Source organism: Paenibacillus sp. OV219 (assembly GCF_900110075.1).
Taxonomy (GTDB): Bacteria; Bacillota; Bacilli; order Paenibacillales; family Paenibacillaceae; genus Paenibacillus_Z.
Window position 1 is genome coordinate 57,672 of the sequence record NZ_FOCJ01000010.1, and the last position, 115,343, is coordinate 173,014.

General features: G+C 51.1%; 103 protein-coding genes and 2 pseudogenes (2 of these 105 cut by a window edge). 73 read left to right on the top strand and 32 right to left on the bottom strand.

Annotated features, from left to right (window positions below):
• Nucleotides 1–180, top strand: the final stretch of a protein-coding gene (locus BMY11_RS22280; RefSeq protein ID WP_090581515.1) for an ROK family protein. It extends 804 nt beyond the left edge of the window; only the last 180 of its 984 coding nucleotides appear in the window; the start codon falls outside the window, past its left edge; the stop codon is at nt 178–180.
• Nucleotides 181–220: 40 nt separating this feature from the next.
• Nucleotides 221–586 (top strand): MmcQ/YjbR family DNA-binding protein, encoded by a 366-nt coding sequence (locus tag BMY11_RS22285; protein ID WP_256217710.1) that lies wholly within the window; start codon nt 221–223, stop codon nt 584–586.
• Nucleotides 587–618: 32 nt separating this feature from the next.
• On the opposite strand, the gene BMY11_RS22290 is transcribed toward BMY11_RS22285, so the two are convergent.
• The 3 genes from BMY11_RS22290 to BMY11_RS22300 all read right to left on the bottom strand — a co-directional run bounded on the left by BMY11_RS22290 (nt 619) and on the right by BMY11_RS22300 (nt 2,977).
• Nucleotides 619–807, bottom strand: a complete 189-nt coding sequence (locus BMY11_RS22290; protein ID WP_090581517.1) for a pentapeptide repeat-containing protein — start codon at nt 805–807, stop codon at nt 619–621.
• Nucleotides 808–1,013: 206 nt separating this feature from the next.
• Nucleotides 1,014–2,384 (bottom strand): aminoglycoside phosphotransferase family protein, encoded by a 1,371-nt coding sequence (locus tag BMY11_RS22295; protein WP_090581519.1) that lies wholly within the window; start codon nt 2,382–2,384, stop codon nt 1,014–1,016.
• A gap of 104 nt (nt 2,385–2,488) precedes the next feature.
• Nucleotides 2,489–2,977, bottom strand: a complete 489-nt coding sequence (locus BMY11_RS22300; RefSeq protein ID WP_090581521.1) for a hypothetical protein — start codon at nt 2,975–2,977, stop codon at nt 2,489–2,491.
• Between the two features lie 206 nt (nt 2,978–3,183).
• Here BMY11_RS22300 and BMY11_RS28995 point away from each other — a divergent pair, with 206 nt between their 5' ends.
• Complete coding sequence (locus BMY11_RS28995; protein WP_177182772.1) at nt 3,184–3,321, top strand: hypothetical protein; 138 nt, start codon at nt 3,184–3,186, stop codon at nt 3,319–3,321.
• Between the two features lie 120 nt (nt 3,322–3,441).
• Here BMY11_RS28995 and BMY11_RS22305 read toward each other — a convergent pair whose 3' ends face one another.
• Entirely contained in the window at nt 3,442–3,921 is a 480-nt protein-coding gene (locus BMY11_RS22305; protein WP_090581523.1) for a hypothetical protein, read from the bottom strand.
• Nucleotides 3,922–4,169: 248 nt separating this feature from the next.
• On the opposite strand from BMY11_RS22305, the gene BMY11_RS22310 reads away from it, so the two are divergent.
• The 12 genes from BMY11_RS22310 (at nt 4,170) to BMY11_RS22365 (ending at nt 17,295) form a co-directional block, all read left to right on the top strand.
• A complete protein-coding gene (locus BMY11_RS22310; RefSeq protein WP_090581525.1) occupies nt 4,170–4,475 on the top strand; it encodes an ArsR/SmtB family transcription factor in 306 nt (101 codons plus the stop codon).
• 16 nt (nt 4,476–4,491) lie between these two features.
• Entirely contained in the window at nt 4,492–5,547 is a 1,056-nt protein-coding gene (locus BMY11_RS22315) for a cation diffusion facilitator family transporter (RefSeq protein WP_090581527.1), read from the top strand.
• Nucleotides 5,548–5,613: 66 nt separating this feature from the next.
• A complete protein-coding gene (locus BMY11_RS22320; RefSeq protein WP_090581734.1) occupies nt 5,614–5,952 on the top strand; it encodes a hypothetical protein in 339 nt (112 codons plus the stop codon).
• Between the two features lie 128 nt (nt 5,953–6,080).
• Complete coding sequence (locus tag BMY11_RS22325; RefSeq protein WP_090581529.1) at nt 6,081–7,307, top strand: amidohydrolase; 1,227 nt, start codon at nt 6,081–6,083, stop codon at nt 7,305–7,307.
• 16 nt (nt 7,308–7,323) lie between these two features.
• Nucleotides 7,324–7,761 carry a hypothetical protein gene (locus BMY11_RS22330; RefSeq protein WP_090581531.1) on the top strand — a complete coding sequence of 146 codons (438 nt, stop codon included), beginning with the start codon at nt 7,324–7,326 and terminating at the stop codon, nt 7,759–7,761.
• A 101-nt stretch (nt 7,762–7,862) separates the two neighbouring features.
• The gene (locus BMY11_RS22335; RefSeq protein ID WP_090581534.1) at nt 7,863–9,494 is read left to right on the top strand and encodes a putative bifunctional diguanylate cyclase/phosphodiesterase; all 1,632 of its coding nucleotides are present in this window, start codon (nt 7,863–7,865) and stop codon (nt 9,492–9,494) included.
• 22 nt (nt 9,495–9,516) lie between these two features.
• Nucleotides 9,517–10,557, top strand: coding sequence for an NAD-dependent epimerase/dehydratase family protein (locus tag BMY11_RS22340; protein ID WP_090581537.1), 1,041 nt, complete (start codon nt 9,517–9,519; stop codon nt 10,555–10,557).
• Nucleotides 10,558–10,670: 113 nt separating this feature from the next.
• Nucleotides 10,671–11,120, top strand: coding sequence for a GNAT family N-acetyltransferase (locus tag BMY11_RS22345; RefSeq protein WP_090581538.1), 450 nt, complete (start codon nt 10,671–10,673; stop codon nt 11,118–11,120).
• Between the two features lie 1,008 nt (nt 11,121–12,128).
• Nucleotides 12,129–13,655: a response regulator transcription factor gene (locus tag BMY11_RS22350; RefSeq protein WP_090581540.1), complete on the top strand. Its 1,527-nt coding sequence runs from the start codon at nt 12,129–12,131 to the stop codon at nt 13,653–13,655.
• Between the two features lie 93 nt (nt 13,656–13,748).
• Nucleotides 13,749–15,473, top strand: a complete 1,725-nt coding sequence (locus BMY11_RS22355) for an extracellular solute-binding protein (RefSeq protein WP_090581542.1) — start codon at nt 13,749–13,751, stop codon at nt 15,471–15,473.
• A gap of 171 nt (nt 15,474–15,644) precedes the next feature.
• Nucleotides 15,645–16,607 carry a hypothetical protein gene (locus BMY11_RS22360; protein WP_090581544.1) on the top strand — a complete coding sequence of 321 codons (963 nt, stop codon included), beginning with the start codon at nt 15,645–15,647 and terminating at the stop codon, nt 16,605–16,607.
• Complete coding sequence (locus tag BMY11_RS22365; protein ID WP_256217714.1) at nt 16,597–17,295, top strand: sensor histidine kinase; 699 nt, start codon at nt 16,597–16,599, stop codon at nt 17,293–17,295. The genes BMY11_RS22360 and BMY11_RS22365 overlap by 11 nt, the downstream gene beginning before the upstream one ends.
• A 493-nt stretch (nt 17,296–17,788) precedes the next feature.
• On the opposite strand, the gene ald is transcribed toward BMY11_RS22365, so the two are convergent.
• Nucleotides 17,789–18,922, bottom strand: coding sequence for an alanine dehydrogenase (gene ald / locus BMY11_RS22370; protein ID WP_090581548.1), 1,134 nt, complete (start codon nt 18,920–18,922; stop codon nt 17,789–17,791).
• A gap of 171 nt (nt 18,923–19,093) precedes the next feature.
• On the opposite strand from ald, the gene BMY11_RS22375 reads away from it, so the two are divergent.
• Complete coding sequence (locus tag BMY11_RS22375) at nt 19,094–20,749, top strand: PucR family transcriptional regulator (protein WP_090581550.1); 1,656 nt, start codon at nt 19,094–19,096, stop codon at nt 20,747–20,749.
• A gap of 128 nt (nt 20,750–20,877) precedes the next feature.
• Nucleotides 20,878–22,143, top strand: a complete 1,266-nt coding sequence (locus tag BMY11_RS22380; protein ID WP_090581736.1) for an MFS transporter — start codon at nt 20,878–20,880, stop codon at nt 22,141–22,143.
• A gap of 99 nt (nt 22,144–22,242) precedes the next feature.
• Here BMY11_RS22380 and BMY11_RS22385 read toward each other — a convergent pair whose 3' ends face one another.
• On the bottom strand, nt 22,243–22,653 hold the full coding sequence (locus BMY11_RS22385) for a LytTR family transcriptional regulator DNA-binding domain-containing protein (protein WP_090581552.1): 411 nt from the start codon (nt 22,651–22,653) through the stop codon (nt 22,243–22,245).
• A 208-nt stretch (nt 22,654–22,861) separates the two neighbouring features.
• Nucleotides 22,862–23,287: a VOC family protein gene (locus tag BMY11_RS22390; RefSeq protein WP_090581554.1), complete on the bottom strand. Its 426-nt coding sequence runs from the start codon at nt 23,285–23,287 to the stop codon at nt 22,862–22,864.
• A 631-nt stretch (nt 23,288–23,918) separates the two neighbouring features.
• Between BMY11_RS22390 and BMY11_RS22395 the strand changes: the two genes are divergently transcribed.
• The gene (locus BMY11_RS22395; protein ID WP_090581556.1) at nt 23,919–25,088 is read left to right on the top strand and encodes a GntR family transcriptional regulator; all 1,170 of its coding nucleotides are present in this window, start codon (nt 23,919–23,921) and stop codon (nt 25,086–25,088) included.
• Between the two features lie 216 nt (nt 25,089–25,304).
• Nucleotides 25,305–28,388 carry an alpha-mannosidase gene (locus tag BMY11_RS22400; protein WP_090581558.1) on the top strand — a complete coding sequence of 1,028 codons (3,084 nt, stop codon included), beginning with the start codon at nt 25,305–25,307 and terminating at the stop codon, nt 28,386–28,388.
• Nucleotides 28,389–28,484: 96 nt separating this feature from the next.
• Here the strand turns inward: BMY11_RS22400 and BMY11_RS22405 are convergent, their stop codons facing one another.
• Nucleotides 28,485–29,411, bottom strand: coding sequence for an ArsR/SmtB family transcription factor (locus BMY11_RS22405; protein WP_090581738.1), 927 nt, complete (start codon nt 29,409–29,411; stop codon nt 28,485–28,487).
• A gap of 151 nt (nt 29,412–29,562) precedes the next feature.
• On the opposite strand from BMY11_RS22405, the gene BMY11_RS22410 reads away from it, so the two are divergent.
• The 9 genes and pseudogenes from BMY11_RS22410 to BMY11_RS22445 all read left to right on the top strand — a co-directional run bounded on the left by BMY11_RS22410 (nt 29,563) and on the right by BMY11_RS22445 (nt 40,411).
• A complete protein-coding gene (locus BMY11_RS22410; RefSeq protein ID WP_090581561.1) occupies nt 29,563–32,313 on the top strand; it encodes a glycoside hydrolase family 2 protein in 2,751 nt (916 codons plus the stop codon).
• Between the two features lie 710 nt (nt 32,314–33,023).
• On the top strand, nt 33,024–33,983 hold the full coding sequence (locus BMY11_RS22415; RefSeq protein ID WP_090581563.1) for an ABC transporter permease: 960 nt from the start codon (nt 33,024–33,026) through the stop codon (nt 33,981–33,983).
• A 40-nt stretch (nt 33,984–34,023) separates the two neighbouring features.
• Nucleotides 34,024–34,938 carry a carbohydrate ABC transporter permease gene (locus BMY11_RS22420; protein WP_090581564.1) on the top strand — a complete coding sequence of 305 codons (915 nt, stop codon included), beginning with the start codon at nt 34,024–34,026 and terminating at the stop codon, nt 34,936–34,938.
• 63 nt (nt 34,939–35,001) lie between these two features.
• Nucleotides 35,002–36,729 (top strand): type 2 periplasmic-binding domain-containing protein, encoded by a 1,728-nt coding sequence (locus BMY11_RS22425; protein WP_090581567.1) that lies wholly within the window; start codon nt 35,002–35,004, stop codon nt 36,727–36,729.
• Between the two features lie 343 nt (nt 36,730–37,072).
• The gene (locus BMY11_RS22430) at nt 37,073–37,870 is read left to right on the top strand and encodes a P-loop NTPase family protein (protein ID WP_090581569.1); all 798 of its coding nucleotides are present in this window, start codon (nt 37,073–37,075) and stop codon (nt 37,868–37,870) included.
• A gap of 114 nt (nt 37,871–37,984) precedes the next feature.
• Nucleotides 37,985–39,307, top strand: coding sequence for a glycosyl hydrolase family 28 protein (locus BMY11_RS22435; RefSeq protein WP_090581571.1), 1,323 nt, complete (start codon nt 37,985–37,987; stop codon nt 39,305–39,307).
• Nucleotides 39,308–39,536: 229 nt separating this feature from the next.
• Nucleotides 39,537–39,674: pseudogene (locus BMY11_RS29450) on the top strand (YiaA/YiaB family inner membrane protein); the annotation flags it as partial.
• 30 nt (nt 39,675–39,704) lie between these two features.
• Entirely contained in the window at nt 39,705–39,974 is a 270-nt protein-coding gene (locus tag BMY11_RS29455) for a YiaA/YiaB family inner membrane protein (RefSeq protein WP_256217715.1), read from the top strand.
• A 122-nt stretch (nt 39,975–40,096) separates the two neighbouring features.
• Complete coding sequence (locus BMY11_RS22445; RefSeq protein ID WP_090581573.1) at nt 40,097–40,411, top strand: winged helix-turn-helix transcriptional regulator; 315 nt, start codon at nt 40,097–40,099, stop codon at nt 40,409–40,411.
• A gap of 61 nt (nt 40,412–40,472) precedes the next feature.
• On the opposite strand, the gene BMY11_RS22450 is transcribed toward BMY11_RS22445, so the two are convergent.
• Complete coding sequence (locus BMY11_RS22450; protein ID WP_090581575.1) at nt 40,473–41,330, bottom strand: aldo/keto reductase; 858 nt, start codon at nt 41,328–41,330, stop codon at nt 40,473–40,475.
• A gap of 39 nt (nt 41,331–41,369) precedes the next feature.
• A complete protein-coding gene (locus BMY11_RS22455) occupies nt 41,370–42,326 on the bottom strand; it encodes an aldo/keto reductase (protein ID WP_090581577.1) in 957 nt (318 codons plus the stop codon).
• A 486-nt stretch (nt 42,327–42,812) separates the two neighbouring features.
• Between BMY11_RS22455 and BMY11_RS22460 the strand changes: the two genes are divergently transcribed.
• Nucleotides 42,813–45,683 (top strand): S-layer homology domain-containing protein, encoded by a 2,871-nt coding sequence (locus tag BMY11_RS22460; protein ID WP_090581579.1) that lies wholly within the window; start codon nt 42,813–42,815, stop codon nt 45,681–45,683.
• A gap of 92 nt (nt 45,684–45,775) precedes the next feature.
• A complete protein-coding gene (locus BMY11_RS22465; protein WP_256217711.1) occupies nt 45,776–47,272 on the top strand; it encodes an aminoacyl-histidine dipeptidase in 1,497 nt (498 codons plus the stop codon).
• 239 nt (nt 47,273–47,511) lie between these two features.
• Here the strand turns inward: BMY11_RS22465 and melA are convergent, their stop codons facing one another.
• From melA to BMY11_RS22480, 3 genes are read right to left on the bottom strand one after another with little or no spacing between them, the layout of a single operon-like run.
• The gene (melA, locus tag BMY11_RS22470; protein WP_090581581.1) at nt 47,512–48,924 is read right to left on the bottom strand and encodes an alpha-galactosidase; all 1,413 of its coding nucleotides are present in this window, start codon (nt 48,922–48,924) and stop codon (nt 47,512–47,514) included.
• 60 nt (nt 48,925–48,984) lie between these two features.
• Nucleotides 48,985–50,064, bottom strand: a complete 1,080-nt coding sequence (locus BMY11_RS22475) for a Gfo/Idh/MocA family protein (protein WP_090581583.1) — start codon at nt 50,062–50,064, stop codon at nt 48,985–48,987.
• A 5-nt stretch (nt 50,065–50,069) separates the two neighbouring features.
• Complete coding sequence (locus BMY11_RS22480; protein WP_090581586.1) at nt 50,070–51,161, bottom strand: FG-GAP repeat domain-containing protein; 1,092 nt, start codon at nt 51,159–51,161, stop codon at nt 50,070–50,072.
• A gap of 181 nt (nt 51,162–51,342) precedes the next feature.
• Here BMY11_RS22480 and BMY11_RS22485 point away from each other — a divergent pair, with 181 nt between their 5' ends.
• Together BMY11_RS22485 and BMY11_RS22490 are read left to right on the top strand one after the other, a co-directional pair.
• Nucleotides 51,343–52,176: a helix-turn-helix transcriptional regulator gene (locus tag BMY11_RS22485; RefSeq protein ID WP_177182773.1), complete on the top strand. Its 834-nt coding sequence runs from the start codon at nt 51,343–51,345 to the stop codon at nt 52,174–52,176.
• A gap of 70 nt (nt 52,177–52,246) precedes the next feature.
• Nucleotides 52,247–53,122, top strand: coding sequence for a phytanoyl-CoA dioxygenase family protein (locus tag BMY11_RS22490; protein ID WP_177182774.1), 876 nt, complete (start codon nt 52,247–52,249; stop codon nt 53,120–53,122).
• 81 nt (nt 53,123–53,203) lie between these two features.
• Here the strand turns inward: BMY11_RS22490 and ahpF are convergent, their stop codons facing one another.
• The gene (gene ahpF / locus BMY11_RS22495) at nt 53,204–54,736 is read right to left on the bottom strand and encodes an alkyl hydroperoxide reductase subunit F (protein WP_090581592.1); all 1,533 of its coding nucleotides are present in this window, start codon (nt 54,734–54,736) and stop codon (nt 53,204–53,206) included.
• 13 nt (nt 54,737–54,749) lie between these two features.
• A complete protein-coding gene (gene ahpC, locus BMY11_RS22500) occupies nt 54,750–55,313 on the bottom strand; it encodes an alkyl hydroperoxide reductase subunit C (protein WP_090581594.1) in 564 nt (187 codons plus the stop codon).
• A gap of 515 nt (nt 55,314–55,828) precedes the next feature.
• On the opposite strand from ahpC, the gene BMY11_RS22505 reads away from it, so the two are divergent.
• From BMY11_RS22505 to BMY11_RS22545, 9 genes are all read left to right on the top strand, one after another.
• Nucleotides 55,829–56,365, top strand: a complete 537-nt coding sequence (locus tag BMY11_RS22505) for an RNA polymerase sigma factor (protein WP_090581598.1) — start codon at nt 55,829–55,831, stop codon at nt 56,363–56,365.
• Complete coding sequence (locus tag BMY11_RS22510) at nt 56,362–57,570, top strand: hypothetical protein (protein ID WP_090581600.1); 1,209 nt, start codon at nt 56,362–56,364, stop codon at nt 57,568–57,570. The genes BMY11_RS22505 and BMY11_RS22510 overlap by 4 nt, the downstream gene beginning before the upstream one ends.
• A 24-nt stretch (nt 57,571–57,594) precedes the next feature.
• Nucleotides 57,595–58,170, top strand: coding sequence for an HAD-IA family hydrolase (locus BMY11_RS22515; protein ID WP_177182775.1), 576 nt, complete (start codon nt 57,595–57,597; stop codon nt 58,168–58,170).
• A gap of 148 nt (nt 58,171–58,318) precedes the next feature.
• Nucleotides 58,319–60,061 (top strand): ABC transporter ATP-binding protein, encoded by a 1,743-nt coding sequence (locus BMY11_RS22520; protein WP_371262912.1) that lies wholly within the window; start codon nt 58,319–58,321, stop codon nt 60,059–60,061.
• 212 nt (nt 60,062–60,273) lie between these two features.
• The gene (locus BMY11_RS22525) at nt 60,274–61,713 is read left to right on the top strand and encodes a spore germination protein (protein ID WP_090581606.1); all 1,440 of its coding nucleotides are present in this window, start codon (nt 60,274–60,276) and stop codon (nt 61,711–61,713) included.
• Nucleotides 61,710–62,816, top strand: a complete 1,107-nt coding sequence (locus BMY11_RS22530) for a GerAB/ArcD/ProY family transporter (RefSeq protein WP_090581608.1) — start codon at nt 61,710–61,712, stop codon at nt 62,814–62,816. The genes BMY11_RS22525 and BMY11_RS22530 overlap by 4 nt, the downstream gene beginning before the upstream one ends.
• The gene (locus BMY11_RS22535) at nt 62,813–63,910 is read left to right on the top strand and encodes a Ger(x)C family spore germination protein (RefSeq protein ID WP_090581610.1); all 1,098 of its coding nucleotides are present in this window, start codon (nt 62,813–62,815) and stop codon (nt 63,908–63,910) included. Before BMY11_RS22530 ends, BMY11_RS22535 begins: the two co-directional genes overlap by 4 nt.
• Nucleotides 63,911–64,069: 159 nt before the next feature.
• The gene (locus BMY11_RS22540; RefSeq protein WP_090581612.1) at nt 64,070–65,035 is read left to right on the top strand and encodes a hypothetical protein; all 966 of its coding nucleotides are present in this window, start codon (nt 64,070–64,072) and stop codon (nt 65,033–65,035) included.
• Nucleotides 65,036–65,177: 142 nt separating this feature from the next.
• The gene (locus BMY11_RS22545) at nt 65,178–65,924 is read left to right on the top strand and encodes a glycosyltransferase (RefSeq protein WP_090581614.1); all 747 of its coding nucleotides are present in this window, start codon (nt 65,178–65,180) and stop codon (nt 65,922–65,924) included.
• A 287-nt stretch (nt 65,925–66,211) separates the two neighbouring features.
• On the opposite strand, the gene BMY11_RS22550 is transcribed toward BMY11_RS22545, so the two are convergent.
• Both BMY11_RS22550 and BMY11_RS22555 read right to left on the bottom strand, forming a co-directional pair.
• Nucleotides 66,212–67,219 carry an NAD-dependent epimerase/dehydratase family protein gene (locus BMY11_RS22550; RefSeq protein ID WP_090581616.1) on the bottom strand — a complete coding sequence of 336 codons (1,008 nt, stop codon included), beginning with the start codon at nt 67,217–67,219 and terminating at the stop codon, nt 66,212–66,214.
• A gap of 128 nt (nt 67,220–67,347) precedes the next feature.
• Nucleotides 67,348–68,595 (bottom strand): ParB/RepB/Spo0J family partition protein, encoded by a 1,248-nt coding sequence (locus BMY11_RS22555; RefSeq protein ID WP_090581618.1) that lies wholly within the window; start codon nt 68,593–68,595, stop codon nt 67,348–67,350.
• A 224-nt stretch (nt 68,596–68,819) separates the two neighbouring features.
• On the opposite strand from BMY11_RS22555, the gene BMY11_RS22560 reads away from it, so the two are divergent.
• From BMY11_RS22560 to BMY11_RS22590, 7 genes are all read left to right on the top strand, one after another.
• The gene (locus BMY11_RS22560) at nt 68,820–69,653 is read left to right on the top strand and encodes a sugar phosphate isomerase/epimerase family protein (RefSeq protein ID WP_090581620.1); all 834 of its coding nucleotides are present in this window, start codon (nt 68,820–68,822) and stop codon (nt 69,651–69,653) included.
• Between the two features lie 21 nt (nt 69,654–69,674).
• Nucleotides 69,675–70,544, top strand: coding sequence for a VOC family protein (locus tag BMY11_RS22565; RefSeq protein ID WP_090581622.1), 870 nt, complete (start codon nt 69,675–69,677; stop codon nt 70,542–70,544).
• Nucleotides 70,545–70,671: 127 nt separating this feature from the next.
• Nucleotides 70,672–72,420 (top strand): ABC transporter ATP-binding protein, encoded by a 1,749-nt coding sequence (locus BMY11_RS22570; RefSeq protein WP_090581624.1) that lies wholly within the window; start codon nt 70,672–70,674, stop codon nt 72,418–72,420.
• 46 nt (nt 72,421–72,466) lie between these two features.
• The gene (locus tag BMY11_RS22575) at nt 72,467–74,257 is read left to right on the top strand and encodes an ABC transporter ATP-binding protein (protein WP_256217717.1); all 1,791 of its coding nucleotides are present in this window, start codon (nt 72,467–72,469) and stop codon (nt 74,255–74,257) included.
• Between the two features lie 176 nt (nt 74,258–74,433).
• Nucleotides 74,434–75,105, top strand: coding sequence for a TerC family protein (locus tag BMY11_RS22580; RefSeq protein ID WP_177182777.1), 672 nt, complete (start codon nt 74,434–74,436; stop codon nt 75,103–75,105).
• Between the two features lie 255 nt (nt 75,106–75,360).
• Nucleotides 75,361–78,078 (top strand): PxKF domain-containing protein, encoded by a 2,718-nt coding sequence (locus tag BMY11_RS22585; RefSeq protein WP_090581628.1) that lies wholly within the window; start codon nt 75,361–75,363, stop codon nt 78,076–78,078.
• Between the two features lie 306 nt (nt 78,079–78,384).
• Nucleotides 78,385–79,155 carry a class I SAM-dependent methyltransferase gene (locus BMY11_RS22590; protein ID WP_090581630.1) on the top strand — a complete coding sequence of 257 codons (771 nt, stop codon included), beginning with the start codon at nt 78,385–78,387 and terminating at the stop codon, nt 79,153–79,155.
• Nucleotides 79,156–79,218: 63 nt separating this feature from the next.
• On the opposite strand, the gene BMY11_RS22595 is transcribed toward BMY11_RS22590, so the two are convergent.
• A complete protein-coding gene (locus BMY11_RS22595; RefSeq protein WP_090581632.1) occupies nt 79,219–79,596 on the bottom strand; it encodes a hypothetical protein in 378 nt (125 codons plus the stop codon).
• Nucleotides 79,597–79,763: 167 nt separating this feature from the next.
• On the opposite strand from BMY11_RS22595, the gene BMY11_RS22600 reads away from it, so the two are divergent.
• The 3 genes from BMY11_RS22600 to BMY11_RS22610 all read left to right on the top strand — a co-directional run bounded on the left by BMY11_RS22600 (nt 79,764) and on the right by BMY11_RS22610 (nt 81,695).
• Nucleotides 79,764–80,057, top strand: coding sequence for a MazG-like family protein (locus BMY11_RS22600; RefSeq protein ID WP_090581634.1), 294 nt, complete (start codon nt 79,764–79,766; stop codon nt 80,055–80,057).
• Nucleotides 80,058–80,132: 75 nt separating this feature from the next.
• The gene (locus BMY11_RS29750; RefSeq protein WP_090581746.1) at nt 80,133–80,321 is read left to right on the top strand and encodes an S-layer homology domain-containing protein; all 189 of its coding nucleotides are present in this window, start codon (nt 80,133–80,135) and stop codon (nt 80,319–80,321) included.
• Nucleotides 80,322–80,459: 138 nt separating this feature from the next.
• Nucleotides 80,460–81,695, top strand: coding sequence for a hypothetical protein (locus BMY11_RS22610; RefSeq protein ID WP_090581636.1), 1,236 nt, complete (start codon nt 80,460–80,462; stop codon nt 81,693–81,695).
• Nucleotides 81,696–81,775: 80 nt separating this feature from the next.
• Here the strand turns inward: BMY11_RS22610 and BMY11_RS22615 are convergent.
• The 3 genes and pseudogenes from BMY11_RS22615 to BMY11_RS22625 form a co-directional block, all read right to left on the bottom strand.
• A pseudogene (locus BMY11_RS22615) lies at nt 81,776–82,487 on the bottom strand (Stf0 family sulfotransferase).
• A gap of 157 nt (nt 82,488–82,644) precedes the next feature.
• Nucleotides 82,645–82,911, bottom strand: coding sequence for a CD3324 family protein (locus BMY11_RS22620; protein ID WP_090581748.1), 267 nt, complete (start codon nt 82,909–82,911; stop codon nt 82,645–82,647).
• Nucleotides 82,912–83,126: 215 nt separating this feature from the next.
• The gene (locus BMY11_RS22625; RefSeq protein ID WP_090581638.1) at nt 83,127–83,960 is read right to left on the bottom strand and encodes an alpha/beta hydrolase; all 834 of its coding nucleotides are present in this window, start codon (nt 83,958–83,960) and stop codon (nt 83,127–83,129) included.
• Nucleotides 83,961–84,142: 182 nt separating this feature from the next.
• Here BMY11_RS22625 and BMY11_RS22630 point away from each other — a divergent pair, with 182 nt between their 5' ends.
• From BMY11_RS22630 to BMY11_RS22650, 5 genes are all read left to right on the top strand, one after another.
• On the top strand, nt 84,143–85,252 hold the full coding sequence (locus BMY11_RS22630) for a Gfo/Idh/MocA family protein (RefSeq protein WP_090581750.1): 1,110 nt from the start codon (nt 84,143–84,145) through the stop codon (nt 85,250–85,252).
• A 136-nt stretch (nt 85,253–85,388) separates the two neighbouring features.
• The gene (locus tag BMY11_RS22635; protein ID WP_090581641.1) at nt 85,389–86,444 is read left to right on the top strand and encodes an oxidoreductase; all 1,056 of its coding nucleotides are present in this window, start codon (nt 85,389–85,391) and stop codon (nt 86,442–86,444) included.
• Between the two features lie 31 nt (nt 86,445–86,475).
• The gene (locus BMY11_RS22640; protein ID WP_177182778.1) at nt 86,476–87,309 is read left to right on the top strand and encodes a sugar phosphate isomerase/epimerase family protein; all 834 of its coding nucleotides are present in this window, start codon (nt 86,476–86,478) and stop codon (nt 87,307–87,309) included.
• A 178-nt stretch (nt 87,310–87,487) separates the two neighbouring features.
• Nucleotides 87,488–88,237, top strand: coding sequence for a hydroxypyruvate isomerase family protein (locus tag BMY11_RS22645; protein ID WP_090581644.1), 750 nt, complete (start codon nt 87,488–87,490; stop codon nt 88,235–88,237).
• 37 nt (nt 88,238–88,274) lie between these two features.
• Nucleotides 88,275–89,084, top strand: a complete 810-nt coding sequence (locus BMY11_RS22650) for a phytanoyl-CoA dioxygenase family protein (RefSeq protein WP_090581646.1) — start codon at nt 88,275–88,277, stop codon at nt 89,082–89,084.
• 61 nt (nt 89,085–89,145) lie between these two features.
• Here the strand turns inward: BMY11_RS22650 and BMY11_RS22655 are convergent, their stop codons facing one another.
• From BMY11_RS22655 to BMY11_RS22670, 4 genes are all read right to left on the bottom strand, one after another.
• Nucleotides 89,146–89,496 carry a hypothetical protein gene (locus tag BMY11_RS22655; RefSeq protein WP_090581648.1) on the bottom strand — a complete coding sequence of 117 codons (351 nt, stop codon included), beginning with the start codon at nt 89,494–89,496 and terminating at the stop codon, nt 89,146–89,148.
• A gap of 146 nt (nt 89,497–89,642) precedes the next feature.
• Entirely contained in the window at nt 89,643–91,622 is a 1,980-nt protein-coding gene (locus BMY11_RS22660) for a methyl-accepting chemotaxis protein (protein ID WP_090581650.1), read from the bottom strand.
• Nucleotides 91,623–91,833: 211 nt separating this feature from the next.
• Nucleotides 91,834–92,181, bottom strand: coding sequence for a hypothetical protein (locus tag BMY11_RS22665; protein ID WP_090581652.1), 348 nt, complete (start codon nt 92,179–92,181; stop codon nt 91,834–91,836).
• A gap of 482 nt (nt 92,182–92,663) precedes the next feature.
• Nucleotides 92,664–93,323: a GntR family transcriptional regulator gene (locus BMY11_RS22670; RefSeq protein ID WP_090581654.1), complete on the bottom strand. Its 660-nt coding sequence runs from the start codon at nt 93,321–93,323 to the stop codon at nt 92,664–92,666.
• Nucleotides 93,324–93,585: 262 nt separating this feature from the next.
• On the opposite strand from BMY11_RS22670, the gene BMY11_RS22675 reads away from it, so the two are divergent.
• The 8 genes from BMY11_RS22675 to BMY11_RS22710 all read left to right on the top strand — a co-directional run bounded on the left by BMY11_RS22675 (nt 93,586) and on the right by BMY11_RS22710 (nt 100,497).
• Nucleotides 93,586–94,704, top strand: a complete 1,119-nt coding sequence (locus BMY11_RS22675; RefSeq protein ID WP_090581656.1) for a mandelate racemase/muconate lactonizing enzyme family protein — start codon at nt 93,586–93,588, stop codon at nt 94,702–94,704.
• Nucleotides 94,705–94,723: 19 nt separating this feature from the next.
• Nucleotides 94,724–95,500 (top strand): SDR family NAD(P)-dependent oxidoreductase, encoded by a 777-nt coding sequence (locus BMY11_RS22680; protein WP_090581658.1) that lies wholly within the window; start codon nt 94,724–94,726, stop codon nt 95,498–95,500.
• Nucleotides 95,501–95,564: 64 nt separating this feature from the next.
• Nucleotides 95,565–96,614, top strand: coding sequence for a zinc-dependent alcohol dehydrogenase (locus tag BMY11_RS22685; RefSeq protein WP_090581660.1), 1,050 nt, complete (start codon nt 95,565–95,567; stop codon nt 96,612–96,614).
• A 1-nt stretch (nt 96,615) separates the two neighbouring features.
• A complete protein-coding gene (locus tag BMY11_RS22690; protein WP_090581662.1) occupies nt 96,616–96,942 on the top strand; it encodes a cupin domain-containing protein in 327 nt (108 codons plus the stop codon).
• 14 nt (nt 96,943–96,956) lie between these two features.
• The gene (locus BMY11_RS22695; RefSeq protein ID WP_177182779.1) at nt 96,957–97,973 is read left to right on the top strand and encodes a DUF4432 family protein; all 1,017 of its coding nucleotides are present in this window, start codon (nt 96,957–96,959) and stop codon (nt 97,971–97,973) included.
• A gap of 24 nt (nt 97,974–97,997) precedes the next feature.
• Entirely contained in the window at nt 97,998–98,876 is an 879-nt protein-coding gene (locus tag BMY11_RS22700) for a fumarylacetoacetate hydrolase family protein (RefSeq protein ID WP_090581667.1), read from the top strand.
• Nucleotides 98,877–98,970: 94 nt separating this feature from the next.
• Nucleotides 98,971–99,945, top strand: coding sequence for an aldo/keto reductase (locus tag BMY11_RS22705; RefSeq protein ID WP_177182780.1), 975 nt, complete (start codon nt 98,971–98,973; stop codon nt 99,943–99,945).
• A gap of 18 nt (nt 99,946–99,963) precedes the next feature.
• On the top strand, nt 99,964–100,497 hold the full coding sequence (locus BMY11_RS22710) for a GNAT family N-acetyltransferase (protein ID WP_177182781.1): 534 nt from the start codon (nt 99,964–99,966) through the stop codon (nt 100,495–100,497).
• Nucleotides 100,498–100,630: 133 nt separating this feature from the next.
• Here the strand turns inward: BMY11_RS22710 and BMY11_RS29115 are convergent, their stop codons facing one another.
• Both BMY11_RS29115 and BMY11_RS29120 read right to left on the bottom strand, forming a co-directional pair.
• Nucleotides 100,631–101,098 (bottom strand): hypothetical protein, encoded by a 468-nt coding sequence (locus BMY11_RS29115; RefSeq protein WP_218150211.1) that lies wholly within the window; start codon nt 101,096–101,098, stop codon nt 100,631–100,633.
• A 62-nt stretch (nt 101,099–101,160) separates the two neighbouring features.
• A complete protein-coding gene (locus tag BMY11_RS29120) occupies nt 101,161–101,415 on the bottom strand; it encodes a hypothetical protein (protein ID WP_218150212.1) in 255 nt (84 codons plus the stop codon).
• Nucleotides 101,416–101,824: 409 nt separating this feature from the next.
• Here BMY11_RS29120 and BMY11_RS22720 point away from each other — a divergent pair, with 409 nt between their 5' ends.
• Nucleotides 101,825–102,898: a YheC/YheD family endospore coat-associated protein gene (locus tag BMY11_RS22720; protein ID WP_090581673.1), complete on the top strand. Its 1,074-nt coding sequence runs from the start codon at nt 101,825–101,827 to the stop codon at nt 102,896–102,898.
• A 28-nt stretch (nt 102,899–102,926) separates the two neighbouring features.
• Here the strand turns inward: BMY11_RS22720 and BMY11_RS22725 are convergent, their stop codons facing one another.
• Nucleotides 102,927–103,325 (bottom strand): helix-turn-helix domain-containing protein, encoded by a 399-nt coding sequence (locus BMY11_RS22725; protein WP_090581675.1) that lies wholly within the window; start codon nt 103,323–103,325, stop codon nt 102,927–102,929.
• Nucleotides 103,326–103,759: 434 nt separating this feature from the next.
• Complete coding sequence (locus tag BMY11_RS22730; protein WP_090581677.1) at nt 103,760–104,539, bottom strand: phytanoyl-CoA dioxygenase family protein; 780 nt, start codon at nt 104,537–104,539, stop codon at nt 103,760–103,762.
• Nucleotides 104,540–104,669: 130 nt separating this feature from the next.
• On the opposite strand from BMY11_RS22730, the gene BMY11_RS22735 reads away from it, so the two are divergent.
• From BMY11_RS22735 to BMY11_RS22765, 7 genes are all read left to right on the top strand, one after another.
• On the top strand, nt 104,670–105,524 hold the full coding sequence (locus tag BMY11_RS22735) for a helix-turn-helix transcriptional regulator (protein ID WP_090581679.1): 855 nt from the start codon (nt 104,670–104,672) through the stop codon (nt 105,522–105,524).
• 211 nt (nt 105,525–105,735) lie between these two features.
• Nucleotides 105,736–107,451 (top strand): outer membrane protein assembly factor BamB family protein, encoded by a 1,716-nt coding sequence (locus BMY11_RS22740; RefSeq protein ID WP_090581681.1) that lies wholly within the window; start codon nt 105,736–105,738, stop codon nt 107,449–107,451.
• Entirely contained in the window at nt 107,448–107,909 is a 462-nt protein-coding gene (locus tag BMY11_RS22745; RefSeq protein WP_090581683.1) for a hypothetical protein, read from the top strand. Before BMY11_RS22740 ends, BMY11_RS22745 begins: the two co-directional genes overlap by 4 nt.
• A gap of 198 nt (nt 107,910–108,107) precedes the next feature.
• Complete coding sequence (locus tag BMY11_RS22750) at nt 108,108–108,947, top strand: helix-turn-helix transcriptional regulator (RefSeq protein ID WP_177182782.1); 840 nt, start codon at nt 108,108–108,110, stop codon at nt 108,945–108,947.
• Nucleotides 108,948–109,004: 57 nt separating this feature from the next.
• Nucleotides 109,005–111,833: an alpha-L-rhamnosidase-related protein gene (locus tag BMY11_RS22755; protein ID WP_090581686.1), complete on the top strand. Its 2,829-nt coding sequence runs from the start codon at nt 109,005–109,007 to the stop codon at nt 111,831–111,833.
• A 29-nt stretch (nt 111,834–111,862) separates the two neighbouring features.
• Nucleotides 111,863–112,657, top strand: coding sequence for a ChbG/HpnK family deacetylase (locus tag BMY11_RS22760; RefSeq protein ID WP_090581688.1), 795 nt, complete (start codon nt 111,863–111,865; stop codon nt 112,655–112,657).
• Between the two features lie 151 nt (nt 112,658–112,808).
• Entirely contained in the window at nt 112,809–113,183 is a 375-nt protein-coding gene (locus BMY11_RS22765; RefSeq protein WP_090581690.1) for a hypothetical protein, read from the top strand.
• A gap of 169 nt (nt 113,184–113,352) precedes the next feature.
• On the opposite strand, the gene BMY11_RS22770 is transcribed toward BMY11_RS22765, so the two are convergent.
• A complete protein-coding gene (locus tag BMY11_RS22770) occupies nt 113,353–114,027 on the bottom strand; it encodes a PDDEXK family nuclease (RefSeq protein ID WP_090581692.1) in 675 nt (224 codons plus the stop codon).
• A 206-nt stretch (nt 114,028–114,233) separates the two neighbouring features.
• Between BMY11_RS22770 and BMY11_RS29755 the strand changes: the two genes are divergently transcribed.
• Nucleotides 114,234–114,326, top strand: coding sequence for a phytanoyl-CoA dioxygenase family protein (locus BMY11_RS29755; RefSeq protein ID WP_143069327.1), 93 nt, complete (start codon nt 114,234–114,236; stop codon nt 114,324–114,326).
• Between the two features lie 250 nt (nt 114,327–114,576).
• Here BMY11_RS29755 and BMY11_RS22775 read toward each other — a convergent pair whose 3' ends face one another.
• Both BMY11_RS22775 and BMY11_RS22780 read right to left on the bottom strand, forming a co-directional pair.
• Nucleotides 114,577–115,113 carry a chromate efflux transporter ChrA gene (locus BMY11_RS22775; protein WP_090581693.1) on the bottom strand — a complete coding sequence of 179 codons (537 nt, stop codon included), beginning with the start codon at nt 115,111–115,113 and terminating at the stop codon, nt 114,577–114,579.
• Nucleotides 115,110–115,343: the end of a chromate efflux transporter ChrB gene (locus BMY11_RS22780; protein WP_090581695.1), read on the bottom strand. 369 nt of this gene lie beyond the right edge of the window; only the last 234 of its 603 coding nucleotides appear in the window; its start codon lies beyond the right edge, outside the window; the stop codon is at nt 115,110–115,112. The genes BMY11_RS22775 and BMY11_RS22780 overlap by 4 nt, the downstream gene beginning before the upstream one ends.

The following is a 115,343-nucleotide window of genomic DNA, read 5'->3' on the forward strand; positions in this document are numbered from 1 at the left end:
ATCGGCAGTATCTACGCGCGTCAGCAGGAGCTGCTGCAGCCTTGTATGCTGGAGGAGCTGCGCAAGGAGGCGCTGCCTGGCTCGCTGTCCGTCTGTGAAATCGTCCCGGCTGGGCTCGGCGAGCAGGTCGGCGACTATGCCGCGCTGTCGGTCGCAAGGGCGCTTTACTTGAAAGGATAGATGGAGAGGAACATTATTTTGCGGCAGGGAGGCAGCTGAGATGTCACATCCAATTGGCATGCAAACGGCTGAGGGAAAGGAAATGCTGAAGCAGGTGCGCCGCATCTGCGAGGCGCTTCCCGAGGCGACCGAGTTCATCGACGGGCATGGTCACACGTCGTTTAAAGTAAGAGCGAAGACGTTCATTATGATGAGCGACTATGGCATAAATTTCAAGTCCGATCTGGAGACGCAGGAGATTCTTATCCAGGAGGAGCAATTCTATCGGCCTGCCTACATTGGACATCGGGGCTGGATCGGCATTCGCGAGCCGAAGGACTGGGCGGAAATGGCGACGCTGTTGAAGGAAGCCTACTTGCGCGCTGCACCGAAGCGGCTGGTGAAGCAGGTGCTGGAGGCGGAGTAAAATGGCGAGCTGGAAAGAGCAAAGCTGCTTTTTTACACTGGCTGCGGCTGCCACGAGGTACCTCCAAAGCTTGCCTGTAGCAGCGACCGATGGTCGCTGCTTTTTGGTATCTCAACCATGGCTGACCTCTCGCTGTCGACTGCCGCCCGCAGCACCGCACCTCGTAGCTCCGCACCTCGTAGCTCCGCACCTCGTAGCTCCGCAGCCCGAGACTGCGCCATCGCGTATCCGCTCACCTCGCTAACGAATCGTAAACACCTTATTCGCTTCAGAAAGCACCAAAAAAATATAACGAACCCCAGAAGCGTTATTCGTCACTTTTACAGCCGAAAAGGCTGATTTCGTCCGAATAGCGTATCTGTGATTCGTTACATTTCAAAAACCGGCTAATTGCGGCAAATAACGATTCCGGGATTCGTTAGCGTCACTAGTCCGAGTTCGTTTCTCTTGACTGAAGACTGAGCAATGCCCTGCGAAGATAATAGGTTGGTGGACCGAGCTCCCCTCGGGACTTAACCTCGGTGTGATGCAGGATGGATTGGTAGCTAACCGCATGGTAGACCGCGTGCACGACCTCGCAGAGCGACCAGAGCTCCAGCAATCGCGGCATTGGCTCGAAGTCGATCCACATTTCCAAATACGCATTTCGCAGCTGAGTTTGCAGCGTTAAGTCTTTTTCTCCAAAGATAATAAACATATCCATGAAAGGATGAGCGATACTCGCATCCGTCCAATCAATTAACGTAATTGTTCCATCGTTGATTACGGCGTTCCCCATATGTAGATCACCATGGACGAGTGTAGATGGCACCGCATAGGTCGAAATTCGGTTGCACATATCCAGAATGACGGGCAAATTCCGACGAAGATTTTCAAGCTCCTCATGAGCAAACTCAGAAACGACAACCTGATCCTCTAAAAGCGGTTCAACAAGGGGAAGGAGCATCAGAGGCCTTCGGTCCGCGCATCCTAGCTCTATTATTTCCTCTATACGGGTTATCATTTCAAGTTGAATATGACCGAACGTGCGCAGTAGCTCTAATTTATTCTCCACGGTGTCCCGGCTTAATTTGTCTCCGGCGTCAGCAAGGAGCATCCAGCCTTCGGTATGCTCAGAAGCCAGAACAATCGGCACATGAGCTGGCAATACTCCCGCCATGTAAGTCAGAAATATAGGTTCATGAGCGAACAACGGCTGCTTGGCGTTTGTTTTGAAATATACGATTCCGTGTGTGGTTGTAAGCCGGAGCACACAGGAGAGGCTCCACCACTTGACCTGTTCTGGAAGCGCCGTGAGCTGGATACCGAGCGCTCGAAGAGAACTATGAATCCAAGACATTGCAGGCGTATACCATCCGATACGCTCCCAAGGCTGTCGGAATTCCGGGACATTCTCGCTTTTCGCCTCTACTAGATAATCATGAATAACTTCTCTTTGATACGGTTGCAATATGGGTAGTAGATCCCCGGGGCCAATCCACTTTTCATTTTCCTTCAGAGCCCCGAATGAGGAGTCCGTGCTGTCTAATTCGATAAACGCTTCATTCCCGCCACTGTGACCAGATAATCGGATCCATACGTAACGGCATGCTATGATGGACCGTCCGAGAAGCCCGGACATTTCTCGCGTTATGAAGCTAAGTGAGGCTTCTGTTTGCTCGGAAACGATTAATGCCGGTAAGCTCCAATCTTCGCTGTTAGGTTGCTTAACCGCTAGAAGTTGACCGGTGGAGGGATTGCGGTGCAGTCCGTAAATAACGGATTGAGCTTCATTTTCAGGGGAAACGATTATAGTCAACCTCCTAGGAGTAGAATGGTAATCATAGTTTACCAAATTACTCTATGTAAAACGAAACAAAACCAGCTTCGCTGACAGCATTGTCCGCAAAGCTGGTTCATGCCTTAAAATTTAAACATTTTCAGAATCGGCATAATCGATTTGATCATTCCAAAGCCCATATTCATGATTGGAAATGATTTTCCCATCAGTCCCATGATATTCCCCAAACCTCCAAAACCTTTGCCCAATCCACCGAAACCTCCACCGAAACCTCCGCCAAATCCTCCGCCAAATCCGCCTAGTCCACCTAGCGCACTTCCACCACCGATGCCCCCAGCGCTTGGAATCATACCCCCGCCAAGCATCGAGCCGCCTCCAACCATCGACCCTAACATACCCGGTATAAAACTGGACACTTTAACTTTCCCTACACGTTTGTTGGAAATCGTATTTGTCTTCCGCGGAATCTGCTGTCCGGACAGGAACAGCTGCCCATTCTCTGCACCCGTGACATAGCCGACATAGGAGCGCCCGTTCTTTAATTCGATATATACGGGCTGGCCTACCCATTGCTTGGCGCTGTTTCTTGTCATCCTGGATTTTGTAGTCATTGATTATCACCTCTTTTCTACAGGTATTACAATCTATGCAGACAGCAGCAAGCCGTCTGTACGCTCATGCCATGTAATATTCTTTACGTTCCTATGTACAAGCCCGAACCATACGGATTGCTTTTCATAGTAATAGAGTATAAGTCGTAAGGAGGGGATCGAACGTATTGGTTACTCTTTTGAGAAGTTTTCGGGGGAAATTTGTTGTGCTGAAAATGGTTTCCGCGGAAGAAATCGGAGGCCGGATCGTTAAAGTAAACAATGGCATTGTCGTATTAAGGACGATGCTGGGGACGAAAATTTTTATCCCCATTAGTAAAGTTATTGCTGTCATTACGAAATAATTGGAGAGCGAGTGCCGAGAGCATCCCAACAAGGATGCTTCGGCACTTTTTTTCTAGCGCGAGCCGGGCTTAAATGAAAATAGCGGCCCAGTTTCCCTGAACCGCTGATCTGTAGCTAAACTAAGTTGTTCCGGCAGAAGCACTGCCGTTGAACACAGCTGGACCGGACAGGACCAGGCTGAAAGGGCTGTCTACACCGATGAACAGCACGTACCTTATCTGACCTGTTAAGACGTCAGCTGCCGGAGGGAAATCAGCCGCGGTTATACTGATTGGAAAAAAGGATGCAGTCGGCGCGAGATCAAATTGCTCATCCCAGATTGTCACGCCTGTTCCCGCCGTTCCATCTCCGCCGCGTTCCACAAAAAGCGTAACGGTGGCGGGGGAAGGGGATTCCGGCGTCGGAGGAGCAAAATCAATGCTTACCGTACCTACTAGTGACACGCGGACGTTAGACGTATTGAGTGGGTTCGCAGCGACAACCTGAAGGCCGATGTCCCCCACCAACAAAGGTAAAGTGGATAGCGGCTCCGATCCGCCGAAGCCGTTGTTATGAATGGAGATACGCTCGTCAAGAATTTGAATAGCTATAGTAATCACCTCTTTATCGTTTATAGCATTCTATGAAAACATGCAGAAAGTGGGACTAGTCTAGGGCGTAATTAGGCTGCTCAGCAATCGGCTTGACGTGCCATAGCCGACCAACATAGTGGCCTCGGACAAAGCAGATTTTTACATTTTGGAAGAGAAATGGATATTATTCCGCTATTGACACATACTACATCGTGCGTTAATAATCTAAATATGAGCATATGCTCATATTTAGATATAAGGAAGGCGAGGAACCGATGCAAGTAAGTGAACATACGTTTCTGGATAGTGACAAAGTCGAAGCCATATCGCAAATTTTCAAGGCGCTGGCAGACCCGACCCGCCTGAAGATTCTGTACTTATTGTCTCAAGAGGAATGTGCGGTGAACCATATCGTGGAGGTGCTGGATTTGTCGCAATCGGCTGTCTCGCATCAGCTCGGCTTTCTCCGTAATATTCGGCTCGTGAAGAAACGGCGTGAAGGTACGACGGTGTTCTACAGCTGCGACGATGAGCATGTCGTCTCGCTGCTGCACCAAGCGATCAATCACTGTGACCACTAGTTAGGAGGCTACCACGATGCCCGACCATAAGCAGGACGATAATCATGAACACGACCATAAGCACGACCACGACCATGACCATGACCATGATCACAATGATTCGAATCATCAGCATGACCATTCGCATAAGCAGCAAAAGCAGCACAGTCATCACGGCCACCATCACCACCACGGCCACCATCATCACGGTCATGACCACGGCAGGGAAGGCAACAAAGCCGGGCTTGCGATTGCACTGATTATTACTTTCGGCATTATGCTGCTTGAATTTGTCGGCGGCTTCCTGACGAACAGCCTTGCGCTCCTGTCCGACTCCGGCCATATGCTGAGCGATGCCGGCGCGCTTGCGCTCAGCTTGTTAGCGCTATGGCTTGCTGCGAAGCCATCAACCGCTCGAAGAACGTTCGGCAATCATCGCTTCGAAATTCTCGCCGCACTCTTCAACGGCGTTGCACTCTTCGTCATTGCTGCATTCATCGTCGTGGAAGCGATCAAGCGGCTGAACGATCCGCCAACAGTTGCCAGCGGTTCGATGATGATCATCGCAACGATTGGGTTACTAGCCAACCTGGGCAGTGCTTGGGCGCTTATGCGCAAAGGCGATGTGAAGAACAACGTGAACCTGCGCAGCGCCTACTTGCACGTGCTCGGTGATGCCCTTGGCTCCATCGGCGCAATTGTTGCTGGCGCAGTCATGATGGCATTCGGCTGGTACGCCGCCGATCCCATCATCTCCGTTCTTGTGGCGCTGCTTATTCTTAAGAGCGCATGGGGAATTATTACGCATACCCTGCACATTCTGATGGAGGGAACGCCAGCCTCAGTTGATCAGCAAGAGGTGCGAGAAGCGCTGCTTGCCATCGAGGGCGTAACTGACATGCATGACCTTCATATATGGACGATTACGTCAGGCTTCGACGCCCTTAGCTGCCATTTGCAGATTACGGACGGCAAAGACAGCCAGACCGTTCTGCAGTCGGCAATTCATCTGCTCGCGAAGAAATTCCAGATTGAGCATGCGACCATCCAGGTTGAGGCAGCCGGCATTCAGCACGAGAAATTGAAATGCTAAAAGGCTTGATAGGCGACTTCGCTGCATAGACATGTAGTAGAGGAGCGTGAGTATCAAGTGGATAAGATGGTAAAACGGTACTACCAGCTGAAGAAGAAGCAGAAGGAGCTTGAGCAGGAGCTTTCGGAGCTGAGGGGCGAGATTTTGACACACTGTTCTTCGCAAGGCGTATCGGAGCTCGAGACCCCGCGTTATATGGTCAAGATTGTCCATCAAGAGCGCAAGGAATATGACGATGACAAGCTGTATGCAGCGATTCCCGATCTTGAAGTGTGGCGGCTGCTCTCAAAGCCCGATACCTCCAAAATCGCTTCGCTCATCAAGCTAAACGTCATCACCGAAGAGAAAATTAAAGACACATTCTCGGTCAAACAAGTCTCGTTGCTCCAAGTGGAGAAGAAGTGAGCGATGCGAATCATTCATAGCATTAACCTTCCGTCCAGGCGTTTCTCCGCGTCTGGATTTGTTTTTTATGGTAGATTAGAAGAATGACTGGAAATCACTAATGCAAGGAATAAGGGGGAGCTAATGTTATGAAACATACAACGTATTGGCTGGAAAATGTAAGACTTGAGACGGGATTTCAGGTAGAGGACGGGCGCGTAACGGCGACGGAAACTGCAACGGGGAATATCAAGATTGATGGCGGCAAGGTCGCAGCCGTTACATTCGATCCGATTGCAGCGGACGATACGCTGCCGAAGCGGGACGCGAAGGGAGCACTGCTGCTGCCACCGTTCCGGGATGCGCATATTCACCTCGACAAGACGTATTATGGACGCCCTTGGCAGGCAGTGAAGCCGGCTCGCAGTATATTCGACCGGATAGAGGAAGAACGCCAGCTCTTGCCTAAGCTTCTGCCGACGGCAGCGGACAAAGCGAAGGAAATCTTGGAGCTGTTGCTTGGCTTCGGATCTACCTTCGTGCGGGGGCATGTCAATATTGAGCCGACGAGCGGCATGCGCGGGTTGGAAGCGGCGCAGGAGGCGCTTGCGGCTTATGCGGACAAGCTGAGCTATGAGCTTGTTGCATTCCCGCAGCACGGGCTGCTTCTCTCCGATTCGCGCGGCTTAGTGAAGCAAGCGATTGAGCTTGGCGCGACGCATGTCGGTGGGCTCGATCCAATTGCCGTCGACGGAGATATGGAGCGCTCACTCCACGCGATGATGGATATCGCGGTCGAGACCGACGCTGGCGTCGACTTGCATCTGCACGAGCAAGGCGCAGCGGGCTATGCCATTATGAACCGGCTAGCCGATCTGACGCTGGATGCCGGATGGAAGGGCAAAGTAACGGTTAGCCACGCATTCGGCTTCGCAAGCGGCACGCCGGCAGAGGCGGAGCAATTGGCGGAGCGGTTCGAGGAAGCAGGCATTTCGGTCGCTTCGACGGTACCGATAGGCAGAATGGTCATGCCGCTGCCGATGCTGCACAGCAAAGGCGTCAAGGTGGAGCTGGGAACGGACAGCTTGACAGACCACTGGTCACCTTGGGGCAATGGAGACAATCTGGAGAAGGCCGGACGGCTAGCTGAGCTGTACCATATGTCGGATGAGCTGTCATTGACGCGTGCGCTCCGTTTCATCACCGGAGGCGTGCTTCCGCTGAATGATGCCGGAGCGCGCGTATGGCCGGCTGTTGGCGACGACGCATCGGGCGTCCTCGTTCAGGCGAGCTGCTCGGCAGAGGCTGTTGCGCGGAGAGCGCCAAGAATCGCGAGCTTGCATAAGGGCGTTGTGAGCTGGGGGCAGCTGCAATAGCAGAGGGGTGTAGGCAATGTTCAAGCATATCTGTTTGACAGCCGCTGTTCTTGTCATATCTCTGCTGTGTGTCTCTTGCGCGAATGAGGACAAGCAGGAGCTCGTCCTCTCCAAACAAAGCTACGTCCGTTGGCATGAAGCCGATCAGCGGCTGGAGGTTTATGCGGTCGTGGTGAATCAGTCGAAGGCTCCGCTATCGTTCCGCGCGACCGATGTGATGCTCCGTCCAGAGCTGAGAGATGCCACTGGCATAGAGCGGTTGGAATTGACGGCAGACGATAGGCACGGAACGCCGCCATTTACCCTAAATCCGCATGACGAGACCGTGTTTCAGCAGTTCTTTCGCACAAACCAGCCGCTAACCCAGCAGCTCTTGCAGAGCGGTGTCGGAATTGAGCTGAGTACAGACGATAAAGGCTCCCTAATCCCTATCCAATACGGGGAAATTCAATAAAATTCGACGTCCAGCGAGAGGAAATTCGATTGCGTTTGCAGAATGATTACAACAGCTTAGAAAGTAGCAGGTGCAGATGTATAAGGAGCTGAACGTCCAAGATGAATAATAATAGCTTTCATCTGCAAATTGGCCAGATGCTGGATGAAATTTCAGATACCGTTTTCATTATGAAAGTAAACGGTATGGAGCTGACCTACTACTATATGAATCGTGCTGCATCGCTTTTGACGAACATTACAATGGAAGATGCGGCTGGTAAAACCTTTTTTGAACGTTATGAAACTCCGATGGCCGATTATCTGTACAGAAAATACGGTAAGGTGCTAACCGAGCGAACGGTCATTCGTTACGAGGACGGCGTTGTCATGCCGAATGGCACGATGAGCGGCGAGACGGTACTGACGCCTATTTACGACGAATCCGGTGCGATTGCCTATATTTTCTCCGTTACAAGGGACATTACGGATCGCAAGAACTATGAGAATTTGCTTATCCACTATGCCTATCACGATGATTTGTGTCTGCTCTATAATCGCAGATACTTGCTTGAGCAGACCGGAGCCGCTGAGGCGTTGTTTCTGCTGGATCTAGACTGCTTCAAGAACATTAATGATACATTCGGACACGATGCCGGCGATACGGTCCTCATTGAGGCAGCGACTCGCCTGCACGCGGCGTTCGGCCCTGAATATACACTCGTGCGGCTTGGCGGCGATGAGTTCATCGTTGCGGCGAGCAAGCAGGTGAATCCGGAAGAGACAGCAATGCTGATTATGCAGCTGTTCAAGCCGCCTTTTGACGTGAAAGAGCAGCAGTTAAAGCTTAGCGTCAGTGTGGGCGTCGCCACCCGGCAGGATGGAGAAGATATTCCGACACTGCTGAAGCAGGCGGATATTGCGCTCTATAAAGCGAAGGGGGCCGGGCGAAAAGGCTACCATATCTACGAGTCGACCTCCAAATACGATCATGTCGAGAACTTCATTCATGAGCTTGCGCTTGCAAACGCAATTGAACTGCAGGAGTTTGAGCTCTATTATCAGCTGATCTACAGTCCTCGGCAGGAGCGGGTCGTTGGGGCGGAAGCGCTGCTGCGCTGGAACCGGACAGGGATTGGCATCGTATCGCCGGCTGACTTTATACCTGTAACGGAGCAGACCGGCCTTATCGTACCGATCGGCTATTGGGTCATTCAGCAAGCATGCCGCGACTGGCATCGACTTGTTGCACGTTATGGCATCGACTTTAAAGTGTCGGTTAACATTTCGAGCGTGCAGCTGTCGGAGCCGAATTTTGTCGAGCGTGTTATTGAGATCGTGGTGAGTGAAGGAGTCCCTGCGCAAGGCATTGAGCTTGAGTTGACCGAAAGCTCGGTCATTCATCATTATCAACAGGTGGAGCAGATGCTTGAGCAGCTCCGTGCAGTCGGCTTTACGATTGCGCTTGATGACTTCGGCACGGGTTACTCGTCGCTCAGCATGCTGACGCTGCTGCCGATTGATAAGCTGAAGATCGACCGCTCCTTCATCCGCGATATGAATCAGTCGCTTTTCTCAGCAATGCTTGTTATGGCAGAAGCGCTGCACATGAAGGTCATTGCCGAAGGGGTGGAGGATGCAGCGCAGTATCACATGCTCAAAGAGATGAATTGCTGGGGCCTGCAAGGCTACTTGATTAACAAACCGATTGCTCTGGATGACTTATTGCAACACGCTGTTCCGCAAATGCAGTAATTTCAAGGAGGCGCATGCATCCATGACGAAGCGGGTACTCATTATTGGAGGAACGGGCTTGATCAGCACAGCGATCACGAAACAGCTGCTTGCCCGCAGTGATGTAGAAGTGTGGCATTACAATCGGGGCCTTGGAAATCAGGCAGAGGTTAGCGAAGGTGTGCGGACGATCCATGGTGACCGAACAGACTATGCACGGTTCGAGGCTCAAATGGCGGAAGCTGGACCCTTCGACGGTGTCATCGACATGATTGGGTTTAAGGCGGAAGAGGCGGAGAGCGCGGTTCGCGCTTTTCACGGCCGTGTTGGTCATTACATCTACTGCAGCACGGTGGATGTTTATAGTAAGCAAGGCAACGCCTATCCTGTTGCGGAAGATGGAGAGCGTAATGCGAGCCCATCTTTTCCGTATGCGTATAACAAAGTATTGAGCGAAAATATTTTGTTTGCCGCCCATGACGCAGAGCGGTTCCCCGTGACGATAATACGCCCCGCACAGACGTATGGCGGAAGCGGTACTGCGGTGCCGTCCGTAGCCGATGGCAATTATCAGATGAAGCGGCTGCGGGAAGGGCGTCCGATCATTGTTCACGGCGATGGCATGTCCATCTGGGTGGCGTGTCACCGCGACGATGTGGCTCGCGCTTTCGTGAACGCGATTGGCAACGAGGTGGCGCTGGGCAAAGCGTACAATGTGACGGGCGAAGAGTGGATGACGTATGACCGGTACTGGCGGATTGTCGCTCAGGAACTTGGCGTACGCGAGCCGTCTATTGTCCATATCCCGACGGATCTGCTTGGCAAGCTGCTGCCGAAGAGGGCGGAATGGTGCGTGGAGAACTTCCGCTATAACAACATCTATGACAACAGTGCGGCGCGGCGGGATTTGGATTTCCGCTACACGGTAACGTGGGAGGAAGGCATACGGGATGTAATTCGTGTGCTGGATGAGAGCGGGGCTATTGAAGCGGCAGGCGAACGTCCGTGGTATGATGCGCTGCTCACGTCATGGTCGGAGGCAGAATGTCTGATGGAAGTAAAGATGGTTGGCATGGATGACTGAGCCGAACGCAAACCACGCAATCCTAGTACCAACCATACGGTGCCTACGATTCCACACCATGGATGTGGTATAATGATCGCTCATGAAGTCACGAAGCAAAGGTGGTAGTGGGCATGTTGATTGATATACACGCAAGACTGGATGAGGAAGCAATTCAGGAACTTCTCGGCTGGGCTGTGTTTCCCGAGCCTGAGCATTTGGAGCGTGCGATTAGTTTGTACAAGAATGGCGCGACAGGCGAAGGCGGACACAAGCTGCTCGGCTACGAATCCGAGAATGAAGTTATCGGCTTGATCGGCTATCACTACGTGAACAGCGATACGATTGAGATTGACCATATTGCCGTTACGCCTTCCGATCGAAACAAAGGCTACGGCAGAGGGCTCATTCTTGAGCTGCTGGAGCTGGAGAAGCCGAGCGTGCTCATCGCGGAGACAGACGACAGTGCGGTCGACTTCTACCGCAGCAGCCGGTTCACCGTTGAGAGCCTGGGGGAGAAATACCCCGGCACCGAGCGGTATAAATGCACGTACTATGCAGACGATGAAGATGAGGATGCATAGGGGTAGCAGAAGGAAAGGACTTCCCGGCTCACGCTTGGCGTGGGGGGGAGGTCCTTTTTGTCGTTGTTGTTGAGCGTGTGCGATTGCTTGCTTCGCGAGAGAGCGTATATGATCACTCAGCGCGTAAAAAGCACGAATCGGGAGCTGAGAGAACGTATGTGATCTCTCAGCAATGAAAAGCGAAGGCTTACGCTTAAAAGGACCTCCGAGAGAGCGTATATGATCTCTCAGCGTGCCAAAAGCGTGAATCGGGAGCTGAGAGAAGGTATGTGATCTCTCAGCAATGAAAAGCGCAGGATTACGCTTGAAAGGACCTCCGAGAGAGCGTATATGATCTCTCAGCGTGCAAAAAGCATCGGCAGGCGTGGGCTCTGAGAGTCGAATTTTGCGTCTCTCGGAGCAAAACTGCGGCTGTTTTTGGACTGAGAGTAGTGTTTTCCGACTCTCAGAGTTCGCAGCAGCCCCAATTGGCAAACGTGAAGGCGCCATTTGCTCAGCTTCAGTCGAGGCTAAAGTTAGTATGGTTAACTGTTGAGAGATCATATGTGATCTCTCAGCAGCTGTTTAGCATAATTTCATAGCTGAGAGAACCTATATGTTCTCTCAGCAAGAGAATGCGCAGAATCCCGCTCGAAAGGACCTACGAGAGAGTGTATATGATCTCTCACTGTGCGCAAAGCACAAATCGAGAGCTGAGAGAACGTATATGATCTCTCAGCATTTTTTAGCATGAAATGGCAAGGCGCGCAACGCTGTCGCTTGGCGATCTTGCCAATGGCGAGCAGCATCCAAACTATGCCTAGCTGCTAGTTTCTATGAGTTCTGCTTCACAGCTGGAGGAGGGTAACCACATGGTATCTACATCAATCCAGTACCATTTTGACACTCCCTAAAAAGGTGATAATTCCCTTATAGCGAGGTGGGCTTTGCAACGTACAGAAGGGGTGTTATCTTGAAAGCTAAGAAAGTATTGTGCTGAACTCCATACGAAATGAGGGAATTGATAGCATGTACCGGATTCTAATTGTGGATGATGAACGAATTGAACGTGAAGGCATACAACACTTAATCCGCAAGTATAATCTGGAGCTCGACATGGTGACAGCGGAGAACGGCGAGGCTGCACTGGAGATCGTGAAGCAGCAGCCAATTGATATGATCATGACGGACATTAAGATGCCGTTCATGGATGGACTCGAGCTGTCGGAGAAAGTTAGCAGCATGAATCCCGAGATAGAGATGATTATTTACAGCGCTTATAGCGACTTTGAATTCGCCCGCAGAGCGATGCGGACGAATGTATCGAACTACTTGCTCAAGCCGATTCAAATCTCTGAATTTCTCACCACCATGAAGGAAGTCATGGCGAGGTGTGAGGCGAAGTGCACCGCACGCAGCCAAGCGAGCGAGCTGTTGGATGGGTACAATCGCGGGCTTGTGTATGAGCGGGAGAAGCAGCTGATGAATGCACTCAACGGGACTTATGCCGGTGAGGAGCAGGATGCAGAAGGTTCATATATGAACCTCATGCTCGTTGACTGCGGAGGGCGGTATTTTGACAATGCCGAGTTCGTCACCTTGCTCAGGGGACCGATTCGTTATACATACGATTATTTGAATATTAATGAACGCCAGAGTGTCTTCTTCTTAAAGAGCAGCGAACCAATCAACAAGCAGGAGCAGTTGGCGCTGGCAGAGGCAATGATAGCGCAAGCAGCGGACGGTTATCCGGGGCGGATCGGGATCGTTATTGGACGGACGGTTAATGAACTGGAGCAGTTATTTGACGTATTTAATGAAATGGAACAGACGCTCGAGCTGAAGTTTTTTATGGAGGGCAACCCGATTTTATTTACGGACGATGCTTCTCCCTCTACTCAAACCTTGGCTGATGAGAACGAGATTGAGCGGATCCGCAAGCAAGCCAATGAATATATAGACCGTGCTGACGTTCAAGGGGCGCAGTACAGCATCGAGATGCTCTTCTCTACGCTGCGCTCCAGGGGGGATTTTCCCGTGATCTATACGAAATTCATCTGCTCAGAAGTGACGAAGCGGGCCCATGAGCAGGCTGACAAGGAGCGTAGGGAAGACTTTGTGGTCTATCTCGATCAAATCTTTAGTGTCCATTCGTTAACGGAGCTAAAAGATTTAATGATCTCCATCGTTGAGTGTCTCATTCCGGCTCAAACAGAGGCAAAGGAGGAGTCAGCGAGTAAGCTCATTACGAGCGTTGAGCGGCTTATTGAGAAGGATTACAGACAAGACCTGTCGCTGGAGGGCATTGCGGAGCATGTCCATTTGACACCGAGCTATCTCAGTTTTCTGTTCAAGAAGGAAACCGGGAAGAGTCTCGTTCGTTATATTGCCCAGGTACGGATGGTGAAGGCTGTAGAGCTGCTGACAAATACGAATATGAAAATCATTGACATCAGCGAAATGCTCGGGTTCAGCAATTCCTCTTATTTTATACAGATTTTCCGTAATTTCCATGGGGTTAGCCCGGCCAAATACAGGGAGGAAGGCACATCGTAAAAATTTGATGCCCATTCTTAAAAATTTCGCATAGAGGGCGAATGTAATTGCTCGATATAATGAACACGTAACTTTCAAAGGTGAATTTGGGGGATGAACGTGAGGACAAGATGGGTAGGCATAATGCTATGTGCAGCAGTTGCTTTAAGTTTGACAGCATGTGGTTCGAACAATCTTAATCGTATTAATCAAGGGGATGTTGCCGGCATTTCGGCGGCCTCGATGAATTCAAATATCGCTCCCATAGACTCGAATACAGCAGAAGCCATAGACGATGGCCCGTTTAAGAAATATGATCAGCCGATTACGATCTCACTTGGTCGCCAGGGCATTACAGGCAACAATCTGCCTGACGGAGATACGCTCGAGAGCAATCAATATTTGAAATACGTCGAAGATCGGTTGAACGTAAAAGTAAAGTATGACTTCTCGGTTGAAGATCTGGATGCGTATAACCAGAAAGTGAACCTGACGATTGCAAGCGGCGACATCCCGGATATGATGGTTGTCGATGAGCAGCAGTTCAAGCGGCTGACGAAAGCGGGCTTGCTGGCGGATTTGACCAAAGTTTATGAGAAGTACAGCTCCCCGCTTATCAAACAATATTACGCTTCGTACTCCGGCGACCGCGTTCTGAATACAGGTCGCGTGGATGGCAAGCTGTATGCTCTACCGAACACGAATATTGATGGCAGCTATCAGTTGCTGTGGATGCGTAAGGACTGGCTGGACAAGCTTGGCCTGAAGCTGCCGACAACGCTCGAAGATGTGATGACCATTGCGAGGGCGTTTAAGGATCGGGACCCGGACGGCAATGGTGAACCGGACACAGTTGGCTTGCTCGGTGATCAGTCATTGGTATACGATGGCCTGTTCTTCACTTTTGACCCTGTGTTTAACATGTACCACTCCTATCCGAAGAACTGGTTCAAGGATGCGAGCGGCAACATTGTCTACGGCTCTACAACACCGGAGACGAAGCAGGCGCTTGTGCAGCTGAGCCAAATGTATAAAGAAGGATTGATAGATCAACAATTTCTTACCCGCAAGTGGGAAGACAATGTTGGTCTTGTATCCAGCGGCAAAGCAGGCATTCTGTTCGCGCCATGGTTTGCAGGCTGGATGATCTCCGATAGCGTGAAGGCCGATCCGAATGCGGAATGGCTACCGCTGGCTGCACCGCTCGATAGCGACGGTAAGCGCAACGTCGTTCCTTCCGCGCCAGCGGGCACATTCCTGGTTGTCAGCAAGAAGGCTGCGCACCCGGAAGCGGCGCTGAAGCTGCTCAGCGTGGAGTATGAGGGCATCCGCCTCATTGACCCGGCAGCAACTGAACTGTACAAGGGTAAAGGAGTAGGCTGGGCTAACTATCCGCTGAACCTGCAGCTCGACTTCCAGGACGCGATCGCTCGTGACATTCCCGTCTATGAGAAAGTGATTAAGGACGGCGATACGATGAATCTGCCTGAGCGGCTCATTCCACGGGTCAACTCGGTGCTGAAGAATTATAGGGATCCGAAGAAGGACATTACGGCTTTTGCCGATTCCCTCGCTTTCTTCACAGCCGGTGCAGTCATTGGGTCCGATAAAATCACGAAGGTGGAGCCGATCTTCTACGGCAAGACCGAGACGATGGCCAAGCGCGGCGTTTACCTCGACAAGCTTGAGAATGAGACGTTTCTGCGTATCATTACAGGCGCAGCGCCAATCGATGATTTCGATAAGTTCGTATCCACATGGAAGAAAATCGGCGGTGACACGATCGCGAAGGAAATTGACGCTATCGTGAAAACGAGGCGATTCAAGCAGCCGTCATAGATGGAGAAGGGTATCCTTGCGATTTAAGCGAGCGATACCCTTCTTCTGTTTAAGGGAGGTGCTAGATCCTCTATGATGGCTGGTCAATTGCTTAAAAGATCCTATCTTTCTCTAGCGGTTTCTACTATAATGATCCGGTAAAACGAAAGAGTGCTGGGGGCAAAGACATCTATGAGACTAGGCTGGTTAAGCAACCTGAGCATGAGGCGAAAGCTCTTCGTTTCCTACTTGGCTGTAATATTGATACCGCTTACGATACTTGGCGCGTATTCGTTCCAGCAATCGAAGCAACTGCAGGAACAGCAGGCGGAGCTTGTTCTTCAGGACAGCCTGCAGAAGATGGAAGATAGCTTGAATTACAAGCTGCAGCGGTTTAATTCAGCGATTGAGCTTATTGCGTTTAATCCGAATTTTGGCCGCATATTTAACGATGAATATTCCGATTATTTTTCCATGTACACCGACCTCAGTGAGAACGTTGATCCGCTGCTCGACACGACGTTAATCCTTAATCAGGATATTAAACGGATCATGATCTACACGGGCAACAATATTACGCCGCGCAAAAATTCGATTATGCCGATTACGACTGTCGAGCATGAGTTCTGGTATGACGAAGTGATGAATTCGGCGCAGACAAACTGGTATGTGCGGGATGGGCGCATTTTCGGCGTTAGGCGGATCTTTGGTGAATTAAGCGATGATCTGAAAAATATCGTTTACGTGGAGCTGAAGCCGGAATTCTTCACCTCACTAACCGATACGAGCGCGAAAAATTTCTCCATTATCGTTTCGAATACGCAGCAGCAGGTATTATACGCAAACCCGAAGGATGCGCTGCTGCCTGCAGGTGGTAAGGCGAAGGGGGATGAGGTCGTGCTGTCGCAGCCCTTGCGGGAAGCGAACTGGACGATCTCGCTGATCTATTCCTCTAAGGCGTTAACGATTAAGCCTTGGACCATCGTCCGGGCTACGATTGTGATCGAGAGTATCTGCTTCATCGTTCTACTCCTCATGATCTGGTTGCTCTCGCGGGGGTTTGTTAGACGAATTTATACGCTTAATCATAAAATGCGACTCGTGGAGCAAGGGGCGTTTACGACGACGAGTACTAATATTGTTCGTGCGAGATGAGATTGGGGAGCTTGAGCTGCGGTTCAGCAAAATGCTAGCTAGCATCAATATGCTCATTGAGGAAGGCTACAAGAACAAGATCAGTCAGAAAGAGGCTGAGCTGCGTGCGCTGCAATCGCAGATCAACCCGCATTTCCTATACAATGCGCTGTCGGTCATTAACTGGAAGGCGATTGCGGCAGGCTCGGAGGATATTAGCAATGTGGCCGGGCTGCTGTCGACGTTCTACCGTACATCGCTCAACAAAGGCAAAGATATGATGTCGGTCAGGGACGAGCTGCTCAATACGAAGTCCTACGTGGAGATGCAGCTTATTATGCACGATGACAATTTTGACGTTGTTTATCAGATTGATGAAGACGTTCTGGATCACCATATGATAAAGCTGGTGCTGCAGCCAATCGTGGAGAACGCCATTGAGCATGGCATCGACCAGAAGCGGTCGGGCAAAGGAGTTCTGCGAATGAGCGGGACACTCGAAGGTGGAGCTATCGTATTTAGGGTGGAGGACAACGGACCGGGTATGACGCAGGAGCTGGTGGACGAAGTGCTTGTACAGCAGTCCAAAGGCTATGGACTCTTCAATGTGCAGGAGCGCATCCGTGTGCAGTACGGTGGTGGATACGGGATCAGCATTAAGAGTGAGCTTGGCGAGGGAACCTGTGTAACGGTGAAACTACCCAAATAATTGATATATTCCGTAAAAAATTGCTAAATGGAAAATCCGACTCTCAGCGTCTGATCCCCCGCGGGGTAGAAATTCGTCGATAGTAACTGCTGAGAGACCGTATATGATCTCTCAGCTGATGAAAGCGGCGATTCCGGCGCTGAGAGCACATATATGATCTCTCGTGGTCCCGCAGCCGCACTAACGCTTATCTGTTGCGCTTAAATAACAATTTAATGCCCAAAAATATGACGGCGGCTATCATGATTATTGTCAGCGCTTGATAGATGAGATTGCTCCAAACGATGGTCAAAGCAGCATCACTCCTGATATGTTTATGGGGTTAATTGTAAACGTTTTTGATGGTTGTTATTCATTATAACGATTAACCACGCGCCAATACAAAGCCCCCTCGAGAATCTCTCAAGGGGGCTTCGTGTTGGGGTTTAAAAAATGAAGATGAAGGGCTCTTGCTCTGAAATTTGAAATCAGGTTCTGAGACTGATTTTAAACTTTATATGTGAACGGTATGCAGCTCTAGCACTTCGGCCAGAGGGGTATATGCATAACCAAGATCATCAGCTACAGCTTTGTACGTGACTTTTCCTTCTATAATGTTCGTGCCGCTTTGGAGAGCGGCGCTGTCCTTGATCGCACCAATTGCGCCTTTGCGGGCAATTTGCTTTGCGTAAGGCATCGTTGCGTTGGTAAGTCCGATGGTGGACGTCTGCGGCACCGCGCCGGGCATGTTCGCAACGGCGTAATGAATGACGCCATGCTTCACATAAGTTGGATTATCATGCGTCGTAATATGATCGATCGTCGCTACGTTGCCGCCTTGATCGATCGCAACGTCTACGATAACAGCGCCGCGTTTCATCGTTTTCACCATGTCCTCGGATACGAGCACAGGTGCTTTGGCGCCTGGAATAAGGACCGCGCAAATAAGTAGGTCCGCTTCGGCTACGCTTCGTGCGATATTGTGACGGCTCGAAACGAGCGTCTGCACTTGATTGCCGAACAGGTCTTCAAGCTGCCGCAAACGATTCGTGCTTAGGTCGAGAATGGTTACATCCGCACCAAGGCCGACTGCGATTTTCGCTGCATTGGTGCCAACGACACCGCCGCCGATAATCGTAACTTTGCCTCTCGCTACACCCGGGATGCCGGAGAGTAGAATACCGCGTCCGCCTTTGGAGCGTTCGAGCAGCTGTGAGCCGACTTGGGCAGCCATTCGTCCAGCTACCTCGCTCATTGGCGTGAGCAATGGCAGCGTTCCGCCTTCTTTGACGGTTTCATACGCGATTGCGGTTACTTTTGCATCGACCAGCGCCTTCGCTAAAGCCGGTTCTGCAGAAAGGTGCAAATAAGTAAAGAGAATTAAGTCTTCTCGGAAATAACCATATTCACTTGGCAGCGGTTCCTTTACTTTCACGATCATGTCCGCTTGCTGCCATACAGATTCGGCTTCCATCACAATCACGGCGCCGGATTGCGCGTAGTCGGCATCGGTAAATCCGCTCTCTAGGCCGGCGTTCGTCTCGACATAGACGGTATGGCCATCCTGCACGAATTCATACACGCCATAAGGCGTTACTCCGACACGACATTCATTGTTCTTTATTTCCTTCGGTACGCCGATCTTCATGATCTGTCGCTCCTCGACTCGTAATGGGAACCTTGCTTGATAACTCTATTATAAGATCGACAAACAGCTTATTCATCGTACAAAGTATCAAGTCATTTGACGGATTATTTTACAGTTGTGTATAGTTGGACTAGTTGATATAGACATAATGTCTAGTTGGAGGCGGAAAATATGGACACTAATTTGAAGTTTGATATTAGCCAGCTGCTCGCTAGGCCCATATTCCGCTCAGCGAAGCTGGTTGCCGGGCGGGAAGGGATGCATCGCCCCGTGGGCTGGGTGCATGTGCTTGAAATTACGAACGTGGCTCCATATGTGAGTCCGAACGATCTTATATTAACGACGGGACTGTGGCTGAAGCAGAATGAGCAGGACCGATTCGCATACATGAAGCAGCTGATTGATCAGCATGCGGCAGGGCTGTGCATTGAGATGGGCACGTCGGTTGACGCCATTCCGAAAGAAATTGTGGAACTAGCCGACCTGCACCATTTTCCGCTAATCGTGTTTGAACAGCCGGTCCGTTACGTTGAAATTACGCAGGACATTCATGCACTGCTCATTAACAGGCAGCATCAGTTCCTGAAGGAGCTCGAAGTCTATTCCCGCAAACTGCAGCGGCTGACGATTGAGAGCACGGGCATTGCGCAGATTTTGAGAGCTTTTCATGAGCAGACGGGACGGCAGGTGCTGTATTTCTCGTCGCTCGATCACAGCAGTATATTCTATCCTGCATTGACCGCGAAGGCGTCGAGCCCGATATCGAGCTTCCTGCAGCGGCAGATGGATGCCAGAGCGCTGTCGGCCAAAGACGTTTCCGTGCTGACGATGAATACGCAGCAGCTCCTTGTCGTTCAACCGGTCATCTGTTTCGGCCAGACCTTCTCCTACGTAGGCATTCTTCTGCACAACACGCCGGAAATAACGGAATCGCTTACCTTGCTGCTTGATTACACGACGAAGGCCGTCGCTGCTATAACTCTGAGGACAGAGTTTCTGGAAGAGAAGCTATCGCGTGACCATAACGAATTTATTCTCGACATCATGAACAACCGGATCGAGAACGAGGATCAGGCACAGGCGAGAATGGGGCTTCGACAGCTGAGCAAAGGGGAGTACCTGTTCGCCGGCGGAATCATCGAAATCCAGCATACAGCCGACACGGAGCCGATCACGATTGAAGCGGATAAGCAGGACCTGCTAATTCTAGTTAGGCAATTGCTCAAGAAGCATAGGCTGAACAGCTTGGTTATGATGCAAAATAACCGGATCTGCATGCTCTGTTCCAAAGAAGCGCTGCACAAGGATTCGCAGGCGAACCTTCAAGCGACGCTGCAGCGGCTGGTGGAGGAGCTGAGGGAGTCGGCGAATGAGTCGCATGCTTCGTCGCTCAAGCTGTATGCCGGGTTCGGCAAGCTGCGCGCACAAATCTCGGAATCTTCGCGAAGCTACGAGGAAGCGCAGCAAGTTATTGATGTGGCGCGGAATGTGGCGGCGTACGTGGGCTGCATATTCTATGATCAGCTAGGCGTCTATCAGCTGCTCAAAGCAGTGCCGAAGCTATCTTTTCTCACTTCATATGTAGAGGATCATTTAGGCGCGTTAATGGCTTACGACAGGGAGCATCATCTGCAGCTTATTGAGACGCTGGATGTGTATTTGGCCTGCATGGGCTCCAAGCAGGAGACGGCCACGAGGCTAAACATTCATCGGCAGACACTATATAATCGCTTAGATAAGCTGGCGATTCTGCTGGGGGAAGATTTTCTCGAGACGGATAAGAGGCGCTGCCTTGAGATGGCGCTTATGGCGTACAAACTGAAGTGACCTCATACTAGTACTCGGATTTACAGAGGATTTCTCAAGTACGCCATTCAACAATGGTGTCGCTGTGGCGGCCGATGACGGACAAAGCAGCTTTCGCCATGTATACTGAGAGCCTGGGGGTGAAGGGAATGGAGAAAAAGCAGAGCTTGTACTACGGCTGGGTCGTAGTCGGTATTGTTTTCTTATGTTTATTAGTTTCGGCGGCGATAAGCGCGGTGCCAAGCGTGCTGATGCTTCCGCTTGAGAAGGAGTTCGGCTGGGACCGCAGCGCGATATCCGGTGCCGCTTCCATACGAATTCTGCTGTACGGATTAATGGGTCCATTCTCCGCTGCCTTCATGGCACGGTTCGGCATCCGCAAAATAATGGTTATCTCGATGCTTATCTTGATATTCAGCTTATCGTTAACGCCGTTTATGACTACGATTTGGCAGATGACGCTGCTCTGGGGCGTTATGATCGGCATCGGCACGGGATCGCTCGCGAATGCGCTTGGCGTTTCGATTGCGAATCGCTGGTTCGTCAAATATAAAGGGCTCGTCATCGGCATGCTGACGGCGAGCGCCGCAACCGGGCAGCTGCTGTTCTTGCCGCTAATTGCGCGAATTACGGAGGATATCGGCTGGCGGTACGCCATCTACACCGTTATGGGCGTGCTCGTGTTGCTGACGCCGATCGTCGCACTCTGGATGCGCAATCATCCGTATGACGTTGGCGCAGCTGCACTAGGTACGGAAGAGATCGTAAAGCCGGTGCCGCTCGCAGGCAATCTGTTCCTCGCTCCGATTGCCGCCCTTACAGAGGCTGCGCGCAAAGGCACGTTCTGGCTGCTGGCTGGCACATTCTTCTTCTGCGGCTTCTCTACTAACGGCCTGATCGGCACGCACCTCATACCAGCTTGCGGCGATTATGGCATTCCCATCGCAACCGCAGCAGGTTTGCTCTCGCTGATGGGACTGTTCGACCTTGTCGGCACAACGCTGTCCGGTTGGCTGTCCGACCGAGTTGACGGCCGCTGGCTGCTGTTCTGGTACTACGGTCTGCGCGGGCTGTCGCTCATCTACTTGCCGCAGGCACTTGGCACGGGCTATACGCAGCTGACGATATTCGCCGTCTTCTATGGCTTGGACTGGATTGCGACGGTGCCGCCTACGGCGAAGCTCGCATCCGATACGTTTGGTAAGGAGAAGGCCGGCATGATCTTCGGCTGGATCGTCGTGGCGCACCAAGCAGGCGCTTCGTTCGCGGCGTATGAGGCGGGCTTCATGCGCGACTGGCTCGGCAGCTACACGGTGCCATTCGTCACCGCAGGCTTTGCTTGCTTGTTCGCTTCATTGATGGCGCTTCGCATCCGTAGAAGCAAGCTCGGGCAGACGACAGCTGTCGGCGCTTAAGTAGATCGTAGAGTAGGATGGATCACGTAGCCGATGGGCTCCATACGATAACAACAAAAAAAGCCGACCCAATAGGGCCGGCTTTCCTTCTATCAGCTATCAGTTGGTCGATAAACCGCCTGATAGATTGTTCCGGATGGAAGTGGATGCTCCCTCGGAATCTGCATGATTGATGAGCTTCTCCACCGATTTCAGATGCGCGCCGGACACTGGTGCGCTAGGTGAGTCGCTATTAACGGGCCGCTTCACAAAATAGAGCCGCTGCTGCACATCGTCAAAAAACTCGACTTGATCCATCTGCACGACATAACAGCGGTCCACTTTCTTAAACCCTTGTTCAACAAGAAAGCGTTCGTGCTCTTCAAAGGTAGAAATTTGACTATAAAGTCCTTCTCTCGTCTGGTAGTAAACCTCTCCGCGATAGCTGCGCATAAGAAGAACGTCTTCGAGATCAATAAAAATAATATCAAATTCTTTTTTATTGAACCTCTTAACGACCGGGATCTTCATGATACACGCCCTTCTTCAAAATTTCACGATGGAACGACAGCGACTGTGCCGACCAATTCTATGTAAGTTTAATTATAGCTTGTTTTTCCTCTATCTACCATGTGTAGAATAAAGAAAATTTTACAATTTTTATATAAAAACAGCTCTTCCCGCAAAAACTGCGTTCAGAGCTGTTTCTTCGCGGTGACAGCAAGGGGCAGCGCTCCGATTATTTATTCGCGTGCGTGTAGACTTGCCAAGTTACGCCAAACTTATCAGTCAATACAGCGTACGCGGGGCTGAAGAACGTCTCCGTAAGCGGCATATGCACCTGACCGCCTACTGGGAGTGCTTCGTAGATTTGGCGGGAGCGCTCAATATCTGTGGACGAGATGCAGATCGTCACTTGATTGCCGATCGCAAACGGCGTGCCTGGAAAGTTATCGGAGAACATCAGATCGGTTTCGCCGACGCGAACCATCGCGTGTCCGACAAGGCCCTTCGCTTCTTCAGCCAATGGGAATTCCGGATTCTCCGGCATTTCACCGAATGTTTGCAGGAAAAGAACCTCCGCACCCAAAGCTTCTTTATAGAACTCAATCGCTTCCTTCGTATTGCCGTCCATCACCAGATAAGGCTCTAATTTCATCGTCATTGCGATAATCTCTCCTTCGTTATAGTAGGTCACTGTCTTCAGTATTGCCGACAGGATCATCATAATATAACGAACATATGTTTGCAATATGATTTTATTTTTGTGAAGATACCGTCAGTGTTACTGGCGCGGATTGCAGTTTTTCGACAACAACACAGTTCATGCAGCTGTTTAAGCGGCATCTCGGCGCCATGCCTCTTTCAGTATCGAATCATGCAGCGGAAGGAGTGAATTGTACCGTAAATAGATATGAATCCGACTTATCCACTGAGTTATCCCCACTGCTAACAGCCTGCAATATGAAGAAACTTGAACTATTTTCGCGACTGTAAACATATCCACAACTCTAGTTATCCACATATGAATAGCGAGCTAGTTCCATAGAAAGGTACTTCATGCTTGCGTTCTCACCCTAAAGTAGGAGTGCCACTCAGAGACCCCGATTCGACGTGTCGAAAAATTGTCTAATCGTGACGAATTTTGTTTCAGTTTGAGATGAATCTCTGCTACTATTAGAAAAGGTGTCAACGAACTTAAAAAGTTTCTAAAATTTCTATAAACTTTTAAAGCAATCTTGATCTGGATATACTATATTGAATATATATTAACCATAGAATGAGTGGTGTTAATAATGAATGCAATGGACCGAGTACCTCTATATCAGAAGATTCAAGATTATATTCGCAGCCTGATCAACTCGGACGGCCTAAAAGAAGGCGATCGCATTCCGACTGAGAAGGAGCTTATGGAGCGCTTCAATGTCAGTAAAATCACCGTCGTCAATGCACTTACGGGCTTAGCCAATGAAAATGTTATCACGCGCGTGCCAGGAAGAGGGAGCTTCGTAAGTAGTCAAGCAAGCATGATGAATGCTGTGGAGACGAGGCCTGCTGCAAGCAGTGTGGTGGTTCGTCATGAGCCGGTTGCTCGGGCGAGCACGAAGTCTGGAATTATAGGGCTCATCTTGCCTTCGATCTATGATTATTTTGCCGCACGGCTGACCCAAGGTGTGCAGAGAGCACTCATGGAGAAGGGCTATCGGACAGTCATTATGCTTTCGAACAGTGTGCTCTCGGTTGAGAATGAGGCTATTCAGACGCTAATGGATATGGGTGCGGAAGGGATGCTGATCTTCCCGGTTGATGAGGAGCAGTACAATGTCGAGATTCTCGGCATGAAGCTGTCCGGTTATCCATTCATTCTTATTGACCGTTACTTGCCTGGCGTCGAAACACACTACATTGCCGGTGACGGCCGTACGGGAGCAGAGCTTGCAGTCGACCATCTATGGGAGCTGGGTCATCGGGAAATTGCGATTTGCTCCGATTCGCCGATTCAGACCGTGACCGTTCAAGAGCGGATTCAAGGGTACATGGACGCGCTCAAGAAGAAGGGGGCGCTCATTAATCCGGCACATATCATTACGGAGTTCGCGCCGTTCAACGAAGTGAAAGAGGATCACCCGCTGTACCGTTATATCCGCAATCGGATGGCGACGGCTTACATTACGCTGAACAGCAAGCTTGGTATGCACGTGTACCGAATTGCGCGGCAGTGCGGATTATCGGTGCCGGATGACCTATCGCTCGTCAGCTTCGACGATCCGACAGCGATTGCAGAGGATATGAGCATGTTTACGCATGTGAAGCAGTACGAGTACGAAATTGGCTACGAGGCAGCGAACAAGCTGATCGAGGTTATCAACGATAAGCAAGCAGCAGAGCACAAGTACAGCAAAGTGATTGTTAAACCTGAACTTGTCGTACGGCAGTCGACAGGTCCACTGAAACCTGTGAAGTAAGTAGAGTCGGGGCTGAGCAGAGTTCACCCGGGGGCAGATGAAGAAGAAACTTTCCGAAGGGAGAGCTTCTTCTTTTTTTGCACAATAATAATGTTGCGTGTATATTGAATATATATTATATTAAGATTCAAGTTATTGAAAGCGTTTGCCAGCTTAAGCGGACATGGGATGGATGGAATCTTAAACAGTAAATATGCTGCGGAAAAGGGGATTTAGATGCCTTACGAAACCGTTAAATTTGATCAGATGCGGTCCATGCTTGGGAGATTGCAGGAATATATATATCACCCAGTAGCTACATTGACGGCTACAGCTTGGGTAACCAAAGAGCCAGTTCCTTACGCGGAGCGTATGTCGGGACTGTGTCTGGAAGTGGCTGCAGGTGAGCGGTGGGGCGAGCTTTGGGATTGTGCTTGGTTTCATTTTGCCGGTCAGGTGCCGATCGATGCGCGCGGGTCCAAAGTCGTGCTTCTCATTGATGTAAACGGAGAGCTGTGCTTGGTTGATGAGGCGGGTACTCCGGTGCAGGGTCTGACGAACATTAATTCGGAGTTCGATTATTCGCTCGGCCTGCCGGGCAAGCGTGTTGTCCACATTAACGAATCGTCCACTGGGGACGAAACGATTGATCTGTGGGGCGATGCTGGCTGCAACGACTTGTTTGGCCGGTACCGCAGTGGCACGCTCAAGGAAGCGGTTATCGCGATCTGCCGCGAGAACGTCCGCGAGCTCTACTACGACGCGGAAGTGCTGCTGGAAACGGCAGAGAAGCTGCCGCAAGGCTCCGCGCGGAAGGAGAAGATCGCCCGCGCGCTTTATGAAGCGACGCTCATTCTCACGGAGATGACTGATGAGCGCATCGCGAAGGCGAGCGCCTTGCTTGGCGAACAGCTGGCGAAGCGCGGAGGCGATCCGGTGCTAATGATCAGTGCCGTCGGCCATGCACATATTGATTTGGCGTGGCTGTGGCCAATTCGGGAAACGATTCGCAAAGGTGCGCGGACGTTCTCGACTGCGCTGCGGATGATGGAGCGCTATCCGGATTATATCTTCGGGGCGAGCCAGCCACAGCTCTATGAGTGGGTGAAGACGCACTATCCTGCCCTGTATGAACAGGTTAAGGAGCGTGTGAAGGAAGGGCGCTGGGAACCGCAAGGCGCGATGTGGGTGGAATCCGACACGAACGTGCCAGGCGGGGAAGCGCTCGTAAGGCAAGTTCTGTATGGCAAGCGATATTTCTTGCAAGAATTCGGCCAAGAGATGAAGTCGTTGTGGATGCCGGATGTGTTCGGCTACACGGCGAGCTTGCCGCAGATCTTGAGCAAATCCGGCGTCGATTACATGATGACGCAGAAGCTGTCATGGAGCACCTACAACCGTCATCCGCATCACACGTTCATGTGGGAAGGAATCGACGGCTCCAAGGTGCTGACACATATGCCACCGGAGGACACCTACAACAGTCCGGCTGCGCCGCGTTCAATCGTGAAGGCGGAGGCGGAATATCTCGACAAGAATGTATCTGATCACGCACTCATGCTGTTCGGTATCGGCGACGGTGGCGGAGGTCCGGGTGAAGAGCACCTGGAGAGACTGGCGCGGGAAAAGAATCTGCTCGGACTCAGTCCGGTCGTACAGGAGCCTTCCTCGGCATTCTTCGAGAAGCTCGCCGAGAAGCAGGCGAGCTACCAGACATGGCGCGGAGAGCTGTACCTGGAGAAGCATCAAGGAACGCTGACAAGCCAAGCGCGGAACAAGCGTTATAACCGCAAGTTGGAGAAAGCGCTTCGCGAGCTTGAGTTCGCTGCGGTGCTGGCCCGTACTTTATGCGGCATCGCTTATCCGCAGGCAGAGCTGGAGGAAATCTGGAAGGAAGTGCTGTTGTACCAGTTCCATGATATTCTCCCAGGCTCCTCCATTAAGCGGGTGTACGACGAGTCGCTCGAGCGGTACGCGCTGTTGCTGGAACGGGTGGAAGCTATGGTTGCGGAGAAATATGAAGCGATCGCGCAGCAGCGTACAGCTTCACCGGTTGCGGTCGCAGCAGTTGCAGCTACGGCATCGGCTCCAGCAGGGGATGTGCTCACCGTATTTAACTCTTTGCCGTGGGAGCGCGCCGAGTGGATCGAGCGTGTAGATGGAAGCTGGCAGCGTGTTACAGTGCCTGCAATGGGTATCGCATCGGCGGCGGTTTGCAGTGGCGAGACTGAGGCAGCAGCGGAGCAGTCCGCAGCGCCTGCAACGCCAATCGTGTGCACCGATCTTCGCGCGATTGAGAATGAGCTTCTGAAGGTTACCTTTGGCGAGGATGGAGCCATTGTTTCCGTATTTGATAAAGTACACAATCGCGAGGTAATCGCAATTGGCGAGCGTGCCAACTTGCTGCAGGTGTACGACGACAAAGGCGATGCGTGGGACTTCCGCCAAGATTACCGCGAGACCGGCGGCCTGTCGCTCGCGCTAATCGAGTCGTCATCCTTCGAGTCTGGGCCGACTGCAGGAGTGATCCACTGCTATCAGTATGGCGAGTCCGTTCTCATTCAGAAGGTTGTGCTGACCGAGGGCAGCCGACGCATTGATTTCGTAACGACCGTCGATTGGAAGGAAGAGGAGAAGATGCTCCGCACCTCCTTCCCGCTAAACGTTCGTTCGGAACGCGCCGCATGCGAAATCCAGTTCGGTTATTTGAACCGCCAAACCCACCGCAACACAATGTGGGACTACGCCAAGGACGAAATTTGCGCGCATCAATATGTCGACCTGTCCGAGCCAGGCTACGGCGCAGCGCTGCTTAACGATTGCAAATACGGCTACCGCGCTGAGGGCAGTACACTCGATCTGAACCTGCTGCGCAGCCCGAAATATCCGGATCCGGAAGCGGATCAGGCGGAGCATATGTTCACTTACTCGCTCTATCCGCATGCCGGTGATCATGTAGCAGCCGAGGTTTATAAGCAAGGCTATGAACTGAACGTACCTCTCCGAACTGCAAGTGTCGGAGGTTCGCATGTGCAGCAAGCATCGGCGGCGCAATCCTTCTTCCAGTCAGCTCACCCAGGCATCATGATTGAAGCGGTGAAGAAGGCGGAAGACAGTGATGCCATTATCGTTCGTCTATACGAGACAAGCGGCGCATCCGTACAATCGGCGCTTCGCGTCGGCCTGCCGCTCCAAGATGCATGGTTGACTGATTTAATGGAAAACAAGCAGGAGCAGTTGGAAGCTACGGATGGCAGCGTACCACTCACATTCACGCCATTCGAGATCAAGACTGTAATGCTGACCATTTCAGATAAATGAGTCGGTGAGTTCGCTGAATAAAGCAAAAGCGCAAGGAGCGAATAGTCGCTCCTTGCGCTTCTTTGTGCTTCCTTACAAACGCTTATCAGCATTAATCTAATCTGAGTAGCGGATGAACGACAGCAGCAGATCCTGCCTGTGATCGCCGAAGTTTGCGCCGAACAGGTTAAGTCCGCGACAGTTCGCCGCATCCTCGGCGACTTCGAGACGGACGCGGATTGGCTTGTTGTACTGCAGATCAAGCGACGCGATGGTCACCTCGGAGGAGGCTGAACCGTTCACCAGGCTGCCTGAAGCGGTAATGCGCCATTCGGTGAGCTCGCCGTATTCAGTGCCGCTCCACTTGTCGGGTGTCAGCTTGCCTTTACGATCGCCGAGGTCCCCGGGGCTTGTGAAGACGCCGACTAGCTGGTCGTTGATGAACAGCGAGATGTCCGAAGGCCAGTCCATCTGGAAGTGCGGCGCCTCCGAGCAGAGCTCCGCGCTGAACCACAGCTCGTCAATCGTTACGCCAGGTGGCATCGGGTTGGCAAAATAATATTCGAAATAGCCTGCGCCGGAAAACCAGAGCAGCGATGAATCCACTCGTTCCGGCAAATAGAAGGCGCGCGGATCGTCGACGGAACCGACGTAGGAGCCGTCCCGTGTCACAATGCCGCAGGTCGGCTGGGTCATACAGTGGGCATACATGCCGATCGGCATATGGAGCTCTTCCGTGCGGTGCAGTCCCTCACCGAGCTTGACGGGCAACTCGAGCAGGATGGAGCGTCCGGTGACTGAGCATATTTTCTCTCGATTCGCGCCGGTTGTGGACGAGACGAGTTCCACGCTCTCGAGGATTTGTACATTAATGGAGATTGTCGGCTGCGCTACACCGAGCGCTTCCGCAAGCTGGCTGACGCTCATCGGCTTCTCGCCGAGCGCTTCCAGAATGCGTACCCGAACGTCACCAGATAACGCCTTTGCCACGTCGACAATGCGGGAGGAGGGGTATCTAATTGTGTCTTGTTTGATTTCGTTCATTGGCTTCACTTGACCAGCCCTTCAAATCGTTATAGAGGTAGTGTACTCGAAAATCGTTATATTGTAAAAGTATAATATACATATTGATTAAACTATATAGGGGTGCTAAAATGGGGGCAAATCCACTTTTAGGGAAGGTTGTGTACTTGATATGACTGCACAAGCATTAACGTCTGCATTGAAACAAATACCTCGTCCTGAATATCCGCGCCCAGACTGGCAACGCCAGGATTGGCTGAACTTGAACGGTACATGGGAATTCCGTCTTGATACGACGGAAGTTGCAAGCGGTTACGAGACGCCTACGACCCAATTTGACAGTGAAATTATAGTGCCTTTCTCATGGGCAAGCCCACTATCGGGAATTGGCCGCGATGAGCGTGGTACAGGCTGGTATAAGAAGAGTGTTGCTTGGTCGCCTGCTGAGAGCAATTCGCGTGTCTTCCTGCGCTTCGGTGCGGCTGATTACAGCAGCGAGGTTTGGGTTAACGGTACGCATGTCGGCTCGCACATTGGCGGCTACGGCGGCTTCGAGTTCGATGTAACGCATGTGTGGCGCAGTGATGCGGAGAACGCGATTATCGTCAGCGCGACTGATTTTGACCATGGCTATCAGGCACGCGGGAAGCAAGGTTATGGTGAAATCCGCGGCATTTGGCAGCCGGTCTGGCTGGAGGCGCGTCCGCAATCCTATATTCAATCAGCGAAGTTCGCAACGTTCATTAATGGCACAATCGGCGTGAAGGCTGTTGTTGTCGCTCATGAAGCGGGAGAAGCTAGCTTGCAATTCAGCTTCGATGGCGGAACTGTGCAGCATAACTTCGTAGCTGAGCTGGTAGAGGGCGAGAATGAGGTTAGCACTTCTTTTGTCGTAAGCGATCCGCAGCTGTGGAGTCCTGAGACGCCTTATCTCTATGAAGGTTCACTGACGCTCAGTCTTGCGGAGAGTGCGGGTGATGTTGTATCGACGTACTTCGGTATTCGCGAGTTCGGGACGGCGCTATTCGGCGATCGTTCGTACCGCTGGGTTACGCTGAACGGCAAGCCGATATATCTGAACGGTACGCTAGATCAATCGTACCATCAGACTGGTTATTTCACATATCCGACCGATGATGAGATGCAGGACGAGATTTATTTGCTGAAGCGCCTCGGGCTTAACCTGGTTCGGATTCATATTAAACCGGAGGAGCCGCGCAAGTTGTACTGGGCGGATAAGCTGGGTATGCTCGTAATGGAGGATATGCCTTGCTTCTGGGGCAATCCAGATGAGACGGCAAGAGCGAATTATGAGAGCGAAGCGAAGGAAATTATTGAGCGTGATTACAACCATCCGTCGATCTTCTCTTGGGTCATGTTCAATGAAACTTGGGGGCTGAAGACGAATCCGGAGTCACAGGGTCTAACGAATCAATCGCATACGCCAAGTGCCTATTTGCCTGAGACTCAGGAGTGGGTCAGAGGAATTTATCACTGGGCAAAAGAGCTTGACCCGACGCGGATCGTCGAAGACAACTCCCCTTGTAACTTCGACCATGTCGAGACGGATTTGAATACATGGCACTTCTACATTAATGGCTACGAGCAGCTGCGTGAGCATGTGACGGATGTTGTGGGCAAAACCTATCCGGGCTCAAGCTTCAACTGCATTGGCGGTAACGTTCAGGGAGATGCGCCGCTGATGAACAGCGAGTGCGGCAATGTGTGGGGCTTCTCGAACGGTGCTGGCGACAGTGACCTCGCTTGGCATTATTGGTACATGATGAATGAGTTCCGCCGCCATGACAAAATGTGCGGATTTGTCTTTACGGAATTCCGTGATGTAACAAATGAATTTAACGGCTACTACCGTCTGGACGGCTCGGATAAGCAGTTCGGATATGAAGATCTGGTGCCGGGCATGTCACTCTCAGACCTGCATACGCCAGACTACATCGTCATTGACGCTCCTCCTTGCCAAACGGTGCAGGCAGGCGAACAAGTATCGGTGTCACTGCTGGCATCCAGCTATTCCGATGCGTACCATGGTCAACAGCTGACGCTTGCTTGGGAGCTGACGTATGACAACATCGGCGTACGAGTGACGGCTGAGCGCGGATCGGTAGAGCTGGCTTGGAGCGAGTATGGCGTGAAGCCAATTGAGGCACCGATTGTAGTGAATATGCCGAAACAAGATGCGGTTGCTGTACTAGCAGTTCGTCTTGTGGATGCAGCGGGCCGCGTGGTAACGCGCAACTTCACGACCTTCGATGTGCGCAGCGGCGCTGCTCACGGCGTCTATGAAGCGGAAGGTCAGTTCGTGCAAGTGCCTGTTACGGGCTTCGCATCGCACAGCTTCCCGCATCAGTGGAACGCGATACAAGAGGGCAAAACAAACGGTGGCTCGGAAGGCGAGTTTGTGTACGACGTGGAGCTGCCAAGTGTAGAAGAACAAGGTGCGATCCATCATATCGAGATCGCTTTCGAAGCAAGCGCGAAGCGACTGCTTGCCCGTAATATTGAGGGTTCGCGCGACCGTCAGCATGGCATCGACTTCATGCATGGCGCGAATGCGAATGTGGAGTACAACAGCAATACGTACTACATGACCGATGATGAGCAGCATCCATCGCACATCGTTGTGAGCATCGACGGTGAGCAGGTTGGTACGTTCACGCTGCCAGACAATCCGTCCGACAGCCGCGGCGTGCTGTCGTATCAGTATCAAGAGATCTATAACAAGCTCGACGAGGCAGGCTCGTACGGTTACCTGTGCCGCATTACGATGCCAAGCCGTATTGCAGCCAAGCTGAACCGCAGCCGCAGCTTCAAGCTCGCAATCGCAGCGGACCATGGCGGCGTGGCGCTTTACGGCCGCAATGCAGGGCGCTACCCGCTTGATATTTTGGTGCGGGTGAAGTAGTAGGGGTAAGAGTGCAACGGAGGTGCCGCTCAAGGTGCCTCCGTTGATCGGATGCAAGGGCCGTCTCGACAGTAGTTTTAAACTACTGCGAAACGGCTTTTTCTATTTGTTTTGTAACGAACTCCAGCGTTGCTACTCACCGCGTTTGTCGTCTGACATCGCACCCGACCATTGCGTATCCATCCTGTTAGCTGCCTGCTTCGTTTGAAGCAGGCGGCTTTTTTTGTGTAGGCAAGTCCGCCTAAGACTGAGGAATCAAAATTAAGTATTGATAATATATTAAATATAATATATGTATAAAATAGTGTTTGAAGCTGCCGGAACAGTTTGTGAAGGAGAACTCATTGGTGTGCTGGGGATGAAAAAAGAAAACGGAACGACCTTCATTTTTCTACATTTTTCGACGAATACCGCGAACTATAAGGGTCATATCGTAGTTTGGATTTCAAGGGAAGGTCGAGAGAGATACCTTGGTGGCATGTCATATTTTAGTCGATGTACCTGGTAGAAAACAATTTTAATAAAAGTGTTGATTAAATATATTAAACATATTATATTTATATATAAGGTTAATGAAACCGCTTGCAGGATGCTGCTGCATTTGTTTAACGGGCTGCCGCAGTCCTTTTGCTTTTCGCGCATCCATGTCTGTCGGTTCATTAGTTGAAAGCGCTTCGTTTGGCTATACCCTGTAGAAGGTGGGAGGAGTAATGATTGCAAAAGAAGCAAGAGTTGAAGTCATGCCCGAAGTATTGCCGTTAAAGAAGAACAATGCATGGGCCAAGGTATGGAGTTTCAGGTCCATCTACTTATTTATGCTCCCTGCTTTTATCTGGTATGTCGTATTTTGCTACTATCCGATGTACGGTATTTTGATTGCGTTCAAAGATTTCAAATACAACCTAGGGATATTGCACAGCCCGTGGGAAGGCCTGCGGTTTTTCAAACAGTTCCTAGGCGATTCCAGTTTCTATTCGGTGCTCTACAATACGCTATCGATTAGCTTCCTGAAGCTGTTGCTCGGATTCCCGGCGCCTCTCATCCTTGCTTTGATGCTGAATGGCGTTATGCATGGGAAATTAAAAAGGATCTTCCAAACGATTTCCTACCTGCCACACTTTGTATCCTGGGTCGTTGTTGTGACACTGATGCAAAAAATTCTTTCTCCTAACGTGGGACTTGTCAATGACATCCGGGATCATATGGGGCTTGAGCCGATCTTCTTTATGGGCATGCCGTCATTATTTTATCCACTGGTCGTCATTTCGGATATTTGGAAGGGTGTAGGTTGGGGCTCGATTATTTACTTGGCCGCTTTGACCAATATCGATCCACATTTGTATGAAGCTGCGGAAATGGACGGGGCGGGACGGTGGAGCAAGCTGTTTAAGATTACGCTGCCATCTCTGACGCCTACGGTTGGTATCCTGCTGATCTTCTCTCTCAGCGGCGTTCTGAATGCCGGTTTCGACCAAATCTGGCTGATGCAAACGCCTGCTACACTCAGCGTTTCGGAAATTCTAGACACTTATGTCTTGAAAACAGGTATTCAGCAGGGACAATTCGCTTATTCCACTGCCATCGGATTGTTCAAGTCAGTGATCTCTCTGCTTCTCATTGTGGCTGTTAATAAAGTATCCAAAAAAGTGAGCGATGTATCGCTATGGTAATCAGGCATAATTCATTATTTGAACTTAAGGAGGTGCAGGTATGGGTGTGAGAAAACTATCGGCTGCCGATAGAATCTATACCACAGTGAACTATTCGCTGCTGCTCATATTCTGCCTGACGGCACTCTATCCCTTTATCTATTTTCTAGCGCTATCATTCAATGACGGCTATGACGCCATGAAGGGCGGCATCTACTTCTTCCCGAGGGTCAGTACGTTTGAGAACTACTCCAAAGCATTCCATAACCCTCATATTTTGAAATCATTTTGGATTTCCATTTCCCGAACGGTTGTTGTAACCGTAGGTTCAACAATGTTGACGGCTCTGCTGGCCTACGGGCTTTCACGGAAAGGCTTGCCGGGAAGAAAATATATCGTTTTCTTCTTCTTCTTCACTACGCTGTTCAGCGGCGGACTTATCCCGACATTTATTCTGTACCGGGAGCTGCATATTCTGAACACGTACTGGGTGCTCGTCCTGCCGTCGCTGTATAGCTTTTTCAATGCGATTATTATGAAGACCTTCTTCGACGGAATTCCATTAGGCTTATCGGAATCGGCGCGGATCGACGGCGCAAGTGAGTTAAGCGTATTTTGGAGAATTATTCTCCCGCTTTCAATGCCGGTAATGGCTACCATCGCGCTGTTTGTCGGGGTAGGCGTCTGGAACGACTGGTTTACCGGGCAGTTCTTTATTCAAAATCAAGATCTTCAGCCTGCAGCTACATTCCTGAACAAAATGATCAGTGAAGCGTCGTTCCAGTCCATGACGGGCTCAAGCAGCGGCTCAGCCATTCAAAACATGAACCAAAACCAGATGACGCTGCGAGGTGTAACGCCTGAGGCTCTCAGAATGACCTTCGTTATCATAATTACGGCACCGATCATCTGCGTGTATCCATTCCTTCAGAAGTATTTTGTTAAAGGCGTGCTTGTTGGTTCGCTTAAGGAGTAGCCGAGTATAAGAGGCAGTGCCTTTTATATATAAAAAAATTAGCAAAAGAAAGGGGCTTGTCTAATGCGTAAGACCAGATTGAAAAGTTCTCTTAGCTTGACGCTTGCCATTCCGATGATTGCATTGTCTGTAACGGCATGTGGAGGAAACAACAATGATTCGAGTACGAATGCGAACTCGGGAGCCGCTAACTCGACGAACGCGAATTCCACGAACGCGAACTCGGGGACAAACGACTCATCTGCACCTAAAGAGGCCACATTATCCTTCTTAAGTGCCTGGAACGGCGGAGGAGCAGGATTCCCGCAGGATCAGGAAAACAATCCGGTTGCTAAAGCGGTTAGAGAGAAAACCGGCGTAACGTTAAAGCTGGAATCGATCACAACAAGCGAAGTTGAGAAACTGAACACGATCTTCGCTTCGGATACGGTTCCGGATATCGTAAACGCGCCGTACTGGTCGACGACAGGCGGGGAAGGACAAGTCATCAAGAAAGCGGCTTTGGAAGGCCAACTTCTCGATTTAACCCCTTATCTTGATAAATATCCGAACGTGAAGAAACTGATGACGCAAGGCGTAGCGAAGGACTTTGCAGAATTCGATCTGAATAGTCCTGATCTTGAAGGCAAGCAATATGTCATTCCTATGCAGACGCCGGACGGCACTCCAGAGAGTATTCATAACTGGAACTACGGCCTCTACGCTCGCGGAGATATTTTGAAAGCGTTGAATGTGAATGCTGCTGATATCGACACGGAAGAAAAGCTCGCAGATCTGTTAACGAAAATCAAGTCTGGAGATTTCAAAGATATTAGCGGCAAGCCGGTCATTCCTTCCGGTACGATGCACAATGGATGGGACTATAGCCAATTCCTATCCGGCTGGTCTGATTACAACATTTCCGACTTCCGTGAGGAAGATGGCAAGCTTATCCACTGGACGCAATCCAAAGACCAAGAAGCTCGCTTGTTGTATATGAGAAAGCTGATCACAAACGGTCTCTTTGACCCTGAGGCATTCAGCAATACCGATACGACTGCGAATGAGAAGCTCGCTACAGGCAAGCTGGCTGTATTCGGCGCTCAAAGCATGATTGGCGAATTGCAAAAAACGCTTTACAAATCAAATCCAGACATGCAATATGAGCTGCTTGGACCAATGAAGAATAAGAGTGGCAACATTGTAACGCAAGTAGAGAAGCCAGGTCGTTCCGGGTTCCCGGTTATCTTCTTGAGCGCGAAGATCAAAGATCCAGATGCAGCGCTGCGTCTGATTGATTACTTGAACAGCGACGAAGGCCGCCTGCTCGCTTACTGGGGCATCGAAGGCAAAGATTATACGCTAGCAGATAGCAAGCCGCAATGGGTTGCAGATGTGAAGAAGCAATTCGATGATAATCCGGATGTGAAGCGTGACGAAGGTCTCAACTACCTCTCCGGCAGCTTCATGGGCGCTTTCTCCTCTGAAGTCACTTGGCCGATCCCGGATGACCAGAAGACGCAATGGGAGAAACTCGAAGCAAGCTACTCGAAGAGACTTCCGATCCAAATTATCGACAAAGTCAGCGCAACTTACCTGGAAAGAGATTGGCCTAAATACCAAGAGTTCCGCGATAAAACGGCTAGCTTGAACTTCGACGAAGAATTCCGCAAAGCTTGCTACGCGAAATCTGATGCCGAAGCGCTGAAGATTCTGCACGGCATTCAAGACAAGTTTAAATCTGCAGGCGTAGAGGACATGGCTAGCTATGTCGGCGAAAAAGCTGCAGCGCGCGATGATATCGGTTGGTAATACGAGGTTGATTGCAGCATAAGGAATAGTAGAGTAGAGAATAGACCAGACCGCTTGTATTGGCGGCTTGGTCTATTTTGCGTTTCGGGGAGTACTACAGGGACCCCGAGCTAGTGAGCTAAAGGATGGCGAGAGAGCATATACGATCTCTCAGCACCGTAGCCAGAGTAACATTGCCGTTTGGTAGTACCGAAGTGAGGTTAGAAATGGTAATTGCACCTGCTTTACGGAGGATAATAAACAATCCTACTAGAAATGAACAAGGGTGTGAAATTGATATTACCGTCAGAGAAACATACGAGATTTGAGAGGCTAGAGTATCGGCCTATAAGGAGAGTCCTACATGCAAAAGAAATGCAAGTTAATATTGGTCGAAGGCTTGTGCGGTACGGGTAAGTCAACGTTAGCGGAACGGCTGCATCGTTACTTGCTGCATCAAGGTATCTCTTCTTACTTCTATGATGAAGGTGCCGAGGGGCATCCGGTGAGCTTGAATTGGCATGCTTTCTTCCGGGAGGGGGAGTATGCGGAGCTTCTGGGGCGCTATCCGGGCGTGGCTGGCGAGATCCGTTCGCGGGTAATTAGAGATGGCCATCATTATTTGATTCCCTATCGAGAGGTCATTGCATTTAACGAGCCGAAAGTGCTCCGTGCCGAGCTAAAGTCTCGCGAGCTATGCTGGACGGATTCACCGATAGCTTCGTTGTCGGAGTTTACCCAAGCAATCGAGCGACATTGGTTACGATTCGCCGAGCGAGTTAGCGCAACTGACGATATCTACGTGCTGGAAGCGGTGTTCCTTCAGCATCGGATTCATGATCTGCTGAGGCATTATAAAGCTGACGACGAGCAAATCGAGCAGCACATTAGTGGTATCGCCGACAGGATTACCTCGTTGGACCCGATACTAATTTATTTATCTCAGCCGAGTGTGCGGGAGCAGCAGGTTTGGATTTCCACGATACGCTCAAAGCCTCATTTTGCCACGGAAAATAGTATTAGATTCATGGAGAACCGCAAGCGGATTGAATTGAAGCTGCTTGAACAGCTTCCTTTTCCGGCCTATACGATTCATAATGTAAATCGGGATTGGGATGGGGTTTTCAATGACATGCTGGAACACCTCTCATATCCATCGTAAGAATGGCTTATTCACGAGACAACTTTCGGAGTTGCGAGAACAATTTTCACTAACGTGCCGCTCAGTGGGTTCGATAAAATAGAACCATAATCCATACAAGGAGTGTGCAGCATTATGATTCAAGCAACGATCCAATCCAGCTTCCCAACGAAATCCATCAAGCCATCAGACCGCTACCAGGTTCGTATTGGTGGCCAGCCTGTTTTTGTATATCAGTGCCAAGGCGCAGGCTACGCCGTGTTGTCGGCTGAAGGCACAATCGTAATTGAAATCGAGACGAGCGATGCTTTCCAGCAAGCGATTGTACGGCCATTGCGCCACGGCATTGTGCCTGAAAAGGCAGCAGATAATGTACTTCGCTTCGAGGTCGAAGCACCGGCTAAACTGTCTGTTGAGTTTGACGGTGACATCAGGGAGCCGCTCTTTATTTGGATTAATCCGCCGGAGACAGCAGAGCGTCCGGATCCTACTGACAAGGGAGTTCACTATTACAAAGGCGGCGAAGTACATCTTGCTGGCGAAATTCGTTTGCAGGATGGCGAGACGCTTTACATCGAAGAAGGAGCAGTCGTGCATGGCCGAGTGACGGCAGACGGCGCATCGAACATTACGGTTCGTGGCAGAGGGATTCTTGACGGCTCCCTGTGGCGGGAGAATGAAGAGGCGAAGAAGCATGCGATGCTGCTGCCTGCGCGCTGCTCGGGAGTTACCATTGAAGGGATTAGCGTCGTGGATGGACCGACGTGGCATCTCGTACCGACGGCTTGTTCGAATGTGCGGATCGAGAACGTAAACGTGCTTACTTTTGCAGGGACAGGTGATGGTATTGATATCGTCGGCTGTGAGGATGTGACGATAGAGAACGTGTTCGTTCGCTCCAAGGATGACTGCATCGCGATTAAGGCGGTCGATTACTTCCATGAAGCGGGCTGCCGCGATGTGCGCCGTGTGCGGGTGAGCCGCTCGGTGTTCTTCAATGCGGAATGGGGCAATGCGCTCGAAATTGGCTACGAGACAAGCTGCGAGACTATCTCGGACATCGAGTTCAGCGACTGCGACATTATTCACTGCCAGTTCGAAGGGTATGAATCAGGAGGGACTTTCACCATTCATAACGGCGACAGTGCAGTCGTGGAGAACGTGCTGTATAGCAACATTCGCATCGAAGATTCGGAGGAGAAGCTGGTCGATATTAAGATCCAATTTTCTCAGTATTCCCGCGATACGGAGCGTGGTCAGGTTCGCAATATTCGTTTCGAGAATATCGTTATTACGGGCGGGTTGCTCCCGGTCTCCATCATCCGCGGCTATGACGGTGCACATATGATTGACGGTGTTACGTTCTCCGGAATCAGCTATTTGGGCGAACCGCTGAGAAGTGCCAATGCAGCCAAAATGGTAGTCGAGCTCAGCCGAAACGTGAAGTTCGAGCAATAACCACAGTAGGCGTTGTGACTAGGTACTAGGAGAAGATAGTACTTATGCGATTGCAGAGTCGGCCTTACAATAAAGTCATAACGAAGCAGCCGCGAGAGGCTGCAAGGGAGGACTTTAGATGATGACCGATTCGACAACAAATACAAATGCAACTGCAACAGCAACTGGGGCACCGCTTCGCAATAGAATGCAATTTTACCGTCGCCGCAACACACCGACATATACATTCATGGCTTGGTCAGCTTTTGTGCTGGCATGTGGGTTCGAATTTGGAGGGATTTACACGCTCAAGGAGGCTTTGTCCGTTCAAGGCTACTACGCAGTATCAGCCATCCTGCTGATCGTAACCTCGTTCCTGCTTCAGAAGGTGGCGCGGGACAACGATGAAGACAACTTCCTGCAAACATTCAACGCAGGTTACCGCCGCAGAAATACGTCAGCTTTCACATTCCTCTCTTGGGCTGGCTTCGTCCTCGCAATTCTTGCGGAGTATATCGGGGTCTTCAATCTTGAAGAACCGCTGTCGGTAAAAGGTTACTACGCCATCGGTGGCGCGTTTCTGATTGTGTCCTGTCTCGTGCTGCAGAAGACGATTCGCGACAATGAGGAAGATAAGCTGCATAGCGGGGTGGATGCGGTGGAAGAGAGCTTTGAGGTTCGTAACTAATAAAAAAGGCGCGCTAATACGGCGATTTTTCATTGAAAATAGACCTTCGTGCAGGAGATTCTTGACCGAAGTAGAATGAAGATAGATCATTTCCATAAACAATGCATAGGAGGAACCGTATTATGGATCATGCTGAAGTGCATGAATGCTCGATCGAAAAATCACTGCAAATAATAGGCGGCAAATGGTCCTTCCTTGTACTTCGAGAGCTGTTCTTTCATGGAATGAAACGATTTAGCGAGCTCAAGAGTTCAATTAACGGAATCAGTTCTAAATCGCTTACGGAAACACTGCGGCACCTGGAAGAGCATCAAGTCGTGATTCGGGAAGTTTATGCGACCGTCCCGCCTACCGTCGAATATCGGTTAAGTCGTAAAGGCGAGGCATTTAACGGGATATTGCATGAGTTGAAGAAATGGGGAAACGAGTGGGCTTAGCCAACTTCAATGAATAACAAAAGAGGAGCTGTCGTAAACAAGCTCCTCTTGCATATGCGTTTTAGTTCGGAAACTGAACCCCGCCTTGGCCGCGATCGAGCTTGAATTCCCAACGCCATTCCTGTTTTGAAATCGCTCCGATATTACTCCTTACTTCCTCTTCGTTTCGCATCCCGCATATCGCGACAGACACGTCAGGGTTTGAAAGAACGAAGTCCAATGCAATCTGGTGAACGTTAATCTTATCCAATGATTCCGGGGAAATGCGCTTCATGAATCGGTAAAGCGATTGGCTAGTCAACGGCCTCATCACGACGACTCCGACATCATGCTTAGAGGCTTCGGAGATGAGGGGATCGGCTGCTCCCTGATAAAACAGATTGTAACGGACCTGCACGACATCAAATTGTCCGGATTGAACAGCCCAAAGCAGTGTTTGGTCTGGAACTTCGTTCGTAATTCCGATAAAACGTATTTTTCCTTGTTTTTGACACTCTTTCAGGGCGTCCAAAGGGCCATCATTGATCAGTCTTTTGTATTCTTCTTCTCTCAGATACCCACCATGAAATTGCATGACATCAATATAATCGGACTGTAGCCGACTCAAGCTATCATCGACCGAACGAAGCACTTCATCGTAACCTAGATGCGAAGGAACTTTTGTCGCGATATAAGCCTGCTCCCGGCGATCTTTCATGGCTTGACCTATGATTCGTTCACTCAGTCCGTTGCCGTAACCTGGGGCGGTATCGATATAATTAACCCCGTTATCCATAGCCGCGTGAAGTGCGGCAATAACCGTATCCACGTTTTTTTCAGCATCATAGGCGTCTAGATAATTGTCAATCCCCATTGGTGCGCCGCCAAATCCTAGACACGAAACATTGAATTGCGTTCGTCCAAGTCTTCTATATTCCATTTATGTATCACTCCTTCGGAGTTGGTTAATCAGGGCAATTTAATCTTTCCATTTGATCATGGTATGGCTGATCATATTGCTGCCATGTGCTTCAGGGGATATCATCTCAAAGCCTTGCAAAGTTCGCTCTCCATTTTGTATGCGATAATCGACCATCTGAATGGGGAAATTCATGCGGTGAAAGTACAAGGCTTCTTCTCCGCTCATCGGTGTTCCGTCGCAAGCATCCAATGTCAGTCGCGCTTCTTGCATCGTAGATAGACTTACGGAAGTGGCGAAAACGGAAGGCTCCCTGAAGATCCATTTCAGCCAAGGGCGTACCAACTCATCTGGCTTTACACCTGGCCATTTGAAGACAGCCCCTCTGGCAAAAGCGCCTACAGCATAAACCCCAAGCCCGTGCTCGCGGGCAAACTCGACCATAAATTGCTGACGGCGCAAGGAGTAGTTCCAATACGGTGCAATAAAATCAATACGGTCCCAGATTTGATATAAATATTCTTCTGACAATCTGCCGCCGGACAACATACCCCATCCAATTGCATCTGCAAGACCTTCTTCTTTCAGTCTTTGAAATCCATCAAAAACCCAGTCTGGATAGGGCTGTTCAATATTTCCAACAGCAGGCCCTTCAGGCCAGGTATTATGAAAGATCACCATACCTGCTTTTTCACATCCAAGTTCATTGAGTATATACTTGAAATTGGTGACGATATCTTCTGCACTTTTTTCATTCCGATCATGCCATCCGTGCCAAATGACAGGAAGCAGCTTCTTGCTGAGACCTGTTCTCTTCAGTATTTCACTGTAAATCTGTCTCTCAGAGGAAAATGTACAATCAAAATGAGTTAACCCCTGTTCTGCTAAGAAGGAGACAACTTGAGTTGCTTCTTCAATGCTCGGTTTTGGCCTCCCCATAAAATCTATGAATCCATGGCCGCCTAGAACAATTGGCGCAGTTTCAATCGTTGTTAAACCGAGTTTTCTTTTTTGCATGATGTAACCTCCTAAGTTAATCAAACATCCGTACTCTCCTTAATGAAAGAGCAGTTACATTATGCGAAGCTAACTTCTCTTACCCGTGGAACGGCATATCTTTGAAGACTTACATGCCTATTAATGGTTCTACGCCCTATCATAGGGTAAAGGCCCGTTCTTGAGAAGGACGCACTTTTTCTTAACTAAGTTACCTAAAGGTTACAAATAGAAGAAGAAGCCATCGCCAGAATTTCGCCACCTGCGCCGCATGAATCCCGCTTTCTTACTGAATTGTCTCCCCAGACTTCCCCAGCATCGATTGACATCATCTTGGTAGGGGCGGTCCGTGTGATAATACTCGATAAATAGTGCTTCGTGTAGTTCCAAGAAACATCTTCGCTCAAATCCCTGCTACTAGAGTCAGATTTTTCATTGATAGGGAATTTTACCTAGTCTATAATGTTACGTACAAGTTTACATAACATGTGAAGGAGAGTTTCAGTAATGAGAAGTTTGCGTGTGCTTTTAGCCCTATTCGTACTCGTATTTGCAGTTCAACTATTTCCAGATACCAAACAGCTAGTACACGCAGAAGAGAGCACGGGAGCAACAGCGACATTCCCGGACATCAAAGCGCACTGGGCGCAAAGCCAGATTGAGAGATTGGCAGAGATGGCAATTATCAAAGGGTATCCTGATGGCAAGTTCCTCCCGAATCAGAACGTCACCCGCGAGCAGTTTGTGTCCATGCTGGTGAACACGCTGGGCTACTCGGTGGAGGATGCGTCAGCTACTGGCGCTGTTTTCGCAGATGTCGCCGCATCCCGCTGGTCGAGCGGGGCGATTGCAGCCGCTCTTCGTGAAGGCACGCTCGTGAAGAGCGAGTATGGCACGAATTTCAAACCGGCGCAGGCGATTACACGCAACGAAATGGCGATTATGATCGCGCGTGCATTGAAGCTGGATCCGAACGAGAAGGCACTGGATTTCAAGGACAAAACCAGCATCAAGTCGCATCCCGAGCTGGTCGGTGCCATCGTTGAAGCCAAGATCATCACCGGCTTCCCAGATCAGACCTTCCGTCCGGCAGGTACGCTGACGCGTGCGCAGTCCGCTATCGCGCTCATCAATATGCTCGATACGGCACTGAAGTCGCAGGATCCGGATGTGCCGACGCCTTTGGTGCACCGGGATGCCGCGAACGAGGTGACGTACCAATCGGGCGTGACGGAAATTACTGATCCGCAGCAGGTGAAGTCGTTGTCGTCAGACGGCGAGCTCGTACTGGACAATACGGCAGAGATACCTGAAGCAGGCGAGCTTGTTGTCCTGCCGGCGATGGAAGGTTATCCGTTCGGCGTTGCGAAGCGCATTGTTTCCGTTGCAACCGAGAACGGGCAGATCGTTGCGCAGACGGAAGAACCGGAATTCCAGGATGTCATCGATCAGATCGACGTGCAGAAGACGGTGCAGATGCAGCTCGCTAATCTGGATCCTGCTTCCGTTCCAGAAGGCATTACGATCAATAAAATTCCAGAACCTGCTGTGGCGGCTTCGCCAACGATTTCACTAAAAAATAAAACCGAAGGCTTTGAAATTGGAATTAAGGGACTCGAGTTTCAGCCTGAGTTTAAGGACGATTATGCAGGGGAAGTCGATAAGTCGAAGGTCAAAATTGCGCTTTCTGGTAAACTGCTGATCGGCCAGCCTCAAGTGACGCTGGATTACGATTATTCCTTTTGGAAAGGGCTAAAATCGTTTCAACTGGAATATGCGTCAACGGATAAGGTTGAAGTAGAGGTTAGTTTGAAGGGTGAAGCCAGCGCGTCCGCAACATACACGAATAACTCGGATGTGACAAGAGTTTTTGATGCGAAAGCGAGTTTCCTGACTTTCGAGAAAGATATCAGTCTCGCAACCTTCTATGTTCCTGTAGCTGGACCGGTAGGCGTTCAAGCGACGCTGCAGCTGAAAGTAAAGGCAGACGCATCCTTGGGCATTACGGAAACAGTGACGGCAACGTTCACAAGAGATGTTGGACTCGTCAAATCCCATGGTGAGTATCAGCCGATTATGAAGTTTTCGCAAAATATTGAAGCAGTAGGTAAGGGAGCCGGCCAGATTGGAGCAGGCTTAGGACCGGACATGAGTATGGCGGCTTCGATTCTCCAATTCGCGAATGCAGGTCTGAGACTTGGTGCGGGAATTGAAGGGAAAATCGCTGTTTTTGCTGGAGGGAAAGTGACGGTATCGGATGAAGTTAATGCTGCTAACCCTTCTGAGTCCAGTATAGATGCCGACGGCGAACCATTCGCTTGCTATATTTATGGGGTCAATTGGTACTTAAATGCAGGGGCGTTTATTAAGATTCCACATGTGTTGACGCTTGATTTTCCAATCCTTGATCTGAAGAAGCCGATCATTGCGGAAGATACTTGCAAGAAGCCTGATCAGCCGAAAGTCGACGACACGGATAAGACGGACAGCGACGAAAAGCCGGCTGAGCCAACTGACTCTGACAAGCCTGATACAGGCGGTGATACCCCGTCAGGGCAGGCTTCGTTGCAGAAGACAGTCGTCGCCAATCTGGAATGGCAAAACATGCTGCATCTGAACAAAGGCGAGCAAGTAACCCTTACGGCGGTTGATGGCAAATGGAATATTTGGCCGGGCCAAGGGGATACGTTCTGGTGCGACGCAAATGGTTATCCGTTAGCGATTGATCAGACGCTCGCCTCCAAGAGCCGAAGTGAAGTGCCGGATCATCCTTGGGGCGCATTAATCGGCAAGACGAGAACGGCCTCCGGTGCGGAGACGAAGTTCTTTGTCGGCGGGGAAAGCATGACAATAACCGCAAGTGAGGATATGGATTTGTTCCTCGAGATCAGCGATGACCCGGGCTATTTTGCAGATAATCAAGGCTCCATTACCGTTAAATTCGATAAGACGAGTCAGTCGCAGAAGGTGTCTGTCTCAGCATCCCAAGATCCATCTCAAAGCGGCTATACCAACACGGGCATTACACTCGCGAAAGGGCAGACGGTCAACGTTACGGCGACAGGCATTGGATATTACAGTGGATTCGACTCGTACTTTACCGATGCAGACGGTTATCAATTCCTCTCATCCAGCGCGGATAGGCTTAGTCCGAAAATGGATAGTATGGCAATGGTCAGCATAGCGCCAATTGGCACATTGGTAGGCGTTATCCAGATGTCGGACGGTTCACTGAGCGGTCCAATTGTGCTCGGTACGAACCAGACCTTTACTGTACCTGCTGATGGCGTGCTGCTGCTCATGTATAATGATGATCCGGGTTACTATGGCAACAATTATGGCGGGTATGATGTGACGGTAAGTGTCTCCTCTAACTAACATGGAAACTGGATTTTCGCTGCTGGCATGATGTACACTACTTGCGTATAGCAAGTTGAACCTAGAAGGCTGGGTTTTAGGAGGATGCAATTGTGAGTAAAGAACAGGCAAGCAAGGTATATATGGGTGATTGTAAGGTGCTGCAATTCTTCGAGGAATTGTCGAAGATTCCGCGGGGATCGGGCAACGAGAAAGCGATCAGCGATTACGTGGCGCAGTTTGCGAAGGAGCGCGGCTGCACGGCGATTCAGGATGAACGATATAATCTCATTATTAAGAAGCCGGCCGCGAAAGGGTACGAGCAGGCGCCGGCGGTTATTTTTCAAGGCCATTTGGACATGGTTTGTGAGAAAAATAAATCGACGCAGCACGACTTCACCAAGGATCCGATCCGCTTCAAGCTTGACGGGGATATGATCTATGCGCAGGATACGACGCTTGGTGCCGATAACGGCATCGGCGTTGCGTTCTCGATGGCTCTGATGGACTCGGCGGAGATGGCGCATCCGGCGCTGGAGATTTTGCTGACGACGGAAGAAGAGACGAGTATGGCGGGAGCGGAAAATATTGATGCTTCCAAGCTGAGTGGGCAAATGATGATCAACTTTGATTCCGACCGCGAAGGCGTTGTGTTCGTAAGCAGCGCCGGCGGAGCATCGGTGTTCCATATGGTGCCGATTGTATGGAAGAGCGGAGAGGCAACGGACGACCGTTCGGCGTATGCCATTGCGGTGGAAGGCTTGATTGGCGGTCACTCTGGCGACGATATTATCCGCGAGCGTGGCAATGCGAATAAGCTGGTCGGCCGTGTGCTGGACGATCTGCGGCGCCATGTCGCTTTTGACCTGGTGAGCGTTGCCGGTGGCATGAAGGTGAACGCAATTCCGCGCGAGTCCGAGGCGATTGTGCGTCTGACGGCGGAGGAGCTGGCGGCTGCTGAGGCGCGTATTGCAGAATGGAACCAGACTTATAAGGATGAGTTCGAAGCTGCGGACCCAGGCGTGAAAGTGACGATTGCTGCGATTGGGGCGGCTGAAGGTACGGCTGGGACTGCGGCTGTGCCGCGTTGGCTGTCGGAGGAGACGAAGCTGCTTGTAATCCGCTTGCTAGCGCTTATGCCAAACGGCGTGCTCAGCATGAACAAGGCGATCGAGAATCTCGTACGGACGTCGACGAATATCGGTGTGATTTCGATGAAAGAGGACGAAGTTGTGTTCGAGAGCCTTGTGCGCAGCTCGCACCGTTCTCAGCTGGATGCGGTGCTGCAGGGGATGGAGACGCTCGCGGAAGCGGTGGGCGTGACGTTCCGGCATGATCATTATTTTCCGGGCTGGCCATACCGGTCGGATTCGAAGCTTCGCGAGGTGTTCGAAGCGGTATACGCACGCAAGTACGGCAAGCCGCTTCAGGTTAAGGCGATCCATGCGGGACTCGAATGCGGCGTCCTCATTGAGAAAATGCCGCATCTCGACGCCATATCCTACGGTCCGAACATGTACAATTTCCACACGCCGGAGGAGCATCTGTCGATCTCCTCTGTGGAGCGGACGTGGGAGTTCTTGCAGGACGTTATGCGTGAATTGAAATAGGTTGGAGAGCGCGCGGGGGCAATAGGTCCTCGCGCTTTTTTTGTTGTTGTTTTGTTGGTTGGTGGTGTGGCGGTTTGCGGACGGGTGACCGAGGAACTCAGCGCTAAAGGCAGAGGCAATAGCGGCAAATCTGGCCCCGCCTGAAGTCGCCGTTTACCACCTGACAATACAAGAAAAAAGCCCCGCCGCACCGCCAAAAAATGGCGAGCTGCAGCAGGACTGTGAACAACATAAACCGTTTACTTCGCGAGTTCCCCGAACCGCGAATAGACGGCGAGCGCCGGATCGATCGGCACTTCGGCGCGCTGGACGTTCGCCGGGATTTGGATCGTTGGCGTTGGACGAGGGAGTCTGCCCTCGAATTGTGGCAGGTATTCCTGCTGGGCAACGAGCATCTCCGTTACCATGTCGCGGATTTGCTTCAGCGTCAGCACGGAGGACGTGAGCGGGTCGAGCGCGATTGCTTGCACGACCGTCTCAGGGTCGCCCGACTTCGCCGCCAGTACAGTAAGGCGCTGTACGTTAATGTTTGTCATATTGAGTGCCGCGCACTGCGGCGGCAAGTCGCCGTTGATGGTGCGATGCAGGCCATTACGATCTGCAAAGACAAGACCTTCTGCGCAGCAATCTTCCGGCAGGTTTGAGATCATGCCGTTGTTGCGCAGGTTGCCGCTGAACTTGAAGGTGCGGCCTGTTTCGAGCGCTTCGATAATATAAGCGCAGTACTCCACGCTGCGTGGTGGTAGCTCGGCGGATTCATCCGCAAGCACATCTTTCTCCTTGTACTTATCGGCGACATAAGTGCACCACTTGTAGTACGCGCCGCTCTCGCCGCCGAAGGACGGCTCGTCGCAGTAGAGATCGAGCGCTTGCTGGCTGCTGCGGAACCATGGCACGTATTCGGATAGATGTCCGGTCGACTCGGTCATGAAATAGCCGAAGTGGCGGAACACTTCACCGCGGACCTTCTCATTGATGTAGAATTCCGGCTCCTCGAACTTCTCACGCAGAATCGGGTAAAGATCTTGCCCTTTATGCGTCAGCTTCGTGAACCAGCCCATATGGTTAATGCCTGCGGAGACGTAGTCGATCTCATGCTTCGGTACGCCTACATAGCCGGAGATGAGGTCGAGCGTCGTCTGCACACCGTGGCACAGCCCGACATACTTGATCTTCGTCTCGCCAAGCGCCCAGCAGATCATCGCCATCGGATTGACGTAGTTCAGCAGCGTTGCTTCCGGGCATAGCTCTTCCATATCGCGGGCCAAATCGAGAATGATCGGAATGCTGCGCAGCGCACGGAACACGCCGCCTGGTCCGAGCGTATCGCCGATACATTGGTCAACGCCGTAGGAGAGCGGGATTTTGTAGTCCTTCTCAAACAAGTCGACTCCGCCAATCTGGAAGGAAGCGATGACGTAGTTCGCATCGCGCAGCGCTTCGCGGCGGTCTGTCGTGATCGTCACCTTCGACTTCAGTCCGTTGTGGGCAATCACTTTGTCGGCAAAAGCTTTCACCTGCGTCGTCTTCGACGTCGACGGTGCCATCAGGACAAATTCCGTGTCTTCGAGCTCCTTGGTAGCCATAATATCGAGAATTAAAGTTTTGCAAAAAACGATGCTTCCTGCTCCGATAATCGCAATTTTTCGCATAGGTACACGCTCCTTCAATGTTTTTGCGCGTTCTTCGCTCTCCGCGAGCCGCCGCGCTTCCTAAGCCTTTGCCGGCTGCTCCCAATACGTCCGCGACATGAAGTCGATGTACGAGCGGGCGAGGATCAGATCCTCCAGCGCCTCCTTCGACGTACACGGCGCAGGGCGTTCACCCTTCACGGCTGCGATGAAGTTAATCGCTTGATTACGCATTGCGGATACGTTAGGCATGATTGGCTGCACGATCTCCGGCGGCGCGATATCTGGATTGTCCTTGTAGATCGCTAGCTTACCTGATTGCTGGCGAACGAGCGGAGCAGGGAGGTCGACGCGGACGAAGCCTTTTTCGAATGAGACGAGCACTTGTTCATGCCATTCAATGGAGTTCGAGTACGGCGCCATCTCTAGCGTTACGGTAATGCCGCTGTCGCTCTCGCCAACAAGCAGCACGCCTTCGCGGTCACCGAAGGTCAGCTTATAATTCTCGCCGCCGAGGAAGAAGCGAATCGCGTTCACTTGATGAATGTAGTAGTTCACGAAAGTATCCAGCTCGCGCGTCTGCTGCTCGGTATAATCGGACGGCCCTTGCTCCAGCGTCAGAGCAGGGTACGGCTCATTCGCGCTAAGTGGTTTATCCGCTCCAGCAACCCAATCACCCGGAGGCATCGTAACACGAATGCTGCGCAGCTTGCCATAGTCGCCGCTTGCCCGCCAAGCGTCTACTTCCTTCTTGGCGCGTTCCATCGCTGGATCGGAGCGCTTATGGTAGCCAACCATGTGGAGCGTGCCCGTCTCTTCGCTAATGCGGACCAACTCGCGTCCGGCCTCAACCGTTAAGCAAAGCGGCTTCTCCGTGAAGACTGGAATACCTGCTCGCAGAATGTCCGGGATAAGCGCAGGATGGTGGCGATACTGCTGCGGTGCCACAATCGCATCCACATTTGCATTCGCAATCAGCTCCAGATGGTTGTTATATACCTGGGGAATTCCATACCGCGTTGCCACGAGCTTCGCGGATTCCGGACGCACTTCAGCAAGTGCGACGACTTCGCATAGATCCGTGAGCACCGCATAGTTGCTCAGGTGAGCCATCTGCCCCATACCGCCGCCGCCAACAAAACCAATTCGTAATTTGCTCATCGTCACTAACCCTCTCTTTTGCCTAAATTTTCAAATAGATAGAGTCCGTCCTTGCCTGGCGCGACAATGTCTGGATAGCCGTTGCCGGTCAAGTCCTGTACCCAGAAATAAATCCCTGCGCCGGAAGCCTCGCCAGCAGGGCCAAAATCAATGATATGCTTCTTAAACTGGCATCCATCCAGCTTGTAATAGTAGATGCCAATCGGGTCATGAGCTCCCGGATCGCCGTCGTTGTGGGCACGGTACCGCTTGCCCGTAATAAGCTCAAGCTCGCCGTCTTGGTCGAGATCCACGAGCCACAGGTCATGGAACTGGGAGCCACTCATGTCGATTTCGTGCTTCGTCCATGTTCGCGATCCGTCCGCAGCGCGGCCTTGCTCGTACCAGTGCAGCCCGTAATCATGCGCTTGCCCGACGATCATATCCATCAGGCCATCGCCGTTTACGTCATGCCCAAGAATCGGCACGCTTGCGCTGCCGAGCGAGAATTCCGGATGGAATGTCCACAGTCCGCCGGTAAGTGGATCTTCCGGTTGTTCGAGCCATCCGCCGCTTAGAATAACGTCCATGCGCCCGTTGCCGGTCACATCCACGAAGCCCATGCCATGTCCGCTCGCACCTTCGCTGATGACGAATTTCTTGAACTGGCCCGTGCCTTTGCCGTCCGCATCCCGAACGAGTTTATAGAACGCCTGCGGCTCTCCCGGTGTATTCGGAAAAATCTCAGGTACGCCGCAGCCGTCGATATCGTAATAACGAATCGTCTCGATACTACCGCATTTGTCAATGTCGAACGTCTCCCAAGCGGTCGACGCATCGCCCGGATTGCGCCGCCAGCGCAGCGTCTCGCCCCACCAAGCGCCCGTAATAATGTCGAGCCGACCGTCGCCGTCAACATCCATCGGGTAGTCGGAGAAGTCATCATGGTACTCGGAAATTTCCATTACATCGCATATAAAATGTTTGTTCGCATAGTCAGGTCCCTCATACCAGTAAGCGCCGCTCACAATATCCGGAATGCCGTCTCCGTTCACATCGAACACAGCGCAAGCCTCGTATTTCTCCTCGGATAGCTGTCTCTTCTTAAATTGCAGCAATGATTACACGCTCCGATCCGAAACTATTTAATGTTGTACTTACTAGCCTTGCTCAATTATGCTAGGCATAACAAGATGCAAGCGCTCTCCATTAAAGCGTATGTCATGCAGAAGCAAGAGACAATAAGTGAACTTGGGCAAAAAACTATTCATTCTTGCGATGATGAGAGGAGGTCTAGCTTTGGCGGATTCGACATTGTTTCGTGGGCAGCCGATCTATATAGCGGGCGGCTCGTTCGATATGGCAGGGGGTGACAGCCGGTTCAACCTAGAACTGCATAAGCATGACGCGAACAGCGAAATACTGCTGATTGAGGAAGGCGAAGGCGAATTTGAAATTGACGGACGAAGCTATACCGCAGGGGCTGGTTCCATGCTTTTCTACCATCGCGGGATATGGCATAGGGAGCAGTCGACGAAGCATCCTTTTCGCTGCACCTATATCGGGTTTACGGGCTTGCAAATCGGGGAGCTGGAGCGGGATTTCTTCCTCAGCCGGGATCGCTTGCCGATTATCCAGCTGCATGATCAGCTTCCCGTCATCCGCAAGCTGATGCGCGACACGATCGCGGAATCTGACAAGTTTGAGCCAGAGGCGCAGATGATTGCGAGTCACTATCTCGGCATTATTTTCGCCAAGCTGGCTCGTATTGCTCACTATGGCGATGAGGCGCAGCGGTCGCGTTTCCCAGCGAAGGAGGCGGTGTGGAAAGCGAAGCGGATCATTGAGGAGAACTATAGTGCGCCGCTTACGCTGGATACACTCGCGGAGGAGACGTACTTGAATAAGTATCATCTGGCTCATCTATTCAAAGAATTGGTTGGCGTCAGTCCGATTCAGTTCCTCATCTACTGCCGTATTGAGGCGGCAAAGCGGTACTTGCGCACGACGAGTCTTCAGGTGAAGGAGATTGCGGAGATCGTGGGATACCAGAGCGAGCCGTCGTTCTACAATGTGTTTATGAAGGTGAGTGGCGTGACGCCGAGGAAATATCGGGAAGGGACAGTGGACTGACGGCAGGCAAGCGAACATACAGTTGACACGTAAGGAACAGGAAGGACTATATGCTATGGGGGTATCGTTGATGGCATTTCACCGTGCGACGCGTGGGAGTTTATCAGATGAGCAGCTGTTGCAATACAATCGCGATGGCTATTTGGTTCTGGAAGATTTGCTAAATGATGATGATATGGAGTCGCCCCGGCAGGCGATGATGGATGAGGTGTCCACGATTGCCGACGCGCTGTTCGAGCAGGGGCTCATTACAGATAAGCTTACGAACGAACCGCTCAAATATCGGCTGGCGAAGCTGTTCGACGGACTCACAGATCATCACTTCTTGAAGTTCGGGCGCAGCTGGCGAAACCGGACCCCAGGCTACTTTCATCTCCTCAGCAATCCCAAAATCATCGATGCCGTGGAGTCCTTCATCGGAGAGGAGATCTTCGCGAGTCCCGTATACAACACCCGCCCGAAAGTGCCTCGTGTCGCAGCCGGAGCCGTGCCATGGCATCAAGATAAATCGTATTGGCCGGACTCGAATGCCAATCCGGTTATAACGGTGTGGATTTCTTTTGTCGATGCGACTCTCGAAAATGGCTGCCTGCACATCAAGCCCCGCACACAGAACACGAAGCTGCTGGAGTGGCATTCGGAGGCTTACAGCGGAACAAGCTACACAGCGCTGCATGAGCATCAGCTCGGTTCACGCAAGACGGTCGCGCTGCCGGTAAAGGCTGGCACTGCGATTCTGTTCAATGACCGGGTGCTGCACATGTCGACGCCGAACAACTCCGACCATGTTCGGTGGAGTGTCGACCTTCGCTACCAGTCGACGGATCAAGATCCGATGCCGCAGCATGGGACCGGGTTTCTGGCGAAGAGCACGAAGTTTCCAGAGCGTGCCGCGACGCTTGCGGATTGGCTGGCGGGGCGGGCGGAGCATGAGGGACAGGCATAGTATAAGTGGAGATATGCAGTTATGATCCCTATTGCGGCAAAAAGCCGCCTGCAACGATGCAGGCGGCTTGAAGTCTAGTTATTAATGGCGAATGAGATAATCAAAGGCACTTAGCGCTGCGGTTGCGCCCGAGCCCATCGAAATAATGATTTGATTGTACGGGCTGTCCGTGCAATCGCCGCCGGCAAATACGCCTGGCATGCTCGTTGCCCCGCGCTTATCCACGATAATTTCACCGGAGTTCAACCGCGCGATGTCATCGCCAAGCCATTCGGTGTTCGGGACAAGTCCGATCTGGACGAATACGCCTTCTAGCTCGACATGCTTCTCGGCACCCGTTCCGCGTTCCGTATAAGTAATGCCGTTAACTTTGTCCGTTCCTGTAATTTCTTTCGATTGCACGTTCTTAAGCACCGTGACGTTCGGAAGACTGTATAAGCGATCCTGCAGTACCGCGTCTGCCTTCAATTCGGGAGATGATGCCAGGATGGTAACATGGCTGCAGATGCCTGCGAGATCGATAGCAGCCTCGACGCCGGAATTGCCTCCGCCGACAACGGCTACGCGCTTGCCAGCGTATAACGGTCCGTCGCAATGCGGGCAATAAGCGACGCCTTTATTCTTGAACTCTTCTTCGCCCGGAACGCCGATATTGCGCCAGCGAGCGCCTGTAGATAGAATAACGGTCTTGCTCTTCAGCAAGGCGCCATTCTCGAGCTCAACCTCGACGAACTCCCCGTTCTTCTCGAGGCGTGACGCGCGCTGCAGCTTCATCACATCGACGTTATACTCCTTCACATGCTCCTCAAGACTTGCCGCGAGCTTTGGCCCTTCGGTATATTTCACGCCGATGAAGTTCTCGATGCCAACTGTATCGACGACTTGCCCGCCGAAACGGTCCGCTACGATACCTGTGCGAATTCCTTTACGCGCGGAGTAGATAGCGGCACTTGCGCCTGCTGGTCCGCCTCCTACAACGAGCACGTCGTAAGGCTCCTTGTTGAACAATGCGGAGTCGTCCCGTTTCATCCCCATTTTGATCAAAATCTCGTCAATCGTCATGCGGCCGCCGCCGAAAAATTCACCATTCAGAAACACGGACGGAACCGCCATGATGTTGTTACGCTCGACTTCCGCTTTGTATACCGAGCCGTCGATCATCGTATGCGAAATGCCGGGATTAAGGACGCTCATCAGGTTCAGCGCCTGCACGACGTCAGGGCAGTTATGGCAGCTTAAGCTGATGTACGTCTCGAAACGGTATTCGCCTTGGACGTTCTTGATTCGATCGATCACGTCCTGCTCGACTTTAGGGGCTCTGCCGCTGACTTGCAGCAGTGCGAGCACCAAGGACGTAAATTCATGGCCAAGCGGTACGCCTGCGAACACGATACCTGTGTCCTCGCCTGGACGGTTCACGCTAAAGCTCGGTGTTCTTGGCAAATCCGCTTTCTCAATCTTAATCCGGGAAGTCATGCTTGCAAAAGCGTCCGTCAGCTCAAGCATCTGTTGCGACACTTGATCGTCGCCTGCACTGACCTTGATCAGCACGTCGCCTTCCATCAAGCCAAGGTATTGGTTTAATTGTGCCTTAATTTCCTGATCTAATACCATGTCCATTCACCCCTTATATCTTCCCGACGAGATCGAGACCAGGTTTAAGCGTAGAAGCGCCTTCCTGCCATTTGGCAGGGCAAACCTCGCCTGGATTGTTCCGGACGTATTGGGCTGCTTTAATTTTGTTCACGAGCGTGCTAGCATCGCGGCCGATGCCGCCTGCAGTAATTTCAACCGTTTGAACGACGCCGTCTGGATCGATGATGAAGGTGCCGCGGTCAGCTAGTCCTTCTTCTTCAATGAGCACATCGAAATGGCGAGAAATGGTATGTGACGGGTCACCGATCATAATATATTCGATTATCCCGATCGTATCCGAATGGTCGTGCCATGCTTTGTGCGTGAAGTGGGTATCCGTCGAAACGGAATAAACCTCAACGCCAAGCGATTTCAATGCTGCGTATTGATCTTGCAAATCGCCGAGCTCCGTTGGGCAAACGAATGTGAAGTCAGCTGGGTAGAAGCATACAACGCTCCATTGTCCTTTGAAATTCGCTTCTGTTACTTCGATGAAATGGCCGTTTTGGAAAGCTTGCGATTGAAAGGGGAGTACTTCTTTTCCGATGAGTGACATGATGTGTGTGTTCCTCCTGTGGAATGAATATTAATTTATAATTATTATAAATTGATAATAGTTCTCAACGTTAAGTTTGTCAACTCATTTCCGCTTCCAATTGATAACTATTTTCAATTAAGACCGTTAATATGTCAATGTCGGACAAGGATGGAATGTTGAACTTTGGATGTGGGGGGGCGCCGAATCAAATAACTGCAAAAAGCCACTTATTTTGCTGAGTTTGGCCCAATTCCTATGAAATAAGTGCAAAAGTACAGTTATTTAACGCAATTTGCCCTTATGATGCTAAAATTCACAGAAATAAGTGGATATTTGCAGTTATTTTATCACTTTAAGCGCGAAGTAAAGTAAATAAGTGGATATTTACAGTTATACCGCTAGGGGGGCGCATGATCCTCGCGCAACTCGTAAAAGGATTGCCGCCCATGGTAATCCTTAATTATTTTTCTCGAAAAATGGAACTTTCATCCACCCTCAGTTGTCTAACTAGTGGAGAGGAGTGAGCGGCTTACGTGGAAGATGACTATCTCAAACATATAACGAGGCTGGATGATCCGGAGATGGATGGGCTTGTCCGTCGCTATTGGCATGACGTGTGGCAGTACGTTTACTTTCTGACCCGCCGTGAGCATGTGGCTGAAGACATTGCGCAGGAGACGTTCATTCGGGCGTTCCGCGCGATAGACGCATTCCGAGGACAATGCTCGGTGAAGAGCTGGCTGTTCAAGATCGCCCGCAATACTGTGTTCAACTACAGCAAATCCGCCTTCCTTCGCAAAGTGACGCTTATCGGGTTATTCCAGGATACGAGGCGTTCATCGTCTGCGGAGGTAGACTATATGTCCGCCAACTTCACGGATGAGATCTGGTCATTCGTACTTGAGCTTCCCCGAAACGATCGGGAAGTCATTATACTGTATGCGCATTATGAGCTGTCGTATAAGGAACTCGCCGAGCTGCTGGGGATTGCCGAGGGTACCGTGAAATCCCGACTTGCACGCGCTAGAGCAAAGCTTGCAAAGCGAATGAAGGAGGAGCGATTTCAATGACGAAATGGCATTCAGATGAGCCGCATCAAGCGGATCCGTTGCTCGATCGGCTGAAGCAGCGTCCTCAAGACGAGAGTCGAGTCCCTTCGGAGCAGCACATTGCGGACATTCAACGGCTTGCAGCGTCCGAGCGGAATCCAGGCAGACGTAGAAAGCGGCTGTGGCTGGGGTGGTCAGCTGCGGCAGCGGCATGCCTTGTACTGTTGATTGCTTTTGCCTACGTATATGAAATCCCGGGCGGAATCGCGGACTGGCGTTATTCCCGCGCTGCGGGTTACACGGGCACGGTGAGCATCCCGATTGGCAAGACGCCGGAAGATGCGGTTAAGAAGTTCAGGGCCTACACCTCGATGGTGGTCGTTAACCGTGAACCGATCGACGGCGGGATGCTGCTGTTCATTAAGCGTTTCTATCAGCAGGACGGCACCGATCTCGAGATCGAATTTGTCCGCAAAACATGGCTCGGGTGGAAATGGGTCATGGGCGGCATGTACGGCCTAGGCAGTCCTGTGAACTCGAGAGAAGCGTTCAATTACATGAGTATGCCGAAGTTCGAGGGCATTCATGGTCCGTTCCCGATCGTATTCGGGCAGCTGTCGAATTCTTCCATCAAAGCGGTTAATATCACTATTGGCGGCCCGGATGCGGGCAGTTATCCTGCGAAGATCGTCGAGTTCGACGAGGGACAATGGCTATGGTTTGCTGTTCTTCCGCAGACTTCGGCTCCGACGTACGGTATCGAGGCACATAATAGTGAGGGGGCAATCGTCGCCAGCACGACGTTCGATGATCCTCGCGAGATGAACAGTGTACCTATGAAAGCCAACACGGGCGTTCAGGTGAAACCGTTTATATTGACCGATATTTTAAAAGTCGTTCAGGATCAGCAAGTGAAGCTAGTTCCTTACGGAATAACCGGGCATCCGCAGCTGCTGGACCATGTGACCCCTCAAGTTTTTGCTGTTGAAGCGGAGTCGCAAACGGATCAGAGCGATCCCGAGTTTGTTCATATCTATGTTTTCCCGTCGAGGGAAGCACGGGTGAAGGGAGTTCAGCAGTTTAACGATACGATGAAAGTAGCTCAATTCATGACTGTATTCCCCTTCGTGTATGAGAAAGGAAATGCACTCCTCATTTATTGGGCGAAATCGAAAGATAATCCGCTTATGAGGCAAGTCATTGATGCGGCGATGAACGAGCTTTGAGAGTGAATGGAGGGAGTAATAGGAATGAGTAGGCTGCAAGTAGTGCTGGATGCAGGCGGGGTCATTGTTACGAATCTGCCTGAGCTTTGGAAGGAAATCGCGGAACATGCGGACCTTCCCATCCATGAGCTGAAAGAGTGCTTTAACGTGCAACTGCGAAGCAAGCTATGGACCGGCGAGTCTGACGAAGAGGCTTTCTGGCAATGGATGACTTCCTATTATCCGGGTATAACGACTGCGGATGGTCGGGCTATAATGGCTCGGCATCTCCGCGTGCTGCCGGCTTATCATCGTATCCAGGCATGGAGCGAGTTTGCAGACATTCATGTGCTTAGTAATCATCGGCATGAATGGTTAATGCCGCTGCTCGTGCCTATTCAGCCTTACCTGACAAGCGTCACCATTTCGAGTCAGGCTGGGAGCTGTAAACCGTCACTGCCGATTTATAAGCTTGTTCAATCAAAGCTGCGGGCGCAGGATCCCGTCGTGTTCGTGGATGATTCAGAGCGAAACTTAGTTTCCGCGCGCGAACTGGGCTGGAAGACATTGCTGGCGGATGAGCAAGGGGCATGGATGGGAGCGATCGATGTTAGGTTGTAAATGACCGCGCCTGTGAATACGTATCAGATAAGCTGTTACGACTTTGGAATAACCATACTAAATACAGGAGTGATGACAATGAAGACGTATATAATCACCGCGGAAAAGGACAACACACTGCTAAAACGACTAAAGTGGAGGAATGTTTTTGAACCAATTCATGAAGTTTGTAGCGTATTACAAGCCATATAAGAAGGCACTCCTAGCAGATCTCTTCTTCGCCTCGCTGTCTTCTGCTGCGGTGCTTGCATTTCCGCTGCTTGTTAATCAGATTACCAAATACGCAATAAGCGATGGAGGTGTCGCTGCCGATTTAATAGTCCAGATGGCAGGGCTCTTCTTGTTTCTAATGGCTGTCGAGTATGTGAGCAGCTTTTATACGGATTATTTTGGACATGTCATGGGGGCTAGAATTGAATCGGATATGCGGAGTGATCTGTTCGCGCATCTCCAGAAGCTCTCCTTCCGCTACTACGACAACTCGCGTACAGGGCAGCTGATTTCGCGAACGACGAATGATCTATTCGACATCTCTGAGCTCGCACATCATGGCCCTGAGGATATCGCGATCTCATTGGTCAGAATTGTTGGTTCCTTTATTATCTTAATGCATATGAACTTGGTGCTTGCGCTTACGATTTTTGTCATACTGCCCCTCATGATGCTGTTCGCCTATCACTTCAGCATGAAGATGAAGAGAGCACTGAAGAAGAACAAGGAGCGTATCGCAGACATTAATGAGCAGCTCGAGGACAGCCTATCCGGTATTCGAGTCGTACAATCGTTCACGAATGAACCGATTGAGATGAGTAAATTCAGAAGCAGCAACGCCCGGTTTCTAGACAGCCGCAGGAAGGGTTATTTCATCGAGGCATTATTTTTTAATGGATTAACCGGGTTTATTTCATTTATCCACATTGCAGTCGTCGTTGTAGGCGCGTTTCTGATCAGCCATCATAAGCTACAGCTTAATGAGCTTATTACCTTCCTGCTTTACGTCACAACGCTGGTTGACCCTGTGAAACGGCTCATCAATTTCACACAGAATCTGCAAAATGGCATAGCCGGCTTTGAACGCTTCCTGGAAACGATGGCAGTGGAACCGGAGATTAAGGATGCTCCTGATGCGATCGAGTTAAACGAAGTTCATGGGAAAGTGGAGTTCATTTGCGTCAGCTTCCGGTACGAGAGTGACTCGGAAAATTATGTATTAAACCGAATCAATTTGTTGGCTAGTCCAGGTGAGTATGTGGCGCTGGTCGGTTCGTCCGGAGTTGGCAAAACGACGCTGTGCAGCTTGATCCCGCGTTTCTACGAGACGAGCGAAGGTGCGATTCTCATTGACGGCATGGATATTCGGAAGATGAAACTTAAATCCTTGCGCGATAGCATCGGTATTGTGCAGCAGGACGTCTATCTGTTCGCGGGTACGATTAAGGAGAACATCCGATATGGTAAGCCAGAGACAACGGATGAGGAGATTGTCGAGGCTGCCAAGCAAGCCAATGCGCATGAATTTATTATGGGGCTTCCTGGCGGATACGATGCCCACATTGGGCAACGCGGTGTGAAGCTATCAGGCGGGCAACGGCAGCGCATCAGTATTGCGCGGGTTTTCTTGAAGGACCCAGCGATTCTCATTTTCGATGAAGCGACCTCCGCGTTGGATAACGAGAGCGAACGGGTGGTGCAGGAGAGCTTCGAGCGGTTAGCGAAGAACCGCACAACCTTTGTCATTGCGCACCGGTTGTCCACGATTCGAAATGCGCATCGCATCATCGTCCTATCGGAACAAGGAATCGCAGAAGAAGGCACCCATGCCAAGCTGTTGGAACAGGGCGGTTTGTATGCGAAGCTGTACAATATGCAGTTTAGCCAAGTGTTGGCGTAAGAAGAATGAGGCGTGTTTGCCCATAATAACGTTGCTGGGGTCCGTTAGAAAGCGGAAACCCGCGATTTTGGCCGAATAACGACTCCTGAGTCCGTTAGCGCGGGGAGAAGAGGCAGTGAAGGCAGTGACCACAACAGGTCACTGCCTTTTTTACATACTTTTACCACTCCATGGTTAAAGTAAGGACATCTCTAACGGAGGAGGGAATACGTGTGAAATTAAGCGCATCGTTGAATGAGACGGAGAAGTACTTCAAGGAGCTGTTCTCGGAGCAGAGTGACTTTCAAACGAAGAAGCTGAAGATCGGTGAGTCGGAGTATCAGCTGTTTTATTTTAGTACGCTGATTGATTCAGAGCTTGTTCAGAACTATATCCTGAAGCCGCTGCTGTCCCGTCCGCACGACCCCGTCCAAGACGTCGTGTCCATTCTCGACTATAAGGAAAGCGATAACCTGCAAGATGCGGTTCATGCGATCATGTACGGAAATACTGTGCTGCAGCGTGGTGGAGAAGCTAAGCTGTACCTCCTGGGAACGGATCTCAAGAAAGAACGTTCCATCAACATTCCGACCAATGAACGGGTGCTGCGCGGCGCGAATGAAGCCTTCATCGAAAATATCGATACGAATATCAATCTCATGCGCAAGCTCATTAACACAACGGACTTCATCGTCAAAACCTATACAATTGGACGCCTATCGCAGACCAAGGTCGCCTTGATGTACATCAAGTCCGTTGCGGATATGGCTCTGATGGAGGAAGTGGAGCGAAGGATTAAGAGCATTGACATCGACTTCATCGATACGCCCGGAGATATAGATGAGCTAGTCCGTGAGAATAAAAATAGTTTGTTCCCGCAGGTACTGATTACGGAACGCCCTGACCGTGCACGCGCCAATCTGATGGAGGGCAAAGCCGTTATCTCGGCAGCCGGTTCTCCGGATGTGGTCATCCTGCCGGTCTCGTTCTGGTCGTTCTTTCAAAGCGAGGACGACTATCAAATCGGCTGGCTGCTCGGGACGATCTTCCGGCTATTGCGCTTCTTCTGCTTCTTTATTGCTATCGCCCTACCGGCTCTCTACGTGTCAGTCGCTAATTTCAATCCACAGATGCTGCCGATCAATTTCGTCAACACGCTGCAGAGTTCATTGAAATACGTGACATTCCCGCCATTAATCGAGGCGCTCTCAATGATGATCCTGCTTGAAATACTGAGAGAGGCGACGGTTCGGCTTGCGAGCCCCGTTGGCCAAACGATTGGCGTCGTCGGCGGTATCGTGGTTGGTACGGTCGTCGTACAGTCCAATCTGGTCTCCAATACGATGGTGATCACGGCTGCACTAACGGGCTTAGCATCCTTCGTTATGCCGTCATACGAGATGAGCAGCGCCGTTCGCCTGTTAAGTTATCCTGCGCTCCTGCTGTCCGCTTTGTTTGGCTTGTTCGGCCTTACTTTCTTCCTCATGATGCTTTGCACCCATCTTTGCCAAATGAACACGATGGGTCTCTCTTATTATAAGCCTCCTTTCTCCTTGAGCGATGCCAGAGATACTCTGTTTCGCGCACCGACCTGGAGTATGCTGAAGAGACCGAAAGCAACGGCGCCAAACAATCGAACAAGGCAGCGGAATCCAAGGGGTTGGAAACGATGATGAGGGAAGAATCGATCACAGGAAGACAGCTGTTCATACTGATCTTTATGACACAGCTTGGCGTCGAGGTCATGTCCCTGTCACATGCGGAGGCCGATGTTGCCGGACATGATACGTGGCTGGCCGTCGTGCTGAGCTGGTTATGCGCACAAGTCGGCATCATGCTAATCTGGTGGCTCGGCTGCCGCTATCCTTCGCGAAATTACTTTGCTTATGTCTCCAAGATCGTCGGCAGGCCAGTCGGTGCTCTCGTTAACATCATGTATGGATGTTATTACGCGCTATCAGGGTGTCTCTTAATAACGAATTATTCCGATGTCCTGAACCGGTGGCTGTTCGCATACACACCGCGGTGGGTCATATTGCCGATGCTATTCATCGCATGCGGTTATGCGGCAACCTTATCATTGAAGAAAATTTCGTTTCTCGCCCAAACTTACATGGCTCTGCCCTTAATCGGCCTTATGCTGATTGTATTCTGCGGGGTCTACGGGTTTGATGTGAAGAACCTGCTGCCTGTCCTGCCAAGTGGCTGGAATCCGGTTATGAAGGGCGCCTATGCCGCATTTAGTGCCTATGTGGGCTACGATTTGCTGCTTTATGCCTTCCCTTATGTAAAGACCAAGACCAAGAGTAGGAAGAAGCTGCTGCTTATCGTGTCGCTGGCTAACTTCAGTTCGATGCTCTATTACGTTATTAGCTGTCTGATCTGCTCGACCATGTTTAGCTTGAATCAGCTTAGGTTAATACCAGAGCCTATCGTGTTTATATTGAAGTACTATCACATTGAAGTGCTGCAGAGCATAGATATCTTGTTCCTGATATTCTTTGTTTTCATTGTTTCGGACACGGCATATATCTACTTCTTCTTGTCGGCGAAGGCATTCCAGCATCTCCGCAGTCAAGGGATGGGCAAGCAGCAGGTTTGGGTTTGGAGCACGGTATTCTTAGCTTTTATCGGCGCTCTTTTCTTTCAGAAGCGGGCCTCGCTTAGGCAGTTTTCTGAGATGCAGGATAAACTGTCCCTTATTATGGTTGTTGCCCTGCCCGCCATAATGCTTATCATTTCCGGGATCCGTAGTGTAGGGAGGAGCAAAGCATGAAGAAAGGAATTGCTGCACTGCTGATATGCCTGCTGCTGACCGGATGCTGGGATCAGATTAAGCTGAAGGATCAGCTGTTCGTCGATATTGTCGGAGTCGATTACGTAGGTGACAGCAAGAAACTCAAGGTGGGCTATGTCATCTCCTCACTTCGGGAGGCGAGTCAAGGCGGAGGCAAACCATTCAGCTTATACTTTGAAGAACCAGGTGATAGTATTTATGACTCTGTGGGGAAAACAAATGAGTCCATGCCAGGCGTGTTAACGGTTCAGGAGACCAGGCTGTACCTCATCACCCCTAGGTTTGCCAAAGATGAACCGCTTAACTATTTGAGTTCCGCGGGTCAATTCATATCGAATCCGCTCTATGCCCATCTTGCGGTGTACGATGGCGATTTCACGGAGCTGCTGTCAAGGAAGAAAATTAAAGAACAGACCGTTCCCGACTTTATGAACGGATTAATAGATAATGAAATGAAAAGGGGGGATATTCCTACCAATAAGCTGCTTCGGTATATACTTGGGGGAACAGATTTCATTAGCGACTATGCGATCAATCGGCTCGTACCGGATAAAGAAGGGGCTCGTCTTGCTGGGACTGCTCTTTTTCGAGACGGGAAGTACACCGGCATTAATTTGAATAACGCGCAGACCCAGCTAGCCTGTCTGATGGCTGGAGTCCCTGCAAAGATTCAAGTCATCACCAGTCAAACGGAAGGCAAGGTCTATTCGATTCGGGTACGGAGCGCCAAGAACGATTATCGGATAATCCACAGTGATAAAAGCCTTCGTGAGATCGACATCTCGCTTAAGATGAGTGTCAAGTTAATCGAGGATGGACCTGCCGTCAAAAATCATACGAATCCAATGTTGCAGGAGATGGAGAAGGCCATTGCAGCGGATCTTACGAAGAAGGCAGAGAGCATCATCGCAACGCTGCAGAAGGCGAACTGCGATTATTTTCAGCTGGGGCACGAGCTTGCGGCCTACCATCCGAAGCTGTACAAAGGGATGAATTGGCGTGAGGAGTATCCGAAGCTGACGATTAAACCGAAGATTAAGGTTACGATACTGAATACCGGTGTGTTGGACTAACAATAATGGAGCCTGCGGCTGACTTATGCTGCGGGCTTCTTTTTGTTTTGATGGACTATTGCATATCCCGCGGCGGGGATTTTTTTTCTGTATGGAGAGCCACTTGCTAGAGAGATGTGCTAAATTAATAGAAATATTTATGAAAAGGGATGAGCGTGTATGGAGAGAGAGCAAGGTGGTTTGCAGGATCGAAATCAGGAGCGTCAAGAGTTGAACCGTATTTTGCGGGAGCTTGGCCATCAGGAGCTGGTGACGCAGCTGGCGGAGGGTCTATCCGGTGCGGATTTCAATACGCTGATGCTTGAGTTATTCCGCCGGCGTGCGGCAGATAAACAGCCGAGCGAGCTGCTGCGCAGTTATCGGGAGAACCGCTTCGTGAAGCCTGCGGTTGTGGACTCGCTCGCGCTCAAGCAGCTGGAGCTGGATTTGCTCCTAATTGCGCGGGAGCGGGGGTATGCACCCATGCAGCTGTCGCCGGTCGCGCCGCTTGGTTCCTGTTCGGTCGTGGCGCATGCGGACCAGAACAAAGTCATCTCCGCTCTCCGCGGCACCGAAGTCGTCGGCGATATGACCAACCTGCTCGCGCTGCATATTGCCGACGGTGTACAGTCTGGAGCGCTCAACAACCATCCTGATCCGGTCAGGCTGTGCACGACCCATCGCCTTGTGCGGGCACAGAAATTCCCGGATTTACCGGGATATTTATCGCATTTCTCTGCGTACGCAATGGTGACGGCGGGCAGGGACCGCGGCTCGTATACGTTTGAGAAAGAGGCGGTGTGGGAGCACATTGCGATGTACCGGGACATGTTCAGCAAGCAGTTCAGAGGGACTGGCATTGAGGTGCTCATTAGCGGTCGAGGTGGCTATACCGACGGAGAAGGCTTAATTGAGCGGACCGTCCAGCACCTTCACGAACGTGCGCCGGAGCTAGTCGTGACGGTAGTCCCGCCGAAGGACAACGCGTACTATCTCGGCCTGCAGTTTACGATCAAGACTACAATCGACGGACGTGAGCACTTTATTGGCGACGGCGGCTTCGTCGACTGGACCCGGCAGCTGCTTGGCAGCAAGAAAGAGCGCATGCTCATCAGCGCAATTGGGCTGGATCGGCTGTTGATGTAGGAAAGGTTAGGAGGGGAGAACGAGCTGCTATCCGCATCGCTGCCCGTTGTTGCAGATAAATAAGCTCATAGTTCTAAAGTCGTGGTAAAATAGTCATATCATTTATGGCATAATTGACCAATGACTTCAGGGGGACTAACTTATGGGCGTTTCGGCAGCTATGATTGTGAAGGATGGGGAGAGATGCATTGAGCGAGCAATTAGATCCGTTCTTCCGGCTGTGCACGAATTTGTTATCGTCGATACGGGCTCTACGGACCGCACCATAGAGATTATCGAGAAACTAGCTGGTGAAGATGAGAAGATTAAGCTTTCTCATTATGTATGGAGTAATGATTTTTCCGCTGCTCGGAACGAATCACTTTCTAAGGTTTCGCATGATTGGGTTTTTGTCGTCGATGCGGATGATGAATTGCCGGCACAGCATCAGACTCAAATTCGCCAGTACACGGAACAGATGGACCTTGATGGTCAGCAGGCAGCGCTGTACATTGTCTACGATAACACGGTAGGCGGCAAGATAACTTCTTCGTATGATAATGCCTATATTCGTATTTTTCCTTCGCAGTTAAGGTTTAAAGATATGATTCACGAGGTTTTGGACCTCGAGAGCCATTCGATTGCTGTCCGGAAGTCGGACATCCATCTTCTGCATGATGGGTACGACCATAATGTTGTTGATACGTGGGAGAAGCGCAGAAGAAATTTGCACCTGCTGCAGCAAAATTTGAAGAAGGACCAGGACAACGCTCGTCTATGGATGCAGCTCGGTCGAGAAATGAAAGAGCTCGATCCTGTGAAGGCTAAGAGGTATCTGGAAATTGCCGAGTCGAAGACGAATGATCCACGGTTGCTGAAGTGGATCAATGAGTCTCGTCAAGGTCTGTAGGGGGCAGGTTGCTGGGGATGAGAGAGTACATATGGGCACTCGGCACGTTGGCAGGAGCTGAGCGAGCAAATACGTGCTCTCAGCATCAGAAACGCGCGAAATGTTGGCTGAGAGAACACATATGATCTCTCAGCGTCGCGGTCCCGAGTAACCGGCTTGCTGTGGGAGCTGAGAGAGGATAAAGCCTCTCTCACCAGGCGAAGTGGGCGATTAGACAGCGTTTATGGTCTGAGAAGTCAGTTCATCAAAAAAGGGAGGAAGCCGACCACGGCTTCCTCCCTTTCGATTTATGCTTTTGCAGCAGAAGCAAGTGGACCGAACGCACTGCGGTGCGCCTCGATGATTTCGTCTTCCCAAGTCTCGTTGTCGGAGTTCGGGATGCGGCCGCCTTGCTTCATCACTTCGAATACTTCGCGCATGCCTTCTTCTAGCGAGATCGTCGGCACGAATTCAGGCACATCGCGCATCAAGCGCTCCGAGCTGTAATATACGTTATGCGCAAAAATCTCGCTACAAATGCCGAAACGTCCGGCATCAATCGAGTTCAGCGTATCTAGCGATACACCAACAAGCTCGACTTCTCTTCCCAGCAGCTTCATCGCCAGCTTATGCTGCTGTTCCCATGTCGTGAAGCCGCGCGGAACGACGTTGTACGTTTGGCCGATGCAGTGTGCTTTGCCAAGAACGCCGACGAACGCTTTTGCCGCATCGTCAACATGCATGAAAGAGTGGAGCGCTTTGCCATCGCCGCAAATGAGCAGAGGCTTGCCTTTTAGAATACGGTCGATCCACGTGAAATCCCAAGCCACTTGGCGTAGGATGCCGCTTTGCGGACCATATGTAGTCGACGGCTTCAGAATCGTCACAGGGAAGCCTTCGCGGTAGTGCGCTTCCAGCAACAGCTGATCCGCTTCCGCTTTGCCGCGGCCGTAACCGCTGATCGGACGAAGCGGGTGATCCTCCGTCACAGGCATCCAGTCGTAATCGACGCCATACGTACACACGGTGGAGCATTGAACAAAATGCTTCACTCCACGGAAAGCGCGCAAGCTGCTCGCAGCATCTTCCTTGTCGAAGCTGATCATATCGATCGCCGCATCGAACTGCTCTTGCTGCATGGTTGTTTCAAATGTATCGCGATCCTTGCGATCTCCATTGATAACGCGAACACCCGCAGGCAGGTCGCTGGCGCTTTGACCGCGGTTATAACAAGTGACTTCATGGCCCTGAGCCACCAGAAGACGAACAATGCTAGTACTAATGTTGCCGGTACCGCCAAGAATAACAACTCTCATGCGTTAACATCCTCACTCTCTCGCCTAAAGTCTGTAACTAACAGCAAATACAAAAACCTCCTGCTTATCGTAACACAGGAGGCTTCGCGTTTGTTAACCCGAAAGAAGTTCACCAAATTTCACTAAAATTATTCGTTTACGCGTGTCGCAGCGAGGTCTCTGACGGTCTGAAGCTCGGCAGACCGCTGCTCGAGCGTACTCAGAAGCAGGTCTACGTTCGTGATTACAGCCTGCAGTTCCTCTGCTTGCGTGACGCCAGCCAGCAGCTCGGCAGGCGCCGCCGAGAGAGCTGGCAGCGCGCCAAGCAACTGCTGCAGCTCGCCGAGCAAATTCACACCGCTCACACCACTTGCACCGCTCGTACCCACACCGCTCACGCTACTCGCATTGCTCGCACCCACACCGCTCACTCTACTTGCATCGTTCGAACTCGCACTGCCCGCACCCAAGCCACTCAGCGCTGCACCGCTCGCACCCGAGCCGTCTCCACTCAAGCTCGCACTACTTGCACTTGCCTCACTCGCACCGCTCGCCGTGCCGCCTCCTGCCACGCCCGCAGCCGCTTCGCGCTCCGCGGCTTCCGCCGCGAGCCGCGCCTTCTCGGCCTTCGCCGCGGCGGCGCGCTCTGCCTGCTCTGCTTTTAGCTCCGCGGCCCGCTCGCGTTCCGCTTTATTTTGCTGCACGGTTGACCACGTTTGCAGCAGCTCGTACCCGCTCTTGTACAGCAGCTTGTCCTTCGTGCCCGAGGAAATCTCCTTGTCCTTGAACAGCTTCGCGATCTTCTTCACATCACTGACAGGCAGCGCGTCGCGCGCAATAATGAGCGCGAGCGGGTCGCGATGCTCGAACGGCAAATCCTTAATCGGCAGCAGCTGATCCTCGGTCAGCTTGCCCTCGCGGATTTCCGTGCCGCTGACGATCAGCTTCCGCACGGCGTTGCCGAACTTCAGCAGCTCGCACTTGTTCTTAATATAGCTCTCTGGCTTGCCGAGCTTATTCGCGAGATACTTAATCGAGCTGTTGAACTTCGATTCATGCATCAGCTTATGGAACGCTTCCGCTTCCTCAATCGGCGAGAAACCTTCACGCGTCAAGTTCTCCGCGATTTGCTCCAAATAAATTTCCATCTCATCGGTCGCACTCGACACGATGCATGGCATTGACGGCTTGCCGAGCATCTGGCTCGCTTTGTAGCGTCGGTTGCCGTAGATGATTGTATAGCGTCCGCCTGCTGTCGTCCGTACTTTAATCGGCGAGAGCAAGCCGATCTCTTCGATGCTCTTCGCGAGCTCCTGCAGCGCTTCCTCATCGAACTGGTAACGCGGCTGGTCCTCGTCCTCATCAATTAAATGGATTGGGATTTGAATAATATCCATATCATTTCTCCTATCATGACACATCTTTAAGAGTCGCAATCTCTTAATTTATCTGTTTTCGCCTTATATTTGCTAGTCAACCGTATTATATACCAGGATGCTTTTTGTGGAAATAATACCGATGATGTCGCTTTCTTGAAATTGGTAAATGAACTGGAATGTGATACCATAAGGACATTTACTTCGATTATAACGCTTTCATCGATCAGAGGAGGGGCTTATCAATGTCTTATTTGTCCATCAGTACGTGGAGTTTGCATCGCCTGCTCGGCCCGTTGCGCTTTACAGCTTGGAACGCGGAGACGAAGCAGCATGAGCCGCAAGTTACAGAACAGCCTCAGGTGCTAACACTGCTCGAGCTGCCGGCTGAGCTGGCAAGAAGAGGGTACCAGGCTGCAGAGGTATGCCATTTTCATTTTCCATCCGTAGAGCCGGCGTACTTGCAGCAGTTGAAGGAATCATTCCAGTCGGCAGGCATTAAGTTCGATACGCTCCTGCTCGATTACGGCGATCTGACGACTGCGGACGAAGAACGCCGCGAAGCGGACATTCGCTACATGCAGCAGTGGATCGACATCGCGTCGCTTGCAGGCGCGAAGCAAATCCGTATCGTTGCGGGCGAAGCTGCGCCGGATAACATTGATGCGCTTCGTTTATCGGCAGAAGGCCTCACGCGTCTCAGCCAATACTCACAGGAGCAGGGCAAGAACGTTCGCATCATCTCAGAGAACTTCAAGGCGCTCACGTCGACTGGTTCCTCCAGCGTGAAGCTGCTTGAACTCGTGGGCGACAACGCAGACTTCATCACCGACTTCGGCAACTTCAAGCTCCCGAACAAATACGATGAGTTCCCGCTCACGCTACCGAGCAGCGTGTCCGTTCACGCCAAAGCGCAATACGACGATCAAGGCTATCCGGACCAAGATGAATTTATTACATGCTTGAACACCGTCCGTGCCGCCGAGTTTAACGGCGCAATCGTACTCATCTATGACGGACCTGGCGATATGTGGGCCGGACTCGATCGCATTAAAGCCATCGTTGCCGACTATCTATAACATAGTAGGAGGTGGCGGAAAATGTCATCATCATCATCAGCTATTGCCGCAGAGACGCGGATTGGACTTGTGCAATTGCGGGTAAGTAACTTAAAACAGTCGATCCGCTTCTATAGGGAGATCGTCGGTCTTCAGCTCATTGAAGAGAAGCAGGAAGGAATGGCCGCGCTGGGAGTCCCCGGTGCGGCTAAGCCGCTTCTTCAGCTGCGTGAAATTCCTGATGCGGTGCCGCGTCCACGCCGCTCTGGCGCGGGCTTGTATCATTTTGCGCTGCTCGTGCCGGATCGGAAGTCGCTCGGCCTGTCGCTTCGTCACTTGAAGAGCACCGGCATTCACATCGGGCATTCAGATCATCTCGTCAGCGAGGCGCTCTACATCACCGATCCGGATAATAACGGCATCGAAATCTACAGCGACCGTCCGCGCGATACGTGGCAGTGGGATGAACAGGGCCGCGTGCAGATGGGACTCGATCCGATTGACCAAGATGGCTTGCTAGCGGAAGCCGGAGATACTTCTTGGAACGGGCTGCCTGCGGGTACGACTGTCGGGCATATTCATCTGCATGTGACGGAGCTGCCGACGACAGAGCATTTCTACATCGACGTGCTCGGCTTCGATATCGTTGCATCCATGAGTAATTCAGCACTCTTCATCTCGGCAGGGGGCTACCATCATCACATCGGCCTTAATGTATGGGCTGGCGTTGGCGCACCGCTGACACCGGCGAACGCACCGGGCCTTGATTATTACCAAATCGTTCTTCCCTCCGAAGCGGCTCAAATGGCCGTTTTTGCACGTTTGCAGGCTGCAAGCGTTCCGCTTCGCACCGAGGGTGGTACGATTATTACGCATGATCCATCAGGTATCGAGGTTCATTTTGGCATATAGCACTTGTGTGTAATAACACTCTCCATTAGATATCGTTTCTTAAATAACGCGATGCAGGCAGGAAATTGGCCTGCATTCCGTTGTGTGTAAATATGCAAAAACTGGATAATTGAGAGGGGCGATTTAGTTGGGCAGTGGTCGGGGCCTGTTAACGACGTATATCCGGGCAAAATGGTACATCTATGCATCAGGTATTACGTTTACTATCGCAGCGAACTTATTTCAATCGTATTATCCGAAGGTGCTGGGGAGCTTCACAGATGAGCTGCAAAAGGGTGGACTGACGAAAGATACGGTCCTGCATTCGAGTCTCGTGCTGCTCTTGATCGGCGTCGCTTACGGCATTCTTGGCGGCATCGGGCAGTTCCACATTATGTACGTAGGCAGGGTGTTTGAGAAGTTTACACGGCAAAAGCTGTTCAGGCATTTCACAAGGCTTGGCGAGCAGTTCTATTCCAAGAACGGGGTCGGCAAGCTGTTAAGCTATGTGATGAACGATGTCACGACCGTTCGCGAATCCATCTCCATGGGTGTCAACCAGACTGCGAACGCGGTGATGCTGATCGTCTCTGTCATTGTCATGATGCTGATCAGCGACATTCCTTGGTATCTGATTCTGATCTGTATATCGCCGCTGCTCTTCATTCCTTGGATTGTCGTTCGCTTTGGCCCAACAATTCGTAAACGCTCGCTCGCTGTGCAGGAGTCGCTTGGCTCTATGACTGAATCGGCGGAGGAGCAATTCGGCGGTATCCGTGTCACGAAGAAATTTGCCGTCGAAGACATTATGAATGGCAGATTCGGCCGCACCGTTGACCGGATCAAAGACAATCAGCTGAAGCTTGTGCGCGTCTCCTCCTTCTTTCAAGCTCTTATTCCGTTTCTTGGCGCATTATCGCTAGTTGTGACGCTTGCCTTCGGCGGTTATCTGGCACTGTCAGGGCGTCTCTCACTCGGTAACTTCGTTGCGCTGACGCTTTATGTTCGGATGATGGTTAACCCTTTGCAGCAGATCGGCAACGTCATCAATACGATACAGCGCTCCCGGGCGTCGCTTGAGCGGCTGAACGAATTGCTGGCGAAGCAACCGGAAATTATCGAGAAAGAACTTGCGGCGGACGTCGATTGGAACAAAGCCGTACTTACTGTGAATGACCTATCCTTCACATATCCAGAATCACCTGAGGAAGCGCTGAGGCACATTTCGCTTCGCCTCGAACCGGGCAAGACGCTAGGAATCGTAGGAAGAACCGGCTCTGGCAAAACAACGCTCGTAAAGCTGCTGCTGCGCGTCTATGATCCTCCTGCTGGAGCAGTCGAAATCGGCGGCAGCGATTTGCATGATGTTTCGCTCGAAAGCTTGCGCGCTGGCATCGCTTACGTGCCGCAGGACGGCTTCCTGTTCAGCACGACGATCCGCGACAACATTGCGTTCTATCGTCGCAGCGCAGACCTGTCACTCGTGGAGAAGGCAGCACGCGATGCGCAAATTCATGACAGCATTATCGGCTTCCCTGATGGCTTCGAGACGAAGCTTGGCGAGCGCGGCGTAACGCTATCCGGCGGTCAGCGGCAGCGGACGGCGTTAGCGCGGGGGATGATGATGGAAGCACCGATTCTTATTCTCGACGATAGTGTTAGCGCCGTAGACGCTGTCACGGAAACGGTCATCATTGATACGATCCGTCGGCAGCGCGAGGGCAAGACGACCATTATAATTGCGCACCGGATCAGTGCATTGAAGCATGCAGATGAAATCATTGTGCTCGATGAAGGGCGAATTGTGCAGCGCGGCACGCACGAGACACTGCTTGTGCAGGAGGGCATCTACGCGATGCTTCATGCCATTCAGGAGGAGGGAAGCAGCGTTGGCTAAAACAGCGGACTTCAATGCGAGTAACAAAATCGCTTACAAAGGGCTCATGTCCTACGCCAAGCCGCATACGAAGACATTCCTTGCGGTGTTCGGCTGTATCCTGGTCGCGATTGCGGCAGACCTGCTGCAGCCTTACTTAGTGAAAGTGGCCATCGACGATCATTTGATGAAAGGCGATAAGAGCGCGAGCACGCTGCTTCTCATTGCCGGCATCTATTTGCTCTTATCGGTGTGCGGATTTGTCTTTACCTATTTGCAAAATAATTATCTTCAAGAAGCAGGCCAAAGCATCGTTGCAGCGATTCGCAAACAGCTCTTCCGCCATATTTCGAAGCAATCGATGTCGTACTTTGACCGCGTGCCAAGCGGCAGCTTGATTACGCATGTGTCAAGCGATACGGAGTCGCTGAATCAGTTCTTCAGCCAAGTGCTGCTGAGCGTGCTGCGCGACGGACTGACGCTTGTGTTCATTATTGTGCTGATGTTTCAGCTCGATGTTCGGCTAACCTTGTACTGCCTCATTTTGATTCCAATCATTGCACTTAACGCCATTTCATTCCGATCCTACATGCGCACGACCTATCAGATCACCAGGACGAATCTATCGCGGCTCGTCGCGTTCGTAGCTGAGAACTTGTCTGGGATGCGTATCATCCAAGTGTTCCATCAGGAGAAGGAGCAGCAGCGGCAGTTCGATGAGGGTAATCAGCGGTACTTTAAATCAAATATGCGCGAGATTCGCACGAACGTGCTGTTCAACCGTTCCTTCGATATGCTCGGCAATTTGTCGGTCGCCTTCGTCACGTGGCTCGGTGGTAATGCGGTGCTCGGTCATTCGATACCATTCGGCGTATTGTTCGCGTTCATTACGTATATCCGGCAGTTCTTCCAGCCGATCAATAACATTACGCAGCAATGGAATACGCTCCAATCCGCACAGGTATCCATGAACCGGATCTGGTCAATCTTCGAGACGGTCCCAGAGGTGCAGGATGCTGATAAAGCGCGCGATGTCGAAGCAACGCGTGTGAAAGGAAAGATTGATTTTGACGGTGTGAAGTTCGCTTACAGTGATGGGGTTCCGGTCATACACCACCTTGATCTCCATGTGCAGCCTGGTGAGATGATTGGGATTGTCGGTACAACAGGCGCGGGCAAAAGCTCGCTTATCAGCTTGCTATGCCGCTTCTACGATGTAAAGCAAGGAAGCGTCTCGATCGACGGGACGAACGTTCGAGACATTCCGCAGCATACGCTCCACCGGCTGATAGGTCTTGTGCAGCAGGAGCCCTATCTGTACTCAGGCAGCATTATCGACAATGTCCGGATGTTCGATGAGACCATATCCCGTGAGCGTGTTATTGAGGCGTGCAAGATGGTAGGGGCCGATACACTTATTTCCCGGATGAAGGATGGTTACGATACGCTGCTGTCGGAGCGGGGCAGCGGCTTGTCTGCAGGTGAGAGGCAGCTCATCTCGTTTGCGCGGATCATTGTATTCCAGCCGAAAATCCTCATCTTGGACGAAGCGACGGCGAACCTCGATTCCCACTCGGAGCAGCTCATTCAGCGGGCGCTTGCGGTCGTCTCCGAAGGGCGGACGACGCTCGTCATCGCGCACAGGTTGTCTACCATAATGGGCGCCGATCGTATTATTGTGATGCGGCAGGGCGAAATTGTTGAAGAAGGTACTCACCGTGAGCTGCTTGCACTTGGCGGGTATTACGAGGAGCTATACCGGCATTCTCAGGGCGAGCATGAAGAGGTGCCTGCTTCGGAGGCGTTGACTGCTGTGGATATGGCGGCGACTTCCGCGGGCTGCAGCTCACGGCGATAACGTATCGGCAGGGTATTACCCACAGGTTATGCACGTTTTGTGGATGGATTGTGTACAAAGTTGTGGATAAGGCTGAAGCAATTCCCTTTAAGCAGCAGTCTCGTACACATAGACAATCCCATTTGAACTATGCGATAATGGGCTATTACTAAGACTGACTGTTTGAGGTGCAGATAATGGAACTATTCCTATTGCTGGCAGAGATCATGCTGGTCAATATTGTGCTTAGCGGTGATAATGCTGTCGTCATCGCATTGGCAAGCCGAAATTTGCCAGAGGAAAATCGCAAGAAGGCTGTATGGTGGGGAGCGATGGCGGCTGTTGTTCTCCGAATTATTTTGACGGTGGTTGCCGTTTACTTGCTTAAAGTGCCGTTCATTCAGGTTGCAGGCGCATTACTCTTGTTCTGGGTTGCGATTCAACTGCTGAAGGATGACGGCGACAGCAAAAATATTGCAGGCGCGCAGTCCATTTGGAAGGCGATTCGCATTATCGTGACTGCTGACTTCGTTATGAGTCTCGACAATGTGCTTGCGATTGCATCCATTGCGAACAACAACATTTGGCTGATGTCGCTCGGCGTTGCGCTCAGCATTCCCATCATCGTCTGGGGCAGTCAGCTCATTATGGCGCTGCTGCACAAGTTCCCGATTGTCGTCTTCATCGGCGCCGGCATTCTCGGCTACACCGCTGGTGAGATGCTCGAGGATAATGAGACGCTCAAGAAAGTTCTGCATAACGCTGGTGAATGGGTCGACACATTATTCCCATTCATCTGCGGCCTGCTCGTTATGGGCATTGGCTACCTGCTGCAGCGCCGCGAACGTTCGCGCGTGCAGGAGGCTTAAAGAAGAAGGAGGGTTCCCTTGCGAGGGAACCCTTTTTTTTTGCGAGAAACCCGGGAAGCTGGCTGGAGTGCTTCCTAGATTGAAAAAGGTAGTAGATTGTAAAAAAGGTAGTTGATTGTAAAAAAAGGTATTGAAAGCGCTTATAAAATGTTGTATCTTTTGAACATCCAACTAAAACAACATAAAGGCACAAGAAAAAACGGGGGAGGGAAATCAGGAGTGTAAAGGAATTCAAATCTAGAGGGGGAAAATGAAATGATGAAAACAGGTAAAAAATACTTGGCATCGTTAGTTTCAATGACACTTATGCTTTCAATTCTTCCATTCGCCCAGGTTGTCACAGTATCTGCAAGTCCGGTAACACCAACCATTGCCGCAGACTGGATCTTTGATCAAGCTCACAGTACGGAAGATAACGGCGCATTAAAAATTATGGACCAGTCAGGTAACAATAACGACCTGCATATGCAGTTCTTTGTGGATGATAAGATTAAAGCAAATCCTGCAACATTGTCCTCATCGGCGACAAATACAAAAGGCGTCAATGTGACCGCCGGTACGTATGGCTCATTTACAACGAATACAATGCCAGGAACAACAGATGCAGCGGGTAGTTTTAATTTCCAGCCGGTGAATGCAAGAACAGCAAGTGCAACATCAAATGGCAATGTGGTACGTACAGGCGTCGATTTTATAACGGCTTTAGATGCTCCCATTAATCAAAATCAGTTCAAAAACGGCTATACAATGGAATTTATTTATAAACTCGACACCAACTATAGTAAAAGTACATCCAACTCCTCTCCATACAGAGATAAGTGGATGGGTATTATGGGGCGTTTGGGCAACTCCAGCGGTAAAGATAATATGTCCGACGATGGCACATATGGCTCATCTGAGTATCCGATGTTGAGTAAAAACGAACCTTTCAGCGGAACAATGAACGTTTCTGTTTCTGACATTAGAGAGGTTCAATATGGAGTCGCTAATGCGGATAACAATTATTATCCTACTACTAAGACCCAAGCATGGTCGAATCCAATGGAAAAAGGACAATGGCATAACATCGTTATTACGTCTGATAACAGTTCTGTTCGTGTAATCGTTGACGGTGTAGATGCATACAGAGGCTACTACGGTGCAGACGGTGCCGGCATGAAGGGGATGTTTGCCGATCCGAATGACGGACGCTTTTACATCGGTGCTGCCTATTGGATTGATCCGTTAACAGGCGGAGTTATCTCCGATGCTCAACAGGATATTGATGCAATGCTCCGTGGTGAATTGCAGCATATTAGAATTTCGGACGGCGCGTTGGATCCAAGTCAGTGGCTTATTCCCAATCCGCTTACAACCTTAAACCCTGTTGCAGGTACTCCGGGTAGCCATGCAGTTCCTGGTAATAATGATCCTTACTCTCTCGTCAATCCGACAGCTAATAACGATTATGACTACAACGTCGTATTCATACCGGATACGCAGTACAACACTCAGAGCTCCAATTTTATCGTTAATGATTCCATGCAATGGCTTGTTGATCATAAGGATAGCGCAAAGGTCAAAGCAATTGTTAGCTTGGGCGATATTACGCAAAGCAATGATCCGGATGAGTATGTACGCACACATGAAAGCTACGATAGGCTTGCAAATGCCGGAATTCCGACGCTGATAAGCGAAGGAAACCATGATTATGGTGGAAATCCACCTGCCGATTTATTCAAGGCTAGTTATGGACCAACATCGCCTTGGAATGCTCTCGTCAATCCGGGTGGAGTACAAAATGTCATTTATTCACCAAGCGGACAGAGCTCATACACGTTCTTTAATGCTGGAAGCTATAAATATTTGGCAGTTTCCTTGGGATGGTTTGCTACACCGAATCAGAATGCCAATGAGGGCACATGGCTGCAAGATGTTTTGACTGCCAATCCGAACATCCCTACAATTATAGAAACGCACGATATGTGTACCAGTAATAACGGTGTTGCTACACTAAGCACCGCGGGAACTAGCATTTGGAATATTACGAAGGATTTTGATCAGGTATTTATGATGATCGGTGGACACTATACAGGTGCAGCCACAGCAGTATTGCAAAATACAAACGGTAAGGACGTCAAGCTTGTCCTTGCTGACTACCAATCTGCTAATGGCAGCGGCTTCGGCTATCTTAGATTCGCCGAATTTGATGAACTTAATAATGTCATTCATATGCGGACTTTCTCGCCATACGCGGCTTCACTTACAGATGCCGAAAAAGGTAATGTCTATCCGAATTATCTGGAAGACGACGAAGTATCGCCACTTGCCTCCGTTTATGGCAAATTCGTAAACACCGAGGATTGGGCCTTTAATTTTAACGACCGTTTTCCAGTAGCGGTGAAATCAGTTGCCTTTGCAACGAATTCGATCAGTAAACATATTGGGGAAACCTATCAGCTTGCTCCAACCGTGCTTCCTATCACAGCAAAGGACAAGTCATTAATCTATTCATCATCTGCTTCAAGTGTTGCTACGGTGAGCGATACGGGCCTTGTGACAGCAGTTGCCCCAGGAACAGCTACAATTACGGCTACAACTGTGGATGGTAAACTAACAAGTACGTTCACAGTCATTGTTAAATATAATTTTAACGGATTCTTCCAACCGATCGATATGGGAGTAACTGCTGTTAATACGGTTAAAGCCGGTAGTGCAGTTCCAGTAAAATTCAGCTTAAATGGTGACATGGGATTGGATATTTTCGCAACGGGATATCCTAAAGTCGTAGACGCCGAATTAGGACCTAATGTTAACTATGATGAAGTTGAATCAGTTGGTGCTGCAACTAACAGTGGTCTTACTTATGACAATGTAACAAAAACGTACACTTATGTCTGGAAGACAGATAAATCTTGGACTGCAACTGACAAACGATTGGTTATAAAATTAAAAGATGGTACAACATGTACGGCTAACTTCGTATTCAAATAAAAATAGTACTAAAATAATTTTAAAAACATGGGCCAGCACTAACCTGCTGGCTCTTTTTCTTCGTAATCCTGTGCTGAGAGTCGTGAAATCCGACTCTCATAGAATCCAATAGACGGCGCTGCGCTGCGCACGATATAATTGCGTTAATTTACATGGAAGTGAGTGATTCGCATGCAAATTCGTCAAGTTGCTAAATCCGAGAGTAAGAAGGTACGGAAGGGATAATTGCTTCTGAGCTAGCATGAGTAGAGCCGGGCGAGGTAGAGTCCCTTTCGTGGCCACAAACCACTAATGGAGGGAAAGCGAATGTCTTTTAGCTACTATGGTGAACTATGTACAGAGGTTTATGATCATACGAAGAAAGTCGGTCAATCTATCGATGGAGATATCGAGTACTATCGTGAAAGGCTGCGTGACTTCGGAGGCGGGCGCATACTGGAAGCGATGGTTGGATCGGGGCGCGTCATCATTCCGCTGCTTGAAGCGGGATTCCAAGTAGACGGAGTAGATGCTTCATCGGACATGCTGGCATCCTGCCGGCAACGCTGTGATGAGCATGGGCTCTCCCCCGAGCTGTATCAGGCGGAATTGCAGGAGCTTGAGTTGCCGCATCGCTATGATGCGATCATCGTACCAGCAGGCTCGTTCCTGCTGATTGAAGATCGGGAGCAGTCTATTGAAGCGCTGAAGCGGTTCTATAACCATTTGAAGCCGGGCGGCCGATTGCTGCTGGACTTGGAATTGCCTGACGCTAACTTTGAGCAGAGCCATTTTGCCGGAACAGCAGTGTTCCACATGCCCAGTGGCGACCTCATCACCATGGAAGGGAAGCTGATCGAAACGAGCTTCCTTCATCAATACAAAGTGTCGCTGATCAAGTATGAGAAGTGGCGGAATGGCATGTTGATCCAGACAGAGCTGCAGCGCTTTGCTCTGCGGTGGTACGGCGTGCACGAATTCAAGCATGTGTTGGAGAGCTGCGGCTTCACGGATATCGTCGTATCCGCAGACTTCGAGTACGGCAAGGCGCTGACAAACGACAAGCAGCCGTTCACATTCGAGGCAGTACGTCCATAAAGAATAGGGGTATCCCACCACAAGCATCGTAGACAATGCTTGTGGGGATGCCCCTTTTTTGTGTTAAGACAATGGGCTAAGATCCGGAATAAACATAAACTCCGATGGCGAATAACGCTGGTCTTGCACAAGATTGCCGAACTCATCGATACCGAAGACCGATATAATGACGTTGTTCAGGGCAGGCAAAATAACGTCGTACTGAACTTCGTAAGCGACGTTGCCGCTAATGAAGTAAGTCGTGATTTCAGTTTCATTAGGCACGAGCGTGAAGGACTCTGCGTAAGCAGGAACGAAGCTTGATGAGTCAACAGAGGCGAAGACGAGGATGACGACTGTCGCCGTGTCCACCAAGCTTTCATTCTTCATGCTGACGACGATGTTGGACGATGCTGTGCCAAAGTCTCTAGTGTTGGTCACAATTCCAGTAGTAAATGGCATTTTCTGCAACACCTCCTTTCTCTAGTTACCAGTATATGGGAGGAATGAGGGTTGTCCTGTGCAGATGTTACTAGAAATCTATTAAATTTTGCGAGAACCATTATTTGAGCTGCTAAAATGTTATGCTAGTTAACTAATGGAAAGCAAATGGAGAAGAGGGTAGCGCAGTGAATATATCCGAATTGCAGCAATATGTGCATGGATTCAGTGAGGCGAAGGGCTTTGACAAGAGTACAATCGAGCAGCGGATGCTGTTTCTGATGACCGAGGTCGGTGAGCTATCCAAGGAAGTGCTCTCGATATCCTTCCATCCCGAACGGGAGCAGAGCGAGAACCTCGGCTACGAGATGTTCGACATCGTCTGGAACCTGATGGACCTGGCGAACAAGCTCGGCATCGATTTGAATCAAGCATTCGAAGCGAAGATGGCGATTAACGATAAGCGTAGTTGGGAGAAATAAAGTTTCGACGGAACTCTCGTCAGCCCTTTTTCATTGTCCATTACGAATTATTAATACGCATCCGGTCATAGCTCGATTCCATCAGCTGGCGAATCCGTATCGTTCACCGATCAAACAGCAATTTCGACGTGGGCCGCGAAGGACGTTGATGCTGCAGTTTCCCTCGAACTCATTAAAGGACGATCCGCAGACAAGTTCGAGCCGAAGGGCATGACGACGCGTGCCGAAGCCGCGCAAGTCATCTATAGTTTGCTAAAGCTTTAAGCTTGATTAGAGCAGCCAGTGTCGTTCGCGACATTGGCTGTTTTTTATTGCGGGAAAACAGAGAAAAGTTGAAACATTTTCCAAAATAAAGCGTCCAATGGATACAGGAAAAAGAGAACGTTTGAAGGGGTGGCGGCAATGTGGATGAAGTCGCGTAAATGGGCGTTTCTGCTAGGTGTCTGCTTATTCGCAGTATTGTTGATTGCTGGGTTATTACTCACTACAGGTGAGCGATTCACCGCATACGCGCCTGCGAAGCAGACATCCCATGAGATAGCGCCGGTCACCCCAACCCCAATTGAGACAGATACATCGGATACTCCAGCTGTTTCGGAGACGGGGACGGTTTCCGTATTGCATGCTTTCCGAACGGATTCCGTGGAGAAGCAGGTGCTATGGCAGGTCGGAAAACAGACTATTTTCGTGCAAAATGGGCAGCTCATCTATGGTTCGGGCGCGGAGGCAGCTTCTGAACAAACACTCTACACGTGGAACGCTCCTCTCTCCTCACAAGCATGGCTGAATGGGGAGTATTTGCTCATTGGCACGCAGCTCATTAGTGGAGAAGGCAATGGTGACGGGTATCGTGGCTCGTGGCTCATTATTCGTACTTCAGATAACCCAGCCGTATTCGGTGAGCAGAAGATGTTCTTCGGGCCGGACGATCTCCTGTCCACGGGACTCGCAAAGGAGCCAAGTCTCTTCTTCGTGCAATGGCGCAATGCAGAGATGGTTGAAGAGTTCGTGCTTGACCCTTCTCAGAAGCAGTGGAAGAAGGTAGAAGGTGGGGGGATAGACATTTCGTCAGGAGCGGTGTCGCGTACCGCCGCCGAGCCTTATCAGTTGGCCGAACCGAAAGTAATTCAGCTTGCTGGCGAGTCAACGGTCTATGTGTTTACCGAACCATCAGGCATGATTGTCTATTACACAAAGCCTTATTACATGGTAAGACGCTATGATGGCTATCATCTGCTGGACGCGCAGCTTATGCCTTTTCTGGATGGTAGAACGTCGCAAGTTATTGGACTCCTACAAGATCAATCCGGCAAAGAGTGGATGTCGTTCCTGAGTTATGATCCGCGGCAAGCGGACGATTCGTTCCTGCCGGGCGTGAATCGAATGGAGAAGTTTATGCAGAGCGCGTTTGTGGATGAGCATGGCACACGTCTGCGCGTTATTGAAACGATGAGCTCGCCCGGCGACGTCATTCTGTGTCATCCATTTCTGTATCACACGCCGTCGCAGAACCATAGTGGCGTAACTCGCTTTATGTGCAACCGCACTACGCCGCTCAAGGAGCGGATGCGGTTCGACCGCGAGGACGGTACGGCGTATTCGCCGCTGGAGCTGAGCATTAAGCGAGCGATTGAGTAGAGTGCGGAGCGGGAGGGCAGGGGCTGCCGAGATATTCCGGCAGCCTTTTGTGTGTCTGTTTCGCTAGGTAGGCTAGCCAGCTACCAGCGCACATTCTCCCATTCTCGTTGGCTCTCTTCACGGAACCGTTGCACCCACTGCTCAGCTACATCATCAGCCAGCTTGTCAAATGCTGGCGGCGCTATTTTCACATGGTCACCCGGAATGTCCAGAAACTCCAACACTCGCATGACCGTTCCCTCATTGTCTTGAATAAAATCCTCGTAAACAATTGTCAGCGGCATAATATTCGACTCCGTAAGAAAGTCCTCGATCGCCGCTTCGAACATCATACTTTCAAAGATTAAATGTTTAATCGCATCAAAATGATACTGCTCCGCAATATCATGCTCCTGCGGCTTCTCGCCAAACTTACGATGCCATTCACCGGATACAATCGCACGCCACCAAGAGACAGCCAGTCTGACTTTGTTGCGGCGCGTCATATAAATATGCTTGGAGCAGTTCGGGAAGGCGGTACCCCATACTTCTGCGCGAGTAGCATGCTCCGGGAGCCCGAACAAGGTGCGAAACGCGTCTATCCATTATCCCGAAGACCCCGTTCGGAGTAGTGCCGTGCTGCCACTTCTGTTCTATATCCTCACGCGTCATTGTTAAAGGGTCATTGGATTGAAAATGAAGCCATTCGGCTGGATTACCGGCCACTCCGGTCGAGGCGAGCGCCTCGCCTAGCAATGTGCTTCCGGTCCGTTGTGAAAACCAGATTGTATAGCTTAATTTAGGCTGTGTCATAAGATCTCCTTCTACTTAAGTTAATAATGTTGATGTGGTTTATGATAACGATTTGAAAGGCTCCATTGTATGTAAGAAACGGTTTTGAACGGTTCTCTACACAAAAAAACCACATCAGAAAGGAATCCAATGTGGCTCGCATACATAGCGAAGTATTCTATTTCATCTTTGTATAAACAATTTTCTTAATGCTATCGCAGGAAAGGAAGAACTGTTCAGTGAGCTGATCAACAGTAGCGCCGTGAGCGAACGCATGACGAATCTGCAGATTTCTTTGCTGTATATAGGCTCGGCCGCCAGAGTTCACTCCCCAACCTTTGCGTAATCCTTCAGATTTAGGGATATAAACCATGACACCATTCATATATTTCTGAACTTCCCTCAGTAATTCATCCGGTAAAATATCAGCTTTAGCGTATTTTATGATCACTCTACCCCTTAAAGTTTAGTCATTTTAAGGAAGCAAAGTCTCATCATAAACGGATTCACCAATACAGGAATTAGACGGTCTTAAAGCTATAGCTCTATACAAACAACCGCCGTTGTTTATCATGTAGACTTTGCATAGAGCTTATTCTCTTTGTCATCCAGCATAATTGAACCTCCTTCACAGCATCATCCGAACTGCCTATCTCATCTCTAATGCTTCGCGAGCCACTCCAGCATCACGCCAAAAACGTCCTCGCGCTTTAATTCATTGTGCAGCTCATGTTTGTAATCCGGCCATTCCATGAACGTGCAAAGCGGCCCGACTGATTCGGCGAACTGCCTGCTGGCAAGGATGGAGGTTACTTTATCGTTGCCGCCATGCATGAGCAGGAGCGGCACCTTCCATTCGGAAGCGTGCTTCAGCGCCCACAATCCGGCGGTCTGCACACTGAAGAAGAATTTCGCGGTAATCGAGCCGTGACCGAGCGGATCTTCCTGGTACCGCTTGATCATGACCGGATCACTCGTCAGGTGGTCGCCTTTCATCGGGCGGTCCGTCGTATACGCAGGGAACAGCCGCTGGACGATCCGCGCAGCGATGACTTGCAACGGCGGCGGGTTGAAGGCAAGTCTCAGCCACGGTCCGGTAACGATTGCCCCTGCAATATTTGGCTTCCGCCGCAAAATATAATTGATCGCCACATTGCCGCCCATACTGTGAGCGAATATATAAATCGGCAGGTCGGGATACCGCCGCCGCGCTTCCGCGAGCATCGCGTCGACGCCGTCCAGCAGTGCATCATACGAAGTCGTATGCCCGCGCTTGCCTTCCGTTCGGCCGTGACCGCATTGGTCGAAGCCAAAAGAGGCGTAGCCGTCCTCCGTGAACATTTTCGCAACATGCGTATATCTTCCGAGATGCTCCCCCATGCCGTGCACGATGGCAATGACACCTTTTGCCGGCACATCGCTGGATTCCCGCCATTCCGCTGCAAACCGCCGCGAACCATCCCCGCATACGAGCTCAAAGCTGCGCTCATTCATTCCGGTGCACCTCCTAAGCTGATAGCTACTCTTACAAGCAAACTTTACCATATCAGAGCTCGATTTGAAATTGACAACCGAACCAGCTTCTCCAAAAAGAAGGAGATTCAGCCCTAAGGGATGAAATGATTAATGGAAGCGTTTCATATTATGCGGCAAGCATGCTCGGAAAGGTGAGTGTTATGCAAAAAACGAAGATCGGCATCATCGGTTGCGGAATGATCAGCGACATTTACTTGGAGAATTGTATGAAGACGTTCGAGATTTTGGAGGTCGCGGCAGTTGCCGACCTGAACCTCGAGATGGCGCGCAAACGCGCGGAGCAGTACGGGATTCCTAAAGCATGCTCCGTCGAAGAATTGCTCGCTGACCCAGAGATCGAAATCGTCATCAACTTAACATCCCCGCAGGTTCATACGGAAGTAAACTTGCAGATTCTTCATGCCGGCAAGCATGTGTATGCGGAGAAACCTTTTGCCTTCACAAGAGAGGATGCAGACCGTGTACTCGACCTAGCACGGGAAAAGGGTCTTCGCGTCGGCATCGCACCCGATACCTTCCTCGGCGGCGGGCTGCAGACAGCGCGCAAGCTGATCGATGACGGTTGGATCGGCAAGCCTTACATGGCAAACGGCCTTATTCTGATGGGCAGCGCATGGGACGGCATGCATCCGAATTTCCGCCAGTACTTGCAGACGGGCTGGGACCCGCTTTATGATATGGCCCCATATTATTTAACGGCATTTGTTCATTTGCTCGGTCCGGTTCGCCGCGTCAGCGGTTCGGCAGGCTCCGTGCACAGCGAGTTTACTGTGAGTAACCCTCAGTCGCCGAGTTATGGCGAGACAGTTCCAGTGGGTGCGCCTATGCATGTGACCGCTACGCTTGATTTCGAGAATGGAGCGATGGCGAGCCTGCAGGTGGCAAAAGAAAGCTTCGGCTACACGCCGCGACTGGAAATTTACGGTACGGAGGGCATCCTGCAAGTGAACGATCCCAATAGCTTCGACGGCGCAATTACATTGCAGCAACGTAACGGCACGGTGAAGGAAGTCCCGTACTCGCACAGCTTCGAGCAGAACTCACGAGGCATCGGCGTTGCGGATATGGCCTATGCGATCCGCTCCGGTAGAGCTCACCGAGCAAGCGGAGAGCTATCACGCCACGTGCTCGATGTGACAGTTGGCATACTGGAATCGTCGAAGACGGACAGACATGTTGCCATTACGGCGCGCTGCGAGCGTCCTGCTCCGCTGCCACTAGGACTTATTTATAACCAGCTTGACCAGTGAGGAACGAACCAGAACAAACTCTAACATAAAGAAACATATTCTAACGTCAAACCGCGTGAAGTTGTTGTATACTGGAGATAGAAGCATCAGAGAGACTTCACACCAGAAAGTTACAAAATATGGGGGTTATTTTACAATGAATCAAGTACTCCGTGTTGGCCTAATTGGTTACGGCTTTGCTGGAAGCGTATTTCATGCACCAGTTGTAACAGCCGTTCCCGGCCTCGAGCTAGTCGCAGTCGTTGAGCGCAGAAGCGAAAAATCCAAAGCGCGTTATCCAGGGGTTAATGTCGTCAAAGACGTTCGCGATCTGTATGAAGATCCTTCGATTGACCTTATTATTGTGACGACACCTAGTCCAGGGCATTTCACCTTCGTGCGAGATGCGCTGCTTGCAGGTAAGCATGTTGTCGTGGAGAAGCCGTTCACGCCGACCGCTGCCGAAGCGGACGAGCTTATTGCACTTGCGAAGCAGCAGGGCAAAGTCGTTAGCGTCTTCCATAACCGCCGCTACGACGGTGACTATCTGACATTGAAAGAGCTGCTGAGCCAAGGCTTGCTCGGCGATATTAGAGAAGCTACATTCCGTTGGGATGGCTTCAGTCCAGTAATGAACTCCACCAACTGGCGTGAAGGTGCCGAGCTTGGCAATGGCGTTTTCTATGACCTTGGCGTTCATCTGCTCGACCAAGCACTTACGCTATTCGGCATTCCAGATGCGGTGAGCGGTGATGTTCGCAAGCAGCGTGAAGGCGCGGAAGCGGATGATTACTTCGATGTGACGCTGTTCTACGGCGAACGTCTGAAGATCAATCTACGTTCCTCCCGTTTCGTGCGCGAGGCGACTCCTCGTTATGTTCTTCACGGTACGAAAGGTACGTTCACCAAGTACGGCGTCGACCCGCAAGAGCCGGCGCTTATTAGAGGCGGACAGCCGAATACGCCGCGCTGGGGCGAAGAGCCACGGGAGCTGTGGGGCAAGCTGAACACGTCAATCGGCGGTCTTCATGTAGAGGGCGTTGTCGAGACGATCACCGGATCTTATGCGGATTACTACAGAAATGTTTATGAGCACATCATCGGACAAGCCGAGCTGAATGTGAAGCCAGAGGAAGCAAGAAACGCGGTTCGAATCATTGAATTGGCGCTGCAAAGCAGTGAAGAAGGCAGGAAGCTACCGATTAAATTGTAAAATTATGCGGTTAAGAGGAGAGAGTGCAACGATGTTTCCATTTAAAACGTCATTAAACGCATCAACCTTATTTCCTTATAAACTGAATGTAGTGGAGCAAATCGCAATCGCTGGGGAAGCGGGCTATGAAGGAATCGAGCTGTGGGTTTCCGGAATCGAGAGCTATCTCGCTGGCGGCGGCACTGCTGCTGAAATTCGCGAAGCGCTAGCTAGTCACAACGTAGCGTTCGTGAACGCGATCGCCTTCATCAAATGGGCGGATCAGGACGAAGCGATCCGAGATGAAGCTTTCGTACAAGCGGAGCGCGAGCTTCGCATGCTGGCTGATCTTGGCTGCCGCGCTGCTGCTGCGCCGCCATTCGGCGATGTGGCGAACGTCAGCTTGACCGATATGGGCGCTCACTTCGCAAGGCTGTCGGCGCTTGGTCGCGAGATCGGCATCGACCTCTATGTCGAGTTCTGGGGTCGCGCGAGTAACTTATCGCGTGTTGATCAGGCACTCGAAGTGATGCGTGCGTCAGGCTTGGCGAATGCACAGATGCTGCTTGATCCATTCCACATGTACACGGGCGGCAGTACTGTTGACGATCTGAAGGGATTGCAGGGAAGTCAGATTGGCATTATGCATGCCAATGACTACCCGACTTCACCTAGCCGCGAGACTATTACGGACGCAGAGCGGGTATTCCCTGGCGAAGGCATCGCGCCTTCCAAGGAAATTGCCGAGACGCTCTACGCGGCAGGCTACCGTGGCTATCTCTCTGTAGAGCTGTTCATTGCGGACTTCGGCTCGCAGACGGCGCTGGAAACAGCTGTGAAGGGTCTGCAAACGTTGAAGGAAACGTATCAGGTTGCAGCCGAGTAATTGCGATAAAGATTGAAATGAAACTGAGCGTTCGCGGCAGGCTTGCCGGCGCTCAGTTTTTGTATAGCGCGATTGTTAAAAATGGTAGCGCTGTCAAGAAGCCTGTCGCTTGATGGATACTGTTCCTTCGGACATCATACAAGCTGCAATTACATATGGAAAGTAGGTGAGTTTGCAGATGAAATTATCGGTATGTGTTGACGCCGTCTATAGAGGCAAGGACTTTTATGCGAGCATTGAAGAAATTCGCGAGATCGGCTATGACACGATTGAGTTCTGGAGCTGGTGGGACAAAGATGTGGAGAAGGTTGCTCATGCCACTCGCGAGCTTGGTCTTGGTATCGCATCGGTATGCACGAAGATGGAAAGCTTGGTGGATGCGTCGAAGCGGGAGGGTTTTGTAACGGGGCTCCGTGAATCCATTGAGGTGGCTGGGCAGCTTGGCTGCAAAGTGCTGATCACTCAAGCGGGAGCAGAGCTGGTTGGTGTGCCACGCGAGGAGCAGCGACGGTCGATAATTGAAGGGCTGAAGGTTGCTGCGCCTCTACTAGAGGAAGCAGGGGTTATGATTGTGCTTGAACCGCTGAATACGCTTGTTGATCATAAAGGCTATTATTTATATTCTTCAGAAGAAGCGTTCCATATTGTCCGCGAGGTCGGCAGTCCGAATGTGAAGCTGGTGTTCGATATTTATCATCAGCAAATTATGGAGGGCAACGTGCTGGCTAATATCATCCCGAACCTCGGGCTGATCGGACATTTTCATGCGGCGGGCAATCCGGGGCGGCATGAGCTTAGCTCGGGCGAGCTGCACTACGGTCGGATCTTCGAGGCCATTGATGCGGCGGGATACGAAGGCTATATGGGACTGGAATATTTTCCGGTTGCGGCACCTGCTGACGGTTTAAAAGCACTGCTTGGTTCATAGCTTGTTTGTAACTATATAAGGAGAAGGAGTGGGATGAATGGAGCTTACGAAAGAGCAGCTTGCGTTCTTTGACACCTTTGGGTTTATTAAACTATCAGGCCTGCTGAAGGCGGACATCACGTGGATTACAGAAGAGTTCGAAGCGGTATTCCCGATGCTGGAAGAGAAGCATGATGGGTCGAAAAGAACGATGATCGTCCCGTTTGCCGATCAGCGCGAGAAGCTGTGCAGCCTCATAGATGACGCCCGGATTGCGGGCATTGCGAAGTCGCTGCTCGGCGACGACTTTAACTACATGGGCAGCGACGGCAACTATTACACAGGCGATACTGGCTGGCACCGCGACGGGGAGAATCGTGCGCGCAGACATGTGAAGATCGCGCTCTATCTCGACACACTGGACGGCTCGAGTGGCGCGCTTCGTGTTATTCCGGGAAGCCACCGGCTTGACGACCAGTTCGGCGTCGATGTGAAACGGGTGAGTGGGTCGCAGGCGGCGCTTGGTGTTGCAGGGCCGGATGTGCCTTCAGTGGCTCTGGATGTCGTGCCGGGCGATGTGCTCGTGTTCGACCATAATTTGTTCCATGCCTCGTTCGGCGGCAGCTCGCATCGGCGTATGTTCACTTTGAACCTGTGCGAGCGGTTTGGTGAAGATGCACTGGATGAGCTTCATGCGTATATTTTGCTGCATGCGCATTATCGGCGCGAGCACTATTACGGCTCCGCCATGCTGCGCAGTGCTGGACCGGCGCGGATGGTCCACCTCGAGCAAGTCGACGCCCTCTGCGGCGACTACGCCGAGCGCACGAAGGATCTGCCGCAGCTTCCGCTGAAGGCGCTGATCTAATGGGGAAGGCGCTCTCGATTGTGGGGAGCGCCTTTTTGTGTTGGTTGTTGTGGGAGGCCGTTCACCAGCCTAGCACATTCGCCGAAGTTGGCTGAAAATAGCCCAAGAGGTCCAGCAAACCAGCTACATTCGCCGAAGGTGGCTGAAAATAGCTAATGAGGTCCAGCAAACCAGCCACATTCGCTGAAGTTGGTTGAAAATAGCCCAAGAGGTCCAGCAAACCAGCTACATTCGCCGAAGTTGGCTGAAAATAGCTAAAGAGGTCCAGCAACCCAGCTACATTCGCCGAAGGTGGTTGAAAATAGCTAAAGAGGTCCAGCAAACCAGCTACATTAGCCGAAGGTGGTTGAAAATAGCCCAAGAGGTCCAGCAAACCAGCTACATTCGCTGAAGTTGGTTGAAAATAGCCCAAGAGGTCCGCAAACCAGCTACATTCGCTATGTTCAGCTCTGGCATCGCTCCTCTTAGCCTACATCCTGCGCGGCCTCCCAACCCGCCAAACAAAAAAAATAGGCTCCGCACCCAAAGGTGCGAAGCCTGCTATTCAAACCAACCAACCTATAGCTTAAACCGTTCCACACGCAGCTGCAGATCCTCTGCCATCTTCGTGAGGAAAGCTGCAGACGCGGCGATTTCCTCCATGGATGCGAGCTGCTGCTGCGCGGCGGCGGATACATTTTGCGTAGCGAGAGCAGATTCTTGGGCGACACCGGAGATCGTATTGATCGCGGTAACGGTCTCGTGACCATCGCTCGAAATTCGCTGCGACACTCGCGATACTTCCTTGATTTGCGCTTCGACTTCAAGGACGGACCCTTGAATTTGTTTGAACAATGCACCTGCGCGGCTTATAACTGCGATACCTGCTGTCACCTCGACGGACGTTGCATTCATCGAATCAACTGCGCGCTCGGTACCGCCTTGCATGGATTCAACAAGCTCAATGACGCTCTTCGATGATGTGGCGGTCTGTTCCGCCAGCTTCTTCACCTCTTGCGCAACAACTGCAAAACCTCTCCCGTGCTCGCCGGCTCTTGCTGCTTCGATGGATGCATTCAAGGACAGCAGGTTCGTCTGAGTCGAAATATCTTGAATCATGTTCACCATTTGGCCGATCTCTGCCGATTGCTGTGTCAGTCCCGTGATGACATGCGACAATTCTTCAAACGTGCGCTCAATAGACTGCATCTGCGTAATCGCTGTCTCAATTGCAGCATTGCCCTCTGCGGATATATGGGAGGTTTGCACCGCAACCTCTGTGACCGATTGCGCATTAGCAGCGATCTCTTCGACGCCTCTGGACATCTCGCCGACAGATGTGGAGCCGATCTTAACACTTTCCACTTGTTTCTCGGAGCCGCTCGCCATTTGCTGAATATTCTCAGCGATAAACTGTGTAGCCATTGAAGTCTGGTCCGAGCTGGCGGAGAGCTGCTCGGATGAGGCAGCCAGCTGATGGGACGTTTCATTCACTTCGGTCAGCAGCGTCTTCAGCGATACGATCATAGCATTGAAGCTTGTGCTAAGCTTCGTAATTTCGTCCTTCTTGGCACCCGTTACATGAAGCGATACGGTCAGATCGCCACGGCTGACTTGCTCCGACACATGAATGAGTGCACGAATCGGACGCACAATCGCACGAATTATGATATAGATTAGCGCTGCGCCTGCAACGAGGCAGATCACAACAACAAGCAGCGTTTGGTTCAAAATCTTCGTGGCGTCCTTGTCGATCTCATTCACACTGAACGTGCCGGCAAGCTTCCAGCCTGTAAGCTTATTCGTCAGTACGGCCTGGCGCATCGTGCTGTTTTTCGTTTCATAAGTGAAAAAAGCGCTTTGTTCTTCATACATTGGCTTGGCAATTTCATCTGGAACCTTAGCCCCAGCCTGGAGAAGGGGATGGATGAGGTACGTCTTGGTGTTATCCGCGATGGAGACGTAGCCTTCTTTGCCGATTTTGACACTTCCAATCTGTCCGTTCAGCGAGGTGAGGTTCAAGTCTACGCCGACCACGCCTGCTCCATTCGGAGTTGCTTTGGCGATCGTGACGACGACTTTTCCATCCGTAGCGTTGATGTAAGGCTCGGTAATGATGATTTTGCCATCTGCCTTCATTGCACTTTCATACCAAGGACGAGTACGCGGGTCAAAATCCGCCGGTAGCTCCTGTTGCGGGCTGAGCAGCATTTCGCCTTTGCTCGTACCAAGGTAGACGTTATCGACTTGAGTGTGTACTTTCTGGAATGCAGCGATCAACTTCTGCAGGTCAGATACTGCTGTAGGCTGGCCGGCGTCGAGTTTAAAAGTCTGGGATAAATAATCAACATCCGTAGTGATGGGCTGGATATAGCCAGTCAGCATTTCGTCGAGGACACGCACATTTTCTGTGACTGTCATATTCATCCGATCCTCGATTTGGGATTTCGCCGTCTGATAAGAGAACCAACCGATCGTAAGGCTCGGCACGAGCAAAATAACTGTAAAAGCAATAATGAGCTTATTCCGAAGAGTAAGTGCGAATAGATTGCGTTTCAATACATTCAACTTCTTTCATTAATTGATTGGGCGGCTCGCAAGTATGAAAGCCACAGCACCCTGAATAAATATCGTCGAAAACCATTTAGAAAATTAGAGAAAAACAGGTGGTAAAAGTTAGATTAATGTTAGTTTTGCTTGCAGATATATTATAAATTTGAGGAAAAAAGGAAGAAGCCAACTGGATGTCCAGCTAGCTCCTAAGTCAAGGCTATCGGATTGTTGTAAAAGAGAATTGGTAATGTCTCTTGCCTGCGTCCACGGTGACGATGATATTCCGCCCTGGATTGAGGTCGTGAGCTGGCCGAAAAGATAACCCGTATACTGTGCCTGCAACAGTGCCGTAGATATATTCATTCGGAGCATCTGCGTAATGTAGCGCCATCCCTAGGTCGTTGCCGCGTGTACCTTTCCAATTGGCAGTAATTTGAGCATCGTTCGGCACATTGACCTCGCCATTGGTCGGATAAGTCCGCAGCATCCAGTTGTTAGAAAGGTACAGTTCGGCGCCTAACGCAACGGTTACAATGCCCGCAAAAAGGATGAAAATTCGCATCATCCGGCATGTCTCCTCGTGGTAGTGGTAGCACCAGTATGTCCGGGAGGCTTGCTGGTTTAGACAGGGGAGAGGGAGCGCAGGAGCAAGAGCAAGAGCAAGAGGGGTAGTGGTTACCCTACATGAGTCGAAAAAGCAGCAAAAGAGCGCAAAGGGGGTAGTGGTTACCACTCCGGTTGGCTGATACAAGCGAAAGAGTATCCCCAAGGGATACACATCAGCGATAGCCCGCCGAAAAGTGTCCGAGAGAGTATATACGCTCTTTCGCGCGCAGGGCGGGGTAGGAAAAAGAGCTCTGAGAAGCAGAGAGAGCAAATGAGCTCTCCCAGCAGGGAAACCGACGGTATTCCCCGCCGAAATGCCTCCGAGAGAGCAAATACGCTCTCTCGCACACCAGAAAGGGCCCAAAAAAAGAGCTGAGAGAGCAAATATGCTCTCTCAGCAAGGAATTCGGTGGAGGAATATCCGCAGCAGCGGCGCCATCCCTACTTCGTAAAGCACAGCAAATTATCATCGCTGTCCAAATGTTTAAGAATCTCCTTCTGGATCAGATCCAGATCTTTGGTGCGGAACGCATCCATGAGCTCTTGGTGATCGCGCTCCATATGGTCGAGGTTGTAGAACGAGATGTTCTTCGTGAAGTGGAGGCGGATTTGGTTGACGATGCTTTGCCAGGTCAGCATGACGGTCCGCTCGGCCGCCAGCTCCAGAATCGACTGGTGGAACAGGATGTCGAGGTCGACTAGCCTGCTCTTCTCGCCATTTTCGACGGCTACGCGCATTTCATTAATAATGACTTGCTGCTTCGCGAAGAAGCTGTCGTCTAGCTTGTCCAGATACCGCTTCACAACGAACCACTCAATATGGAAGCGGATCGGCATGAGAATGTTCTGCACTTCATCGGCGTCCAGATCAGCCACGATCGTTTCCTTATAAGGATACGACAGCAGCAGACCTTCGCGCTCCAGTTGGCGGATCGCTTCACGAATCGGACCGCGGCTGACACCCATTTGCTCGGCGATGTCCATCTCTTTAATGCGTGCGCCAGGGAGAAGATGACCGTTCAAGATGGCTTCTCGCAGATCATTCGTCACTTTTTCGCGAAGGGACGTGTTGGCTTGCTGCTTAAATGTAAACTCGGACATAAATAGTAGCTCCTTCGGCAACTGAGAGACGGTAGCGCTACATGAACAGTAAACGCTTTCCCATTATAAAACCAGTATACCCCGAATCGCTGCAAAATGCACCACATTGTACTTTGTCAACAATCAGCAACTGACAACGAGGATAAATATTGTTGACAATATGCGAAAATCGGAATTACAATAAACCCAACTAGTGAAAGCGTTTTACTGCATTCATATATTCATATACCAGCCTACATCTATCTGCGAATGGAGGATTTTAATGAAGATTACCGAAGTTGAATCCGTTTACCTGCGTATTCCCGACCTTGATGCTGAGCGCTGCGACGGCACTCAAGACACACTTATGATCCGCATTCATACCGATGAGGGCATTTTCGGCTACGGCGAGGTCGACTCTGTTCCTCTCGTGGCAAAAGCATGCATCGACGCTCCTCCATCCCATTCCATTGCGACGGGACTTCGTTCGCTGCTGATCGGCGAGAATCCGCTCGAGATTGACCGCCTCTGGGACAAAATGTACCGTGGCACCATCTACTTCGGTCGCGGAGGCCCAGCCATGCACGCGATGAGCGGCATCGACATGGCACTATGGGATATTGCCGGCAAGAAAGCAGGCCGTCCCGTATCCGAGATGCTCGGTGGCACTTACCGCTCCAAGCTGAAGGCTTACGCCAGCTCGCTCATGCCGGACACGATTGAAGAAGCGGTCCGCCTAGCAGGCCAGTTCGTGGAAGAAGGCTACAAAGCGATGAAATTCGGCTGGGGCCCGATCGGCCGCGATGAGAAATTCGACGAGCAGCAGGTTCGCGCGATTCGCGAAACGGTTGGTGCGGACATCGATATTATGATCGACGGCGGCCTCGTATGGGATTTGAAAGGCGCTCTCCGTATGGCGGAAGTGTACGAGAAGTATGGGGTATTTTGGCTGGAAGAGCCTCTTCATCCGGAGAACTTGGCTGACTACAAGGAGCTGTCGAGACGGACGACGCTTCGCGTTGCAGGCGGCGAGCAGGAGAGCGGCGTGACCGCGTTCCGTCGTCTCATTGAAGAGGGCGGACACGACATCGTGCAGCCGGACCTTGGCCGCTGCGGCGGTCTGACCGAAGGCAAACGGATCGCATATATGGCGCATGAGCGTCATAAGCTGGTGGTGCCGCATGCGTTTAAGACAGGCATCCTCGTTGCGGCGAGCACACATTTTGCAGCTTCGATTCCGAACGGCTTCATGATCGAGCATACGGCCTCGACTTCGCCACTCGCGCGCGAGCTCGTATCTGAGAAGATCACGTTCAAGGACGGATACGTGCACGTACCAGACCGTCCGGGTCTTGGCATCACCGTCGACGAAGCGGTTGTGGAAAAATATCGCGTCAACTAGCTAAGGAGGCGCAGCACATATGAAACGTTTCGAAGGAAAAGTCGCCTTCATTACAGGAGGCGCGACTGGAGTCGGCTACGCAGCGGCAGCAAGGCTCGCATCCGAAGGAGCCACGGTCATCATCACTGGACGCCGCGCCGATGTTGGACAACAGGCGGAAGCAGCGCTGCAAGCGCAAGGCTTCAAGGCGCAATTCATCGCTGGCGATGTGTCGGACGAGCAATCCGTTGCGGAGATGTTCGCGCAGATCGAGGAAACCTACGGCAAACTCGATATTCTTGTGAACAATGCGGCAACGTTCGAGCCGATGCGTTTCCTCGGTGCGGACATGAAGGATTGGCGCAAAGTGTTCGACATTATCGTGAACGGCACATTTCTCTGCACGCAAGCGGCTGCCAGGCTCATGACTTCCACTGGTACGCAAGGGACCATTATCAATGTTTCCTCCATCAACAGCAGCCGTGCGCTGGAAGAGTCCTCGAGCTATAACGCGGCAAAAGGAGCCATGGACCAGCTGACGCGGAACACAGCGCTGGAGCTAATCGACGTAGGCATTCGCGTCAACTCGGTTGCGCTCGGCTTCATCGAGACTCCGATGTCGGTGGTCGACGGTGTGAAGGAGCATGAGACGGACTGGTTCCAAGATATTTATGTCGCCCGCGGCAAAATCGCCCAAAGACGTCAGGGGCAGCCGGAGGAAGTGGCCGGCGTCATCGCTTTCCTGGCATCGGAGGATGCGTCTTATATGTGCGGTGCAGTTATTCCGGTCGACGGCGGATTGTCGATCACATTCTAATTCCAAGAGAGAGGTGCGGGCTATAAGCCTAGCGCCTCTTTAATCCAGAGAGGAGCAGCATTCCATGCAGCTGCAGATGCAGGCGCTTATCTATGAAGGTCCGAAAGAGATGAATATAAGAGAGGTAGACGCGCCGGTCGCGGGCGAAGACGAAGTCATTATTCGCGTTGCATTCACCGGCATTTGCGGCTCTGAGCTCAGCGGCTATCTCGGCAAAAACTCGCTGCGCAAGCCGCCGATGATCTTCGGCCATGAGTTCTCGGGTACGATTGCTGCGATGGGCAGTCGCGTGGAAGCCTCCGGCGCATGGCAGCTCGGCCAGCGCGTGACCGCAAATCCGCTTGTCACCTGCGGACACTGCGAGAAGTGCCTCACGGGCAAGCAACAGCTATGCGGCTCTCGCAAGCTGCTTTCGGCGGCATTGCCGGGCAGCAACGCGGAATATGTGAAAATTCCGGCTGCATTCGTATACGCGGTGCCAGATAGCATGACGCTGCAAACCGCAGCAATGGCGGAGCCGACTGCGTGCGCGGTGCGTGTGGCGGAGCTGGCAGCAGCAAAGCCGACGGATAAGGTGCTTATCCTCGGCATGGGACCGATTGGGCTGCTCACGCTGCAGGCCGTTCTGCAATATGGCTTGAAAGAAATTATCGCGGTCGACATGAACGAAGACCGCTTAGCCATCGCGCGTAGACTTGGCGCGAAGCATACGATCTGCCCATCGGCCGTTGACACGCTTGAGGAAGTGAAGCGGCTGACCGGCGGTACAGGTGTGAACGTCGCCATTGATGCCGTTGGCGCGGGGCTTACGCGCAAACAGGCCGTTATGGCTTGTACGACAGGCGGACGTACCATCTTCACTGGCTTGCACGAGGAAGAATCGGCGCTGCCGATCAACTTGGCGATTCGGAGCGAAATTACGATGACGGGCTCATTTGCCTACTCCGCGATGAACTTCCGTACGGCTCTACAGTGGCTGGAGGAGGGCCGAATTGCCCTCTCGGAAGGTGTCATCGAAGCACCGCTTAGCGAAGGCGCGAAGTGGTTCGAGACGCTGCTTGGCTCACCGGGCAACGTATCCAAAGTACTGTTAATCCCAGGAGGTGCAGCCTGACATGCCGCGTTACGAAGAATGGCACTCGCCAATTGAGGGCATCAGCCGCAAAATTTTCCCGCCAGGCAAAGACATGATGAGCATGATGATTACGTTCAAGACGGGCTCAATCGGTCCGGCGCATTCGCATCCACATGAGCAGCTGACGTTCGTCATCAGCGGCCGGCTTTCAATGACCATGAACGGTGAAATCATCGTGGCAGGCGCAGGCGAGCAGATCGTCGTGCCCGGCGATGCGGTGCATGAAGTGACGGCGCTCGAAGATTCGGTCGTCATCGAAATATTCACACCTCTTCGTGCAGACCTGCTTGCCACGATAACGGAATAGGAGTTGTTGCCGCTGTGGCAGTTACCGTAGATACGAACTGGACGTATAACGATATCCGCACCGTCGTGCTCGAGAATGAGAAGCTGCGTGTCATCGTCATGCCGGATCTCGGCGCGAAGATATGGCAGATCACGTTCAAGCCAAGAGGCAAGGACTTCCTCTGGCAGCATCCGCGCATCAAGCCTCGCAAGGTGGGGCTGCATACGAATTATGACGATCATTTCTTCGGCGGCTGGGACGAGCTGTATCCGAACGATATTGCAGAGTCGATCAATGATGAAATGCTACCCGATCATGGAGAGATTTGGACACTGGGGTGGCAGTATGCAATTGAGCGTGCCGATGCGGAAGCGGTGATCTTGCACATGTGGGTGGACACGCCGATTACGGCGAGTCGCCTAAGCAAGCGCATTACGCTGCGGGCAGGAGAAGCGAAGCTGCATTTCCAGCATGCGATTACGAATTTGGGCCGCAAACCGCAGCCTTACTTGTGGAAGCTACATGCTGCAATGACTGCGGATGAGCATTCTCGCATTGACCTGCCGGCACGCAATATGATGGTGGAAGGCTTCGGGTCCCCTCGCACGGGCAAGACTTCGTACACGTACGAATGGCCCTATGCAGAGGACGCAAACGGCGGGAAACACGATATGCGCAACGCATTATCGTCCGATTCCGGCGTCAGCGAGTTTCAGTATGCGACAGATATGAAGGCGGGCTGGTGCGCCCTTACGCATACGCGTGAAGGCATCGGCTTCGGCCTCAGCTATGATAACGAGGTGCTTCCAAGCTGCTGGTTATTCGCTTCCTACGGCGGCTGGCGGGAATTGCAAACGGTCGTACTGGAGCCGTGCACCGGCTACCCGGTAGGCTTGCAGGACGGCATCGAAAGAGGTACGCATCAAATTTTAGAGCCAGGGGAAACGGTGTCTTGCAGTATTGTCGCGAGTATTTATGAAGGGTTGTCTTCCGTAGACAACATTGACGCGAACGGCGAAGTGACAGGCACTGCATTTGTACCGGTACTGTAGATAAATGGAGGTTATGTAGCCATTATGAAGCTTATCAATTTTATTGAAAATGGAACAAGCAAACTTGGCGTCGCGACTGACGCAGGAGTCGTTGACGTTGCAGCGGCTGCTGCTCAATCTGGCGCACAGGTGCCGCTCTCGATTCACGAAGCGATTGAAGGTGGTGCTGCTGCGCTTGATGCGCTCCAGACACTCGCGGTCAGCGCGCCAACAGCAGCGCTGCGCAAGGAAGAGGAGCTGAAGCTTGGCGCCTGCGTGCCTGCTCCGAATAAGATCATCTGCGTCGGACTCAATTATCGTAAGCATGCGGAAGAGACAGGTTCGCCGATTCCGGCTTATCCGATTCTGTTCAATAAGTTTAACAATACGTTGTGCGGCAATGGAGATGACGTAGCGCTGCCGAAGGTTAGCGTGAAGGTAGACTACGAGGCGGAGCTGGCTGTCGTAATCGGCAAAAAGGCGAAGTATGTGTCCAAGGAAGATGCGCTGGACTACGTGTTCGGCTATTGCAACGTTAACGACTTGTCCGCGCGTGATCTGCAAATGCGCACGCAGCAGTGGCTGCTCGGCAAGAGCTGCGACGGCTTCTCGCCGCTCGGCCCTTACCTCGTGAGTGCCGATGAAGTCGGCAATCCGAACGACCTGTCGATTCGCACGATCGTGAACGGCGAAGTACGTCAGGACTCGAACACGTCAGATATGATTTTCCACGTGGATGAGATCGTCAGCTACATTTCGCAGCATATGACGCTTGTGCCAGGCGATGTCATCCTTACAGGTACACCTGAAGGTGTCGTCATGGGATACCCACCGGAGAAACAAGTCTATCTTAAGGATGGCGATGTTGTTACAATTGAGATCGAGAAGCTTGGCAAGCTGACAAATCGAATGGTTGCGGAATAGCAGTAGCAGCAAGGCCCGATTAGCGTCCTCGTTCATACAGGATTGTTGCTCGGGCTCTTTCTATTATTTTAGCTAAAATAAGGAGATGAGAGGCATGCGGTTTTGCACGATCACAGGCACATCCTTGACACCATCGGTAATCGGGCTCGGGACGGCGGACTTCGGCACAGCTTTGGATAAGGAAACCTCTTTTGCACTGCTTGATCGGTATGTAGAGCTTGGCGGCAATCTGATTGATACGGCGCATGTGTATGGCGCTTGGGTACCAGGCGGCGACGGAGCGAGCGAGACGTTGATCGGTCACTGGCTGCAGGAGCGCGGCGTACGAGACCGCGTGCTGTTGTCTACCAAAGGCGCGCATCCGCCGATGTCGGACTTCTCGCAGAAGCGGCTGGACGCCGAATCCATTCGCAGCGATCTGAACGAAAGCTTGGAGCGGCTGCAAACGGATGTTATCGATATATACTGGGTGCACCGGGATGACCCGGCACGTTCCGTGGAATCGATTATGGACGCGCTGCACGAGCAGGTGTCTTCGGGACGTGTGCGGTATATCGGCGCTTCCAACTGGACTAGCGAACGGATCGACTCTGCGAACCGCTATGCGCGGGAGAACGGACTGACTTCGTTCATCGGTAGCCAGCCTCACTGGAATTTGGCAGCTCTGAATCCGGTGCTTCCGGGGGATCTTATTGCGCTAGATGAGCATGAGCGTCAGTGGTATGCCGACTCTTCGGATATCGCTGTATTCGCGTATTCCTCACAGGCATCGGGCTTCTTCAGCGGTCGTTATAGCAGAGCGCAGAAGCCGGAAGGCGGGCGAGCGGATTCTGTGGGCAGCATGTACGCCAATGAAGAGAGCTACAAGAGGCTTGATCGGGTGCAGTCGCTTGCGGCGAATCTTGGCGTGACAGGCTCGCAGATTGCGCTGGCGTTCCTGACCTCGCAGCCTTTCCCAGTCGTTGCTTTAATCGGCGCGAACAAGCTTGCTTATTTGGAGGACAGCTGTCAGGCAGGCGACTTGGTGCTGTCGTCGGAGCAGCTTCGCTACCTTGAAACAGGGCAATAGATCCAAGGAGGAACAGACGTGAGCAATTATGAAACATCCTTTACAATCGAAGTGAAACCTGTGGAAGCCTCGCAAGTCGATTTAGTGCATAGGCAGTTCTCACAAGATGACTATTCCCTCCCCCAACATCGCAGGTATCAGGTTCAAAGTAATGGTGAAGGCGTATATTTGATAGCTTGGGATCGTGAAACGCCGATCGGAGGTTTTCTCGTAAGGTGGAGCGGGCCTCAGGACGAAGCCGTATCTTCTCGAATAGACATATCCAGAAGTGCTTTTCTTGAAGCCGGGCTGACAATTGACGAGTACCGTCGCAAAGGGGTCGCGACAGCAATTATACGTGAAGCTGAACGACTGGCAAAATTGCATGGTTGTACCCATATCGGCATGGAGGTAAGCAGCAACGATAACCCGGATGCGAACCGACTTTACAAGAAACTAGGTTACGTTGATTGGGGCTACGGCGACTTTACGATTAGCTGGAAGTGCATGGATGCTGACGGGAATTCAAGGGTAGACTCAGACGTTGTTACCTTTTTGCAGAAACCTCTTTAAAATAAGAGATTCCGTTTCGACGGAGAACGATAGCTCGATAAACACGAAGAAACGGCAGCCTCTACTGGCTGCCGTTTTCTCTATGAGCGGGAGTTCAGTGGTATTGTTTATGATTTATTCAGAAGGATGGCTTTTAAGAAGGAGTATAAGATAGGCTGGCGCTAAACGAAAGTTGGGTGATATCAGCTGCAGAGGGATCCGTCGACTGGAGCGTCCTTATACGTATCCCTATACGATCACCCGCAGCAACGACTAATGATCCCACATTTATATTCGTTGCAGTTCGGAAAGTGCCCGCTGTAATGATATTATTCGGAAATCCGAATCTTAGCGAGCTAGTTAGTGGAGTGGTCACGTAAGGTGAAGAGCTGTGATCAATCCCGCTATTAGGAACTGACGGTGCGAGGAACACAGTAAAGTCATATTGAAGACCGAGTGTATTTATAGAAACCACAGAAGCAACCAGTAGATCAGCACTAATTTGTAAGTTTTGAATCGTACCTGCAAAGGGAATTGGGAAAGCAAAACCACCTGCTTCGGGAGGCATAGTTGATTCTCCAGAACCGTCAATAACTTCAACCGTGTGATTACCAAAACCCATTAAAATTGGAGCAGCTGATACGACTGTAGCACCGCTAATAATGATCCCAGTTGAAAATGGAATTAATCCCCCAGGTCCTGCTGGTCCTGTTGGTCCTGCTGGTCCTGCAGCTCCTGCTGGTCCTGCAGCTCCTGCTGGTCCTGCTGGTCCTGCAGCTCCTGCAGCTCCTGCAGCTCCTGCTGGTCCTGCTGGTCCTGCTGGTCCTGCTGGTCCTGCAGCTCCTGCAGCTCCTGCTGGTCCTGCAGCTCCTGCAGCTCCTGCTGGTCCTGTTGCTCCTGCCAAACCAGCTGCTCCAAGTGCGCCTGCAAGTCCTGCAAGTCCTATAGGTCCAGCCTCGCCAATTGCTCCAGCAAGTCCTGCTAATCCTGCAGGTCCAAGCGCTCCTGCAAGCCCAGCAGGTCCAGCTTCTCCGATTGCTCCAGCAAGTCCTTGAAGTAATTGGGCTCCTTCTGCTGGAGGTCCTGCTGGTCCTCGGGGCCCTCGGGGTCCTTCTGGTCCCGGAGGTCCTGGAGGACCACTAAATCTACCCATAGATTCATCTCCTTATTGTTGAAGTGCTTCATTATATTCAAGTAAATGAAGGTAACTGGTAATAAATGCCTAAAACGTTTGGGAAATGGGTGATGATTTTTACTTAAATTTCCTTCCTATTATGTGATTGTCCCTATCAAAATATCTACTCCCGGATTAGAATGTTATAGGTTTGAAGACTAGGGAGTGGAGAGAGTGGAGGATCGGCCATTAATAGGGATTCTAGTATCCAATAAAAGTAATAGAAAGAGTGTTTTGGAGCTTTATCAGCGTTATGACCGTCTGAACCTTCACCTCTTCGCCTTTACTCCATCAGATATTAATTGGGAAAATCAGCGTATTAACGGACTCAGCTTGAATAAGGGCGTATGGAAACAAAGCTCCTTCGCTTTTCCTAAAGTCGTTTATAATCGGTCATTTAACAAAAAAACAATCACGATACAACGTCTTGAGAACGTGATTGGCACAAACAAATGCTTTAACAAGATTAACTTTTTCAGTAAATGGGATCTCTACAATCTATTCAAACAGTCAGAGCTTAACCCGTATATTCCAGAAACTCTTTCTTACGATCAAGCGAATGTATCCGAGCTATTAGAGAAATATCATGTCGTATATATTAAACCTGCTTATGGATTCAAGGGGAAGTCTGTATACCGGGTTGAACAAACGAATCATGGGGATGTCAACATTTCTTTGTACTCTTTGGCTCCGAGGTATATTTGCAGACACAATGAAAGCTATCAGGGAAAATTAGGTGAACTTCTCGGTTCAGAGAACTACATGGTTCAGCAAGGGATATTTATCCAGAAACTTAATCATCGATATTTTGACATTCGTGTCCTTGTTCAAAAAGATATTTCCGGAGCGTGGACGGTTTCCACACTCGCATGCAGAGTGGCTTATGAACATTATTTCAACACGAGTATGTGTGAATTCATCTATGATGCTGCAGAAGTTATTCCCTTAATATTTAGTCAGGATAAAACCAATGAGATCTTCCAATCTCTTCATGAGGTAAGCATTGCAGCTGCGCAAGTAGCAGAAGCTCATATAGGTTCATTGGGAGAATTGAGCGTGGATTTCGCAATAGACGAACAAGGTAAGCTGTGGATAATTGAACTGAACGGAAAACCTCAAAAAAGTATATACAAAGACATGAAGAGTTCAAAACATAAAAATCTAGTTTATAGTAGACCATTGGAATATGCTTACTACCTCTCTCATTCTTCAGGTTTCACACACGATTCCGCAAAAAGCTATGAGTAATGCACAGATAAACTTAACAGTTGCATTCTTAACAACACGTGCCTGTTGTTTGAATCTTACGCATGCATTCCGACCAGTTTATGCATTTACGACCTATACAATTGTCTAAAACCTCAATCATCAGCTCGATTTGTTTGGTTTTGTTCTCTAGCTCACAGCGTTTCTGCTTTACCAACTGTTCCCACTGTTCGGATTGGGGATCTCCTGTTTCATATCCGGTTAATAAAATAGCAATTTCCTGCATGTTAAATCCGGTATGCTGCGCGACTTTTATGAAATGAATCCGTTCAAGCAGACTTTCATCATAACGGCGTTGACCGTTTCTCCGTTCTGGGAAAGGTAGTAAACCAATGGATTCATAATATCTTAGCGTCGATGCATTTACATTTGCTTTTGCAGCTAATTGACCAATACTAAGTCCTTCCATAGCATTCACCCCTTGACATGAAGTTAGCTTCAAGTTTTACGATGGAGATAAACTCTTTCGTAAGCAGGTGTGATGAATTGGATAAAATCCCGGTAAAAATTTTTTGCTCCCATTGTCGTGACTTTAAATGGATTACAGCAGATCCTCATCCGTATAAAAATATGGCTTCAAACAAATTTCCAGTATCCGTTTGTTTGGATTGTAAAGAAGACATCGAAAGGCAATTACAAGAGTACTTTGATCGTGATCAAGACATGTTTAGATAATCTCAGGTTTTCAGATAGGAATACAAAGAGGCAGCCTGCATGAAGGATGCCTTTTTGTATGGAGTGACAATTGATACATATATTGGTGAAGCATAATATTATATACAATTTAGTAAACGCAAATATGTTAATGGAGGTTGTCTAAAATCATCTTTGAGAATCCATCGGCTAATCGACGTCTAATAAATAACGGGCCGCCGGAGAAATTCGGTCATACGTGGTTTTTCGGATGTATTCTCGCATATTTTGCTGCTGTTCGAATTCTCGCGCTACATAATAAGGATGGATCGCACGTCTCGTCCGATCCGTATGGTTGACGGTTCCCCCATGCCACGTGTGCGAGTTCAACACGATTACCGAGCCGGCCGGAGCCGTGACCACAATTTCGTCAGAGTGGGGATCTTTCAAATTCATCATATAATCGGCTGGTTTTCCAGCCAGTTTATGTGTGCCCGGCACGACACGGGTAGCTCCGTTCTCAGTCGTGAAATCGTCCAGCATCCAGATCGATATGGCCACATGATTGGGTTCATTGTCCATCCGACTGCCCCAATCCGCATGCAAATCCTGATGCCCGAATCCCGGAACAGCATCGCGGCCGTTCATGGCAGAGACCTTGAATTCGCGGCCAATTACGTGGTGAATGGCAGCCAGTATCTTGGGATGTGTATAGGTCCCGTCAAATACCTCCCCTTTATTCGCTAAATCCGACAGCCTACGGGTACCCTCCTCCTGGTGAACTTCCGTACCGGCTTTCGCCCCTTCCTGATCCATTAAGTATTCATACTGTTGTTGCAGCTTGCCCAACCACTCCGCATCGATCAACCGTTCGAACAAAACATAACCTTTCTCGTCGAGCGAGCGCTTCTCCTCGTCCGTCAACGTCGATCCGTTAACGTCATAATAATGAAGAGCATCTTGGATATTGCTTATAGTCGCGTTTTTCAATTCTTACGCCTCCGCTTCTTTCATTCTTAAACATTTGGTTTACTTAAATTGTAGCCCATGACGTAAAGTTGGATAATGTAGTATATTGATTTTGAACTATTGTATATTGCTCGATCGGGGAGTGTGGGGAATGTTCGATTCAATGTTTGCGGGCGGCGGCCGTCCAAGCTTGCGGTATGCCGGAGCCTTAGAGAAGCCCGTAGGGGAGCAATTCGTTAATCCGCTACATCACAATCCGGAGGAAGCAGAATTGATGCTGATTACTGAAGGCGAAGGTACGTTTATTTTTGACGGACATCATTACTTCGCCGGACCCGGTACCATCATGCTTTACAATCAAGGACTCTGGCACGACGAGCGTTCTCATTCCCATCTTCCTTTTCGTACGCTGTATTTGGGCATAGCCGATCTCCAGCTATCCGGTCTGCCCCCGGGTTATTTTATTGCTCGCGATGAATCTCCGGTGATTTCGCTTGGCGAACATTATTTTTCCTTGGCGCAGCGTTTGCGAGAGTTGGTCGAGGCCAAGCGTTCGCGCGAAGCTGATTCCGATCTTCTGGCTGATCATCTATTGATGGTTTTTCTCGTCGAATTGGTTCGCATCATTCATCAACCTAAGTCTCCCGGCTTTCGCCCCGGCGCTATTGCTGCCTCACAAACGGTGCATCTCGCGAAGCGACTCATTCATGAGCGCTACATTCACGACATTACTTTGCATGAACTAGCGAGGCATGCACATGTAAGTCCATTTCATTTATGCCGCCTATTCAAGAGGGAAACAGGCCATACTCTTTTTCAATATATCACTCGATACCGAATGGAGGTTGCTGAACGGTACCTAACGACGACCGATGAAACCATTGCCACTATAGCGGGGTTGGTCGGTTACCAAAGCGAGACTTACTTTCAAAGTCTGTTTAAAAGATGCACGGGAACGTCACCTGGCCGGTATCGCGCGAAACTTAGGGAACACGTTCGTAAGTGACTAATGCCCATGGCAGTAAGGCGAGAAATCGAAGAGATTCCGTGACGCGAAAGCGAAGAGGTGGCCGCGGTATTGCGGGAATGGGGGCGGGAAAAGAACGTGGACTGTGACGCAAGCTCCCCCTGTAACCTTTTTCTCCTGCTCACCGTCTAGAGGGTGATTCTGGGTGAAATACTAACACCAGCCACTCTTAGAGGGGGTTCTCTTACCAATGAACAATAAATTTAAACCAAAACATAAGCTGTTCGGCCTGCTGGCGGCGGCCCTGCTTACAACTTGCGCGGCGCAGGGGGCGGCGGCTCAGACGGCGAGCAATACGAGCTATAGCACCGACACGATGCTGAGCTCGGAGAATAAAGTGCCTGGGGCGAAGCCGCTTTGGACGGCGGAGCTGGACAAGCCGACGGCGGAGAACCGCGAGCAGCCAGCATTGGCGGTCGCAAATGGCAATCTCTATTACGTCGCGGGCGGCGTACTGCATGCGCGAAGTGCGAAGACCGGCAAACAGCTCTGGACCTACGGTTCCAAGCTGAAGCCCGGCTCTGCTGTCGTAGTGAACGGCTCCATCTATGTTAGCGGACAGACCGACAACAGCATCTACCGCGTCGATGCTGCGGGCAAAGGCAAGCGTGTCTATCAGCTGGCGAAGGGCAGCACCTTGACCTCATTCTCTATTGATGGCACGACTTTGTATCTCTCGACTTGGACGGGGCTCAGCTCTGTGAATCTTACAACAGGTAAAGAGAACTGGCGCAGCACGCAAGTGAATTCGCCGAGCATTGAGCTGAAGGTCGGCAATAAATTGCTCATTCCTGCAGTGGAATCAGGTGCGATAACGGTAGGCACGCTCTATGCTATTGATTCCCAAACTGGCAGAACGATCTGGCGTCTAAGCGGGAGCCATTCGCAACTGCTGAAGGCTGAGGGGACGAAGCTGTACATGGTGGATGATTGGCCGAAGACTGATAGCAGCAAGTATGTATCAGATATCGACGTAATCGACGCGAATACAGGCAGCATCATTAGCAGCAAGTCGTTCGTCCCAATCAAAGAAGGACTCGACCCTCTAGGCCAATATCCGAATGATGTGACGATGGTCGGAGATAATATCTACGTCTCAACGAGAGATAACGAGCTCTACCAATATCATTTCAATGCCGACCAAGCGACTGTCCGGCCTTCCGTATTGAATGACAACGGGCAGTGGATCTTTGGACCGTACAACGGCAAGCTATTCTATCTTAACAGCGACAACATCGGTATCCATGCGCGCAAGCTTGCCGATCAGACCGCCGTTTATTACGAAGGACTGGACAATCCGGCGAGCCAAGTCGATTTTATCAACTCCGGTATATTCGTCGGACAAACAGACGGCGAGGTCTACGCACTGAACGTCACTACAGGCAAAGCGCTGTTCCGCTATCAGACGCCCGCCCGCAGCTTCGGAGAGTTCCAAGTGTCAGGCAGCCAGCTGCTCGTGCAAGCGGAAGGCAAGCTATACGCGTTCGCGCTGCCTGCGGAACTGACAAAGCCGCTAAGTGTGAGCACCCCGGAGAGCGCGTACAAGAAAGCGGTAGCTACGCTAAGCCTTAATGGGAAGAACAAGCCGATCAATCCAAGCATGATGACGATCAATAATCGAATGCTTGTGCCGCTTCGGTTTCTCTCTGAGGAGCTCGGGGCAACAGGCACCTATGATGCAATAGCGAAACAAGCCGTAATTACACTTCGCGACCGTACCTTCACCATCAAAGCAGGTGTTCCATACGCGGAAACGGGCACGGGCAAGGAGCAAGTCGCGCTCGTCTCCCCGCCGGTCGTGCTGAACAATAGCTTATATCTTCCCATCAGCGACGCGGGCAGCCTGCTTGGCGTTAAAGTCGTATGGAACGGCGGGCCACGGACCGTGGAAGTGACAACTGGATGAGCAGAAACAGGCTGTTTTTCGGTCTCATCCTGATCGCATTGACAGTAAGCGTAATACTGCCAGGATGCAGCAAAGTCAACGAGAGGCACTTCACTTTAGCGGAAATTCAAGACATATTCGATCAGCAAGGCGTCCAATTGGTGCAAAAGGGTGACGATGCCGCGCCGAACTCTGTATTCGCGCAAGCCTCTAACGGAGTTGCGCCGAGCATCTATACAATTGGCAACGAGCAGCAAGACCCGTCCGTTTTTATATACATCTATCCATCGATGGCCGCTGCTTCGGACGGAGTAAATGCGTTTAATGACAAGACTGCTACTGCGGATTTGATCGCGAATAAGCGGTACCATTTTGCCAATGTCGTTCTGTTCTACATCAAGGGTGATCCGTCCTATGAGCAAGATATTGACCAGATGGTTTCCAGGCTCCGTGCGCAAAGAGTGAAGCGACCTGAGTAATGCAGCATGTATGGAAACGAGTAGCGATTAAGTGTTCAGGCTCCGGCGAGCAACAAGCCGGAGTTTTTTTGTGGACGGGAATCCACCTCCATCAGACCGTTTTCCCTCACGAATGTAAAAATACCGCTTGTATAATAGAGTGAGCAACCTATATCCATAACCATAACCATGAATTGTTGTCCAAGGAGTGAAATTGAGATGAACCCCAGCCATACCTCGCTGCTGATGATTGAGAAGGCGTCGCTTCATATGCTGGCGCATGATCTCCATCGGTGTACCGAGCTGCGGCATGTCAATCGTAAGCTTCCCCATTATATTGTGTCATATATCAAAACAGGCTCGTGCAGGCTTCGTATCGGAGGCAAGGATTATAACGCCCGCCAAGGCGATGTCGTGTTCATTCCGCCGCATGAAGTGCATGACCATGTGAAAGATTCGGGTGAGCTGACGGAGTTTTTGTGGTGGCATTTTACGCTGGAGATTGCTGAATGTATGGATGCGCTGCAGGCATTTCGATTCCCGGTCTGCTTCCAGCTGCCGAAGCCAGAGGCGTTCGAGGCGGTATTCCATGAATATCGGCGCTTCGCCGAAGGCCCTCTGTCCATCTCAGACAGCCTAATGAAGAAGGCAAAGGCACATGAGCTCGTTGCCATTCTCGTCGATGCGGTGATCCATCACCCGGCGGTGCAGCTAAAGTCGGATCATTCGGAGCCTTTCGTGGTGATGCTGTCCGAGCTGCTCGACAATCCGGACCGCCGGATCGACCTTGCTGACCTCGGCAAGCGCTATTACATGCACCCGACGTATATTGCGGAGCGGTTCAAGAAGCTGTTCGGCATTACCCCAACCAAGCTGCAGTTGTCGCTGCGCCTGCGCAAGGCGAAGCAGCTGCTCGAGACGGAGAGCAAACCAATTGCAGAAATTGCTCGGATGACGGGCTATGAGGATATCGACGATTTCTCCCGTTTCTTCAAGAGCAAGACTGGACTGTCTCCGTTAAAATATCGCAGCGCCCTGCTTGGATCCACAAGGGGCTAACACGAACAGGCGCAGCAAAAGACACTACCACTAATCGTTAAAGGTGCGTGCACAATTGTGAATCAGAATACAACGCTAATTACAGCCAAACCAGCTGCTGCACAGGCTATTTGGTTTGACGAGAGCGGGCAGGGGCGCAACTTGTATGCGCGGTTCCGGCTAACGCTCGATCTGTCAGAGAAGCCGTCGCAAGCGCTGCTGCATCTGTTCGCAGATACGACTTATCAGCTTTATGTAAATGGGGAATATGTACAAACAGGTTCGGTTCGTTTCGACCCGCGCCACCCGGTTTATGATACGCATGATCTCAGTGAACTGCTAACAGAAGGCCGCAACGTGATTGCCGTTCAGGTCAATTATGTCGGACACAAAACGTTTATTACGATGCTGTCGCAAGCAGGCTTCACCGCTTGGGGAGAAGTAACGCTTGCGAGCGGCGAACGGATGGAACTGACAACAGGCGTCGCGGACTGGAAAGCGGCAGCCGTACCGGCTTATCGATATGCGGCCAAATCAAGCTTGTTCCTGAAGGCGGCGGATCACTACGATCAGCGCCTTGAGGAGATCGGCTGGAGCGGGAGCGAGTTCGACGACAGCAGTTGGCGGCGTGGTGTGGCGCTTGCGAATCAAGCGGCATGGGGCGAGCCGGAGGAGCGCAATATCCCGTTCATGTCGGGCGAACAGGTGCAGATTGAGAAGGTTCTGCATCTGCTGCCGCTTGCGCAGCGCGAGCAGATTCATGCATTCAGTGTGCCGATGCCGCATGTGAACGAGATTCATATGCCGGATCAGACAAGCCGGTTCATGACGGTGAAGTCGTGGATTTACGCGCCAACTGCGATGGACATTACGATCGGACTGTTCTATCAGAATACGTGGATCAATGGTGAGCCTGTCGCCAAAGGTCTCTATGCCGATGACATGAGCATGCGTCTAAACCATCGGGTTAGCTTACGTGAAGGCTGGAACGAATATTTTGTTAAAAATGATTCACTTCAAGATATGTTCCACCACTATTTTGCATTGCCTAACGACCGAGGGTTAGTCGTCTCAGCGGACCGGAGCCCGGATTCGAACGTGAAGTTCCATCGCTCGTCTGTCGTCTCGGAGGATCTGTTCCAAGCAGCGCTTAGCAGTAAGGCGCTCCCTTATTCAGCAGAAGATACGCTCGCAGAAATCGGTGGCTGGATTGACGTCACAGCGGAGGAACAGGGCGAAAGCCCGACAATGTCGACCGGCTGGGAATCGTATGGCCATGCATTCGAGGCAATAACCGTAGAGGGACTCAGCGATCGCGAGTTCAAGCTGAAGGACTACCCAGAAGGCTTCTCACTGCTGCTCGATCTTGGTTTAACACGACTCGTTCAACCGCGCATTGTGCTCGAAGGTGCAGGCGGAGCTACGGTGGATCTTACCTATGGTGAGCACCTCAATGCCGACGGCAAGCATCTGCGCCACTATCACTGGTACGGTCTTGGCGACCGCGCGTATGCGGATGAGCGGCAGTCGGTGCTCGATTGGCGGCTGACGCAGCCAAGAGGCTTCCGCTATGTGCAGCTTACGGTTCGGGGACCGAAGCAGGACGTGAAGCTGAAGGCGATTGAGCTTCGCTCGGCAAGCTATCCAGTGGAGACGAAAGGTGCGTTCCGCTGCTCCGATCCCTTGCTTGAGCAAATATGGGAGATGGGCGTCCGCACCGAAGCGGTCAACATGGAGGATGCGTACACCGACTGCGTAACGCGCGAACGCGGACAATACATCCGCGATACGATCATTCAGTACCACAACAACCTTGCCGTCTTCGGCGATCATGCGCTTATGCGACGCAGCCTGCAATTGATGGGGCAGTCGCCGGATGCAACCGGCAAGTTCAGAGCGGTTTATCCGAATACGGGAGATTATACGATCTCGGACTTTGCGCTTAATGCGCTCGAAGGGTTCTGGGCGTACTATGCGCAGACCGGAGATGCCTCGCTTATTGAGACGTATTGGGATGTGATGCAGCATAATCTCGCATGGTTCCATGAGCTGGCGGACGAGCGCGAAGACATGCTGCTCGACGCGGAATGGGACGTAAAGCGCGGCATAGTGGCGCATTACGGCGGCTTCCACGGCGACCTTGCCATTGTGAAAGGCTACATGGACATTACTGGCATTCACTGCGTGTTCAGCTGCACGTATCTGATTGCGCTACGCAGCGCGGCGAAGCTGGCTGACGCTATCGGACGTGAGGCTGACCTCAAGGAGTTGAACCGCCGCATTATCATTGTCGAGCGCTCTATTCGCGAGACGTTCTGGAATGAAGAGCTCGGCTGCTACAGCGACAATGAGAAGACGACGACGCACTCGGCACATGCGAGCTTGTTCGCTGCCCGCGCAGGCGTACTCACCGAAGAGCAGCTGGAACCGGTTCGCCGCCATGTCGCACGCGAGCTGAAATCGCTGTTCGTGAACGGATATGGACCGGAAGACGGCGTGAAAGTGTCGCCAAGCTTCTCGTTCTATATTTTCGAAGGACTTTATGCGATTGGCTTGACGGAGACGGCGGAGACGATGATGCGCCAAGGCTGGGGCTGGTTCCTGCAGAAGGGATTGAAGCAGACGCCGGAGTATTATGATCTTGGACAGAGCTTGTGCCACGCTTGGTCGTCCTGCCCGACGTACTTTATGTCGCGACATGTACTTGGTGTTCAGCTGCCAGAGATTGACCTCAAGCCTGACGAAGTTGTGATTGATGTGCAAGCAGCAGGAATAACATCGGCCGAAGGCGCTGTTCCGCACGCGCTTGGCCTTATTGAAGTGAAATGGCATCTTGATGAGGACAGCGTGCGAGTGTTTGACTATATTCGAGTGCCGGAAGGATTAACGGTGCGAATCGTTCGCTAAGTTAAATGTGAAGGAGCTGAAGGCTACCGATGACGATGATGAATGAACAACAGATTCGGCTCATTACGCGAGCCGATGATGCGGGTAGTGCCCGTACGGCTGACCGCGCCATTCTGGATGCGATCGAGGGCGGCATCGTCCGCAATGTGTCGTTGATGGCGGTTGGCCCGACAATCGAGCATGCCGCCGACCTACTCGCCGGACGCCGAGACGTATGCTTCGGCATTCACGGGACGCTGAACGCGGAGTGGACCGATGTCCGCTGGGGACCGATTCTTGGTGCGGCGAAGGTGCCGTCATTAGTCGAGCCGGATACGGGCATGTTTACGCCGACGCCGGCGCATTTTCTGAATCGTCCTCCGGCCACCCAGGAAGTGATGGCGGAGCTGCAAGCACAGCTGGACCGGCTTCGCAGCCTTGGCTTCCACATCAGCTACGCCGATTCGCATATGGTGTTCGAATGGGCGATTCCGCAAATCGCCGAGCCGTTCGACCGTTGGTGCGAGCGCGAAGGCATCCGCAATTACCGTCGCTACAGTAAGCCTCTACCCGAAGCGGCTGACGGCGCGGACAAGCTGAGCAATCCAGTGGAGGCGCTCATTACACGCCTTACACATGCGGAGCTAGGCCAATATCTCATTGTCGGCCATCCAGGCTATGATGAGGCGGATATGCGGGCATTCGGCAATGCCGATTACAAGAGCGAGCAGGTCGTTGCCGACCGGATCAACGAGCGTCTCATGTTCACGCGCGAGGATGTGCTTGCTTGTGTGAAGGAGCGGGGCATCGTTCCGATCCGATACGACGAGGCAGCAGAGTTATAATAATAGTTACAAGCGGACAACTAGACCGATCCATTCGGCCCAGGGCGTCCGTTTTGTTGCTTGATGGAAGGATATTGTCGCTAGGGACCCGAATAGTGCAACCTATCCGTTTCACACGAACACGAAACTTCTTTGGGAAAGAGGTTATCCTATGCTGTCTCTGCTTCGGGATTCCATCAAAGGTAGAATGATCGTGCTTCTACTGCTCAGCTCCATCGTGCCAGTGTCGCTGCTTGGCGGCTTATCCTACTATTCCTTTAACTCTTTTATGGAGAACAAGCTGAAGAGCGGGATTCAGGAAAATCTGGAGAAGGAGCTTATCGGTCTCGATAATATCCTGAAAAATTTGAATTTTGCTTCCCAGCAGCTCGCATCACCCACATCACCCGCATCACCCACATCACCTAGGCACAACCATGCTCCGAGCTGCCATTATTCCACCGTTCGACCATCTAAATACCATATAATTCCATTTATTGAGCAGCGTCGAAGCTTCGCGACGGTGACGATCATAATAACTGGATAAATCCAGTTATTTAAGGCGATTTCGCTAGTCAGCTTGCGAATAACTGGATTTATCCAGTTATATGGTGCGAAATAAGCTGGATGATCGAGTTTGGCCACAAATAACTGTATATTTGCAGTTATTTCACTTCGTATAATCTTAATCACGCAAAATAACTGGATAATTGCAGTTAACAGAAATAGTTTATAGCTTGCCGAGTGAGACGGTAACCCATCGTTCTCTGCCCTGTAGCGCCAACGACCGGTGTAAACCAGCCACTCGTGACAAGATCTGATAAACAACGGACGGCAGAACGGTGATCGATGTGCAAATGCCGGGTTACGTCAAGCGGACGGATCGGTTTGGCAAGTGAGGAAGCGAGGCGAATAATCTCAACTTCCGCCAACTTGGAAATCGTTTTAGGTGAATCGGAAGGTTCATATCGGCTGAACAGCATACGAAGAAGCAGCACACAAACCTCGGGTCGGTTCGCAACATCGTCGTAAGCAAAGGAAATGACTCGATAGCCGAGACTCTGCAGAAACAGCTCTCGGTTTAATTCATTACAATAGCCTTGGCGGTCCATATCGCGAACGTGGGAATTGTAGCCTTTAATCTCGATGACCCATTTTGTTGAACCTGGGGGCAGCCAAGCGAAGTCGGCGAAATAAGAACGCCCGCGCCAATCCATGATTTCATATTCCGGATGCAAATCATTCATGTTACCTTTCAAAAGCCACCATACGTTCTTTAAAAACAGTTTTTCGGCGTGGAAGTTTCGTGTTAGGAGCCTTCCTTTTCGTTCTCCCGTTCGATGGCTGATGTGAAATTGAATAAACACCTCGTAAGTTTGTTCGAAATCCATTTCTTCGACCTCCTCCGCATAAAAAACAAAAACGTCCATCCGGTTGCCGCTGCTAACGGTCAATCAGGATGGACGTTCTTCGTCTACTCCAATCATAAAGGTGAAGGATGTAATATTCAATCCTATAGCTCAAACTATCAGGTAATAGGTTCACTAGCGAAGATAAAGTGTGATTTAACCTGGAAAATGGATTTGATATTTGCCGCATGAAAGCAGGCAGCTGTACGTTCCGCGACGGCATGACGTTCCACTTCGCTCATGCGAATTCGACCGACAAACCGCGCGGGCGCTTGCGATAAATATTATTGGAGGACGGTACGCGGTATAGCGGAGCGGACCACATTGTAACAGATGGACTCGGATTTGAGCCGTGAGATCAGCTTGGTGGAGGACTGCTACCGAAGCTGGCGTAATAATAGCCGTTCAATGTTACTCGTTCTGCCACGCAATTGTAAGGAGTAGGATGTAAGAGCTAAGAGTGTGTAGACCGCAGAGGCTGGGGACCAACTTTTGCGGTTTTTTTGTCATTAAAAACAATTCGTAAAACGGTCACAGGTGCGGAAGGACGACTCCTCCGTAGATAAAAGCAGCGGCGATGACTAGAGCAGGATGCATTCGCCACTTAACGAGTGCGAGAAATGCGGCTGCCGTAATTAGCAACGATTGAATGATGCCAAGCGAGGCAAGAGAGGTTTCACTGGTTTTCCAAGTGAGCTCCAGCATCATCGCGGCGATGACGGGCTGGACAAGCAGTGTCATCCCTTTGATCGCTTTGGATTGCCGGTGATTCTGCAGCAGCTTGAGCAGTGCGATTAAAATCAGCGCCGAAGGGAGTGTTGTGGCAATGAGTGCTGCGGCGACACCGAGCCAGCCGTACGCTTCGAAGCCGACGTAAGCGGCGATTTTCGTCGCGATTGGACCGGGCAGCATGTTGCCGAGCGCGAGCATGTTGGCGAACTGGTCATGGTCCAACCAGTGATAGTGGTTAACAATTTCCTCGTACATGAGCGGAATGGAGGCGGGCCCTCCGCCGTAGCCAAGCATATTGGCTAGAAAAAAGCCCAGCAGCAGCTGCAGGATAATCATCGCGACGCTTCCTCCTTTCTGTCAGGCTTCGAATGGCTGAAGCGTCGAATCGCAGCTTCGAACAGGGAGTAGTGGAAAAAGCCATAGACGATAAACGCCAGTATAAGCCAGGCAGGATGAAGATGCACCTGCGTCAGCAGTAGGAAGGCGAGGACGACGATTGCCGATCCAGCCCATTTTCCGAGTCCTTTCCATGCTTTGTTCATAAATTCATACGTCATCTGACCGAG

Coding starts and splice junctions, on each gene's coding strand:
- BMY11_RS22690 (WP_090581662.1), top strand. CDS start 96,616: ATGCCGCGTTACGAAGAATGGCACTCGCCAATTGAGGGCATCAGCCGC.
- BMY11_RS22735 (WP_090581679.1), top strand. CDS start 104,670: ATGTTCGATTCAATGTTTGCGGGCGGCGGCCGTCCAAGCTTGCGGTAT.
- BMY11_RS22725 (WP_090581675.1), bottom strand. CDS start 103,325: ATGGAAGGACTTAGTATTGGTCAATTAGCTGCAAAAGCAAATGTAAAT.
- BMY11_RS22345 (WP_090581538.1), top strand. CDS start 10,671: ATGTTGATTGATATACACGCAAGACTGGATGAGGAAGCAATTCAGGAA.
- BMY11_RS22515 (WP_177182775.1), top strand. CDS start 57,595: ATGAGTAGGCTGCAAGTAGTGCTGGATGCAGGCGGGGTCATTGTTACG.
- BMY11_RS22450 (WP_090581575.1), bottom strand. CDS start 41,330: ATGGAATATAGAAGACTTGGACGAACGCAATTCAATGTTTCGTGTCTA.
- BMY11_RS22670 (WP_090581654.1), bottom strand. CDS start 93,323: ATGTCCGAGTTTACATTTAAGCAGCAAGCCAACACGTCCCTTCGCGAA.
- BMY11_RS22530 (WP_090581608.1), top strand. CDS start 61,710: ATGATGAGGGAAGAATCGATCACAGGAAGACAGCTGTTCATACTGATC.
- BMY11_RS22300 (WP_090581521.1), bottom strand. CDS start 2,977: ATGACTACAAAATCCAGGATGACAAGAAACAGCGCCAAGCAATGGGTA.
- BMY11_RS29115 (WP_218150211.1), bottom strand. CDS start 101,098: ATGGGTTTTGGTAATCACACGGTTGAAGTTATTGACGGTTCTGGAGAA.
- BMY11_RS22550 (WP_090581616.1), bottom strand. CDS start 67,219: ATGAGAGTTGTTATTCTTGGCGGTACCGGCAACATTAGTACTAGCATT.
- melA (WP_090581581.1), bottom strand. CDS start 48,924: ATGCGAAAAATTGCGATTATCGGAGCAGGAAGCATCGTTTTTTGCAAA.
- BMY11_RS22535 (WP_090581610.1), top strand. CDS start 62,813: ATGAAGAAAGGAATTGCTGCACTGCTGATATGCCTGCTGCTGACCGGA.
- BMY11_RS22355 (WP_090581542.1), top strand. CDS start 13,749: ATGAACGTGAGGACAAGATGGGTAGGCATAATGCTATGTGCAGCAGTT.
- ahpF (WP_090581592.1), bottom strand. CDS start 54,736: ATGGTATTAGATCAGGAAATTAAGGCACAATTAAACCAATACCTTGGC.
- BMY11_RS22415 (WP_090581563.1), top strand. CDS start 33,024: ATGATTGCAAAAGAAGCAAGAGTTGAAGTCATGCCCGAAGTATTGCCG.
- BMY11_RS22435 (WP_090581571.1), top strand. CDS start 37,985: ATGATTCAAGCAACGATCCAATCCAGCTTCCCAACGAAATCCATCAAG.
- BMY11_RS22475 (WP_090581583.1), bottom strand. CDS start 50,064: ATGAGCAAATTACGAATTGGTTTTGTTGGCGGCGGCGGTATGGGGCAG.
- BMY11_RS22740 (WP_090581681.1), top strand. CDS start 105,736: ATGAACAATAAATTTAAACCAAAACATAAGCTGTTCGGCCTGCTGGCG.
- BMY11_RS22630 (WP_090581750.1), top strand. CDS start 84,143: ATGCAAAAAACGAAGATCGGCATCATCGGTTGCGGAATGATCAGCGAC.
- BMY11_RS22765 (WP_090581690.1), top strand. CDS start 112,809: ATGCTGTCTCTGCTTCGGGATTCCATCAAAGGTAGAATGATCGTGCTT.
- BMY11_RS22635 (WP_090581641.1), top strand. CDS start 85,389: ATGAATCAAGTACTCCGTGTTGGCCTAATTGGTTACGGCTTTGCTGGA.
- BMY11_RS22645 (WP_090581644.1), top strand. CDS start 87,488: ATGAAATTATCGGTATGTGTTGACGCCGTCTATAGAGGCAAGGACTTT.
- BMY11_RS22490 (WP_177182774.1), top strand. CDS start 52,247: ATGGCATTTCACCGTGCGACGCGTGGGAGTTTATCAGATGAGCAGCTG.
- BMY11_RS22285 (WP_256217710.1), top strand. CDS start 221: ATGTCACATCCAATTGGCATGCAAACGGCTGAGGGAAAGGAAATGCTG.
- BMY11_RS22510 (WP_090581600.1), top strand. CDS start 56,362: ATGACGAAATGGCATTCAGATGAGCCGCATCAAGCGGATCCGTTGCTC.
- BMY11_RS22400 (WP_090581558.1), top strand. CDS start 25,305: ATGCCTTACGAAACCGTTAAATTTGATCAGATGCGGTCCATGCTTGGG.
- BMY11_RS22675 (WP_090581656.1), top strand. CDS start 93,586: ATGAAGATTACCGAAGTTGAATCCGTTTACCTGCGTATTCCCGACCTT.
- BMY11_RS22750 (WP_177182782.1), top strand. CDS start 108,108: ATGAACCCCAGCCATACCTCGCTGCTGATGATTGAGAAGGCGTCGCTT.
- BMY11_RS22545 (WP_090581614.1), top strand. CDS start 65,178: ATGGGCGTTTCGGCAGCTATGATTGTGAAGGATGGGGAGAGATGCATT.
- BMY11_RS22640 (WP_177182778.1), top strand. CDS start 86,476: ATGTTTCCATTTAAAACGTCATTAAACGCATCAACCTTATTTCCTTAT.
- BMY11_RS22350 (WP_090581540.1), top strand. CDS start 12,129: ATGTACCGGATTCTAATTGTGGATGATGAACGAATTGAACGTGAAGGC.
- BMY11_RS22455 (WP_090581577.1), bottom strand. CDS start 42,326: ATGCAAAAAAGAAAACTCGGTTTAACAACGATTGAAACTGCGCCAATT.
- BMY11_RS22540 (WP_090581612.1), top strand. CDS start 64,070: ATGGAGAGAGAGCAAGGTGGTTTGCAGGATCGAAATCAGGAGCGTCAA.
- BMY11_RS22555 (WP_090581618.1), bottom strand. CDS start 68,595: ATGGATATTATTCAAATCCCAATCCATTTAATTGATGAGGACGAGGAC.
- BMY11_RS22745 (WP_090581683.1), top strand. CDS start 107,448: ATGAGCAGAAACAGGCTGTTTTTCGGTCTCATCCTGATCGCATTGACA.
- BMY11_RS22395 (WP_090581556.1), top strand. CDS start 23,919: ATGAATGCAATGGACCGAGTACCTCTATATCAGAAGATTCAAGATTAT.
- BMY11_RS22625 (WP_090581638.1), bottom strand. CDS start 83,960: ATGAATGAGCGCAGCTTTGAGCTCGTATGCGGGGATGGTTCGCGGCGG.
- BMY11_RS22330 (WP_090581531.1), top strand. CDS start 7,324: ATGTTCAAGCATATCTGTTTGACAGCCGCTGTTCTTGTCATATCTCTG.
- BMY11_RS22665 (WP_090581652.1), bottom strand. CDS start 92,181: ATGATGCGAATTTTCATCCTTTTTGCGGGCATTGTAACCGTTGCGTTA.
- BMY11_RS22680 (WP_090581658.1), top strand. CDS start 94,724: ATGAAACGTTTCGAAGGAAAAGTCGCCTTCATTACAGGAGGCGCGACT.
- BMY11_RS22340 (WP_090581537.1), top strand. CDS start 9,517: ATGACGAAGCGGGTACTCATTATTGGAGGAACGGGCTTGATCAGCACA.
- BMY11_RS22315 (WP_090581527.1), top strand. CDS start 4,492: ATGCCCGACCATAAGCAGGACGATAATCATGAACACGACCATAAGCAC.
- BMY11_RS22410 (WP_090581561.1), top strand. CDS start 29,563: ATGACTGCACAAGCATTAACGTCTGCATTGAAACAAATACCTCGTCCT.
- BMY11_RS22420 (WP_090581564.1), top strand. CDS start 34,024: ATGGGTGTGAGAAAACTATCGGCTGCCGATAGAATCTATACCACAGTG.
- BMY11_RS22445 (WP_090581573.1), top strand. CDS start 40,097: ATGGATCATGCTGAAGTGCATGAATGCTCGATCGAAAAATCACTGCAA.
- BMY11_RS22590 (WP_090581630.1), top strand. CDS start 78,385: ATGTCTTTTAGCTACTATGGTGAACTATGTACAGAGGTTTATGATCAT.
- BMY11_RS22335 (WP_090581534.1), top strand. CDS start 7,863: ATGAATAATAATAGCTTTCATCTGCAAATTGGCCAGATGCTGGATGAA.
- BMY11_RS22700 (WP_090581667.1), top strand. CDS start 97,998: ATGAAGCTTATCAATTTTATTGAAAATGGAACAAGCAAACTTGGCGTC.
- BMY11_RS22760 (WP_090581688.1), top strand. CDS start 111,863: ATGACGATGATGAATGAACAACAGATTCGGCTCATTACGCGAGCCGAT.
- BMY11_RS22290 (WP_090581517.1), bottom strand. CDS start 807: ATGGCGCAGTCTCGGGCTGCGGAGCTACGAGGTGCGGAGCTACGAGGT.
- BMY11_RS22310 (WP_090581525.1), top strand. CDS start 4,170: ATGCAAGTAAGTGAACATACGTTTCTGGATAGTGACAAAGTCGAAGCC.
- BMY11_RS22595 (WP_090581632.1), bottom strand. CDS start 79,596: ATGCCATTTACTACTGGAATTGTGACCAACACTAGAGACTTTGGCACA.
- BMY11_RS22380 (WP_090581736.1), top strand. CDS start 20,878: ATGGAGAAAAAGCAGAGCTTGTACTACGGCTGGGTCGTAGTCGGTATT.
- BMY11_RS22325 (WP_090581529.1), top strand. CDS start 6,081: ATGAAACATACAACGTATTGGCTGGAAAATGTAAGACTTGAGACGGGA.
- BMY11_RS22580 (WP_177182777.1), top strand. CDS start 74,434: ATGGAACTATTCCTATTGCTGGCAGAGATCATGCTGGTCAATATTGTG.
- BMY11_RS22705 (WP_177182780.1), top strand. CDS start 98,971: ATGCGGTTTTGCACGATCACAGGCACATCCTTGACACCATCGGTAATC.
- BMY11_RS22560 (WP_090581620.1), top strand. CDS start 68,820: ATGTCTTATTTGTCCATCAGTACGTGGAGTTTGCATCGCCTGCTCGGC.
- ald (WP_090581548.1), bottom strand. CDS start 18,922: ATGAAGATCGGCGTACCGAAGGAAATAAAGAACAATGAATGTCGTGTC.
- BMY11_RS22390 (WP_090581554.1), bottom strand. CDS start 23,287: ATGACGATGAAATTAGAGCCTTATCTGGTGATGGACGGCAATACGAAG.
- BMY11_RS22375 (WP_090581550.1), top strand. CDS start 19,094: ATGGACACTAATTTGAAGTTTGATATTAGCCAGCTGCTCGCTAGGCCC.
- BMY11_RS22460 (WP_090581579.1), top strand. CDS start 42,813: ATGAGAAGTTTGCGTGTGCTTTTAGCCCTATTCGTACTCGTATTTGCA.
- BMY11_RS22770 (WP_090581692.1), bottom strand. CDS start 114,027: ATGGATTTCGAACAAACTTACGAGGTGTTTATTCAATTTCACATCAGC.
- BMY11_RS22425 (WP_090581567.1), top strand. CDS start 35,002: ATGCGTAAGACCAGATTGAAAAGTTCTCTTAGCTTGACGCTTGCCATT.
- BMY11_RS22565 (WP_090581622.1), top strand. CDS start 69,675: ATGTCATCATCATCATCAGCTATTGCCGCAGAGACGCGGATTGGACTT.
- BMY11_RS22585 (WP_090581628.1), top strand. CDS start 75,361: ATGATGAAAACAGGTAAAAAATACTTGGCATCGTTAGTTTCAATGACA.
- BMY11_RS22575 (WP_256217717.1), top strand. CDS start 72,467: ATGTCCTACGCCAAGCCGCATACGAAGACATTCCTTGCGGTGTTCGGC.
- BMY11_RS22405 (WP_090581738.1), bottom strand. CDS start 29,411: ATGAACGAAATCAAACAAGACACAATTAGATACCCCTCCTCCCGCATT.
- BMY11_RS22685 (WP_090581660.1), top strand. CDS start 95,565: ATGCAGCTGCAGATGCAGGCGCTTATCTATGAAGGTCCGAAAGAGATG.
- BMY11_RS22430 (WP_090581569.1), top strand. CDS start 37,073: ATGCAAAAGAAATGCAAGTTAATATTGGTCGAAGGCTTGTGCGGTACG.
- BMY11_RS22775 (WP_090581693.1), bottom strand. CDS start 115,113: ATGATTATCCTGCAGCTGCTGCTGGGCTTTTTTCTAGCCAATATGCTT.
- BMY11_RS22360 (WP_090581544.1), top strand. CDS start 15,645: ATGAGACTAGGCTGGTTAAGCAACCTGAGCATGAGGCGAAAGCTCTTC.
- BMY11_RS22610 (WP_090581636.1), top strand. CDS start 80,460: ATGTGGATGAAGTCGCGTAAATGGGCGTTTCTGCTAGGTGTCTGCTTA.
- ahpC (WP_090581594.1), bottom strand. CDS start 55,313: ATGTCACTCATCGGAAAAGAAGTACTCCCCTTTCAATCGCAAGCTTTC.
- BMY11_RS22650 (WP_090581646.1), top strand. CDS start 88,275: ATGGAGCTTACGAAAGAGCAGCTTGCGTTCTTTGACACCTTTGGGTTT.
- BMY11_RS22385 (WP_090581552.1), bottom strand. CDS start 22,653: ATGAAGATCCCGGTCGTTAAGAGGTTCAATAAAAAAGAATTTGATATT.
- BMY11_RS29755 (WP_143069327.1), top strand. CDS start 114,234: ATGAAAGCAGGCAGCTGTACGTTCCGCGACGGCATGACGTTCCACTTC.
- BMY11_RS22320 (WP_090581734.1), top strand. CDS start 5,614: ATGGTAAAACGGTACTACCAGCTGAAGAAGAAGCAGAAGGAGCTTGAG.